This is a genomic window from Ochrobactrum sp. BTU2 (assembly GCF_024539785.1).
Taxonomy (GTDB): Bacteria; Pseudomonadota; Alphaproteobacteria; order Rhizobiales; family Rhizobiaceae; genus Brucella; species Brucella anthropi.
Map to the genome: position 1 here is coordinate 172,039 of NZ_JAHWRG010000002.1, position 113,046 is coordinate 285,084.

Here is a 113,046-nt window from a genome sequence, read left to right on the forward strand (position 1 = left end):
ACCATCGACAATGAAATCCTGCACGGGTTGCGGTAGTTTCAACAGACGCAACGTGTTGGCGACATGGCTCCGGCTTTTGCCGATGACCTGTGCCAGATCATTCTGCGTATAGTCATGATTATCGATAAGCTGTTGATATCCCAAAGCTTCTTCGACCGCATTCAGGTCGGCGCGCTGCACGTTTTCGATGATCGCGATCTCAAGTGCGACACGATCGTCAACGTCACGAACAATAACCGGGATCGTATCGACACCGGCCCGCTGCGAAGCACGCCAGCGACGCTCACCGGCAATCAGTTCGAACCGGTCCGGCTGCCCTGGCGCCGGTCGCACGACGATCGGCTGCACCACGCCATGTTCCTTGATCGACTGCGCCAGATCCTCCAAGTCACCTTCTGAGAACATGCGACGCGGATTGCGCGGATTGCGCGTGACGAATTCAATCGGAACATTCCGTTCGATGGGAACAGGTGCCTTACGCTCTTCGGCAGGGCGATCAATTTCACCGATCAGCGCCGCTAATCCGCGGCCAAGGCGCTTTTTTGAAGGATCATCATTCATCGTTCGGCTTATTCCTGAATTGTTTCGTCGTCGAATCGATTGGTTTAAGCGGCCTGCAATTGTCGCTCGCGCTGGATAACTTCCGATGCGAGTTGCAAATAAGCCTGACTGCCGGCGCATTTCAAATCGTAGAGAATTGCCGGTTTACCGTGTGATGGTGCTTCCGAGACGCGCACATTACGCGGAATGACAGTACGATAGACCTTCTCACCCATGAAAGCGCGAACATCATCCACCACTTGCGCAGCGAGATTGTTGCGGCTGTCGAACATGGTCAGCACAATACCCTGGATCGAAAGCTCGGCATTGATCGACGACCGCACCTGATCGACCGTCTGCAAAAGCTGGCTCAAGCCTTCCAGAGCAAAGAACTCGCATTGCAGCGGCACCAGAACGGAATCGGCCGCAGCCATGGCGTTCAACGTCAGAAGATTGAGCGACGGTGGGCAATCGACAAGCACATAGGAGAACCGCTCCGACACGGAGGAATCGAACCGCAGAGCATCACGCAAGCGCCGTGTACGATCGGCCGACTGCGCAATCTCCATTTCAATGCCAAGAAGATCCAGCGTCGATGGTACGATATGCAGATTGGGAACATCGGTTGGCATTGCAGCATCAGGAACCGACGATTCCTGCGTCAGCACGTCATAGGAAGACAAAGGCCGGTTGCGGCGATCAATACCCAAACCGGTGCTGGCGTTGCCCTGCGGATCGAGATCGACAATCAGTACCGTCTCGCCGATAGCCGCCAATGCCGTAGCCAGATTGATGGCGGTGGTAGTTTTACCCACGCCGCCTTTCTGGTTTGCAATGGTTATGATTCTGGACATTTTGTTCATCACCGTCGCCTTGCTGCTGCCCGCCCCTTCGAAATTTCCAGCCATCAAGCGACTTTGCGCCGAAGATTGGTGATTTCGAGTATGACCGAAGCCTGATCGATAGCACTTTGATGTTGTACCAGATCGAAACTCCAACCGACACGGCTTTCGTCTATCTCACGCTGATAATCCCGACCTTTTTGGAAGAGAGCTTTGGCACCATTGGTCAGCCACAGCTCCGTCAGACCGAAAAGATCGTTCAGCGACGCCAATGCGCGTGCCGTAACCACTTGTGGTGTTTCAATTTTCTCCCACATCGCTTCAATGCGGGTGGAATGGACCCGCGCCGGTACGTGCAAATGTCCCGCTGCAGTGCGCAGGAACGCCGCCTTTTTCCCTGCGCTCTCAATCAGATCGATAGCGCCTCCTGGTTGCTCAGCGAGGAAACAGGCCGTCACAATGCCCGGAAATCCGCCGCCAGAACCAATATCCAACCAGTGCTTGGCGTCACTCGCCAAGGGAAATAGCTGTGCGCTATCCAGAATATGACGGGTCCACAACTCGTTCAGAGTAGAGGGGGACGCAAGATTGATCGCCTTCGACCATTTGCGGAACAAGTCTTCAAAGGCGATCAGGCGGTTCGCTGTTTCACGTGAAACAGCGGGAACGATTGCTTTCAGACTTTCAAAGCGAGTATCGGCGCTCATGCAGCGCCCTGCCCTTCAGACAATTCCGATGCAGCCCGCTGGCGATATCCGAACTTCTTGATCTGTGCGATAAGGAGCGCCAGTGCCGCCGGTGTCATCCCGTCAACGCGCTGCGCCTCGGCAATTGTTTCCGGCCTGCGTTGCTTGAGCTTATGCTTCAACTCATTGGAAAGACCGGATATTCCATCAATGTCCAACCCTGCTGGAATGAGCAGTTGCTCCTCGCGCTCCATCACTGCAATGTCGCTCTTCTGCCGATCCATATAGACGGCATACTGGGCCTCGATCTCCAGCGCTTCCCGCGTTGCCGGATCAACAGCTCCGAGTTCAGGCCAGATCGATTTCAACCGATCCAGATCAATCTCCGGGTAGGACAGAAGATCATAGGCCGAACGGCGCACGCCATCCTGATTGAGACGCAGATCGTAACGGCTAGCCAGATTGGGCGTAATGGTCAGTGACTGTGTCAGTGACCGCGCTTCATCCAACGCCGTTTCCCGCGCTTCAAATCGTTCCTTACGTGCGTGCCCCAATATACCGAGCTTGTCCGCTAGTGGCGTCAGGCGCTGATCGGCATTATCCGCGCGAAGCGACAGACGAAATTCTGCACGTGATGTAAACATGCGATAAGGTTCGCTGACCCCGCGTGACGTCAGATCATCAACCATGACGCCTATATAGGCTTCCGTGCGCTGGATAATGACAGGATCGCCACCAGAAGCTCGACGCGCGGCATTGATGCCCGCGAGCAAGCCTTGTGCACCCGCTTCTTCATAGCCAGTCGTGCCGTTGATCTGCCCCGCCAGAAACAGACCGGTAACTTTCCGGGTTTCAAGGCTGCGCTTCAACTCACGCGGATCGATGAAATCATATTCAATCGCATATCCGGGCTGCAGCATAGCGGATTTTTCAAGCCCCGGTATGGTCTTCAATATGTCGAGCTGCACATCCTCCGGAAGCGATGTCGAAATGCCGTTTGGATAAACGGTATCGTCGTCCAGCCCTTCCGGCTCGAGGAATATCTGGTGGCCGTCACGGTCGCCGAACTTGACAATCTTATCTTCCACCGAGGGGCAGTAACGGGGACCGATGCCCTCGATCGAACCAGAATACATAGCCGAACGATGCAGATTGGCCCGAATGACAGCGTGGGTTTCCGGCGTTGTGCGGGTAATGCCACAATCAATCTGCGGTATGGTGATCCGATCCGTCATGAGAGAGAACGGCACAGGCTCCTCATCGGCGGACTGCATATCAAGGCTTTGCCAATCAATAGTACGCCCATCCAGTCGTGGCGGCGTGCCTGTTTTGAGACGCCCAAGCGCAAAGCCGAACGAGGTCAGGCGTTCGGAAAGACCAAGCGCTGGCTTTTCGCCCATGCGGCCAGCAGGAATCTTCTTTTCCCCAATATGGATCAACCCATTCAGGAACGTGCCGGTCGTCAGCACCACAGCGCCACATGACAGGGTCCGCCCATCGGACAAAACAACCCCGGTGATGCGTCCGTGTTCTTCCCGAAGGTCGTGCGCGCCGCCTTCGACAACAAATAGATTGTCCTGGGCCGCGATCATCTTCTGCATGGCAAGCCGATAAAGCTTGCGGTCAGCCTGAGTTCGAGGTCCGCGAACAGCAGGCCCTTTTCGGCGGTTCAGTAGACGAAACTGGATACCGGCTTCATCGGCGACACGCCCCATCAAGCCATCGAGTGCATCGATCTCACGTACAAGATGCCCTTTTCCCAGCCCACCAATGGCAGGGTTGCAGGACATAACGCCAATAGTATCAAAGCGATGTGTTACAAGCGCAGTTCTGGCACCTGCGCGCGCAGCTGCAGAAGCAGCCTCGCATCCCGCGTGGCCGCCGCCGATCACAATGACATCAAAGACTGTGGCTTCGGTCGAACTCATTTGGTTCATCCTGACGCAACTCGAATCCGTTTCTGAAAGATGTCTCTTTGACACGAATAGGCTTGAAACGGAAGATCAAATTGGTCGTCGACTTGATCAAATCTCGGCGACGAGCCGACTCACGGATGGAGGAGTGAGTCAATCACCTTGGCGAGATTCCACAGATGTTTCACGTGAAACAATTTTCAGGATCAATCGGCCCGTGTTTCACGTGAATCATTTTCCGATGCAGAACTGAGAGAAAATAACGTCCAAAATTTCTTCCACATCGACATCACCAGTAATACGTCCGAGATACTGGGATGCAAGGCGCATGTTCTCTGCGCGGAGTTCAAGCGGAAGGTTTGTACCGTTTATCGCCCTATCGATCTCGGTGACAGTAGATCGCAGAAGGTTGATATGTCTCTGCCGCGTGGGCACGGCATCCTCTATCTGGCCTATCCGCTCTTCCGCGAAATTCTGAAGATTCGTGAGTAGTTGGTCCAGTCCTTCGCCAGTTTTTGTTGAAATGCGGTAGGTCCAGCAATCGGCAGATTCAGCATTCAGATCAGCTTTTGTGCCGATTTTCCATAAAGCTTCTGGTACTTCGTCGGAAGCGACAGCTATGGGATCGTTCATATCTTCAAGCAGCAGAACCAAATCGGCATCGGCCATACGCGCGCGGGCGCGTTCAATTCCGATTTTTTCGACGGAACTATCGGTCTCCCGCAAACCTGCCGTGTCTGTCACGTAAACCGGGATGCCGCCCAGATCGAGTTTGACCTCCAGAAGATCGCGGGTCGTTCCCGCCTCTTCCGAAATGATCGCTACTTCGCGCCCAGCCAGAAAGTTCAGCAAGCTGGATTTACCGGCATTCGGTGCACCAACAATCACGACATGCAGTCCGTCGCGCAACATCGAAGCGCGCTTGCCGCTCGCTATATGGTTCTCGATCTCACTCTTTAACAGTGCCAGTGACTGCCAGACCTGCTCCGATACGGAACCAGGAACATCGCTTTCATCGGCAAAGTCGAGTTCCGCTTCTATAAAGGCGCGTGCACGCAACAGACGCTGACGCCATTCCGTGTAAAGCTCACGCTGCGTACCAGAAGCGACTTGCAATGCGAGCCGCCTCTGTCCCTCGGTTTCCGCGGCGATCAGATCCGCAAGGCCTTCGGCGATCGTCAAGTCCATCTTGCCATTAGAAAAAGCACGTCGCGTAAACTCTCCAGCTTCCGCTATACGGCAACCATGCAGCTCTCCCATTTCCGACAAGAGCTTCTCAACGACTGCTTTGCCGCCATGCAAATGAAATTCAGCGCAATCTTCGCCGGTAAAACTGTTCGGTCCAGGGAAAAAAAGCGCCAGTCCACGGTCGATTGGATCACCATTTCGGCTACGGAATAGCTTGTAGGCTGCATATCGTGGTGTCGGTATGGAGCCGACTATCGTTTCGAGTACGAATCGAACTTTGGGGCCGGAAATGCGTACCACAGCAACGCCGGATGGCAGACGCCCGCTCGACAAAGCAAAAATCGTATCTTGAAGGGAAGCGATCTCGCTCATTTCATTTCCTGACCTATAATCAATAAGGACGAAAGCAACCAAACGGATGCTGATGGAATGGCATATTCATTCGTGCAGTGAAAGAAAAGCCCTATGACAGAGTTAGACCGCAATCGCCTTGCTGGCAGTAACCGCCTTGCCGAAGAACCGAGTGCCTATCTGCGCCAGCACGCCGATAATCCTGTTCACTGGCAGCCGTGGGGTAAAGAGGCGTTGGATGCTGCGAAGGAGCTCGACCGGCCCATTCTGCTTTCGGTTGGCTATGCGGCCTGCCACTGGTGTCACGTCATGGCGCATGAGTCCTTTGAAAATCCCGATGTGGCGGAAGTGATGAATGCCTTGTTTGTCAATGTGAAAGTGGACCGTGAGGAACGGCCCGACATAGACCAGATATATATGGCAGCGCTTGGAGCGATGGGGCAACAGGGCGGCTGGCCGCTCACCATGTTTCTGAGGCCAGATGGCAAGCCCTTCTGGGGAGGAACCTACTTTCCCCCGCACAAGCGCCACAACATGCCCGGCTTTGTCGATATGCTGCATGCGGTTAATAACCTTTGGAATAAGGATAAAGAAAAAATTAACCATAATGCGCAGGCTGTGTTCGATCATCTCGAAGGCAGGCTGGCAGCGCAGATCGCGCCGGTGGTGAACGAAGTCGAACGATTTGACGAGATTGCGACACGCATCAACAGCCTGATTGATCCGGTCCGGGGCGGAATAGAAGGAGCACCTAAATTCCCCAACGCGCCTTTCATGGACAATCTGTGGCTCTCTTGGCTCTACGGGCGTAATGAGACGCATCGGGACAATTTCCTCCTGTCTCTCAAGGTGATGCTGCAGGGCGGGATTTACGACCATCTGGGTGGCGGACTTTGCCGTTACTCCACCGATGCCAATTGGCTGGTCCCGCATTTTGAAAAAATGCTCTACGACAATGCTCAATTCATTCGACACGCCAACTACGCTTTCGCCGAAACCGGAAATGATTTGTTTCGCTTACGAATCGAAGAAACTATCGATTGGTTGATCCGTGAAATGCGTTTGCCCGACGGAAGTTTTGCATCCAGCCTCGATGCCGACAGCGAAGGGGAAGAAGGACGGTTTTACGTCTGGAGCGAGCAGGAAATCGATCAGGCGCTTGGCAACGATAGCGAAGCCTTCAAGGACTATTACGGCGTCACAGCGGGTGGAAACTGGGAAGGCCAGAACATTCTGAACCGCCTTGATGCCGTCGATGGTGATGCAATCCTGCCGCCATTGATCGAAACATCGCGGCAAAAACTGCTGGCACGTCGTGAATTGCGGGTACGGCCCGGATGCGATGAAAAAGCACTGACCGACTGGAACGGACTTGCTATCCGGGCATTGGCCGAAGCAGGTCGGAGTTTTGGAAGACAGGACTGGATCGACCTCGCGGTTGATGCCTATCGCTCCATAGCGAGCAGTTTTCGTGATGGCCGCATCGCACATTGCCGCATGGAAAACTCTCTTCTCTACCCTGCCCTTTCGACCGATTATGCATCGATGATCAACGCAGCTATAGCCCTCTATGAGGCAACGGGCGAATGGGTTTATATCGATGACGCATTGAAACTCAAAAAGGCGCTCGATGACAGCCATCGCGATGGTGCCGGTAATTATCGCCTGTCGGCGCTGGACGCTGATGACGTCATCCTGCACACTTATGGCGATTATGATGAAGCAATACCGAGCGCGACCAGCCAGATCATCGAAGCACTGACACGACTGTTTCTGGCGACGGGCAATATCGATCTCTATCAAAGCAATGAGAAGCTGATCGAACAGGCGCTTGGCCGAGCCTTCGCACAGCAATATGGGCAAATTGGAATATTGAATGCGGCCCGTTTTGCAGCTGAACCACTTTCTCTTGTCGTGGCCACAGACGATAACGCCGGAGAACTTGTTTCGACAGCGAATCGAAATCCAGACCCAAGACGCTTAGACAAGTTCGTGTGGTTCGAGATTGGCAAGACAGTAGAGCTACCGACCGGGGGAACTGCAGAGCCTGAGCATCCATCAGCCTGGTTCTGCAAGGGACATGTTTGTCTACCACCTGTCCAGAACGCCGATGCTTTGCGACTGCTCCTCGGCAAGGCATCCTGAAATAAGAAGCGCCGCAACGGTTTCCCGCGCGGCGCTTCTCAAACGGTTTGAACCGAGTAATTTTTACGTATTCATCGAATCGAAGAATTCGGAATTGCTCTTGGTCTGCTTGAGCTTATCGATAAGGAATTCGATCGCATCGGTCGTGCCCATCGGCGCGAGGATACGGCGCAGAACGAAAATCTTCTGCAGATCGGCGCGCGGTACGAGCAGGTCTTCCTTGCGGGTGCCGGACTTGAGAATGTCCATGGCCGGGAAGATGCGCTTGTCGGCAACCTTGCGGTCAAGCACGATTTCCGAGTTACCGGTGCCCTTGAATTCTTCAAAGATCACTTCGTCCATACGGCTGCCCGTATCGATCAGCGCGGTTGCGATGATGGTCAGCGAACCGCCTTCTTCGATATTGCGCGCGGCACCGAAGAAGCGCTTCGGGCGCTGCAATGCATTGGCGTCCACACCACCGGTCAGAACCTTGCCGGAAGACGGCACAACCGTGTTGTAAGCGCGACCAAGACGGGTGATCGAGTCGAGCAGGATCACAACATCGCGACCATGTTCAACAAGGCGCTTGGCCTTTTCGATGACCATTTCAGCCACCTGAACGTGACGCGCTGCCGGTTCATCGAAGGTCGAGGAAATCACTTCGCCCTTCACCGAGCGCTGCATGTCGGTCACTTCTTCCGGACGTTCGTCGATCAGAAGAACGATCAGATAGCATTCCGGATGATTTGCGGTGATCGAATGGGCGATGTTCTGGAGAAGAACAGTCTTACCGGTACGCGGCGGAGCGACGATCAGGCCGCGCTGGCCCTTGCCGAGCGGTGCCACCAGATCAATGACACGCGGCGAAAGATCCTTGGAAGTTGGAACTTCCAGTTCCATCTTGAAGCGCTCATTCGGGTAGAGCGGCGTCAGATTGTCGAAATGAACCTTGTGCCGGATCTTTTCCGGATCTTCGAAATTGATCGAATTAACCTTGAGCAGCGCGAAATAACGTTCGCCTTCCTTGGGACCGCGGATCGGACCTTCGACCGTATCACCGGTCTTGAGAGAAAAACGACGCAGCTGCGAGGGTGAAATATAAATATCGTCTGGGCCCGGCAGGTAGTTGGCATCAGCAGAGCGCAGGAAGCCAAATCCATCCTGCAGCACCTCAACGACGCCCTCGCCGATAATTTCGACGTCCTGGGCCGCCAGCTTCTTGAGGATCGCGAACATCAGTTCCTGCTTGCGCATGGCGCTCGCGTTTTCGACCTCAAGTGTTTCGGCAAAAGCCAGCAGCTCCACCGGTGTCTTGTTCTTTAGTTCTTGTAGTTTCATTTCCTGCATGGATGAGGAACTCTTTTTAAAATGTAAGGAGAAAATGCAGTTGTTCGGAAAGGTGGCCACCTGAACGTCGTGACCGGCATCGAAGGCCTGCTGTCTTGAAGGGAAGAGGCTTCCTACATACTGACTTGCAGCATGCAGAGCAAGCCTCATGTAGGGATAGCGCGAAATTTCTGCAACAGAAAAATGGCAGAAACCCGGCGAGCGGGTTTCTTTCTCGAGACTGTATTCCGATTAAAACGGCTTAACGATCACCAGTATGACGATCAGAATCATCAGAATCGTCGGCACTTCATTGATGATTCGCCAGTGTTTGGCCGAGCGCATATTGCGGTCTTCAGCAAAAAGTCGGGTCGACTTGGCGAGGTAGCCGTGCAGGCCGGACATCAGCACGACCAGCAGCAGTTTTGCATGCAGCCAGCCACCCTGGAAACCGAAGATTTCCCAAGCCATCCAGAGACCGGCAATCCAGGTCACGATCATGGCCGGATTGATGATGAAGCGCAGCAACCGTTTCTCCATCACCTTGAAGGTCTCCGATGTTTCGGAACCAGGCTTTGCAGCGCAGTGATAGACGAAGAGGCGCGGCAGATAGAGCATCCCCGCCATCCATGCGATGACGGCAATCACATGCAGCGACTTGATCCAGAGATAGGCGTCGGCTGGATTCACGTGAAACAATGCCCAGACGCCAAGCGCGACCACAACCAGCGAAACAACAGTGCGAATGGCGACTGCCGAGCCGCGATTTTCCGGAGCTGTCTGGCTCATGATTTTCCTCCGCGAATACGGTCGATCATGCGCTGAACATTTTCAATCGGCGCCTGCGGTGTGATTCCGTGACCGAGATTGAAGATCAGCGGACCCTGGCCGAGGCGTTCGAGAATGGTGTCCACGCCTTCATCCAGCGCATTGCCGCCTGCTACAACGCGCAGCGGATCGAGATTGCCCTGTATCGCGCCTTCTTCCTGAAGGGCGGCAGCAAAGGAAAAGGGAACAGACCAGTCAAGACCGAGCGCATCCACACCGGTCTTTTCACGATAGCCTGCATAAAGCATTCCTGCCCCTTTCGGGAAGCCGATGATGCGCGCCTCCGGATAAACCGCCCTCACCTTCTGGACGATCCGGGCAACGGGCCGGATGCAGAAACGCTCAAAGCAGTCCTCATCCAAAACGCCCGACCATGAATCGAAAATCTGAACCGCATCAGCACCGGCATCCAGCTGCTCGATAAGATATTCGGCAGAAACATCGGCAAGATCGTTCAGGAGCTTTTCAAAAGCTTCGGGGAAGCGATAGGCGAAAAGACGGGCGGGTGCCTGATCCGGCGTGCCGTGACCGGCAATCATATAGGTCGCAACGGTCCAGGGAGCGCCACAGAAGCCCAGCAGCGTGGTTTCGTCGGGCAACTGCTCGCGCAGCAGCCGAACCGTCTCGTAGACCGGCTCCAGCCTTTTGGCGACACCTTCCGTCTCAAGCCAGAAAATCTCGTCCGCATCAATCGGTGTCATCAAAGGTCCCTTGCCTTCTTCAAAGCGAAGGTCACGTCCAAGGGCGTGGGGAATGACAAGAATATCTGAAAAGAGAATGGCTGCATCAAAGCCAAACCGGCGGATCGGCTGAAGGGTCACTTCGACAGCAAGATCGGGCGAATAGCAGAGATCGAGAAAGCTCCCCGCCTTTTTCCGCGTCTCGCGATATTCGGGAAGATAGCGTCCGGCCTGGCGCATCATCCAGATGGGAGGTGGAAAGACCGTTTCACCGTCAATCACTCTCAAGACTTTGCGCTTCATCTGATTTTTATCCGCCCTGTTGGTTACCTGATCCGGTTTGGTCTGAAGTTATCCAGTCCGGCTCTCATAAAGAAAGGATGATTCAGGAATCTTTTGATTCTTAGAGTCTGTTGGAATCGGGGATTAAGGTCTGTCCCTGTTTTCCCCACAGTTCCGAATTTGCCATGTCATCCTGTGCAATCATTCACCGATAGTCTGACCAAATACAATGAAAACTCAATTCCCTCTTTTAATATAAAGGGTTACCAATTGACGCAGTTCATGAGGATTTGTGGAAAAGCTGGGAATTACGATGGGATTTCGCGTTTTCATGAGTCTTGTCCACACATGTTGATGACCACTCGCCACATGTTCGCCCGCTGTGGATGACTTGCCAAGTTTCCCACGGCCTGCCATGGCTTGTGGAAGACGTTCGGCCTTTACGCACAGCCGTCAACAGGAGGGCAACAAAACTGTGACCAGACCGCTTTCCTACTTTCATCTTCATCTTATTTCTGATGCGACGGGAGAGACTCTCCTCGCGGCGGGCCGTGCGGCAGCGGCGCAATATGCCAATGCGCGTGCCATCGAGCACATCTATCCGCTGATCCGTACCGAAAAGCAGCTGCGCAAGGTTCTTGAGGGCATCGATGCGGAACCCGGCATCGTTCTCTATACGATTGTCGACCAGAAGCTGGCGGCGATCATCGATGATTCCTGCGCGGAAATGGGCGTGCCGAGCGTTTCCGTGCTGGAGCCGGTGCTGAACACGTTTCAATCCTACCTCGGTGCGCCCGCGCATCGCCGCGCCAGCGCACAGCATGTTCTCAATGCCGATTATTTCCGGCGCATCGACGCGCTCAATTTCACGATGGAGCATGATGACGGGCAATTGCCTTATGACATTGAGGAAGCCGACGTCATTCTTGTCGGCATTTCACGCACATCCAAGACACCGACAAGCATCTATCTCGCCAATCGTGGCATCAAGGCCACCAATGTTCCGATTGTGCTGGGGATTCCCTTGCCCGAAGTCCTTTTCACGGCGAAGCGTCCATTGATCGTGGGACTGGTCGCGACGGCTGAACGGATTTCGCAAATCCGCCAGAACCGGCCACTCGGCAATGTGCCGTCGCTGGATACGGGTCTTTATACGGATCGCGTATCGATCTCGGAAGAGCTGGCCTATGCGCGTAATATATGCAACCGAAACGGCTGGCCAATCATTGATGTATCGCGCCGGTCGATCGAGGAAACCGCAGCTGCCATTCTGGCGCTGCTCCGCGCGCATAACGAAAAGGGATAAACAAGGATCCTGTCATGACGGACAAACTCGTTCTTGCCTCTAAAAGCCCCTTCCGTTCGGCGTTGCTGAAGAATGCCGGCATAGAGTTTTCAACAGCAAGCGCGGATATCGACGAGCGCGCGGTCGAAGCCCCACTTTATAAAACGGGCGCTACGCCGGAAGAAGTCGCACAGGTTCTGGCCGAGGCGAAGGCGCTCGACGTAAGCGAGAAGAACCCCGGCGCGGTGGTGATCGGCTGCGATCAGACATTGTCGCTCGGTGACGAGATTTTCCACAAGCCCGCCGATATGGAAGCGGCGCGCCGCCAGCTTCTGAAATTTTCCGGAAAGACCCATCAGCTCAACAGTGCGGTTGTGCTTGTGAAGGACGGCAAAACCCTGTGGCGCCACGTTTCGATTGCCCGCATGACCATGCGCGATCTGGATCCCGGTTTTGTCGGGCGTTATCTCGGTCGTGTGGGGGACGTCGCGCTTTCGAGCGTCGGCGCCTATCAGGTCGAAGGACCGGGCATCCAGCTTTTCGATAAGATCGAAGGCGATTATTTCACGATTGTCGGTCTGCCGCTGCTGCCGCTGCTGGCTGAACTGCGGAAGGAAAAACTGATCGATGGCTAAGAAGGCGTTTGTCACCGGCTTTCCGATAAAACATTCGCGGTCGCCGCTGATCCATGGTTTCTGGCTTGATGAACTTGGGATCGACGGTTCTTATGAGGCGATAGAAGTGAAGCCGGAAGATTTCAGCTTCTTTGCTTCGTCGCTTGCCGAAAACGGTTTTGCCGGTGGCAATGTCACCATTCCCCACAAGGAAGCAGCCTATGCTGCGGTGGAAAGTCTGGATGAGGCCGCGAAGGCTATCGGCGCGGTCAACACGCTTTGGCTTGAAAATGGCAGGCTCCATGGCGGCAATACTGATGCCTATGGTTTTGCCGCCAATCTCGATGCATCGGCTTCCGGCTGGGATAATGCCGACAGTGCCCTTGTTCTGGGCGCTGGTGGCGCAAGCCGGGCAATCGTCCACGCGCTGTTGTCGCGCGGCTTTAAGAAAGTCGCCATCGTCAATCGCACGGTGAGTCGGGCGCAAGATCTCGCAACCCATTTCGGACCGCGTGTCTCGGCGTATGGCTGGGATGCGGCGCAAAAACTGGTCTCCGACGCCGGATTGATCGTCAACACGACATCGCTTGGCATGAGCGGTCATGACGAGCAGGAGGTATTCCCGCTCGATCTTGGCAAAGCGTCGCGAAAGGCGGTTGCCACCGATATTGTTTATGTACCGCTCAAGACGCCCTTTCTGAAAAAGGCCGAAGAAGCAGGTCTGGTGACAGTGGACGGTCTTGGCATGTTGCTGCATCAGGCCGTTCCAGGTTTCGAGCGCTGGTTCGGCAAAAGGCCGCTAGTGACGAAAGCGCTGCGTGAGCATATTCTGGCGGATATGGCAAAGGCTGGCGCTCTGGTATCTGGATCAAAAAGCGTCAAGCCGCAGTGAAAATGGTGATTTTCGAGAACCGGAGCAGAGTGTACTTAAGTACATGAGCACCGGAAGCGCAGAAAAACGCCATTTGCAGCAAGGCATGGCGACTTTTGGAACAGATACTATGATCGTGCTCGGATTAACTGGCTCCATCGGAATGGGGAAAACAACGGCGGCGAACATGTTCGCCGAAGCCGGTGTGCCGATCTATAGCGCCGACGACACCGTGCACCAGCTCTATTCCGGTCGCGCGGCCCCGCTGATCGAGGCTGCGTTTCCGGGCACTGTGGAAAACGGTGCGGTCAATCGGGAAAAACTTTCCGCTGCCGTCATCGGAAAGCCCGAAGCCCTGAAGAAACTGGAAGCCATCGTTCATCCGCTTGTGCGTGAGGAAGAAGAAGCCTTTCGCCGCACTGCCGAGCAAGCTGGCGCCGCTCTGGCACTGATCGATATTCCGCTGCTTTTTGAAACCGGCGGCGACAAACGTGTGGACAAGATCGTGGTTGTCTCAGCCCCTGCCGAGATACAGCGCATTCGCGTGCTTGCGCGACCGGGCATGACGGAAGAAAAACTCGATGCCATTCTCGCCCGTCAGACGCCGGATGCCGAGAAGCGTGCAAGAGCCGATTTCATTATCGATACGAGCGGGAGTTTCGACAATCTGCGCCGTCAGATTACCGAAATTGTTGCGGAATTGAGTGGAAAGCCGGCGGTCGCGACAGAATAATCGCGGGCGCTGTGTTACAGCTGTTCGAGATATTTTCCGAGAGGTTCTTCAATGCGTGAAATCGTTTTCGATACGGAAACCACCGGTCTGGAAAGGCTCGAGGACCGTGTGATCGAAATCGGCGGCGTGGAACTGATCAACAAGTTTCCCACAGGCCGCACTTTCCATAAATACATCAACCCGCAGGGGCGTCAGGTTCATCCCGAAGCGCTCGCGGTCCACGGCATCAGCAATGAACAATTGCTGGACAAGCCGACATTCGCGGAAGTTCTGGACGAGTTTCTCGAATTTTTCGACGGGGCCAAGCTGGTGGCACACAATGCCATGTTCGACCTTGGCTTCATCAATGCTGAACTGGCAAGGCTCGGACAGACTGAAATCCAGTCGGAGCGCATCATCGATACATTGGCGCTTGCCCGCCGCAAGCATCCGATGGGTCCGAACTCACTCGACGCCTTGTGCAAGCGCTACGGCATCGAGAATGGACACCGTACCCTGCACGGCGCATTGCTCGATTCCGAGATTTTGGCCGAAGTCTATATCGAACTGATCGGCGGCAAGCAGACAGCGCTTGGGCTCAGCATGGGCGGTGCTGTCAGCGGCAACAATGCCGGAGAGAGCGGCGCTGCCATCGTTCTTGCCGCGCGCCCGAGGCCGCTTGCTCCACGCATTTCCGATGCGGAGCGCGCTGCTCACGCCGCACTTGTGGACAAGCTGGGCGAAAAAGCCATCTGGAAAAAGTACTGAGTAAGTCTCAGAAGCGGATATGAAAAAAGCCCGGCCAAAACCGGGCTTTTTTGCAATTAGAGCATTTCCAGCAAAAGTGCGAAGCGGTTTTGCGTCGGATAATGCGTAAAAACAAAGAGATAAAGCGGTTCCACGACTCTGCTTTAACTGGAACCGCGCTATCGTCTGAAATGATCAGCTCTTTACAGCGGACTTGGCCTGTTCTTCGGCCATTCGCTGCTGGAACATCTGCGCGAAATCGATCGGGTCGATCATCAGCGGCGGGTAGCCACCGTTGCGCGTTGCGTCGGCAATGATCTGGCGAGCGAACGGGAACAGAAGACGCGGGCATTCGATGAACAGAAGCGGAAGCATGTGCTCCTGCGGGATACCCTGAATGCGGAACACGCCGCCATAGACGAGCTCGGTGTTGAAAAGGACGTCCTTGCCGTCAACAGCCTTGGCTTCCAGCGTCAGCACAACGTCGAAATCCGTTTCGGAAAGCGGATTGGCGTTTACGTTCACGTTGATGTTGATGGACGGTGCCTTCTCGCGCGGACGCAGCGACAGCGGCGCGCCCGGGCTTTCGAAGGACAGGTCCTTCACATACTGCGCCAGAATGTTGAGGGACGGCTCGGCCGTCGCGCCATTGCCGTTCTTTACTTCGCCCGCGGCCTTATCGCTCATTATCGGTATGCCTTCTATCGGTGATTAAAATTTTTGCGCTTCCAGCGCAGTCTACGCAGACTGCCCCGAAAGGTCGGAATGTTTGGCTAGCATGTGCGCGGGCATGAGGCAAGAAAGGCTTTTTAGGTTAGTATTTGCGTATTCATTGATCTTTACGGTCGTCTTTCCAAGGCGAGTTTTCATTCGGCCTGGTGGTATAATCCTCTGGATCGAGATCGATGACATGGTCCTGACGTGGATTTGAACCGGGACGCTGTTGCCCGTAGCCGTCCGAATAGCGCGCGGATGTCGCAACGACCATGCGGCCGCGCATGAATTTTTCCCACATGAAATCACGGATGAACGGAATGAACAGCAGAATGCCGATGGTGCTGCTGACAAAGCCGGGCACGATCAGCAGGATCGCTGCCAGAACCAGCATTGCGCCATGCACCATTTCGCGATCCGGCACGCGTCCGGCAGCCGTTTCGGTACGGATACGCTGCAAAAGCCCGATGCCCTGCACGCGCAGCAGAAAGAAACCCAGCATTGCGCTCAGAATAACGAGGCCCAAAGTCGCGAAAACGCCGATCTTGCTGCCGATAATGACGAAACCGGCAATTTCGATGAAAGGCATCGCCAGCATGACGAGAGGGGCGAGAGAGGAGGACACGTAAGTTACGACCTTTGTTGTTTGGTTTCAGCGTTTCAATTTAACCTGAATTGTAACTTTTTCAGGTTCGGAACGAAATTGAAACTGTCTGTCATGCAATATCAAATAGGTATGCATGATCGGGATTTGAATGATGACGTAAGCCGATCTATATGTATGAGATACAAACTAGGGATAAGGAAAGGCGAAATGCCTGATCCTTCAATCAGCGGCAGGCGGCATGGAATTTTTTGATTTTGGCACGATATTCTTCTTCATCGCAGCGGTGATCATCTTTCTCCAGCTGAGGAATGTTCTTGGCCGTCGTACCGGAAGTGAAAAACCGCCCTTCGATCCTTACACATCAGCCCGCAGTGCCGATGCTGCACCGGCAAGCGGTGAGACGGATAATGTCGTCTCTCTGCCACGTCGTCCGGGCGAAAAAGATTTCACCGCCATCGACAAGGCCGCTCCGGTCGGCACGCCGGTCAATGATGGCATGCGCGCGATTTACGCTGCCGATCCTTCGTTCGATCCGGCCGGTTTCGTGGAAGGCGTGAAGATCGCCTATGAAATGATTGTGATGTCCTTTGCCGATGGCGATCGCAAGGTTCTGAAAAATCTGCTTTCCAAGGATGTCTTCGAGGGCTTTGTTTCAGCTATCGACGACCGCGAAACCCGTGGCGAAAGTGTGCGTTCGTCCTTTGTGGGGATCGACAAGGCGGAAATCGCCGGTGCTGAGATGAAGGGGTCGGAAGCGCACGTAACGGTCAATATCGTCAGCCAGATGATTTCATCCACCTTTGACAAGGACGGCAAGCTGATCGACGGCGATCCGGAAAACGTGCTCGAGATCAAGGATCTCTGGACCTTTGCCCGCGACACACGATCGCGTGATCCAAATTGGAAGCTTGTCGCGACCGAAGCGGAAGATTAAGAGAAAACGTGTGAATCGGGCCGCTGATCCAGCTCGGCGGCCTTTTTATTTGTGCATAGCTAGACGGATGCGGCGATGAACGACTTGGCGAGGATTTTGCGCCCGGTGGCTTTTTCCGATTGTCCGGGCTGGAACCGGGACGATCAGTCCGCGGCATTCGCTGCGTTTCGCCGTTCTGCCGACTATGCGGCCCACCAGACTTACAAAAGCGGCAGTCTCGGCATCTGTTTCGAAGTGCTGGAGCCAATCTTTGCAGCTGCACGCAGCCTCGACAATCCGGGTGTGGAAGAAGCGCGCGCTTTCTTCGAACAGAATTTCATCCCCTGCCGGATCGTTCCCGATCAGGGCAAAGGCTTTGTGACAGCATTCTATGAACCGGAGATCGAAGCCTCCCTTGAGGCCGACACCCGGTTCAAGGTGCCCTTCCTGCGCCAGCCCGATGACCTCGTAAAAGTGACAGATGAAAGCCGTCCAATCGGACTTGATCCGTCCTTTGCCTTTGCGCGCCGGACGGAAAACGGCCTTGCCGAATATGACGACCGCCAGACAATCGAGCAGGGTAGTCTTTCCGGGCGTGGGTTGGAAATCGCTTTTGTCGCCGACCGGGTCGATGCCTTTTTCGCGCATGTGCAAGGTGCAGCACGCCTGAAACTGCGCGATGGCGGGTTGCTGCGCATTACATATGCAGCCAAATCCGGCCATCCGTTTACAGGCATCGGCCGCATTCTGGTTGCCAATGGCGAAATTCCGGCTTCAGAAGTTTCCATGCAGTCGATCCGACGCTGGCTGGCCGAGCATCCGGATAAGGCTGACGATCTTATCTGGCAAAACCGATCCTACATTTTCTTCCGGGAAGCTTCTGTGGACGACCCGGATGCCGGACCTATTGCGGCTGCAAAAGTTCCGCTGACCGCCGGGCGTTCGCTTGCTGTCGATAAATTGCTTCACACATTCGGGACGCCGATCCATGTCAGCGCACCCAATGTCACGGTCTTTGACGGCGAACCCTTTGCACGCCTGATGATCGCGCAGGATACGGGAACGGCCATTGTCGGCCCTGCCCGCGGCGATCTGTTCGCGGGCTCTGGCGACACGGCAGGCGAGATCGCAGGTGGTGTAAAAGACGATGCTGACTTTTATGCGCTGGTGCCGCGCAGGCTTCTGGAGGCTTGAACGGGATGGCGCGTGACACCGACAAGCCGGAAAACGATTATCTGCGGCCCGAAGACCGCATCCTGTGGGAAACGGTCGCGAAGACCGCAAAGCCGCTGATAAAGCCAAAGGCGAGTGAGGACGAACTTCCCGATTTCAAATCCCTGATGGCGGAAGAAGAAAAGCGCCCTGCCAAGGCGAAGGTTCAGCCTGCGGTGGAAGCGAGCAAACCGAAGAAGGGCTTGTCGGCGCTCAGCGAAATGCAGATTCAATCACTCGACAAGCCGACGCATCGAAAGATCGCCAAAGGTCGTGTCGATATTGAAGCCCGCATCGATCTGCACGGTCTCACGCAGGGAGAGGCGCACGGCCTGCTCTACGGATTTCTGGTCAGCGCACATGCACGTGGCCTGCGTCACGTCATGGTTATTACCGGCAAAGGCCGTTCATTCGGCAGCGAAGGGATTTTGCGACAGGCGGTGCCGCACTGGTTTTCCACACCGCTGTTCCGGCTTCTGGTGAGTGCCTATGAGGATGCGGCGCGTCATCATGGCGGGCATGGGGCTCTCTATGTAAGGCTTCGCCGCCAGACGCAAACCATGGCACAGCAAACCGTATTGCCCGGGGGGAGCAGACCGCGATGACGCCATTTGGAATACGCTTGCGCGAGTTGCGGGAAGAACGCGGTGTGACGCAGAAGGATATGGCGGCAGCGCTTCGCGTTTCACCGGCCTATCTGTCAGCGCTGGAACATGGCCGGCGCGGCCAGCCGACCTGGGACCTGCTTCAGCGCATCATCACCTATTTCAATATCATCTGGGACGAAGCGGAAGAGTTGCAGAACCTCGCCGCCGTGTCGCATCCGCGCGTGGTGATCGATACGTCGGGGCTGTCGCCGCAGGCAACGGAACTCGCCAATCTTCTGGCGCGCAATATCCGCATCATCGACCGCGAGACGATCAGGCATCTGAGTGAGGAAATAGAGGCGGCGCGAAAGCGCCGCCGCGGTATCAAGCCTGTTCAAGTTGATTAAAGCGCGTCCCGAAAAGTGTGAAACGCCTACGCAGGGAAATCAGTCCACTGGACTGATTTCTGATCCTGCTTCGATCGGAAAAGATGCGCGTAGAAACAAATGATCAGAGCGCCGATCTGATCCAATCAGATCGAAACGCGCTCTAGTGGATTGAATTTGACGTTTGATACCCGTCCGATATTAATCCCGTTTCAAACGTCAAATTCGAAAAACCCACTAGAAAAGCGCTTTCAGCTCATCAAGCTTCGAATTGACCAGCCATCCATAGTAGTTTTCCTGCGGTAGCAAAGGTTCCTGACCGTCCGCCTTTCGCTTGGCGTTTTCGTTGGCAAGCGCTCGTGCGCGTGCTTCGGCGCCGCCCGTATTATAGAGCGTGGCGGTCAGGCCGGGATTCTTCGAAATGTCGAAGTCGGCGATCTGGCGGTAGGAGTTGATCGACTGTTTCAGCGTCGCCGCAATGTAGGGCAGCGTCAGATCGGGGTCCATGATCGTCTTGTAGACGACATTGCCGTCTTCTGCGTTGAGCTTGGGCAGACCGGAAACACGGTTCACCATGTCGGACATCTGCAATGCCGTCAGCGGATTGATCTGACCGAGGCCGAATGTCTGCCCGGCATAGAAGGGCTGGAAGAAGACCGCGCTGAAACGATTGTTGGGATAGGCGTTGCCGCCGACAGATTTGCCGCGGAAGTTCTTATTCCAGACATTCTCGCGGCAGGACCATAGCGAATAGCTGTCCTTATGTTTCAGGCAGTCGGCAAATTCCGGCCGCTTGATGAACTGGCCGATGCTTTCGCCATTGTAGCCGAAGCTCACGCCCTGGTTCACATAGGACATGGCTTTGACGTAATAGGTCTGCAGCCGGTCATAGACGTCGACATTATAGGTATGCTCGCCGACGATGGCGCCGACAATATGAATAGGATCGATGCCATAGGCGGCTGCCGTCGAGCGGATCTTGGAACGCAGCGAGGCATCCTTTTTCAGAAGATTGTAGATCTTCTGATACTTCTTCTCGTACGTCGTGCTCAGCTCACGCGTGCGCTTGGCGGATGCGCCGGGAATTGGCGGCTGTTCCGCACTGCGATTGCCCGGAGGCACGACCATCGCTGCATAGGCGCTCTGGCTGGCAAGGCTGAGGGCCAGGACAAATCCAACAAAAATGCGTCGCGGCTTTGCGCCCATTATTCTGATCATTGTGTGGAAACGGTCCTGATATGGTGAATATTCGGTAAAAGTTGCGGGGAAAATAAAAAACCCCCCGATGCAAGTCGAGGGGTTTTTGCAGTATTTGCGAAAGTGAACTCGCGCCGTGGCTTTATGGCCACTTTTACAAGATGAAGCGCGACAGATCGGTGTTCTTGGCAAGGCTGCCGATCTTGTCCTTTACATAGGCCGCGTCGATGACGAAAGTTGCGCCTGTCTTGTCAGGCGCGGTGTATGAAATCTCATCAAGAACACGTTCCATCACCGTCTGCAACCGGCGCGCACCGATGTTTTCAACCGTCGCATTGAGATCGACAGCGATATCGGCCAGAGCGTCGATGGCATCGTCGGTGATCTCCAGCTTCACCTCTTCCGTTTCCATCAATGCGATATACTGCTTGATCAGGCTTGCCTCGGTCTCCGTCAGGATGCGGCGGAAATCTTCGCGTGTCAGCGCATTAAGCTCGACACGGATCGGCAGACGGCCCTGCAGTTCCGGCAGAAGATCGGACGGCTTGGATACGTGAAACGCACCGGATGCGATGAACAACACGTGGTCGGTCTTCACCGGCCCGTATTTGGTCGCAACGGTCGTGCCTTCGACCAGCGGCAGCAGATCGCGTTGCACGCCTTCGCGCGACACACCGGCACCCATACCACCTTCCCGCGATGCGATCTTGTCGATCTCGTCGATGAACACAATGCCTTCGTCTTCGGTGACGCGAAGCGCTTCCTGAACGATCTGGTCCTGATCCAGAAGCTTGTCGGATTCATCGTTGATCAGGATCGGATAGGAATCCTTCACCGTGGTCTTGCGCGTCTTGGTGCGCCCGCCCATGGCCTTGCCCAGCATGTCGGACAGGTTCATGACACCGATATTGGCGCCCGGCATGCCCGGAATTTCAAAGCTTGGGCCGGAGCCGGTATCGGCGACCTCGATTTCGATTTCCTTGTCGTCCATTTCGCCATTGCGCAGCTTCTTGCGGAAACTGTCACGCGTGGCGGGGCTGGCGGTCTTGCCGACCAGTGCATCCAGCACGCGTTCTTCCGCATTGAGATGCGCCTTTGCCTTCACATCGTCGCGACGCTTTTCACGGACGAGCGTGATGGCAACTTCGACGAGATCGCGGACGATCTGCTCGACGTCACGGCCGACATAGCCGACTTCGGTGAACTTGGTCGCTTCCACCTTGACGAAAGGCGCACCGGCCAGCTTTGCGAGGCGGCGGGAAATTTCCGTCTTGCCGACGCCGGTCGGTCCGATCATCAGGATGTTTTTCGGCATCACCTCTTCGCGCATCTGGCCTTCGAGCTGCTGGCGGCGCCAGCGATTGCGAAGGGCGATAGCGACCGCGCGCTTGGCGTCGTTCTGGCCGATGATGAAGCGGTCGAGTTCGGAGACGATTTCACGGGGAGAGAAATTACTCATAATTATAACCCACTTTGCCACTGCTTGATGAACTCGAACGGATGCAGCAGCATGATCACGTTGAGCGTAAGATTGTCGCGAATGACGATCAGCGCCAGAACTTCAAAGAACAGCGCGATGGCGACGGTTATTTTCGTTGGCAGTTTGGCTGCGATCAGAAAGCCGATCAGGGCGGCAACCGTGTCGGCAACCGAATTCACGATGCTGTCGCCGAAATAGTCCACCGAGGACGTATTGGCGCGATAGCGTTCGATGATGAAGTTCGAATTCTCGACCAGTTCCCATACGGCTTCGATGCCGACCGCAGCTGCAAGTCTCAAGCCGAGCGGGGCTTTGGGTGCGATGACCGTGAACAGCCAGTAGAACAGAAAGCCATGGATGATATGCGACAGCGTATACCAGTCGGATATATGCTGCGAATTTTCGGTCATCAGCGAACCCGACCATAATTTTATGGTCCCGCATTCGCACATGGCGATCCGCCCGTCGAAGTAAAGCCAGGAGGCTTGCACTGCGAGTATGGCGAGAACGATCAGGGCGCCCAGGCCCCAGCGTTGCGCACTCGGTTTTGAGGCCTGCGCGAGCGAACTCATTCTGCGTCCAGGCTTTCCACGATGATATTGTGGTTGGTGTAGATGCAGATATCGGCGGCGATATCCATCGCCTTGCGGGCGATTTCTTCGGCTGACTTGTCCGTATCGACCAGCGCGCGGGCAGCGGCCAGCGCATAATTGCCGCCCGAACCGATGGCCATCACGCCATGTTCGGGTTCAAGCACATCGCCGGTACCGGTCAGCGCCAGCGTCACCTTGCTGTCGGCAACCAGCATCATGGCTTCCAGCTTGCGCAGATAGCGGTCGGTGCGCCAATCCTTGGCGAGTTCGACCGAAGCACGCATGAGCTGGTCGGGATATTGTTCCAGCTTCGCTTCGAGGCGTTCCAGAAGGGTGAAGGCGTCGGCGGTGGCTCCGGCGAAACCGGCAATCACATTGCCCTTGCCGATGCGGCGAACCTTTCGCGCATTGCCCTTCATGACGGTATTGCCGAGCGAAACCTGTCCGTCGCCCGCGATAACGACCTTGTTACCCTTGCGAACGGTGACGATGGTCGTGCCGTAAATTGTCGTGGGATGATGTTCGATCATGGATGCTCCTTTGGCGGCACATGCAATCCCGGAAGGCAATTGCAGGTGCCCCTTCATCTATTGGAGAAACAGGCTCCGTCAGCCATTGGCGGATGAATCGTGCTTCGATGAGAATATTTAAGAACGTACGGACGAATTGCAAATGCCGAATTGCAGCTTGCCAAACCGGCAAAAGGAATTGGCAAACTGGGCAAGCTGTTCTAGAACGCCTCCAAGCTATTGAATGAGGAAAGCTTATGACTGCAGAAAGCACCCGCAAGGCAAGCATCGAGCGCTCGACCAAGGAAACGAGCATTGCCGTTTCCGTCGATCTGGACGGCGTTGGCAAGTTCGACATCACCACCGGTGTCGGCTTCTTCGATCACATGCTGGAGCAGCTTTCCCGACATTCGCTCATCGATATGCGCGTCATGGCCAAGGGCGACCTGCATATCGACGATCACCACACGGTCGAGGACACCGGCATTGCGCTCGGTCAGGCCATTGCCAAAGCATTGGGCGAGCGCCGCGGTATCGTGCGCTATGCCTCGATGGACCTGGCCATGGACGATACGCTGACCGGCGCTGCCGTCGATGTATCCGGGCGCGCCTTTCTGGTCTGGAACGTCAATTTCACGACATCCAAGATCGGCACGTTCGATACCGAGCTGGTGCGCGAATTCTTCCAGGCTTTCGCGATGAATGCAGGCATCACGCTCCACATCAACAATCATTATGGTGCCAACAACCACCATATTGCGGAATCGATCTTCAAGGCGGTGGCCAGGGTTCTGCGCACGGCGCTCGAAACCGATCCGCGCCAGAAGGATGCAATTCCCTCCACCAAGGGTTCGTTAAAGGGATAGGTCCCGAACGGAAGGACAGGTCATGGCGCAATATGTCGTTCTGGAACCGAGCGATAGTAAAGCAATTTCAGGAAAAGTGGACACCGGTTTTCCGTCCGAAATTGCGACTGAAAAAAGCGCTGAAAAGGCCGTCTTCGTGCGCGACGGATTCCATGTACTGGCGCTGGTCTTGCCCTTCGTCTGGCTTCTGATCCAGCGTCTGTGGTTCGAAGCTTTTGCTGTTCTGGGCATCACAATCCTGCTCGGACTTGCCGGAGCTTACTTCGGCATCGCCGATGCGGTTCCGCTTCTGACCCTGCTGGTATCGCTGTTTGTGGCGCTGGAAGGCGTCAACTGGAAGATCGCCAAGCTCAGGCGTCAGGGTTTTGTCGAAAAAGCGGTCATTGATGCCTCCGATCTGGAAGAAGCAGAGATCCGCTATTTCTACAGCCTCGAAGATGCGGCCCGGCCAGCAACCTCTCTTGCGGACAAGCCTGCTCCGGAATGGGCACAGCAGCCCCCTCGTCCCACCTATTCCTCATTTGGCTCGACGATCGGGTTTGTCGGCCATCGCGGAGAAAACTGAAAATGCGTGTTGCAATCATCGATTACGGCTCCGGCAATCTGCGCTCGGCCACCAAGGCTTTTGAGCGCGCGGCGCATGAGAGCGGTATCGCGGCAGAAATAGAACTGACGGCGGATGCCGATCGCGTGGCGACGGCTGACCGTATCGTGCTTCCGGGCGTCGGTGCCTATGCCGATTGCCGTCGCGGCCTCCATGCCGTTCCGGGCATGGTGGAAGCACTGGAAGATGTGGTTCTGAAGAAGGCGCACCCCTTCCTTGGCATTTGCGTCGGCATGCAGCTCATGTCGGAGCGCGGCCTTGAAAAGGAAGTGACCAAGGGTCTTGGCTGGATTGCGGGCGATGTGCGTGAAATGACACCGTCCGATCCTTCGCTGAAAATTCCGCAGATCGGCTGGAACAGGATTCACGTGAAACATTCTCACCCGGTCTTCGAAGGTATCGAGACCGGCGAGAACGGCTTGCACGCCTATTTCGTGCATTCCTATATGTTCGATGCGAAGAACAAGGCTGACGTGCTGGCCGTTACTGAATATGGCGGCGATGTCACTGCAACGGTTGGCCGCGACAATATGGTGGGAACCCAGTTCCATCCTGAAAAGAGCCAGCTGCTCGGCCTTTCGCTCATTGCCAATTTCCTGAAATGGAAGCCCTGACATTATGATCCTTTTTCCCGCCATCGATTTGAAAGACGGTCAATGCGTGCGCCTGAAGCTCGGCGACATGGATCAGGCCACCGTCTATAATGAAGACCCGGCTGCACAGGCCAAAGCCTTTGAGGATCAGGGCTTTGAATGGCTGCATGTGGTTGATCTCAACGGTGCCTTTGCTGGCGAAAGCGTCAACGGCAAGGCTGTGGAAGCGATCCTCAAAGCCACGAAAAATCCGGTGCAGCTCGGGGGCGGTATCCGCACGCTCCAGCATATCGAGAACTGGCTTTCCAAGGGATTGCGCCGCGTCATTCTTGGTACGGTCGCCGTGCGCGATCCGGCATTGGTGATAGAGGCCTGCAAGGCATTTCCGGGTCAGGTTGCTGTCGGCATCGATGCCAAGGGCGGCTATGTCGCAGTTGAAGGCTGGGCAGAAGCGTCTGAACTGGGCGTGATCGAACTCGCGAAAAAGTTTGAAGGCGCAGGCGTTGCCGCCATCATCTATACCGACATCGACCGCGACGGCGTTCTGGCTGGCATCAACTGGGATTCGACGCTCGGCCTGGCAGATAGCGTTTCCATCCCGGTGATCGCATCGGGCGGCCTCGCCTCGATGGATGACATCAAACGTCTTGCCGCTCCTGATGCCCGCAAGCTGGAAGGCGCGATTTCCGGTCGCGCGCTTTACGATGGCCGCATCGATCCGGCAGAAGCATTATCCCTGTTGAGGGCCGCAGCATGACTTTGAAAGCGAGAGTGATACCGTGCCTCGATGTGAAGGACGGACGCGTCGTCAAGGGCGTGAACTTTGTCGATCTGATCGATGCGGGTGATCCGGTGGAAGCTGCCCGCGCCTATGATGCGGCGGGCGCAGACGAACTGTGCTTCCTCGACATCACGGCGTCTTCGGACAATCGCGAGACAATTTTCGATGTTATCGCCCGTACAGCGGAACAGTGCTTCATGCCGCTGACCGTTGGTGGTGGCGTGCGTCAGGTTTCTGACATTCGCAAGCTGCTTCTGGCCGGTGCCGACAAGGTCTCGATCAATACGGCTGCGGTGAAGAACCCGGAATTTGTCGCCGAAGCTGCTGACAAATTCGGTGACCAGTGCATCGTGGTTGCCATCGACGCCAAGAAGGTTTCGGGCGAAGGCGAAGCCGACCGCTGGGAAATCTTCACCCATGGCGGTCGCCAGACAACCGGCATCGACGCGGTGGAGTTTGCGCAGAAGGTGGTGAGCCTCGGCGCTGGTGAAATCCTGCTGACCTCGATGGATCGCGACGGAACCAAGGCCGGTTACGATGTGGCACTGACGCGAGCCGTGGCTGACAGCGTGCGCGTTCCGGTAATAGCTTCGGGTGGTGTCGGCAATCTGGATCACATGGTTGCGGGCATTCGTGACGGTCACGCGACGGCAGTTCTCGCAGCATCCATCTTCCACTTCGGCACCTATACGATTGGCGAGGCCAAGCGCTATATGGCCGAGGCTGGCATCCCGATGCGGCTCGATCCGGTCCGTTAAAGAGTAAGATTTAAGGAAGTCCGATGACTGAGTTCACACTTTCCGACCTTGAACGCATCGTCGCGGAGCGTGCCGGCATGACGGACGGCTCGTCTTATACTGCAAGCCTTGTTGCCAAGGGACAGACACGGGCCGCGAAAAAGCTCGGTGAAGAAGCCGTGGAAACGGTCATTGCCGCCGTTGAGGGCAACCGCGCGGACGTGGTCACCGAAAGCGCTGATTTACTTTATCATCTGCTGGTGGTTCTCAAGATTGCGGATGTGCCGCTCAATGAGGTTCTTGCAGAATTGCAGCGTCGCACGGCGCAGACTGGCCTTGAGGAAAAGGCCGGTCGTCCGAAAGCATAAATGCAAAGCGAATTGAAAGCTGCTAGTGCAGAATTGGCGTTGAGGGAGAGCAGCGACAATATGTGGGAAAAAGTGGACCAGCTAACGCCGTCGCGTTACTCGCCTTACCGTTTCTTTTCGGCTGAGGAATGGGCGGGATTTCGCGCCGACACGCCGCTCACTTTGACGTATGACGAGGTCAAGCGACTGCGCTCGCTGGGCGACCCCATCGATCTCGACGAGGTACGGCGCATCTATCTGTCGCTGTCGCGATTGCTGTCGGCGCATGTGGAGGCAAGCCAGCTTCTGTTCGAGCAGCGCAAGCAGTTCCTCAACATGGAAGAGTCGTTCAAGACGCCGTTCATCATCGGCATTGCCGGTTCGGTTGCGGTTGGGAAATCCACGACTGCGCGTATCCTGAAAGAGCTTCTGGCACGCTGGCCATCGAGCCCGAAGGTCGATCTCGTGACGACCGACGGTTTTCTCTACCCCAATGCGGTCCTGCGCGAGCAGAACATGATGGAGCGCAAGGGTTTTCCCGAAAGCTACGATGTCGGTGCGGTCTTGCGCTTTCTGTCAGCGATCAAGGCAGGCATGAGCCAGGTGCGTGCGCCGCTCTATTCGCATCTGAGCTACGACGTATTGCCGGGCGAATATCAGATCGTCGACAAGCCGGATATTCTGATCTTTGAAGGCATCAATGTGCTGCAGGTGCGCGATCTGCCGGAAGACGGCAAGATGGTGCCCTTCGTCTCCGATTTCTTCGACTTCTCGATCTATATCGATGCGGAATCGCAGCTGATCCACAAATGGTATATCGACCGCTTCATGCGGCTGCGGGAGACTGCTTTCGTCAATCCGGAATCCTTCTTCCATCGCTATTCGCAGCTTTCGGAAGATGCGGCGCGTTCGATTGGCGAAGGACTGTGGAACAATATCAACCTGAAGAATCTCAAGGATAATATCCTGCCGACGCGCCCGCGCGCCGATCTGATCTTGCGCAAGGGCAGCGATCACCTGATCGAGGAAGTTGCGCTGAGAAAAATCTAGAGCATTTCCAGCAAAAGTGCGAAGCGGTTTTGCGTAGGATAATGCGACGAAACAAGTACTTAGATATGAAAAAGGGCCGGTTATCCGGCCCTTTTTGTCTTTTGGTGATTGCAGTAGGTCAGGCCGTGCAGTCGCGCATGAAGCGCTGCAGATAATCATCGAAAACAGCTGGTGTCTCGCGGAAGGGCGCATGCCCTGCCCCGTCGATGACATGGGTTTTACCTTCCCAGAGATTGCCGAAACGGACTTTCGAGACGAAATCAAGTTCAACAAACGGCTCGTCGCGACCGTTGACGACTGCAATCGGGAGCCTTGCTTCGGCAACAATATCGCGCTGGTTGCCGCCGGTTCCGGCTGCAAATTTTTCGAACATGATGCGCCGCGCGCGCCCATCCGTGCGGGCGACAATCTCAAGCAACTGGTCTTCGAACGGTTCGCCGCAGGTACTACGCGCATAGGATTCGACATTGCGGTCGGAAAAGACTTCTTGCCCGGCAAGTGCCATATCCGGACCGCTCTTGAATCCTTGCCCAACTTCCTCACGCGCTACAGGCGGCGTGCCGGTAATCATCAGGCCGCGCATGCCGGGAAAGCGTGAAATCATCTCGATGCCGATATGGCCGCCAAGCGACCAGCCGAAAACGACTGTATCCGAAATGCCGAGCTTCGCCAGCACTTCCGTCATCGCGTCGGCATAGCCTTCCATGGAATAGCTGCGATCCGGATCAAGGGCGTCGCCGGACTGGCCATGCCCCGGCAAATCTGGCGCGATCACCCGCCAGTTTCTACCGATTTCGCCCTCAAGCTGGGGCGCAAAGATGGCGCCTGCGCTGGAGTTGCCATGGATCATCAGCAAGGGCGTTCCGTTACCCCTGCTTTCACGGATGGCAATGCGACCGTGGCTGGTCTCGATTTCATGGGATTTCATGGTCTCGCGTTTCCCTGTGTGGAGTCTTTTGGGATCAGTCGTAAGAAACCTTGCCGCGGCCCTTCTTGATGTCGGATCGTCCGGACTTGGCCTTGAGGCGGCGTTCGACGGAGCCTTTTGTGGGCCTGGTCTTCTTGCGTGGCGGCGGTGGTGGTTCGGCAGCTTTGGCAATAAGCGCGATCAGCCGTTCGCGCGCGTCCTCGCGGTTGCGCTCCTGGGTGCGGAAACGATTGGCCTCGATCAGAATATCGCCGTTCTTGGTACCTTTCTGTCCGGCAAGCTTGAAGAGCCGTGACAGGATATCTTCCGGCAGGCCTGCTCTCACGGCATGAAAGCGCAGCTGTACGGCAGTCGAAACCTTGTTGACGTTCTGACCGCCCGGCCCGGAGGCACGAATGAAGCTCTCCTCCAGATCGTCTTCACGGATCGTCAGGCGATTGGTAATGCGGATGATGTTCCGGTTCTCTTCCATGACGAGGAGATATACCGCTTTGTATCCCTTATACAAAAGAAAAACCCGGCCTTTCAGCCGGGCTCTCCCTCCTCCTCAGGATGGTAAAAGCATGTCTCCAAAAAGTGGGAACCGGTTTTTGGATAAAGACATGCGTAGAAAAAGCTATTCCGCAGCGATACGGATCGCTGGCGCTGCGTCCTTTACCTCGTGATCGACATGGCTTTCGAATTTTTCGAAATTCGTGACGAACATGTCGACAAGCTTCTTGGCCTGCGCGTCATAGGCAGCCTTGTCGGCCCAGGTCGAGCGCGGATCGAGAATGGACGTGTCCACACCCGGTACGTCGACCGGAACCGCGAAGCCGAAATTCGGATCGATGCGGAATTCGGCATCGTTCAGCGAACCGTCAAGCGCGGCGGCGAGCAGAGCGCGGGTTGCCTTGATCGGCATACGCTTGCCAACGCCGTAAGCACCACCCGTCCAGCCGGTATTGACCAGCCAGCAATCGACCTTGTGCTCGGCGATCAGCTTGCGCAGCAGGTTACCGTATTCCGACGGATGGCGCGGCATGAACGGTGCGCCGAAGCAGGTCGAGAAGGTCGCTTCCGGTTCGGTCACGCCCTTTTCGGTACCGGCGACCTTGGCCGTGTAGCCGGACAGGAAGTGGTACATGGCCTGTGCTGGCGTCAGCTTGGCAATCGGAGGCATTACGCCGAAGGCATCGGCAGTGAGCATGATGATGTTCTTCGGCTGGCCGCCCTTGCCCGACTTCGATGCATTCGGGATGAAATCGAGCGGATAGGCGCAGCGGGTGTTTTCCGTCAGCGAGCCGTCGTCGAAATCCGGCTGGCGGTTCTCATCGAGAACGACATTTTCCAGCACCGTGCCGAAACGCTGCGTCGTCGCGTAGATTTCCGGCTCCGCTTCGGCGGACAGACGAATGGTCTTGGCATAGCAGCCGCCTTCGAAGTTGAAGATGCCATGCTCGCCCCAGCCATGCTCGTCGTCGCCGATCAGCGTACGGGTCGGATCTGCCGAAAGCGTGGTCTTGCCGGTGCCGGACAGGCCGAAGAAGACGGCGGTGTCGCCGTTCGGGCCTTCATTGGCCGAGCAGTGCATCGGCATCACACCCTTCGCAGGCAGGATGTAGTTGAGTGCGGTGAAAACCGACTTCTTCATTTCACCGGCATAGGAGGTGCCGCCGATCAGCACGATCTTGCGGGTCAGGTCGACCGCGATCACGGTTTCGGTGCGCACGCCATAGCGTTCCGGATCCGCCTTGAAGGTTGGCAGGTCGATAATCGTCATTTCCGGCACGTAGGAAGCAAGCGCTTCCTGTTCCGGACGGATCAGAAGATTGCGAATGAACAGCGAATGCCAGGCATATTCGGTGATGACGCGGGCATTGATCTTGTTGTCGGCATCAGCGCCGCCGATCAGGTCCTGAACGAAAAGCTCCTTGCCCTTCGCATGGTCGATGAAATCGGCATAGAGCAGCTCGAAGGCCTCGCGGCTCATCGGCTTGTTGTTGTCCCACCAGACATGATCTTCCGTGTCGGCATCGCGCACGACGAACTTGTCTTTCGGCGAACGGCCCGTGTGTTGTCCGGTGCGTGCGACAAGCGCACCCTGCGCCGACAGTTCGGCTTCGCCCCGGCGAACGGTTTCCTCATAAAGCCGGGCGGCCCCAAGGTTGTAAAAGACTGCGGAGATTTCCTTCAGTCCTGAAGTGGCAATGGAAGCGGCCGTGTTGTGAATGCCGGTCTCTCTCATGATGTCTCCGCCATATGGTTTGACAATTGATCGGTCTCTTTCGCGCCTACCAGATTGATCGCGAAACTGAGGATGGCAGTCAGAAACAGATTAATCGTGGCAATTCAAATATTTAATCGATTTAAAATTTTTGAAATTTTTTTAAATCGTTTAATCTATGCGTTATGAGCTGTGAGTTTCGGGGAATGAAGGTCGGGCTGGCATTAACCAAAGCGCGATTCGGAGAGCGTCGTTTCGCGGCTTCTTCCGGTGCTGCCACATTTTGTACCTAATTTGTACTGCACAAGCAGGCACATTATACTAGTATCGATGTGTAATAAGGCGCTCGATCTATAACCCGCCAGTCTCTGGCGGCTGAAAGACGTCACCAGCCGGATATTCCGGTTGGCTTAGTTGAAGGAGAAAGGTTCGCATGAAGGAAGCCTCGGCAACGCAGACAATTGCGCTGGTCGACGACGACCGCAACATCCTGACCTCCGTGTCCATCGCGCTGGAATCGGAAGGCTATCGGGTCGAAACCTACACCGATGGCGCGTCCGCGCTGGACGGTCTGATGGCGCGTCCGCCCAATCTTGCGATCTTCGATATCAAGATGCCGCGCATGGACGGTATGGAGCTTCTGCGCCGTCTGCGCCAGAAATCCGACCTCCCCGTCATCTTCCTCACGTCCAAGGACGACGAGATCGACGAGCTTTTCGGCCTCAAAATGGGCGCGGATGATTTCATCACCAAGCCGTTCTCCCAGCGCCTTCTGGTCGAGCGCGTCAAGGCGGTGCTTCGCCGGGTTGCCGCACGCGACGGCACGGCCAAGCCGACCGGGCAGCAGGCCAAATCGCTTGAGCGCGGCCAGCTGGTCATGGATCAGGAGCGTCACACCTGCACCTGGAAGGGCGAGCCGGTAACGCTGACGGTCACTGAGTTCCTGATTCTTCATTCGTTGGCACAGCGTCCGGGCGTCGTGAAAAGCCGTGACGCCCTCATGGATGCGGCCTATGATGAGCAGGTCTATGTGGATGACCGTACCATCGACAGCCATATCAAGCGCCTGCGCAAGAAGTTCAAGGCGGTTGACGACGATTTCGAAATGATCGAAACGCTCTATGGCGTCGGCTATCGCTTCCGCGAGGCTTGATAGATAATTACATATCGCCAGTCCGTGAGGTCTGGCGGTAGTTTAATGAGAGCAGACAGAGCGACATGGTCGCAGAAACCGGGAACGACGGCCTTATCGGCCAGAAATCGGATTTGCGCGAACGCAGGGCCCGGCGGCAGCGCTCGGTGTTCTGGCGTCGCTTCTTTGCGCCCCTGCGCAAGTTTCTCGGCCAATATCTGTTCTCGAGTCTGACGCGCCGTATCCTGTTTCTCAATCTGGCGGCGCTGGCGGTTCTTGTTTCCGGCATTCTCTACATGAATCAGTTCCGTGAGGGGCTGATTGATGCAAAGATCGAAAGCCTGCTGACGCAAGGCAAGATCATTGCAGGCGCCATCTCGGCTTCGGCGACCATCGATACCAATTCTCTGATGATCGACCCGGAAAAGCTTCTGGAGCTTCAGGCCGGGCAAAGCCTGACGCCATCACCGGATTCGCCCGACAATTGGGAATTTCCGATCAATCCGGAAAAAGTTTCTCCCTTGCTGCGCCGGTTGATTTCGCCGACGAGCACGCGGGCGCGCATCTATGATCGCTACGCCAATATGTTGCTCGATTCGCGCGCACTCTATTCACCAAGCTTCCCTTCGGCGGGGCCTGTACTTCGCTACGACCTGCCGCCGATCGAGGAAGAGACGCCGACCATCTGGGAACGGGCCGGGACGTGGATTTCGCATCTGTTCTATGGTGGAGGCCTGCCGGTCTATCAGGAACAGCCGGGCGGTAACGGCCTTGCCTATCCGGAAATCGTCAAGGCGCTGGCCGGTTCGCCGCAAACAGCGCAGCGACGCAATGAAAAGGGCGAGCTGGTCGTTTCGGTTGCCGTCCCGATCCAGCGCTCGCGTGCAATATTGGGTGTACTCCTGCTCTCCACCGAAGGCGACGATATCGACAAGATCGTGCAGGGTGAGCGCATGGCGGTTTTCCGCGTGTTCGGCGTCGTTTCTCTGGTCATGGTCATTCTGTCGCTTTTCCTCGCATCGACGATTGCAAGCCCGCTGCGCAAGCTTTCTGCTGCGGCAGACCGCGTTCGCCATGGTGTGAAGAGCCGTGTGGAAATTCCCGATTTCTCCGAACGTCAGGATGAGGTCGGCCATCTTTCCACGTCGATCCGCGAAATGACCGATTCGCTCTATACCCGTATCGAAGCCATCGAAAGCTTTGCCGCCGATGTCAGCCACGAGTTGAAGAACCCCCTCACCTCGCTGCGCAGCGCTGTCGAAACCCTGCCGCTCGCCAAGACCGAAGAATCGCGCAAGCGGCTTCTCGATATCATCCAGCACGACGTTCGCCGCCTCGACCGCCTGATTACCGATATTTCCGACGCTTCGCGTCTCGATGCGGAACTTGCGCGCGAACATATCGACCGCGTCGACATGAAGACGCTTCTGACCAATCTCGTAACGGCAGCGCGCGAAGTGCGCCGCAACAAGGTCGGAACGGAAATCGTCTTCGATACCGGCAAACTGCCTGCCGGAAAGAAGGGTTTCTATGTTGCCGGTCACGATCTGCGTCTCGGTCAGGTGGTGAGCAATCTGATTGAAAATGCCCGTTCTTTCGTGCCGGACGATACAGGCCGCATCGTCGTGTCGCTGAGTGGCGAAGGCAGTCGCTTGCGCGTGCTTGTCGAGGATAATGGTCCAGGCATTCCGATCGAGAATATCGAGCGCATTTTCGAGCGATTCTATACGGACCGTCCGGCCTCGGAGGCTTTCGGCCAGAATTCCGGCCTCGGCCTTTCGATCAGCCGCCAGATCATAGAAGCGCATGGCGGCACGCTGACTGCAGAAAATATTGTCGATCCGGCAAGGCCCGACCAGTTCAAGGGTGCGCGCTTCATTGTCGACCTGCCTGCAAGCCCATGACGCCTGAAGAGGAAAAAAGCGGGCTTCATGCGACCACGCTTCAGGTTCAAGGCCGTGGTGTCATGATCATGGGGCGTTCCGGCGCGGGCAAGACCGAACTCGCGCTGACACTTGTGGAAAGAGCCCTCCTTCGTGGAGAGGTTGCTTCACTGGTCGCTGACGACCGCACATTGCTTCATGTGGAAAGCAGCAGGCTGATCGCCAGCGTTCCAGCCGCCCTTGCTGGTGGCGTGGAGATTCGCGGCGCGGGGCTTTTCAAGGTCGCTTTTGCGGAGGCCGTTCCGCTTTATCTCGTCGTCCGGCTTGTGGATCGTGACGAGGCCGAACGCTATCCAAGTGGTGAAATGTGGGAATTCGAGGGCATCTCACTGCCCCGACTTCTTTTGCCGGCTTTGTCGTCGAATGGCGATTCCAACGCGCTTTCGCGGGCCATCGAAGCCACCTTGTTCTATGAAAAATGGCCCTCCTCCGAGGGCTGAAACAGGCTTCGTTACGAATCGGCTAATATTTCACAGCGCTGCGGCATTTTGCTTTTTTAGTGGCAGCGTGGAAATTTTTCACTTGCTATCAAGATTTGCGCTGCCAAGATGCACAACTCGCCGGCGCTTTTCCGGCGTGGTTTCAGTGCCATCTGACACTCTGGCGGGGTGATGCGGCGGGCACGCGACGGGAGCTTTTATAGTATGATCGGACTCGTGCTTGTCACGCACGGAAGGTTGGCCGAAGAGTTTTTGCATGCTGTTGAGCATGTAGTCGGGCCGCAAGACAATTTCGAGACCGTTTGCATCGGTGCCGAAGACGATATGGAACAGCGTCGGCGGGATATCGTTGATGCGGTGGAACGCGCCGATAATGGCAGCGGGGTCATCATCCTGACCGATATGTTCGGTGGTACACCGTCCAATCTCGCCATTTCCGTCATGAAGGAAGGCAAGGTCGAAGTCATCGCAGGTGTCAATCTGCCGATGCTTATCAAGCTGTCGAGCGTCCGCATCGGGGGCGACATCAAGACAGCCCTGCGTGAGGCGCAGGATGCGGGGCGCAAATATATCAATGTTGCGAGCCAGGTCCTGACAGGAAAGTAATTCATGCACTCCAGCGTGCCCGTTACCGGTGAATACGAACCCGAAACTGCAGTTTCCCGATCCTTCGAGATCGTCAACAAGCGCGGACTTCATGCCCGCGCTTCGGCCAAGTTCGTGCAGTTGGTCGATGGTTACAATGCGCATGTCCGCGTGAGCAAGGACGGCATGACCGTTGGCGGCACGTCGATCATGGGGCTGATGATGCTCGCCGCGTCACCCGGCTGCTGCATCGACGTTAGTGCCTCCGGTGAACAGGCCGATGCCGTGTTGGAAGCCTTGCAGACACTCATCGCCGACAAGTTCGGCGAAGAATGCTGAAGAACAAGACTGTGGCCGCCGTGGGAGATCTCAACAATCCGGTGGCCGTTTTTGATGCAGGGATCGGCAGCTATGCTCTGGTTGAACTGATCAGGCGCAGCCAGCCGCAGCGCGACATCATCTATTTTGCTGATCGGGCCAGTTTCCCCTATGGCGCCAAAAGCCGCGATCAGCTGCTTTCCATCATGCGCAGCACGATCCAATACCTCACAAGCCTTGGCGCTCAAACAATTGTCCTTGCTTCCAATGCGCCCTCGGTCATGGTCCTCGACACATTGAAAAGCGAGTTCGCTGTACCGGTTTACGGCGTAGCGCCGCCGGTACGCACTGCCCTTGCGGCAAGCCACAGCGGCAAGGTTGCCGTTATGGGTGTGCGTTCGATGATCGAGAGCGAAGAACTTGCAGATTTTGTCCGAACACAGGCCGATAACCCAGGCGATGTCGCTCTGATCAATGCGTCTGCGATGGTGGAGCTGGTGGAAAATGGCGCTTTTCTTCGGCAACCGGACGAGACCGCGCAAAAGGTCGCCGCATTCTGCGATGACATTGCTGCCAGCTACCCTCTCATCGACACGCTGACACTTTCCAGCACCCATCTGCCATGGCTCAGACCGTTTTTCGAAACGGCCCGTCCCGGCTGGCAGTTTCTTGATCCGGCGGATGACGTGATCGCTGCACTCCCGCAACCCGAAGGCGGCTCTGGTCGCACAGTTGCCCTTGTCACGAAAAGCGAAACCTATCCCGTCGCCGAGTTTCGCCACATGCTCGAAATATTGCAGGTCGACCTTCCTTTGACGGTCATTGACCCCGTGTTCGACAAACCTGTCTGATATGCACGTATAAAGATTTCTTTATATTGCGTTGTGCTTCTGGCGGCGATCTGCTAGTCAAGGCGGCAGCCGGAGCGCTTTCCCGTGTGGAAAGCCGCCCCATATTGGAATGCAATCCCGGCCGCTGATTACATCTTTATCGAGCTGGAACTGCCTTTATTGGAGCACGCGATGACCGCAAGCCAAGATTTTGTCGTCAAGGATCTTAGCCTGGCCGATTGGGGCCGCAAGGAACTCGATATCGCAGAAACCGAAATGCCGGGCCTGATGGCTGCCCGCGAGGAATTCGGCAAGTCGCAGCCGCTGAAGGGCGCGCGCATTTCTGGATCGTTGCATATGACGATCCAGACCGCCGTTCTGATCGAAACGCTGCAGGCGCTGGGCGCTGAGGTCCGCTGGGCCTCCTGCAACATTTTCTCGACGCAGGATCATGCGGCTGCCGCGATTGCCGCCACCGGCACGCCGGTTTTCGCCATCAAGGGTGAAACGCTTGAAGAATACTGGACCTATACGGACCAGATCTTCCAGTGGCCGGACGGCGAACCGTCCAATATGATCCTCGACGATGGCGGCGACGCCACCATGTATATCCTCATCGGCGCGCGCGCCGAAGCAGGCGAGGACGTTCTGTCGAATCCCGGTTCGGAAGAAGAGGAAGTGCTTTTCGCGCAGATCAAGAAGCGTATGGCTGCAACGCCGGGCTTCTTCACGCGCCAGCGCGACGCCATCAAGGGCGTGACGGAAGAAACCACCACCGGCGTCAACCGTCTTTACCAGCTGCAGAAGAAGGGCCTCCTGCCCTTCCCGGCCATCAACGTCAATGACAGCGTCACCAAGTCGAAATTCGACAACAAGTACGGCTGCAAGGAATCGCTCGTCGACGGCATTCGTCGCGGCACCGATGTCATGATGGCTGGCAAGGTTGCCGTCGTGTGCGGTTATGGCGATGTCGGCAAAGGCTCCGCCCAGTCGCTCGCTGGCGCAGGCGCACGCGTGAAGGTTACCGAAGTCGATCCGATCTGCGCACTTCAGGCTGCAATGGATGGTTTCGAAGTCGTAACCCTCGACGATGCCGCTTCCACAGCCGATATCATCGTGACCACGACCGGCAACAAGGACGTGATCACCATCGACCATATGCGCAAGTTCAAGGACATGGCGATCGTCGGTAATATCGGTCACTTCGACAATGAAATTCAGGTGGCGGCACTCCGCAACCTGAAATGGACCAACGTGAAGCCGCAGGTCGATCTGATCGAATTCCCGGACGGCAAGCGCATCATCCTGCTTTCCGAAGGTCGTCTGCTCAATCTGGGCAATGCAACCGGCCATCCGAGCTTCGTCATGTCGGCTTCGTTCACCAATCAGGTTCTGGGCCAGATCGAGCTCTTTACCCGCACCGACGCTTACAAGAATGAAGTCTATGTGCTGCCGAAACATCTCGACGAGAAGGTCGCGCGCCTGCATCTCGACAAGCTCGGCGCCAAGCTGACTGTGCTTTCCGAGGAACAGGCTGCCTATATCGGCGTCACTCCACAGGGCCCGTTCAAGTCGGAACACTACAGGTATTAACCATACGTTAAGCATTGCACTACATGTTGAGACCGGGCGGTTGACAAACTGCCCGGTCTTTCTTTTTGCGTGCAAGATGCTTCACGTGGATTCGCCGGAAGGGTATTGTGTAGGCGAATCAAGGTGTTTGAGCGGGTGTTTGCGTTGTGCGTTTTTTGCCGGTTGTGGCGGGAAGCGACAGGACGATTCATCCCCTAAATGCCACGCATCGGCTTGAAAATCGAAATCGATTTTTGGAAAGCACGATGCGTAGATTTAACAGATAGAGCGTCCTTTGTGCGCCCACAAAGGCGCACGGCGCTCTAAAACGGGCTGACCTTCGTGCACTGTGGCGGCGTGCGTATGGTCGGGCTTTGATGTGTATTGAAGTGTTTTAATACGGCCGGTCTGCCTTCGTGGCGGTTTTCATGGCCGGGTGGCGGAGAAAAGGACAACATGCCAGATTTCGGCGCAACGGGGATTTTGCGGAATGTTTCCGCAATCATTACTGGCAGGCAATGGCTTCCTGCCGCCCATGTTGCAAAGCCGTTCGCATGGCTTGCTCCGAAAAAAGCCCTGATGAAGGCTTCTGTTTCTCTTTCGACGCTTTTCGCAGCAGTGCCCGCTTTCGCACAGGGCGCGGAATCGGCGCGTATCGCCCTGCCCTTCGGCGGCGGCAGTATCGGCGCTTTCGAGGTTATCCAGTTTTCCATGTTCCTAGGCGTGATGGGCGCAGCGCTACTTTCTGCGGGCTGGCTGATCCGCGAACGGTCGCGCGTTGCCGCAGAAAACAAGGAACTGCGTTCCAAATTCGCCGACCTCAATCTGGTCGCCCAGCGCAATGAAGCCCTGCTTAACCTCAAGGATCAGCGCATCGTGGTCTGGGATGGCCATAGCACGCGCGCTGAAGTCGTCGGACTGTTGCCAGACGATAGTGCGGCCCCGCAGGATCGCTCCACCTTTCTGGCATTTGGCCGCTGGTTGCGCCCGCAATCGGTCGTGGCGCTTGAGCGCGCCATTGGAATGCTACGCGAACAGGCACGGTCTTTCGATCTCACAGTTGAAACTGTCAACGGCACTCTGCTCGACGTGCGCGGACGCACATCGGGGGGCTTTGCTGTTGCCCGGTTCCTCAGCCTGCAGGGCGTGCAGGCGGAACGCGCGGCACTGCAGGCGCAGAACCGTGAATTTTCCGAGCGTATCGAGCTTTTCCGGCGTCTTCTCGACCGGATCGACCAGCCGGTATGGACCCGCGACGCTGGTGGTCGCGTCGAATGGGTCAACGCCGCCTATGCGCAGGCAGTCGATATGGCGGATGGGAGCCAGGTCATTTCAGAAGGGCGCGAGCTTTTCGGCGCGCAGGCACGCCAGCGACTGGAGCGTGATCGCTTTGCCGAGCCTGTCCTGCAGGAACAGCTGACGGCTGTGGTGCATGGTGATCGCCGTTTGTTCAACGTGACGGATGTGAGTGCTGAAACGGGTTCTGTCGGCCTCGGTTTCGACCAGACCGAAGTACAGGCGGTGCGGGAAGAACTGAACCGCACCATGAAGAGCCATGCCGAAACGCTCGACCAGCTTTCGACCGCTGTGGCGATTTTCGATCCCGAGATGAAGCTGCAATTCTTCAATCAGGCTTTTGCCAAACTCTGGTCGCTCGATACGGCATGGCTGGAATCGCAGCCGAGCAACACATTGATCCTCGACCGCCTGCGTTCGGAAGGCAAACTTCCAGAGCAGCCGGAATGGCGCAAATGGAAGGATTCGGTGCTTTCTGCCTATCGCGCAGTCGAGCCGCAGGAACATATGTGGCATCTGCCGGATACGCGGACGATGCGCGTCGTCGCCAATCCGCATCCGCAAGGCGGTGTGACCTGGTTCTTCGAGAACATGACCGAGAAGTTCGAGCTCGAAGGCCGTTACAACACGCTCATCAAGGTGCAGGGTGAAACGCTCGACCATCTGGCGGAAGCCGTGGCGGTGTTCGGCTCTGATGGCCGCATCCGGCTTTCCAACCCGTCCTTCGCCGATCTTTGGGCGCTGCCGATGCCGCTCATTGTCGAAGGCACGCATATTTCGTCGATTGCCAGGATTTGCGGTGAGCGCGGCGGCAACGGATTGTGGGATGATTTCGTCTCCACCGTCACTGGCTTTCTCGATACGCGTGACGGGCGCATGGGACAGGTGGAGCTGGACGACGGCACCATTCTTTCCTTTGCCGTGGTGCCACTGCCGAAGGGCCAGACCATGCTGACCTTCATCGACGTCACCGACACCGTGCGCGTCGAACGGGCGCTGAAGGAAAAGAACGAGGCGCTGGAACTGGCCGACCAGATCAAGAACGATTTCGTTCAGCACGTTTCCTACGAACTGCGTTCGCCACTCACAAACATCATCGGCTTTACCGAGCTGTTGCAGACACCGGCTTTCGGGTCGCTCAACGAGCGCCAGATCGAATATCTCGACCATATCAGCACGTCGTCATCGGTCTTGCTGACCATCGTCAATGATATTCTTGATCTCGCAACGGTCGATGCAGGCATCATGGAATTGGAGGTCGGTGAGGTTTCCGTCGTGGAAGCGATTTCCGCTGCCGCCTCCCGTGTCGGCGAGCGTATGCGCGACCACGATATCGGGCTCGACATCGACATTGCCGACGACGTGGATGTATTCAAGGCCGATGCAAACCGCGTCCGTCAGGTACTTTTCAACCTCCTGTCCAACGCCACCAACTATGCGCCGGAAGGCTCCAGCATCCAGCTGCAGGTGGCGCGCGAGGGGTCGGAAGTGGTCTTTGCCGTCCACGATGACGGTCCCGGCATGCCCGGAGAAGTGCTCGACACGGTTTTCAAACGCTTCCAGTCCTATCCGAATGGCGGTCGCCGTCGTGGTGCCGGCCTCGGACTTGCCATCGTCAAGAGCTTTGTCGAGCTGCATGGCGGGTCGGTCGATATCGATACGGGTTCCGGTCGTGGAACAACGGTCATTTGCCGTTTTCCGTCGGAAACACGTAGCTTCCGCGTCGCTGCCGAATAAGGTAAAGGGTGCCCATGAGCGCCTCACAATCCAGTATCAGCTATTTCTTGCCCGACGAAGCTGCAACACAGCGTTTCGGCGAGGATTTCGCCCTCGCCCTGCAGAAGGGCGATCTTGTCACGCTTTCCGGCGATCTGGGGGCGGGAAAATCCTCGCTTGCCCGCGCTATCATCCGGGCAATTGCTGATGATGAAGGGCTGGACGTCCCAAGCCCGACTTTCACGCTGGTGCAAAGCTACGAGGCCCTGCGCATTGCTGTTGCCCATGCCGATCTTTACCGTATTTCACACGGTGAAGAACTGGATGAGCTGGGACTGCCGGAGTTTCTTGAGGATGGCGTGGTTCTGGCCGAATGGCCGGAGCAGGGCGAGGGTTTCCTGTCTGAACCGTCTTTTGCCGTCACGCTGAGCCACGAAGGGGCAGGGCGACGTATTAGCGTGTCGGGACCAGTGGCCGCGATCCAGCGGCTGGAACGCAGCCATGCGATACGCGCATTTCTGGACCTCCATGGCCGTGCCGATGCAACGCGCCGCTATTTGCAGGGCGATGCGTCACCACGCAAATACGAGACGATCCGCACGGCTGCCCACGGCGTCGAGATTTTGATGAATGCGCCGCAGATGCCCTATGATCCGCCGCTGCGTGACGGAAAAACCTATCGGCAGATTGCGCATCTTGCGGAAAACATCCTTGCCTTTGCTGCCATTAATGGGCTTCTGGCAGGGCAGGACTTCCGTGTACCGCAAATGCGTGCCGCCAATCTCGATGCCGGGTTCCTTATTCTTGAGAACCTCGGAACCGAGGGCGTGCGGGCATCGTCCGGTGAACCTGTCGCCGAACGCTATGAGGCCGCCGGACGCTTTCTGGCGCATCTGCATGGTGTTTCCTGGCCAGGCCATGCACCTGTGGCGGGGCATCCCGACCACATCATCGCCGGTTTCGACCGTGATGCGATGATGATCGAGGTCAGCCTCATCGGCCAGTGGTACGCGCCGCGCATGATGGGAAGGCAACTTACAGACGCAGAAAAGCAAGCTTACGAAGCCGCATGGGACCACGTGATCGCCGACATTGCCGATGTTGAGAAGAGCCTGCTCTTGCGCGACTATCATTCGCCCAACCTGTTCTGGTTTCCAGAAGCGGAAGGCAAGGACAAGATCGGTGTCATCGATTTTCAGGATGCGATGATTGGACCGGCAGCCTATGACGTGGCTTCGCTGGCCCTCGATGCGCGTGTGACGATTTCGCCGGAGCTGGAACAGGCTGTGGTCGCAGCCTATTGCGATGAGCGTTGTGCGCTCGGACATGCGTTCGACGAAGCTTTGTTCCGCAAGGCCTATGCGGCCATGGGCGCACAGCGTAACGCCAAGCTGCTCGGTCTTTTCGTGCGGCTCGATGAGCGTGATGGTAAGCCGGATTATCTAAAACATCTGCCACGCATTCATGACTATCTCGGCCGTGTGCTGAAGCATTCGGTCATGGCGCCAGTGGCGGCGTGGTTTGAGGAATTGGGATTGATGCAGCAGGAAGAGGCCGCGCAATGAAAATGCCTGAAATGGTCCCGAAGACGGCTATGGTTCTTGCCGCCGGACTTGGCAAGCGCATGCGTCCCATCACCGAAACCATTCCTAAACCGCTGGTCAAGGTGGCGGGCAAGCCCTTGATCGACTGGGGGCTCGATGCGGCGGCGCAGGCAGGTATCGGCACGGCAATCGTCAATGTGCACTATTTAGCCGGCCAACTGGAAGCGCATCTTCGTGACCGCAACGATCTTGAGATCGTGATTTCGGACGAACGCGAAATGCTGCTCGATTCCGCTGGCGGCATCGTGAAGGCGCTGCCGATACTCGGAACAGAACCGTTTGTCATATTGAATGCCGACACATTCTGGGTAGGCGACGAGAAAGCTCCTAATCTGTTGGCGCTCGCTGACGCTTGGGATGCCGACCGAATGGATATTCTCCTGATGACGGCACGTCTCGATCAGGAAACGGGTTATGAAGGCAAGGGTGATTTCGTTGCCGACGAAAACGGGCATCTGCGCCGCGCACGGGACATCTCCGGCGAGCCGGTGATCTATGCGGGAGCAGGGATCATCCATCCTCGTATCTTCGCTGGCGCGGAGCCCGGTGTGTCCTCACTCAACCGCTATTTCGACGAAGCGATTGCAGCCGGTCGCCTTTATGGTATGCCAATGACCGGACATTGGCTGACCGTCGGAACGCCGGACGCGATCGGCGAGGCGGAGGCAGCGCTTACCGCATTTGCATGAGGAGGTAGAACGCATGAGCGCAAGACGGCCCAGAGATGGGAAACAGCGCCTGTTTTCAATTCCTCCCGGCACGCCGTTTCTGCCTGCTTTTGCAAAAGCGCTTCTGGAAGGACGGCTGGTCGAAGGTTTTCCCGGCAATCCGTCCGATCCGCTGGCATTGGCCAATGCAACCATCTATGTGCCGACACGCCGTGCGGCGCGCGCGTTGAGATCGATACTCGTCGATAGGAATTCGACAAAAAGCGCTATTTTGCCGACGATAAAGCCGCTCGGCGATGTGGATGAAGATGCAGCTTTCTTCAATGCAGGCTCGTCGGGCGTCTTCGATATCAATCCACCGATCGGTACAGCGGAGCGGCTTCTGCTTCTAGCGCGATTGATCCGTCCTTGGCGGGAATCGCTGCCTTCGCATGTGCGCGCCCTTTTCGGTGTTGACGACGTTTCCGTTCCGGCAACGACTGCCGATGCGATCTGGCTCGCCCGCGATCTGGCAGGGCTGATGGATCAGGTCGAAACTGATGGGGCTAAATGGAGCGAGCTTGCTGGAATTGCTCCGGAAGACCTTGCCGACTGGTGGCAGGTTACGCTCGGTTTTCTCAACATCGTCACCAATCTGTGGCCGGATATTCTGGCGGAACGCCGGCTTTCGAATCCCGCTGCGCATCGCAACGATCTCATCTGGAGCGAAGTGAAGCGGCTGCGCGCCCATCCGCCAGCCGGGCCGGTTATCGTTGCCGGTTCCACCGGTTCCATACCGGCGACGGCGGAACTGATTTCCGCCATTGCGGACTTGCCGAATGGCGCGGTGGTGCTGCCGGGGCTGGATCGCGATCTGGATGATGCAGCTTGGCAGATGCTGGCATCGGCAACCGATAATCCTTCGACCTTCGGTCATCCCCAGTTCGGTTTGCGCAAGCTTCTCGATGCAATGCAGACATTGCGTGCGGATGTGGAACATCTGGACGATATGCCTGCCTCCAAGCGTCTGCGCGAACGGGTGGTCAGTGAAGCGCTTCGTCCGGCGGAAACGACCGATGCGTGGGGACAGCTTGCACGCGATCCCGATATGCAGCCGACTGCGTTGCGGCAGGCGGCGCAGACTATTGACCTGATTGAAACCGCGAATGAGCGGGAAGAGGCGCTTACTGTGGCTCTCGTCTTGCGCGACGCGATCAATGATGAAGGTAAAACAGCCGCGCTTGTTACGGCAGACCGCAATCTGGCGCGGCGCGTGGTGGGTGAACTTGCCCGTTTCGGCATTGATGCCGACGATTCCGGCGGACGGCATCTGCGTGATGTCGAGACCACGACATTGCTACGGCTGCTGGTGGAGACCGTCTTCAACCCGGGCGACCCGGTTGCGTTGCTGGCGCTGGTCAAGCATCCGCTGCTGCGGCTGGAAGCTCCCCGCATCGAGCGACGCCTTGCTGCCGAAACCCTGGAACTCATCGCCTTTCGCGGTGGCACGGGCCGCGCATCCGTGCTCGATCTTCCTGCATTTTTCGACCGGCGGTTGGAGGAAAGTGCCGGCCAGCCATGGCAACCGGCATGGCACGACACGGTCACACCGGACATGATCGCCGCTGCCCGAAATCTTTGCGAAAGCCTATCGAACGCGATGGCACCATTGGTACCTTTCGTTATCGCTGGACGCAGGACCGAGATCGGTGAAATCGCGCGTGCTACGGTCGAAGCATTGGAAAATCTCGCTCGGAATGAAAAGGCCAGCATCGCTCCTTTCTATTCCGGTGAACGTGGCGAACAGCTTGCCACCTTTTTGCGTGGTCTGGTTTCGAGCGAAGCTGGGCTCGACTTTGAAGCGTCGGAATGGCCAGCCGTACTGGATGCCCTGATGGCGGGCGAGACGGTCAAGCCGCATCCGGGCGGTCATCCGCGCCTCTTCATCTGGGGTGCGCTTGAAGCACGCCTGCAAACCATGGATACGGTGGTGATCGGCGGCCTCAACGAGGGAAGCTGGCCTGCACGCACCCACAACGACCCATTCATGTCACGTCCCATGAAGTCGATGATCGCGCTCGATCCGCCCGAACGCCGCACCGGCCTTGCCGCCCACGATTTCCAGATGGCGCTTGGCATGGATCATGTCGTGCTGACGCGCTCGCAGCGTTCCGACAATGCGCCGACGGTGCCATCGCGCTGGCTGCAGCGGCTTGAAACTGTGCTGGGCGCGGATGTGACCGCCGAAATGCGCAAGCGCGGGGTTCGTTTCATCCAGTGGTCACGCGAAATCGATCAGGCGCCCGACGTGCCTTTCGTGAAAAGGCCACAGCCTGCGCCGCCGGTCCTTGCGCGCCCGAAGCATTTTTCGGTGACGGAAATCGAAACGTTGCGCCGCGATCCCTATGCGATCTTCGCCAAGAAGATATTGAAGCTGCGGCCGCTGGAGCCGTTGATCCGCGACCCGGCTGCAGCCGAACGCGGCACTTTGTTCCACGATATTCTGGGCCATTTTACGCAGGAGGCAATCGATCCGCTGGCTCCCGACGCTGCAGAGCGGTTGATGGAGTTGGGGCGCGTCCTCTTTGCCGATATGGATTTGCCGACGGAAATAGAGGCCGTTTGGTGGCCGCGCTTCACCGCGCTCATTCCGCAGTTTCTAGCTTGGGAACGCGAGCGCGCCTACAATGTCCAGACCCGCTTTGCGGAGATTTCATCCGATAAACGCGAGGTCGAAGGGCTTGGCATTACGCTTTCCGGTCGTGCTGACCGCATCGATCTGATGCGTGACGGGACAGCGGAAATCATCGATTACAAGACCGGATCGACACCATCGCCCAAACAGGCGCATGTGCTGCTATCGCCGCAGCTGGCGCTGGAAGCCGCACTTCTGGTGCGCGGCGCGTTTCGGGAACTTGGCTCGGTCCGTGCATCCGATCTGACCTATGTGCGTCTCAAGGCGGGCGGCGAGGTGAAGCCGGAATCGATCCTCAAGATCGGACGACCGCCATCGGAAAAAACTGCACCGGCTCTTGGCGAGGAATCCTGGCAGCGGCTGGCGCAATTGCTCGTCGAATATCAAAAACCGGAAAAAGGCTACCTGTCGCGCGCATTGCCGTTTCGCGAGACGGACCTGACGGGTGATTACGATCATCTGGCGCGAGTACTGGAATGGTCTGCCGGGGGCGATGCTGGCGGGGAGGGCGGTGAATGAAAAAGGCACCCATTATCCCCGAAGAAACGCTACGGGCACAGAGCAACGCGGCAAATCCGGCGGCTTCTGTCTGGGTGTCCGCCAATGCGGGTTCCGGCAAGACCCATGTTCTGACCGAACGTGTTATCCGCCTGCTGCTGGAGGGTACTGATCCTTCCAAGATTCTCTGCCTTACCTACACCAAGGCGGCTGCGGCGGTGATGCAGAACCGCGTGTTCATGCGGCTTTCAGAATGGGCTGTCCTGCCTGACGAAGAACTCGCCGAACGTCTGAAGTCGCTTGAAGGCCGCAGACCGAACGATGCTCGTCTTGCAGCAGCGCGACGGCTGTTCGCCCGTGCGCTCGAAACACCGGGCGGGCTTAAAATCCAGACCATCCACGCTTTCTGCGAAGCGATCCTGCACCAGTTCCCGCTTGAGGCGAACATTGCCGGTCATTTCGAGATGATGGATGATTTGATGCAGGCAGCCCTTGTCGGCGAAGCACGGCGCCAACTGCTCGAAACCGCGCATGGCGGCGGCGATATTGATCTCGCAGCGGCCTTTGCTGATGTTCTGCAGGCATCGGGCGAGATGGGGCTTCAATCGCTTCTGGATGAGGCCGTAAGCAGGCGCAATGGCCTGCAGACCTATATCGCCGAACTGGGCGTAGCGGCGCATCGCAGCGAAGCTCTGCACCGGGCTTTCCGCTTCGATCCGCAAACCAGCGAAGACGATCTCATCGCCGATCTCTGGCCGATACCGGAATTTTCCGACGATGCGCTCGAGCTCATCATGTCGATCCAGAAGGGTGCGTCGCGCGCGCAGGATTTTGCGCTGCAGCTCCGGCGTTTCGAAAAGGTGACGAGCCAGCGTGACCGCGAGGCCGTGTTGCGCGCCGCGTTTCTGAAAACTACTGGCGAGCCGAAATCCGGTTCCTATGTCGGCTCGGCGGCGGTCAAGAAACTTCTGCCGGATTTCGAAGAGGATTTTGACGCGGCAGCCGCGCGTGTCGAACAGGGTCTTGATCGGCTGAAGGAATTGCGTCTGGTGCGGCTCAATCTGGCCGCGCTGACGCTGATCGACAATCTGCTGCAACGCTATCACGACCTGAAGCGTCAGCGCGGCCTGCTCGATTTCGAGGATCTCATTACCCGGACCGTGGCGCTGCTCGCCCGCAACGGGGCAGGGCAGTGGGTTCAGTACAAGCTCGATCGCGGCATTGACCATATTCTGGTCGACGAGGCGCAGGACACCAGCCCCGACCAGTGGCAGGTAATCCGCATGCTGTCGGAAGAGTTTTTCTCCGGCGTCGGCCAACGCAATATCAGCCGCACGCTTTTTGCCGTTGGTGACGAAAAACAGTCGATCTATTCGTTCCAGGGTGCCGTGCCGGAGGATTTCGCGGCGCAGGGGAGGTCGGTCAGTCTTCGTGCGGAAGATGCCGAGCTGAAGTTCGAGCGCGTCAGCCTCAATTTCTCGTTCCGATCCGCACCCGATGTCTTGCAGGCGGTGGACGAGGTTTTTGCGAGACCCGAGGCCAATCGAGGCCTTGCAGGCGCAACGGTACATGAAGCTATTCGTTCCGATGCGCCGGGCGAGGTGGAAATCTGGGATATGCTGACGCCAGAAGTGGTGGAAGAGCCGGACGACTGGCGCGAGCCGGTCGATCATCTGGCAGCACCTGCCGTCCGGCTGGCGGATCAGATCGCGGCCACTATTCGTCACTGGCTGGATCGCGGCGAACCTATTCCGGGCCAGAACCGGCGGATCATGCCGCGTGACATCATGGTTCTGGTACGAAAGCGCGACCAGTTCATGCCTGCTTTGTCGCGGGCGCTGAAAAACCTGTCCGTTCCGGTAGCAGGTGCAGACCGCTTGCGGCTCACCAGCCATATTGCCATTCAGGACCTGATGGCACTCGGTCGTTTCGTGCTTCAGCCTTCGGACGATCTTTCGCTGGCATCGGTATTGAAAAGCCCGTTATTCGGCTGGGATGACGACCGGCTGTTCGAGCTTGCCCATCCGCGCGGTTCAGGCCTCACATTGTTCGAGCGGCTTTATCAGGTCTCGCGCGGCGATGCTGCACTGGCCGAGGTGCACAAGACCTTGAGCCGCTGGCGCAATATGGCCGACACGATGCCGGTGTTCGAGTTCTATGCACGGATATTGAGCGCGGACGGTGCGCGGCGAAAACTTCTGGCGAGGTTGGGGCCGGAGGCGGGCGATATCATCGACGAATTCCAGAATTATGCGCTTTCAGCCGAGCGTGCCGGTCTGCCCGGCCTGCAAGCCTACCTTGAAACACTGGAAGCGGCATCGCCGGAAATCAAGCGTGAACTTGATCAGGGGCGCAATGAAGTGCGCATCATGACTGTCCATGCCGCCAAGGGGCTGGAAGGGGCAGTGGTGTTTCTCGTTGATCCGGGAAGTGCGGTCTGGACTGGCAGTCGTGCGCCAAAGCTCATTCCTTTTGACTTTTCGAATGATAGTCCGTCGGTGAAAGGCTATCTCTGGCAACCGAATGCCGGATACCAGACCGGCTTCACGACCGCTCAGATCGAGAAGCTGAAAACGCGGGCGGAGGAAGAATATCGCCGCCTGCTCTATGTCGGCATGACGCGCGCCGAAGACCGGCTCATCATCTGCGGCTATCGCGGCACGCGTGAAAGCGGCGAAACATGGCATCGCCTTGTCGAGGATGCGTTGGCCACCAAGGCCGAGACATTCGTGCACCCCGTGCTGAAAGTCGCCGCAAGGCGCTATCGCAACACACCGCGCGGAATGGTCGATATTGCTGAGCAGGATAGAACCGAAGATCATGCGCTGCCATCATTTCCAGATGAATATAGAGAGCCGATAAAGCCGGAAATCGGACTGCCGCGACCGCTGGCGCCGTCCGGCGCTTCTGCGCTGATCGAAGCGGATGAAGAACCGCCGCTCGATTCGTTTTCGCCCGTTCTGGGACCGGGCAATGGGACGCCAGCCTTTGCGTTGCGACGCGGCACGGCGATCCATATGCTGCTGCAATATCTGCCGGATGTCCCACAGGATGGGCGTGAAACGCTGGCACGCGACTATCTTGGGCGGATTGCTGCCGACTGGCCGGAAACGGAGCGCCAGATTGCCTGGCAAAGCGTCAGGACCATTCTGGACGATCCCACCTATGCACCGGTCTTTGCGGAAGGCTCGCGCGGGGAAGTTGCCATCATGGGCACGATCGAGCTTGGCGGGCGCGATCATGCCGTGTCCGGTCAGATCGACCGCATCAGTGTTGGCGAGGATCGTGTCCTGATCATCGACTACAAGACCAATCGACCGCCACCGAAAACCATCGAGGCGGTTCCTTTCGCCTATCGGGCGCAGCTTGCGCTTTATCGCGAGTTGCTGGCCCCGCTCTATCCGGGGCGGATTGTCGAAACGGCGCTTCTGTTCACCGAAGGTCCGTTTTTGATGCCGCTGCCGGATGTGGTTCTGGACGAAGCGCTGCAGTCTCTGAAAGACTCTCAAGGAAAGGTGACGAACCAGAACTTGACGGATGGCAGCAGACGCGCCACATGATATAGCGAATGAAGAGCGGATCGTGTTGTGAGTCTGAAAAGATGTCTGCCGTTCTTGGTGAGAAAAGAGGATAGCCCTATGGCAACCGTTAAGGTCGATAACAGCAATTTTCAGTCGGACGTTCTTCAGTCGAGCGAGCCTGTCGTGGTGGATTTCTGGGCGGAATGGTGCGGTCCCTGCAAGATGATCGCGCCGGCTCTGGACGAAATCGCGACCGAAATGGCCGGTCAGGTCAAGATCGCCAAGGTTAATATCGATGAGAATCCAGAACTGGCAGCCCAGTTCGGCGTGCGTTCGATCCCGACGCTTCTGATGTTCAAGGACGGCGAACTCGCCGCCAATATGGTCGGCGCTGCTCCGAAGAGCCGTCTCGCCGACTGGATCAAGGCTTCTGCTGCATAAAGAACAGCATCATAAAAATGCAAAACCCGGCCTTCGAGCCGGGTTTTTGTTTGGAGCATTTCCAGCAAAAGTGTGAAGCGGTTTTTGCGCAGGATAATGCGACGAAATAAATACTTGGAGCGGTTCCAGCGACTCTGTTTTTACTGGAACCGCTCTAGAATTTGCCGTTAGGCGGGTGGTGTGCCGTTCTCTCTCAAAACTTCACCCGCAAGGTAAAGCGAACCGCCAATCAGGATACGCGGTGGCGCTTCATCCGGGGGCCACGTACCACGCAGAAGTTTCAATGCGTTGGCAACCGAATGCACAGGCTCTGCCGACAGGTTGGCTTTCTGGGCCGCGACCGCCAGCTCATCATTGGGGATACCCGCATCGCTGGACGGAACAGGCACGGTGAAAACATGCCGTGCCATACCGGCAAAGGCTTCGAAATAGCCGACCGGGTCCTTGGTGTTGATCATGCCGGTGATGAGGAACAGCGGGCGTTCATTGCGTTCTTCCAGATCGCCGAGTGCCTCCGCGATGACTGCGCCGGCACCCGGGTTATGACCGCCATCGAGCCAGATTTCGGAGGCTGCCGGGGCCATATCCACGAGCGCGCCATGGGTCAGGCGCTGCATGCGTGCTGGCCAGTCCACCACCATCAACGCTTTTTCGACGGCTTTGTCGGTCAGGCTGAAACCAGCCATCTGCACTGCCTCGATTGCCGCTGCGGCATTGGAAATCTGGTGACGTCCGGGCAGGCGCGGCAATGGCAGGTCGATCAGACCGTCCTCGTTCTGGAACACCATGCGACCATGCTCCTCGAAAGCGAGGAAATCCTGCCCGTAAACCGAAACCGGACAGCCAAGCCGGTCGGCAGTCGAGACGAGAACTTCCCGCGCTGCATCGAAAGGCTGGAAACCGACAACAACCGGGCAATCCTTCTTGATGATACCGGCTTTCTCGGCGGCAATCAGCTCCACGCGGTCGCCAAGATAGGCCTGATGGTCGATGGAAACCGGCATGATGAGCGAGACGGCAGGCTCGGCAATGACATTGGTGGCGTCGAAACGTCCACCAAGGCCGACTTCCATAACGACGACATCCGCCGGATGCTCGGAAAAGAGTACGAAAGCCACAGCCGTCAGAATTTCGAAAACGGTGATGTGCTGGCCGCCATTGGCTGCCGCAACGCGCTCTATGGCGTCGGCCAGAACATCGTCGCTGACCAGCCTGCCGCCGCCGGGCGCCGCCAGACGGTAGCGCTCATGCCAGTGGACGAGGTGCGGCGAAGTATGGACGTGAACGTCGAAGCCGCCCGCTTCCAGAAGCGCGCGGCAGAAAGCCGTCGCCGATCCCTTGCCGTTGGTTCCGGCAATATGGATGACCGGCGGCAATTTCAGATGCGGATTGCCGAGCTTTTCCAGAAGACCGCGGATGCGGTCTAATGAAAGATCGAAGCCTTTTGGATGCAACTGCATAAGCCGCTCGATTGCGGCGGCGGCTTTTTCTGTCACGATCAGGCTGCCTTGTCGGTTGCTTCCGTCTTTTCGTGTTCCGGCGCGTCGCTATTGCCCGGCTGCCTGGTCATGATCTTGAGAAGGCGCGCAATCGTGTCCTTCAGCTCGAGACGCGAGACGACCATGTCGACCATACCATGTTCCATGAGATAGTCGGCGCTCTGGAAGCCTTCCGGCAGCTTTTCACGGATCGTCTGTTCGATGACGCGCGGGCCGGCAAAGCCGATCAGTGCGCCGGGTTCGGCAATGTGGATATCGCCCAGCATGGCGTAGGAAGCCGTCACGCCGCCCGTAGTCGGATTGGTCAGAACGACGATATAGGGCAGGCCAGCTTCTTTCAGCATTTCCACAGCAACCGTGGTGCGCGGGAGCTGCATGAGCGACAGGATGCCCTCCTGCATGCGTGCACCACCCGAGGCGGCGAACAGAACCAGCGGACGCTTCAGCTCGATGGCCTTTTCAAAGCCTTGAATGATCGCTTCGCCGGCACCCATGCCGAGCGAACCGCCCATGAAGCCGAAATCCTGAACGGTGGCGACAATCGGCAGGCCGTCAATGGTGCCGAGGCCGTTGACGATAGCGTCATCCATGCCCGTGCGGGTGCGATAATCCTTGAGACGATCGATATATTTCTTCTCGTCGCGGAATTTCAGCGGATCGACCGGCACTTTGGGAGCTTCAAGCGTGGTGTATTCGCCATTGTCGAAGAAGAAACGCAGACGATCCTTCGCCTTGATGCGCATGTGATGACCCGAGGACGGGATCACAAACTGGTTGCTCTCAAGGTCTTTGTGAAACACCATTTCACCGGTCGACGGATCTTTGATCCAGAGGTTTTCCGGCATTTCACGACGGCCGAGCATCGAATTGATCTTCGGACGGACGTAGTTGGTGATCCAGTTCATGACGTTTGCTTCCGTTTCTTGTTCTTCGGCAAAGAGCTTCAGCCGCTTAGCACTTTTAAGATGTGCACTAAATGGACGATTTATTGGGCGGCTTCAAGGCGTGTGGCACGCACACTCTCCGCAAGGGCGTGGACAAGTCTGGTTGCAGCGGCGACAGGATCGCCCTTCGCCTTGCCGTTTTCGTCCAGTTCACCGGCAATCGCGTTGACAATCGCCGTGCCGACGACGACGCCATCGGCATGGGTGGCGATGGCTGCTGCCTGCTCCGGTGTCTTGACGCCGAAACCGACACAGATCGGCAGATCGGTGCTCTTCTTGATGTGACGCACAGCTTCACCGACCTTTGCCGTATCGGCAATGGCCGAACCGGTGATGCCGTTCATCGAGACGTAATAGACGAAGCCCGATGAATTATGCAGCACCTTCGGCAAGCGCTTGTCGTCCGTGGTTGGCGTGGTGAGGCGGATAAAATTGATACCCGCCTTCATGGCCGGAATGCAAAGCTCAGCATCCATTTCAGACGGAAGATCGACGACGATCAGCCCGTCCACGCCGGAAGCCTTGGCATCGGCCAGAAAGCGTTCCACGCCGTAAATATAGATCGGGTTGTAATAGCCCATCATGACGATCGGGGTCGTGTTGTCTTCCTTGCGGAATTCTGCTGCCATGTGCAACGTCTTGGCAAGCGTCTGACCGGCGTTGAGGGCGCGCAGGCCAGCGGCCTGAATGGCGGGTCCGTCTGCCATCGGATCGGAGAAGGGCATACCGAGTTCGATCACGTCGGCACCAGCCTTTGGCAAGGCCTTCATCACCTTGAGCGAGGTTTCCAGATCGGGATCGCCACCCATGAAATAGGTAACGAGCGCCGGACGGCCCTCGGCCTTCAGTTCAGCGAATTTGGTGTCGATGCGAGTAGTCATACCGTGCCCCGTGGCAAAGTGCGTGCCAGATAGTCGGCAACGGGCTTGCCCGCCATTGCCGTTTCCATCCATGCACGCCGTTCAAAGTCTATAATTCCGAGTTCCCACACGCAGGCCATCAGCAGCGGCTGTGCGGGCATGAAGTCCACCTCGTCGCCGAGTTCCGACTGCCAGAGGATTTCCGTAGCGATGCCGCCCTCAAGCCACCAGTGCAGCAGCAGCCAGAGGCCCTCCTCGCCCTGATGAAGAACGGCGAAACCGACGCCCAGATGCGGCAATGCGGTGAGCTTTTCAGCGGCAGTTTCAATCTGTCTGCGGGCGAGGCCGACAGCAGCCTCCGCGACAGGATTGGTTGGATCGGCTTCAATGATGTTGAGCTTGATCGTCGCCGGACCGCACGTCGTCAGGCCGTCGAACCATGCGGCACGCGGCTTGTAGGCGGAGATTTCGGCGACGTTATTACCCATGTCAGATGTCCATGCCGAGAAGCTTGCCGACCGTGTGGACATCCTTGTCGCCACGACCGGACAGATTGACGATCATGACCTGATCCTTGCCCATGGTCGGTGCCATTTTCACAGCCTGCGCGATGGCATGTGCGGATTCGAGGGCAGGGATGATGCCTTCGGTGCGGGTGCAAAGCTGAAATGCATCCAGCGCCTCATCATCGAGGATTGGCACATAATCGACGCGCCCGCTGTCTTTCAGCCATGAATGTTCAGGCCCAACGCCCGGATAGTCGAGACCGGCAGAAACGGAATGACCTTCGAGAATCTGACCGTCATCGTTCTGGAGGAGGTAGGTGCGGTTGCCATGCAGAACGCCGGGACGACCTGCGCTCATTGAAGCGCAATGTTCTTCACCGTCGAGACCGCGTCCGCCCGCTTCGACACCGACGATCTTCACCGAGGCGTCGTCAAGGAACGGATGGAACAGACCGATGGCATTGGAACCGCCGCCGACCGCTGCCACGATCACATCCGGCAGGCGTCCTTCCTGTTCCAGAATCTGTTGGCGCGCTTCGTTGCCGATCACCGACTGGAAGTCGCGCACCAGTTCCGGATAGGGATGCGGACCGGCAGCCGTACCGATCAGGTAATAGGTGTCTTCGACATTTGTCACCCAGTCACGCAGGGCTTCGTTCATCGCGTCCTTGAGCGTGCCGTTGCCTGCAGAAACCGGGATCACTTCGGCACCAAGCAGCTTCATGCGGAACACATTCGGCTTCTGACGTTCGACGTCGGTTGCGCCCATATAGACCACGCAGGGCAGGCCGAAACGCGCGGCAACGGTGGCCGAAGCCACACCATGCTGTCCGGCGCCGGTTTCAGCGATGATACGGGTCTTGCCCATGCGTTTGGCAAGCAGAATCTGGCCGAGGCAATTGTTGATCTTGTGACTGCCGGTGTGATTGAGGTCTTCACGCTTGAAGTAGATTTTCGCACCGCCCAAATGTTTGGTCAGGCCTTCGGCATAATAGAGCTTGGAAGGACGACCGGCATAATAGGTTGAAAGCGCGTTCAGCTCAGCTTTGAATTCAGGATCGTTCTTCGCCGTTTCATAGGCTTCCTGCAATTCAAGGATCAGCGGCATCAGCGTTTCGGCGACGAAGCGTCCGCCGAAAATACCGAACATGCCCTCTTCATCGGGGCCTGTCTTATAGGAATTGGGTGCAACCGGCTTGTTCAACGCTTCCGCTCCGTCAGTTCAGGCTGTCTACAGGGCATCGGCGCGCATCGGCGACAGCCCGGAAAAAATTCTCGATGAGACGCACATCCTTTTCGCCGGGCGCGCGCTCGACGCCGGACGATATATCGATGCCCGGCGCCTGGGTCTTGTGCAGCGCTTCGGCGATATTGTCCGCACTCAATCCACCGGAAAGCATGTAATCGATATCCGCGTCAAGCGCCGCCAGAAGTTCCCAGTCGAATGACACGCCATTGCCGCCGGGCAGCTCAGAGCCCCTTGGCGGTTTGGCATCGAACAGGAAACGGTCGGCTATGCCTTTATAGGCTGCAATCGCGGCAAGGTCGCTGGCTTCGCGCACCGAAAAAGCCTTCATGACCGGCAGGCCATAACGCGCCTTGATGAAGGCCACGCGTTCCGGCGTCTCATGCCCGTGAAGCTGCAGAATATCTGGCTTCACGGTTTTCACGATATCATCCAGCGTTTCATCGTCCGCATCGACTGTAACGGCAACGACAAGCGCACGTCCCTTGACCGCATCGCGCAGGCCTGCCGCTGCCTGCGGGGTTATATGGCGCGGGCTTTTTGGAAAGAAGATGAAACCGATATGCGTCGCACCGCCGTCGAGAGCGGCGGCAACAGCATCGGGGGTTTTAAGCCCGCATATCTTGATATCGAGAACCATGGTTTTCCGTCGCATAAATCCGGGGTCTACTCAAGTTATTCCGTCCATTGTCGACCTATTCGGAGACCGGATGGCCGTCAAAACCCTGTGCGATCAGAAAATCATACGCCTCCATGACCTCAAGGGGAACAGCCTGCGCGATCTGATAGCCCCTGGCGGGATATTCCAGAATGCGTTGAAGATCGCCGGTCATCTCGCTGATAAGCATTTCGACCGGATGATCTGCCGTTGGCTGGTCCTCGAAGGATACGAGCGGCGCGGTGATGCTTGCGCGTGCCTCCGGCCATTGCCGGGCCGCGGTCGCCAGAACGCGGCGTTGGGTCTGCGGCTTGGTCACAAGGATGGCGCTGATTGCACCGGGTGCAAGCCGTTCGCGACTGAACCTTATATTTTCGCCGATATTGGTGGCATTGGGTTCGATGGTGATCGCTTCTTCAGGCACGCCGCGCCTGATTGCGATTTCAGCAAAAGCTTCTGCTTCACTTGCCTTGTAGAGCCTGTCCGTCCAGTGACCACTTTTGCCGGTGAATACCAGCCACGTCGCCATGCCGGCCAGAAAGAGATCGGCTGCCCTCTCGGCAACGCGTGGATCGTAGCTGCCAAGCCCGATAATGACATCGGCGGTTTCCAGCGAATCATAGATGCAGTGATAATCCCACAGCACCTTGGCGGCGGTCAGTATGGATGCGGTCATGTGAAGTCGATAGCCTGTAATGCGCTGCCATTGCGCTTCAGCCAAGCCTTGCAGCGCTCCGTATCGGGGCAAAGCTCATGGCAGAGTTTCCAGAATTTCGGCCCATGGTTCATCTCGATGAGATGGGCCACCTCATGGGCAACGAGATAATTGATCACCGGGGCAGGGGCCATGCCGATGCGCCAGGAGAAAGAAAGGATGCCGTCCGAGGTACACGACCCCCAGCGGCTCTTCGTATCCTTGAAGCGCACTGCCTTGGCCTTGCGGCCGACAGCTGCGGTGTGACGGACGACAAGCGCCTCGATCTCGCGCTTCACTTCGCGCTTGATGTGATCGGCAACGCGGCGTGGCAGATGTGCCGGGTCGCCATGGACGAGCAGAATATTGCCTTCGAGAAGCTGTGTGGTGCCGCGCCCGGGCTGATGCACGATCTTGTGTGGCACGCCACGCAAGGGGATTTTGATACCGGCGCGCACGCCTGGCTGGTCGGGTAGTTTTGCAATGCGGCTTTCGATCCAGCCTTCATGGCGGTTGAGGAAGCTCAGCACCTCGCGCTCGGGAAGGCCGGGCGGAACCGTAATACGCAGTCCCCTGCCGCCTGCTTCGATACGCAGGGTCAGTCGTTTGGCACGCGGATTCTCGAAAACACGTAAAGGAAGTTCGCGTCCGGCGACCGCATGGATACGTTCGCTGCGAACGGTTGTCGTTCCAGCGGATGCCCCTTTACCGCTGATTTGCCGAAGAAAGGATAAGCCCATCGCTTAAGAATAAGCGATTCGCTTAAAAAGCCAGAAAAAATTGCTGTTTTGACCGAAACGGCGCAGCCAAACCGCGCCGTTTCGAGAGATTTCAGGGTGTTATACCTTATCAAAGATCGGTGATGTCGTCCTTGCCGCCTTTCGCGCGCGGGGCAGGCGTCTTCTTCGAGGCCGCACGGCGTTCAGCCATGAAGCGGTCGAATTCTTCCTTGTCGCGAGCGCGGCGAAGTTCTGCAGCATAGGCCTCGAATTCGGCGCGTGCTTCTTCAAGCTTGCGGCGTTCTTCGGCCAGTCGTTCCAGCTCGGCGCGGCGCCAGTCGTCAAAAGCCTCGTTGCCGGTGGTGCTACCGAAGTTGAAGCTTTCGCCCTTGCGGCAGTTGCGAAACGATCCGAACATGGAATCGGTCTTCTCGTTCACGCCGCGCTTGAATCCTTCGAGGCGGTCGCCCCAGAGGATATAGGCCAGCATGGCAAGGCCAAGCGGCCAGAACAGGATAAAGCCGAGCACCATCAGCGCAATCGTGGCTGGCGTCCATGCCGGGCGGATCAATGCAGTATTGGTCATGGTCTGCTCCGTCGAAAAGCGCATGCCATTCAACCGTTCGACATCGTCCGGCAACATGCGCAAAACCAAGGCCTGCCAGCCCGCCCTGTGCGGGCATTTTGTTCTGGCGGCTTGACTTCGACGTGGTGAAAAGATTGCGGCTTTTCAAGAATGCAACTTGCGGATTCAGGCCACGCTTCTGCTAACCAATGTGATTAATTCGAAATTTTTTTGCGAAAATGTTCGAGAAAAGTGACGGCAAGCCCGGCGATCAGTGCCCAGAAGGCAGAGCCAACGCCGAAAAATGCCATGCCGGAGGCCGTCACGGCAAAGGTTATGGTCGCCGCAAGACGCTCATGTTCATCCTTCAGCGCCAATGACATGGCGTTGATGAACGGGCCTGTCAGGGCAAGCCCGGCAACAAGTGCGATGAGCGTTACCGGCAATACGGCAAAGATCGCGACCAATGACGCCCCGAAGAGGGCAAACACCACATAGATCGCCGCATAGACCGGACCGGTAAGCCAGCGTTTCGTGTGATTGGGATGTGCATCGGGATTGGTGCAGAGTGCCGCCGAAATCGCGGCAAGATTGGTGGTAGAGGCGCCGAAAGGAGCCGTCAGCAGTGAAAACAGGCCGGTTACGCGCAGGCAGGCGCTGGTTGGCGGCTCATAGCCTGAAGCACGCAGTACGGCGAAACCCGGCAGGTTCTGCGAGGCCATGGTCACCAGATAAAGCGGGATCGCGATGCCGATCATCGCACCCATGTGGAACTCTGGCCATATGAGGGTCAGCGTGGAGATTTCAGGCGCGGGCAGGGCTGGTGAGCGCCCCGTGAGCAATGCGAAGATCATCCCGATCACCAGAACGGCAATGACGGCGAGCGACGGGTTGAACAGGCGGATAATAAAGAACAGCGCCACCAGCGGCAGGACGAAAACCGGATCGCCAGGCACAGTCTTGGCGGCGGCAATGACGAAACTCAGCAGCACACCTGCAAGCATACCTGATGCGACGGATGCGGGAATGCGGGAAACAAGCACCGACAATTGGCGGATCAGTCCGGTGGCGACCAGTGCGAGTGCCGTCACGATGAATGCGCCAACCGCTTCCGGCATGGTGAAACCGGCACTGGCGCCGATCAGCGCCAGCCCCGGTGTAGACCAGGCCGCGATGATCGGCATCTTGTAGCGAATGCTGAGCCAGGCGGATGAGGCGGCAATCGCAAGGCAAATCGCCGTCACCCAGCTTGCAGTTTCGGCCTGTGTGGCGCCCAGCACCTGCGCTGCGGCAATGATGAGTGCCAGTGTGCCGCCGAAACCGACAATGGCCGCAACCGCTGAGGAAGCGAAAACCGAAAACCGCATGATTTCGCTCCGTTATGATTTTTCGCCGATGCGTTCCGCCAGACCGGATACGGTGCGGATCAGAAGATCGAGATCCTGCGGTCGCGACAGGCGATGATCCCCGTCGCGCACCAGTGTCAGGGTCACGTCATCGACGGGCAGGTGTTCCACCAGCGTCAGCGCATGCTTGTAGGGAACATCGGGGTCCTGCATGCCTTGCAGGATATGAACCGGACAGCCGGTCTCGATAATACCCTTGAGAACCAGGTTCTTCCGTCCGTCCTCGATCAGCGCACGGGTATAGACATAAGGATTGGGCGAATATTCGGAGGGTTCTTCAAAATAGCCCTTTTCCTGAAGGTCGTTTTTCTGCGCGTCGGAAAGTGTTGGCTCCACAAGTACAGCCGTAAAATCCGGAGCAGGTGCGATCAGGACGATCCCGGCAGGCGGGTTCCCTTCCTTCTTGAGCTCCTGCGCCATGCGCAGCGCGATCCAGCCACCCATTGATGAGCCAACCAGAATCTGCGGTCCTTTGGCAAATTTGCGATAAACGGCGAGGCTTTCGTTCAGCCAGCGCGAGATGGTGCCTTGATTGAAATCGCCGCCGGATTCGCCGTGGCCGGAATAATCGAGCCTGAGTGAGCTGTGCCCGGTCTCAGCCGCCCATTCATCGAGGACGACCGCCTTGGTGCCCAGCATGTCGGAACGATAGCCGCCGAGCCAGACCACACCGGGAGATTTGCTTCCGGCTCTGTAACGCAGGGCGATTTTCGCTCCGTCCACGTCGATGAATTCCGGCCCCGCAACGCTCATGACAAATCTCCTCATTTTCCGGGAGTGTTTTTGCATGTTCGCAAAAGAGAGAAAACCCGCATGTGGGGCGAGGCCCTTGAAATGACGGCAAATGTGACCGATATGCCGCTTGTCCGCCGCGAAATGACAACAAAAAGAACGTTTATCACGCGGGGGTGATTTTTCCTGTCAAAGATGCTATTGACTTCGCCGCCCGCTTGACGACATTTCCGCGATCAACTGCGGTTTGATTGGGGATATGCCGTCTGGCAGCGAGTATCCGACCGCATGAGACGTAACAATTCAGGAGATAACGACCATTCGCCGACCCTTCAGAGCGACGCCGGTTCAGAAAGACGGACCGCGCTCCAACCGTGATATCCGGGTTCCCCGGGTTCAGCTTATCGATGCCGAAGGCCAGAACCACGGTGATGTTTCCATTCAGGAAGCTATCGCCATGGCTGAAGAAGCAGGTCTCGATCTCGTCGAGATCGTGCCGAACGCAGAGCCTCCGGTTTGCAAGATCGTCGACCTCGGCAAGCTGAAGTATCAGAATCAGAAAAAGGCCGCCGAAGCGCGCAAGAAGCAGAAAACGGTTGAAATCAAGGAAATCAAGATGCGACCGAACATCGACACCCATGACTATGAGGTGAAGATGAAGGCTGCTCTGCGTTTCTTTGAGGAAGGCGACAAGGTCAAGGTTACCTTGCGTTTCCGTGGACGTGAAATGGCGCACCAGGAACTTGGCATGAAGCTTTTGCAGCGCGTCAAGGAAGACACTGTCGAAATCGCCAAGGTTGAGTCCGAGCCGAAGCTTGAAGGCCGTCAGATGATGATGGTTCTCGCTCCGCGCTGAGCATTTCGAAATGCCTTGGAAAAGCCGCCTTCGGGCGGCTTTTCTTTTGGCCAGACAAATTGGATCATGGAATCGCAATGAAGACTTTGGGCGAATTGGGTAAATATCAGCAGCGTCGGCGTCTTGCGATCGGCGCCGTCGTGGTGCTTCTGGTCGTGGCGCTGCTTTTTGTCAGCTCGCAATCGACCGGCCATTTTCATGAATATATCGAGGCGTTCGGCCTCAGTCTGATCGTCGCGGCCATCATCGGACGCATGTGGTGCACGCTCTATATCGGCGGGCGCAAGAGCGCGGAAATCGTGCAGAGCGGACCGTATTCGGTCACGCGCAATCCACTTTACGTCTTCAGCAGCATCGGCGCGATGGGTATCGGCGCGCAGACCGGCAGCATCATCATTGCGATCGCCTTCGGCGTGCTTTGCTATCTCGCTTTCTCGGTTGTCATCCGGACGGAAGAGAAATTTCTCAAGCAGAATTTCGGCAAGCCTTATGAAGCCTATTGTGCGAGCGTTCCGCGTTTCTTTCCGAAGTTTTCGCTGTTTCGTGACGACAAGGAACTGATCGTCCGGCCTGACCGGATTTATCGCACTTTTCAGGACGGCCTGGTGTTCTTCGTGGCCTATCCGTTTTTCGAGTTCGTGGAATATCTGCAGGACATTCACGTCCTGCCAGTACTTCTGCGGCTTTATTGACGTTCCGGTTGCGATTCAACCCGATTTGGGCCAATTCGGGCATTGCGTTTTGCGGTCTTTGAGCCTATAAGGCCGCGTTCGAACCGCCCGGCAGGGCATGCCGTGGCGGTTTCGTATGCTTTTCGGGCTTGGTCAGTCCGGAAGTAAAACTAGGTTCCCATCCGCATCAGGCATGACCGGACGCCACGCAAGAGGCGTCGAGTGTCGAAGGCACGAGGGGGATCGCAAAGAAGGAGTAGCAAAATGCCCAAGATGAAGACCAAATCGGCCGCCAAGAAGCGGTTCAAGATCACCGGCACCGGCAAAATCAAAGCCGCAGCTGCTGGTAAGCGTCATGGCATGATCAAGCGTTCGAACAAGTTCATTCGCGATGCACGCGGCACCATGGTTCTCGCCGATGCCGATGCAAAGATCGTGAAGCAGTTCCTGCCGAACGGCCTCTAAGATTAGTCTGAGAAGGAGATCATAACATGGCACGCGTAAAACGCGGCGTTACCGCCCACGCAAAGCACAAGAAGGTTCTGGATCAGGCTGCTGGTTTCCGTGGCCGTCGCAAGAACACCATCCGCACCGCCAAGGCTGCAGTTGACCGTTCGAAGCAGTATGCTTACCGCGACCGCAAGAACCGCAAGCGCTCGTTCCGCGCTCTCTGGATCCAGCGCATCAACGCTGCTGTCCGCGAGCAGGGCCTGACCTATGGCCGTTTCATCGACGGTCTTGCCAAGGCTGGCATCGAGATCGACCGCAAGGTTCTGTCCGACATCGCAATCCACGAACCGGATGCATTTGGTGCGCTGGTTGCATCGGCAAAGAAGGCTCTCGAGTACCTCAAGAACACCGAGACGCCGAACGCTTTTGAAGGCGCTGTCCGCTAAGCCAGCCGCCTTTCCCAAGCAGTATCGATAATTTGGGGACCCGCGCTGGCTCGGCTGGCGCGGGTTTTCTCGTTTTAAGGATTCAAAGCGGGCATGAAGGATGAACCGGGCAAGTTGAGACTGGATCTGGATGCGGATGATCTCCGCAGCCTGCTGGTTCTGCTTGTCCAGAGCCGGGGCAAGCGTATTTCCAGCGCCGTCATCGGTGGTCATCGTGTCTGGATCAAGCGCTACGATGCAGAAAGGCGCCCATTTCCGAAGCGTCTGCACAGCCTCATTTCGCCGCTTCTTCCCTATCCGTTCCTGCGCAGCCCGAAGGATGTTGGAGAAGCAGGCATGGCCGACCGCGAAGAGCGCAAGATGAGCGCTTTTCTGCAGGCAGGCTTTCAGGTTCCCAGGATCGTCTACCACCAAGGGGCGGTGATGGTTCTGAGCGATGTCGCGCCGATTATCCAGGACCAGCTTGACCATTTACGTCGCAATGATCCGCAGGGCCATGATGCACTTCTGGTGCATTGCGCCCGCGCGTTGGGTGAGGCCCATGCTGCCGGGCTCTGCCATGGGCGTCCGCACCCGCGCGATTTCTTCGAGAAAAACGGCGTTGCCGGTTTTCTGGATTTCGAGGAGGAACCGGAAACGGTCATGCCGCTTGCTGCTGCACAGGCGCGCGACGTGTGGCTCCTGTTCTTCCAGATCACGGCGCAGGCGCGTCTTGCCGGGACACCGCAGCAGACATTCGCAGCCTATCGTGCGGTCGCGCCCGCTGACGTGATTCCGGAATTGAAGAAAATTGTCGGCTTCTTCCGATTTACCATCGCGCCGCTGAGGCTGTTCCGCCGCATTTTTCTCGGCGGCGATGGAAGACGGCTCTTGCAGGCGATGGAATTTTTTGACGCCAATCTTGATGCGTCTCACCAATCAGGCCAAAGAGAGTAACGACAACGCTTCTTTGGCTGCAAAGCGAAATATGTGGAGCGCTGCAGGCGCAACAGGTAACTCAAAACAAGAGGCGTGGAGCGCTGCAAGCGCGACAGGGAGCTCAAAACAAGAGGCGTGGAGTGCCGCAGGCACGACAGGGATTTAAACAATGAGTGATCTAGAACAACTTGAACGGCAGATTCTCGAAGACATCGCGGCGGCGGCTGACGAGCCTGCCATTGAAGCCGTGCGTGTCGCCGCTCTTGGCAAGAAGGGCTCAGTTTCGGAAAAGCTGAAGACACTGGGCAGCATGACGCCGGAAGAGCGTCAGGCGCAGGGGCCGGCGATCAACGGCTTGAAGAACCGGGTTACCGAAGCGCTGACCGAGCGCAAGACGGAACTGCGCAAGCAAGCGATTGCCGCTCGCCTTGAGCGCGAAAAGGTCGATGTGACGCTGCCGGTGCGTGAAAGCGCTGCATCGCGCGGTCGCATTCATCCGATTTCACAGGTCATCGATGAGATCACCGCAATCTTCGCCGATATGGGTTTCTCGATTGCCGAAGGTCCGGATATCGAAACCGATTATTACAATTTCACGGCTCTGAACTTCCCCGAAGGCCATCCGGCGCGCGAAATGCACGACACCTTCTTCTTCAATGCAGACGAGAAGGGCGAGCGCAAGTTGCTGCGCACGCATACCTCGCCGGTGCAGGTGCACACGATGGAGAAGTTCGCGGCCATCCGTGACAAGGAAGACCGTGACGAGCCGATCCGCATCGTCATTCCGGGCAAGACCTATCGCATGGATTCCGACGCCACCCATTCGCCGATGTTCCATCAGGTCGAAGGTCTGGTTGTCGATAAGTCGGCCAATGTCGCCAACATGAAGTGGGTGCTGGAAGAGTTCTGCAAATCCTTCTTTGAAGTGCCTTCGGTCAAGATGCGTATGCGTCCGAGCTTCTTCCCGTTCACTGAGCCATCGGTCGAGGTTGATATTCAGTGCGACCGTTCCGGTCCGCATGTGAAGTTCGGCGAGGGCAATGACTGGCTTGAAATTCTGGGCTGCGGCATGGTGCATCCGAATGTGCTGCGCGCTTCCGGCTACGACCCAGACGTCTATCAGGGCTTTGCATGGGGCATGGGCATCGATCGCATCGCCATGCTGAAATACGGCATGCCTGATCTGCGCGCTTTCTTCGACGCCGATGTGCGCTGGATCGAACATTACGGTTTCCGTCCGCTCGACATTCCGACGCTTTTCGGCGGACTGAGCGCTTAAGGACAGGAAGGGACAAGACAAATGAAATTCACGCTTTCCTGGCTCAAGGATCACCTTGAAACCGATGCGACGCTGGAACAGATCGTCGAGAAGCTGACCGATATTGGTCTGGAAGTGGAATCGGTCGACGACCGCGCTGCTTTCAAGGCCTTCAAGATCGCCAAGGTCGTAAGCGCTGTTCAGCATCCGGATGCCGACAAGCTGCGCGTACTTTCCGTCGATACGGGTGACGGCAAGCCGGTCCAGGTCGTTTGCGGCGCGCCAAACGCCCGCGCTGGTCTGGTCGGTGTATTGGGCCGTCCGGGTGACTATGTTCCGGGCCTCGATGTCACGCTTTCCGTTGGCAAGATTCGCGGTGTCGAAAGTTTCGGCATGATGTGTTCCGAGCGCGAGCTGGAGCTTTCCGACGAGCACAATGGCATCATCGACCTGCCGGAAGATGCTCCGGTCGGCACCAGCTTTGCAACCTATGCCGGACTGGACGATGCGGTGATCGAGATTGGCCTGACGCCGAACCGTGCCGATTGCACCGGCATTCATGGCATTGCACGTGATCTTGCTGCTGCTGGTCTAGGCACGGTCAAGAACACTTTGCCGGAAGCGGTGAAGGGCGAAGGCGAAACGCCGGTCAAGGTCATTCTGGATCAGGATGACGAGAACCCGTTCTGCACTGGTTTCGCACTGCGCATGGTCAAGGGCGTGAAAAATGGCCCAAGCCCCAAATGGATGCAGCAGCGTCTGAAGGCCATCGGCTTGCGCCCGATCAATGCGCTGGTCGACATCACCAATTATGTGACCTTCGATCAGGGCCGTCCGCTGCACGTCTTCGACGCTGCCAAGGTCAAGGGCAATCTGACGGTGCGTCTGGCAAAGGATGGCGAAACCATTCTCGGTCTCGATCAGCGTGAATATAAGTTCAAGCCGGGCATGTATGTGATTGCCGATGAGAACGGTCCCGAATCGATCGCCGGTATCATGGGCGGCGAGCATTCCGGTTGCGATGAAAACACCACCGATGTGTTGATCGAATCGGCTCTCTGGGACCCGCGCATGATTGCGCGCACGGGCCGCGAACTCGGCATCGTTACCGATGCGCGCTATCGTTTCGAGCGTGGCGTCGATCCGGAAATGATGGTTCCGGGTGCAGAACTGGCAACCAAGTTGGTGCTGGAACTCTGTGGCGGCGAGCCGACAGTTCTCGACGTGGTTGGATATAGCAAGCCTACGCCGCGCGTGATCGATTTCCCGGTATCGGAAGTCAAGCGCCTGACGGGCATCGAGGTTTCCTACGACGCATCCTTCGATATCCTGAAGCGTCTTGGCTTCAGCGTTGAAGGCGACGGCAAGGTTATCAAGGCCACTGTTCCGACGTGGCGTGGCGACGTGGAAGGCAAGGCCGACCTCGTTGAAGAAGTCATGCGCATTCATGGCATCAACCAGATCGACCCGCGGCCGCTGCCGGGGCTTGGCACGGTCAATGGCCGTATCCTGACCACCTTGCAGATCAGAACCCGCCATGCCCGCCGCATGCTCGCTTCGCGCGGCATGATGGAAGCCGTGACCTATTCCTTCATTTCCGACGCGCAAGCCAAAGCTTTTGGTGGTGGCAAGCCGGAACTGAAGCTGGCGAACCCGATTGCCGCCGATATGTCGGACATGCGTCCTTCGCTCCTGCCGGGCCTGCTGGTCGCAGCACAGCGCAATGCGGATCGCGGTTTCGGCGATACGGCACTGTTCGAGGTTTCGGGCATTTATGAAGGCGATACGCCAGACAAGCAGCGTCGCGTGGCGGGTGGCGTGCGCCGCGGTACGGCCAAGGTTGATGGCTCGGGTCGTTTCTGGGCTGGTAATGCAGCTCCCGTCGGCGTCTTCGATGCCAAGGCTGATGCATTGGCAGCACTTGAAGCTGCTGGCGCTCCGGTTGACCGCATCCAGATCGAAGCCGGTGGTCCTGAATGGTTCCATCCGGGCCGTTCGGGAACGCTGAAACTCGGACCGAAGGTCGTTCTTGGCACCTTCGGTGAGTTCCATCCAGACACGCTGGAAGCGCTCGATGTTTCGGGCGCACTCTGCGGCTTCGAGGTCTACATCGATGCGATACCTGAGCCGAAGGCGAAATCCACACGCACCAAGCCGGCTTTGAACCTCTCGCAGTTCCAGAGCCTCAAGCGTGATTTTGCGTTTGTGGTGGATGCAGATGTGGAAGCTGGAAATGTCGTGAAGGCGGTTTCGTCGGCGGACAAGAAGCTGATTGCCGGTGTTCAGGTCTTCGATATCTTCACAGGCGCATCGCTGGGTGAAGGCAAGAAGTCGATCGCGGTTGAAGTGCTGCTGCAGCCGCAGGACCGCACATTGACGGATGAAGATCTGGAAGCACTATCGAAGCATGTCGTGGCCAGTGTGGCCAAGCAGACCGGCGGCGTGCTGCGCGGATAAGCATGAAATAAAAAGCCCGCCAGATGGCGGGCTTTTTCATAGCGCTATTCAGCGGCCTGTCTCGTCCTTGCTGGCAGAGCCATCATCGCCATATCGATGATCTTTTGTACCGCGGCGCGCGAATTGCCATCGCGGGCTTCAAAAGAAATGCTCTGTTGGATCATGTGATAGAATTCGGTCATCTGTGCGGTATCGGCATTGGAGGGTAGATCACCTGCCCCTACCGCCTGCTGCAAGCGCTTGGAAAGCCGCTCATGATTTGCGTGTCGGATAGCCTGGAGAAATTCCTTCACAGGCACATTTTCCGGTTTGCACTGGATCGAGCTTACACTGATCATACAGCCGCCCGCCGGGCAGGCGAAAGCGCTGTCTGCGCTCAGTTCCAGCCAGCGGCGCATGCCCTCCTGAATGGTGGTCGCGTTTTCCAGTGCGTCGAAAGGAGCGGCGCCGATGGTACGGCGATAATAGTCGACGGCTTCACGAAACGCCTGCTCCTTATTGCCGAAGGCGGCATAGAAACTTGGCGGCGTAATGCCGATGGCGGTCGTGAAGTCGTTGATCTGGGCGCACTCATAGCCTTTGGCCCAGAAAACCTTCATCACCTTGTCCAGCGCTGCGTCGCGGTCGAAGCTGCGCGGGCGTCCGCGTGGAACCATTTTTCTCCCTTTCTGTAATCATCCTTATATAATTCTCTTGACCCTTTCGGGCAAGGCGATATTAATTATGTAGTCTACACTATATAATTAGGATTCGTCCCATGAACGATACGTGCGAATCCGCCCTTGCGGCGGAAGAGGTTTCTGCGTCTTCGCAAAAGGCGCGAGCGATCCCGCTGGTTGTCTATTGCCTCAGCTTAGGCGTGTTCGCGCTCACGACTTCCGAACTCATGATCTCGGGCATGCTGCCTTCACTTCAGGTGGCGTTCGACCGTTCCATCGCCGATATCGGCAATCTCATTTCGCTTTATGCGCTTGGCATGATGATCGGCGGACCGCTGGTCACGATCCTGTTTCTGGCGTTGAAGATCGAGAACAAGCGGGGACTTCTGATTCTGCTTGTATTTTATGCGGCGGCGCAAAGCGTGGCCGCGTCCACAAGCAGCTTCCAAATTCTGCTGATCGCCCGTGTTTTGACCGGTATGGCGGCGGCAACGAGCTTCGGGCTGATGCTTGCCATTACGGCACAGCTCGTCGGACCGGAACTGCGCGGGCGAGCTTCATCGCTGGTCTTTGCCGGCCTCATGCTCTGCACCGTCTTCGGCGTGCCGATAGCGACGGCGATCACCAATGCGTTCGGCTGGCGGGCGAGCTTCTGGGCCATTGTGGTCCTGATTCTGGTATGCGCGCTTGTCATCGCAATCAAGATTGAGTCGTCGCCCGATACGCCGCAGGCCGATCTGCGCTCTGAACTGAAGGAAATGCGCAAGCCGAAACTCTGGGCCGCCTATGCCACGAGCGCGCTCGTCATTGGTTCGTCTTTCGCGGTCTACAGCTATCTGTCACCGATCACGGTGGAGCTTGCCGGCTTCTCCGCAATGCAGGTGCCATTTTTGCTTGCCGTCTATGGCGGCGCCAATATCGTCGGCAACTATGTCACCGGTCGCTTTGCCGACCGTCACACGATTCCGACTATCGCCATCGGTCTTGTGTTGATGCTGTCGGCCATGCTGATTTTCGCGCTTTTCGCCGAGCTGAAACTGGCTACGATCCTTGCCATCGTGATGATCGGCCTGACGGGCATAGCACTTAATCCTGCCTTTATCGCGAGGGTGATGCGGATCGCGCATCCGGGCGCGCTGGTGAACGCCATGCATGCATCGGTCATCAATATCGGTCTCGGGCTTGGGCCGTGGGTTGGTGGACAGGCAATGGAGGCAGGCTATGGCCTGCATGCACCTCTATGGGTCGGCTTTGCCATGACACTGGCCGGGCTTCTGACGCTTGCACCGCCAGCTCTGCGCAGGATGTAAAAAAGGGAGCCCGACGGGCTCCCCTTTTATTTGGAGCATTTATCAAAGACCGGTCAAAGCAAGCTGCTGTTCGTTGTAACGCTTGCCTGCGATCAGGTCGGGTGCGGATACCTCATCCAGACGCTGCAAATCCTGTGGTGTCAGTGTGATGTCCACGGCTTTCACATTGTCTTCCAGATGATGGATCTTGCGGACACCGGGGATCGGCACGATGAAATCGCCCCGGCTCAGTACCCATGCCAGCGCCAGCTGTGCGGGCGTGACCTGCTTTTCCTGTGCGATCTCGACGATACGATCCACCTGCCGATTGTTGGCTTCCAGATTGCCCGGCTGGAAACGCGGCAGGGTCTTGCGGAAGTCGTCTTCGGCGAGATCGGACTGTGAACGCAACGTGCCGGTCAGCATACCGCGCCCAAGCGGGCTATAGGGTACGAAACCGATACCAAGTTCACGGCAGACTGGCAGCACATTGTCTTCCGGATCGCGTGCCCATAGCGAATACTCGCTTTGCAACGCGGCGATGGGATGGACCGCATGCGCGCGGCGCAAGGTGGTGCTACCTGCTTCCGAAAGACCGATGGCGCGTATCTTTCCCTCATCGATCAGGTCTTTCAAAGTGCCAACCACATCTTCGATCGGTACGGATGGATCGACGCGGTGCTGGTAGAACAGATCGATCACATCGATGCCAAGCCGCTTCAGGGAGGCCTCGGCTACGTCGCGAATATGTTCAGGACGGCTATCGACACCCTTCATCTGGCCGTCTTCGATCTTGAAGCCGAACTTCGTTGCAATCGTCACCCGTTCACGGAATGGCTTGAGCGCCTTGCCGACGAGTTTCTCATTCTCGAACGGGCCATAGACCTCCGCAGTATCGAAAAATGTCACGCCAACGTCGACGGCGCGGTGCAGCGTGCGGATTGCATCCTGTTCGTCCTGCCCCCCATAGGCGTGTGTCATTCCCATGCAGCCGAAACCAAGGGCGGAAACGCTCAATTGCTGGCCGAGTTTGCGCTGTTGCATCGTAGTTCCTTTCGAATGGCTGATTGAAAGTACTGAAAATTGTGCGGGAGGATCGGGAGGAGATTCTGGGTGGACGCGCCTTCAAGCTGCCTGCGCCCAAGCCCGGGACCATGTTGCGAACCATAAAACAGGGTGATCAGTTCGATAATACCGATTTATTTTCACGGCTTGTTCTGTAATTTGTAACAATGAATCGAAGTCAACTGTCACAGCTTGCCGTTCTAGCCGCCGTTGCCGCGCATGGAAGTTTCCGTGGCGCTGCGCGGGAACTGGCGATTGCGCCCTCGGCCGTCAGCCATGCGGTGGCAACACTGGAGGACAGTCTGGGCGTGCGTCTTCTTGCACGCACAACACGCAGCGTCGCCCCGACGGAGGCCGGGCGGCAATTGCTGGAGAGGCTGGCACCGGCGCTTGAGGAGATCAATGCGGCTTTGGGTGCCGCCGTCGATTCGCGGGATCGACCGTCCGGGGTGCTGCGCATCACAGCGCCCTATGTGGCGGCGCAACTTGTCATCGCTCCGCGTCTGGGCGAATTCGCCAGAGCTTATCCCGACATTACACTCGATCTGCGGGTGGAAAATGGCTTCACCGATATCGTAGCGGCTGGCTTCGACGCAGGCGTGCGTCTCGGTGAGAGCCTCGAAGCGGATATGATTGCAACGCGGTTGACCGGCAATGTGCGTGCGGCAATCGTCGCGGCACCGAATTATTTCGATAACCGTTCAGCTCCCGTCGAACCGCGCGATCTTTTGCAGCACGCATGTATCCGCCATCGTTTTCCGAGCGGGCGAACCTATCGCTGGGAGTTCGAAAAAGCGGGCGAAGTGCAGGAAATAGCCATTGAGGGACCTCTGATTGTCAATGACGATAGGGTTATTCTGGAAGCAGCCCTGAACGGTACGGGGCTTGCTTATCTGTTCGAAGCCTATGTTCACGATGCATTGGCGAATGGACGTCTTGTCCGGGTCCTGGAAGACTGGTGCCAGCCTTTCGCCGGGCTTTATCTCTATTATCCAAGCCGCCGCCAGATGCGCCCGGCCTTGCGCGCATTCATCGACTTTTATCGCCATGGGTCGGGGAGCGGTCAATGAAGGCAACGTCGAACCATTTGCGTCATGCCGGTCTGCCACTCGCACGGCAGCGGGATATCTTTTCACAGATGATTCTGGAAAGCCCGCTGCTGACGGATGCGCTGCATCGGCTGCATGAACTCGGCGGGGAATCATCCAAATTCTGGCTCGTCTCCGGTGCCCTCTACAACACCATCTGGAATCGACTGACTAGGCGACAGGCTCTGCATGGGATCAAGGATCTCGATATTATCTATTTCGACGGCAGCGATCTTTCCTGGGAAGCAGAGGATGCGGTTATCACCCGCGGGGCTGACGTCTTCCGCGGCTTTCCGCTTCCGGTGCAGATTCGCAATCAGGCGCGGGTGCATCTGTGGTTCGAAAAGCGCTTTGGACAGCCCTATGCATCGCTTCGCTCTGCGACCGAATCGATAGAACGCTATTCGACGATTGCCCATTGTGTGGGTGCGCGGCTGGCAAAAGAGGGCGAGGCGACGGAGGATGGGCTGCTCATCCACGCTCCATTCGGCTTTGATGATATTTTTTCATTTCGCATTCGGCCCAATCGTGCCATCGATAACCGCGAAACGCATGAGATCAAGGCAACCCGCGCGCTGAAATTCTGGCCGGAACTGAGAGTTCAGGACTGGGACACGCCGGAATGAGCCCGGTTCTTGCTTTGAATGAAAGAGGGAACAGCATGTTTCGTTGGGGTATCCTTTCAACTGCCAAGATTGGCGTCACGCAGGTAATTCCAGCGCTTTGCGCGTCCGAAAATGGCGTTGTTCATGCCATTGCAAGCCGCGACCTGTCGCGGGCACGCGCCGTCGCCGACCGTTTCGGTGCACCGCTGGCATTCGGTTCCTATGAAGAACTTTTGGCCAGCGACGCTATCGACGGCGTCTATATACCGCTGCCGACCTCGCAGCACATCGAATGGAGTCTCAAGGCGGCTGAAGCAGGCAAGCATGTCCTTTGCGAAAAGCCGATTGCACTCAAGGCCGACGATATCGACCAGCTTATTGCCGCGCGTGACAAGCACAAGGTTACGATGGCTGAAGCCTTCATGGTCTATTACCATCCGCAGTGGATCAAGCTGCAGGAACTTCTGGCCGAAGGCGCTATCGGCAGGCTCCGCCATGTGCAGGGCGCTTTTTCCTATTTCAATGTCGATCCGGGCAATATGCGTAACCAGCCGGAACTGGGCGGCGGCGCCCTGCCGGATATTGGCGTCTATCCGACTGTGGTAACCCGTATGGTTACCGGTCAGGAACCGGTGTCGGTTCAGGCGTCGGTCGAATATGATCCGGCCTTCGGCACCGACCGTTATGCCAATGTTTCGGCGCGTTTCGACGGTTTTGACCTGACCTTCTATGTCGCCACGCAACTTGGCGCTCGACAGACGATGGTCTTCCACGGCGACAAGGGCTTCATCGAAGTCTATGCGCCGTTCAATACCGGCAAATATGGTCATGGCAGCATCGCGCTTTTCGATGCCGGTCACACGAAGGCGACGGAATGGTCGTTCGGTGACGCCAATCATTATCAGCTTCAGGCCGAGAGTTTTGTGCGTGCTGCGCGTGGCGATAAGGATGCGCGGCTTTTCTCGCTTGAAAACTCGAAGGCGAACCAGAAATTCATCGATGCGATCTACCGAGCGGCAAAAGACGGCAAATCGGCTATGGTATGATGGTCGGCGCGCACTATGTAGTGCAGCGGCGACCCCTATTTTGTACGTCGATAGGTCCCTGTCAGTATTTCCGGGTGCGGAATCTGCCTCAGCTTGGCTGTTGTGACTTGCAGTAAAAAACCGCGTTTCTTATATACGCCTCGCACAGGGCATTGATGTGCGTCTGGAAACCGGTCCGGTATCTGGACAAGCATCGTGAAAAGCGCATTGTGAAACCGATAGGAACCGCCCATGGAACGCTCGGTAGAGGTCTTGGCGGTTTGCTGAATGGAGAGAAATATGGCTAAAGTAATTGGTATCGATCTGGGAACGACCAACTCCTGCGTATCCGTCATGGACGGCAAAAACGCGAAGGTCATCGAAAATGCCGAAGGTGCGCGTACAACCCCTTCGATCGTTGCATTCACGGATAGTGACGAACGTCTTATCGGCCAGCCTGCCAAGCGTCAGGCCGTCACCAATCCGGAAGGTACCATTTTTGCGGTCAAGCGCCTGATCGGCCGCCGCTTTGACGACCCGATGGTTACCAAGGACAAGGACCTTGTCCCATACCAGATCGTCAAGGGCGACAATGGCGATGCCTGGGTTGAAGTCCACGGCAAGAAATATTCCCCGTCGCAGGTTTCTGCGATGATCCTTCAGAAGATGAAGGAAACTGCTGAGTCTTATCTCGGCGAAACGGTTACGCAGGCGGTTATCACCGTCCCGGCCTACTTCAACGACGCTCAGCGCCAGGCAACCAAGGATGCCGGCAAGATCGCTGGTCTTGAAGTGCTGCGTATCATCAACGAGCCGACGGCTGCTGCGCTCGCTTACGGTCTGGACAAGAACGAAGGCAAGACCATTGCTGTTTATGACCTTGGCGGCGGTACCTTCGACGTGTCGATCCTCGAGATCGGTGACGGCGTCTTTGAAGTGAAGTCGACCAATGGCGACACCTTCCTCGGCGGTGAAGACTTTGACATGCGTCTGGTCGAATACCTCGTGGCCGAGTTCAAGAAGGAAAGCGGCATCGACCTCAAGAACGACAAGCTCGCTCTGCAGCGCCTCAAGGAAGCTGCCGAAAAAGCCAAGATCGAACTGTCGTCCGCGCAGCAGACCGAAGTCAATCTGCCGTTCATCACGGCCGACCAGACCGGTCCGAAGCATCTTGCCATCAAGCTGTCGCGCGCCAAGTTCGAAAGCCTGGTCGACGATCTCGTTCAGCGCACCATCGAGCCTTGCAAGGCAGCGCTGAAGGATGCCGGTCTGAAGGCTGGCGAAATCGACGAAGTGATTCTGGTCGGCGGCATGACCCGCATGCCGAAGATTCAGGAAGTCGTGAAGGCCTTCTTCGGCAAGGAGCCGCACAAGGGCGTTAATCCTGATGAAGTCGTCGCCATGGGCGCGGCAATTCAGGCAGGCGTTCTGCAGGGCGACGTCAAGGACGTTCTGCTGCTCGACGTGACCCCGCTTTCGCTGGGTATCGAAACGCTGGGCGGTGTGTTCACCCGTCTGATCGAACGCAACACCACGATCCCGACCAAGAAGTCGCAGACCTTCTCCACCGCCGAAGACAACCAGTCGGCCGTGACGATCCGCGTCTTCCAGGGCGAGCGTGAAATGGCTGCCGACAACAAGATGCTCGGCCAGTTCGACCTCGTCGGCATTCCGCCCGCACCGCGTGGCGTGCCGCAGATCGAAGTGACCTTCGACATCGACGCCAACGGTATCGTCAACGTGACGGCCAAGGACAAGGGCACGGGCAAGGAGCATCAGATCCGCATTCAGGCATCCGGTGGTCTGAGTGATGCCGACATCGAAAAGATGGTCAAGGACGCCGAGGCGAATGCCGAAGCGGACAAGAAGCGCCGCGATGCCGTGGAAGCCAAGAACCAGGGCGAAAGCCTCGTTCATTCGACCGAAAAGTCGCTGAGCGAATATGGTGACAAGGTTTCGGCTGATGACAAGAAGGCCATTGAGGATGCTCTCGCAAGCCTCAAGACTTCGCTTGAAGGCGACGATGCCGAGGACATCAAGGCGAAGACGCAGACGCTCGCCGAAGCTTCCATGAAGCTTGGTCAGGCCATGTATGAGGCCGCTCAGGCTGCTGAAACCGGTTCTGCCGGCGGTAGCGAAGAAGCTGCTTCGAACGACGATGTTGTCGACGCCGATTACGAAGAAATCGACGACGACAAGAAGAAGTCGTAATTTCAGGCTCTATACGCTCAAGCCCGGGGCTCTGCCCCGGGCTTTTGCCAATTTTCGAGATGTTCATATTCGCAGGTTTTGTATAAGCCTGCATATTGGCTGGTATCGGTAGAAAGTACCGATGGAAATATCAGGCAGATCAGCCTCTATTTGAAAAATCGCGCTGGCCTGCATACATCTTGAAAAGCATGAGACGGTTTCGGGCAAAGTGGTGTTGACGCTGAAACCCGGAGTGCTGCTCTGACGCATTGAGTCGGAAGGCGCTTCGATAGATGAACAATTGGAAACGCTGGCCCCTGACAAGTGTTGAACGCTTTGGGGCGTGTCGCACGAATCTGGGGACCGGTTTCGGGATACGATGTCCGTGAAAGCAAAAGGCGCGTTCCTGCCGCCGGGATAACGAACTGATGAAGATCGACTACTACGAAGCTCTGGGTGTTGAAAGAACGGCAGACGATAAGGTGCTGAAAACCGCCTTTCGCAAGCTCGCGATGGAGTACCATCCGGATCGCAATCCGAACAATCCGGAAGCTGAACGCAAGTTCAAGGAAATCGGCGAAGCTTACGAAACGCTGAAGGATCCGCAGAAGCGTGCCGCTTATGACCGGTTCGGCCACGCAGCCTTTGAAAATGGTGGCATGGGCGGCGGTTTCGGCAACGGTTTTGGTGGCTCTGGCGGTTTTGCCGATATCTTCGAAGACATTTTTGGCGAGATGATGGGTGGCGGTCGTCGTCGCTCCAATGGCGGACGCGAACGCGGCGCCGATCTTCGCTACAATATGGAAGTGACGCTGGAGGAAGCCTATGCGGGCAAGACCGCGCAGATTCGCGTTCCGACATCCATCACCTGCGACGAATGCTCCGGCTCCGGCGCAAAGGCCGGCTCCCAGCCGACCACCTGTACCATGTGTTCCGGTTCGGGCCGCGTTCGCGCTGCCCAGGGCTTCTTCTCGGTGGAGCGCACCTGCCCGACCTGTAACGGTCGCGGACAGATAATCAAGGATCCTTGCGGCAAGTGCCATGGCCAGGGTCGCGTCACGCAGGAACGTTCGCTGTCGGTCAATATTCCGGCAGGTATCGAGGATGGCACCCGTATCCGCCTGTCCGGTGAAGGCGAAGCTGGCATGCGCGGTGGCCCTTCAGGTGATCTCTACATTTTCCTTTCGGTCAAACCGCACGAGTTCTTCCAGCGTGACGGCTCCGACCTCTATTGCAAGGTGCCGATCTCGATGACGACGGCAGCCCTTGGTGGTCAGTTCGAAGTCTCGACGCTGGATGGCACGCAGACGCGGGTCAAGGTTCCGGACGGCACACAGAACGGCAAGCAGTTCCGCCTCAAGGGCAAGGGCATGCCGGTTCTGCGTCAGGCCGCCGTTGGCGATCTTTATATACAGATCGACATTGAGACGCCGCAGAACCTGTCCAAACGCCAGCGTGAACTGCTGGAAGAGTTCGAAAAACTTTCCTCGCAAGAGAACAGCCCGAAATCAGCGGGGTTCTTCTCAAGGATGAAAGAATTCTTTGAAGGTATCGGTGAATAATAAAGGGAGCTTTTTGGCTCCCTTTTTTGTTCTTTTCCTTATTCACGCCTTGCTTAGGGAATTCAAAGCGGCATAAACTTGTCCAATAACGACAATGGGAGCAGCAAGAATGGCAGGACAGCTCGGCAGGAAACTGGCCGCTAAGTTCGATGAGGAGATCCGTTTTTTCAAGGGATGGATAGACGGGCCGAAAGCGGTCGGCGCTATTTTGCCGACGAGTTCCATTACCGCGCGCCGTATGGCGAGCGTCATCGATACCGGTTCCGGCCTTCCGGTTCTGGAACTCGGACCGGGCACGGGCGTGATTACCAAGGCGATCTTGAAACAGGGCGTGAAACCTGCCGACCTCTATTCCATCGAATATTCGCAGGACTTCGTGGATCACTTGAATACGATCTTTCCGGAGGTCAACATCATTCAGGGCGATGCCTTCGATCTCGATAGCGCGTTGGGTGAGAAGAAAGACCAGAAATTCGACTGCATCATCTCTGCTGTGCCGATGCTCAATTTCCCGATGGACAAGCGCATCCAGCTCGTGGAAAGCCTGCTTTCGCGCATTCCACACGGACGGCCTCTGATGCAGATCACCTATGGTCCCTTGCCACCGGTTCCAGCCGGTCGCGGCAATTATACCGTTCAGCACTATGATTTTGTGGTGCGCAATGTGCCACCGGCGCAGCTTTGGGTTTATCGCAGCCCTTTGGTCTAGTGGTCTGATTCCGACATTTGCGTCCCTCTGATACAAGCGCCGAGCAAATGTCGGAATCGCAAAGACCACTAGTAACTTTATGTATCTAGTGGATTTTTCGAATTTGACGTTTGAAACAGCATCTCATTCAGTCGGGATTCAAACGTCAAATTCAATCCACTAGTTTCGCACGAGGCTTTTCATGACTGCACGTATTCTCGTCTTCGCGGGTTCAGTTCGCATCGGCGCTTTTTCCGGCCATATGGCAGATGCCGCCGAGAAAGAATTACGGGCGCAAGGTGCGCAGGTCACGCGCATCACGCTTGCCGACTATCCGCTGCCGATCATGGATCAGAATCTGGAAAACGAGCATGGCGTTCCCGAGAACGCCATGCGGCTCGGTCGCCTGTTTGCGGAACAGGACGGTCTGATGATCTGCTCGCCGGAATATAATGCATCGATCCCGCCGCTTCTGAAAAACACCATCGATTGGGTCAGTCGCATTTCAAGGGACGGAGACAGGCCGTTCAGGCCTTATGCCGGTCTGACTGTCGGCCTCTGTTCCAGCTCCGACGGTATGTTTGCCGGTATGCGTGGACTCTACCACCTGCGCGCCGTTCTGATGAATGTCGGCGTACAGATTGTCACCGAGCAATGCTCGGTCGGTCATGCATCGGTGGCGTTCAATGACGATGGTACGCTGAAAGAAGAACGCAGCGCGAGAATGCTCTCCGCTGTCTGCCGCAGCCTCATCGCACGGGTGGAAGAAGCGAAAAGCTGATTCCGTCTCTTTCGTAACGGGTCCTGTTGTGCGAAGAGAATAAAAATCACCACGGAGACTCTCATGACGACGACAGATTTGCGCGATCAAGCGCCCGGGGAAGCATCGGGGCGCTTGATCGTGGGCCTCGACGTGCCGACCATCGCCGATGCTGAGAAGGCGGTCGAAGAGCTGGGCGACACTGTTTCCTTCTACAAGATCGGGTATCAGCTGGTTTTTGCGGGTGGTCTCGATTTCGCAAAAAGCCTTGTGGCGGCGAAGAAGAAAGTCTTCCTCGACATGAAGCTGCTTGATATCGACAACACCATCGCGAAGGGTGTTGAGAATGTCGCGAAGATGGGTGTTTCCATGCTCACGCTGCATGCCTATCCGAAAGCGATGCGGGCAGCGGTGGAAGCCGCCAAGGGATCGGACCTCTGCCTCTTGGGCGTGACGGTTTTAACCTCAATGGACAATGCCGATCTGCGGGAAGCAGGTTATTCTGACGATGCCGAAACGCTGGTGCTGAAACGCGCCGTTCAGGCGCGTGAGGCTGGTATGGGCGGCATTGTTGCTTCCGCGGTCGAAGCGGCAGCCATCCGTCAGGCGGTCGGCCCGGATATGGCCATCGTCACGCCGGGCATTCGTCTCGCCGGTTCGGAAAAAGGTGACCAGAAACGGGTCATGACCCCTGCAGATGCCTTGAAGGCCGGAGCCAGCCATCTGGTCGTTGCCCGTCCGATTGTCGGCGCGGTTGATCGCAAAGCGGCGGCCCTTGCCATTCTCGATGAAATGCGTTCCGTTGCCTAGAGCATTTCCAGCGAAAGTGCGAAGCGGTTTTGCGCGGGATAATGCGGTGGAAAAGATTACGAGCTAGTGGAGGAAGCAGCATGACTAAAGCCTACTGGATTGCCCGTGTGGATGTCCGTGATTCCGAGCGATACAAGGATTATGTTTCAACGGCGAAACCGGCATTTGAACGTTATGGTGCAAATTTCATCGCTCGTGGCGGCACGGCTGATGCAGTTGAGGGACAAGGTCGCGCCCGCAACGTGATCATCGAATTCGAAACCATGCAGCACGCGCTCGATTGCTATAATTCGCCGGAATATCAGGCGGCGAAGGCGATCCGCCAGACGGTTGCGGATGGTGAAATCGTCATCGTCGAAGGCGTTTAGAGTTCCGATCAGATAGGATCTGATCGGAACTCTAGCCTATTATATTTTAAGCATAATCTTATCGATCCTCGTTTCACTTCGGTCGGATTATGCTCTAAAATCAAAGGGCCCGCAGGGGCTCTTTTTTATTTGCTGTTTAGAGCCGGACTGGCGGATCGTGCCGTCCGGCAAGCGTCAGATCGAGCAGCAGAACCTTTCCGGCATGGGGATCGGAACGGCGAGCCTCTTCATCGAGGCCTTCATTGGCGCTGGTTACGATCATCACCGTCGCATCCGGTCCGACAAAAGCAGGGCATGATGGTTGGCGGACCGGCAGTGAAATCGAGCGGATCAGGCGGCCTTGCGGTGAATAGGCATTGAGCGAACTGCCGCCCCAACAGGCATTCCACAGCGTGCCTTCCGCATCAACGACCGAGCCATCGACGCCGCCTTCTTCGGCCCGGTGGTGGAAGACGCTTTTGTCGGATATCGGTAATCCTGTCTCAGGGTCTGTATCGACCCGCCAGATGATGTTGCGATCCGTGTCGGCGAAATAGGCGATCTTTCCATCGGAAGAAAAGCAGATTGAGTTGGTGATCGTGATACCGGAGAAAAGCTTTTTCACCTGGCCTTCGCGATACCACCAGATCGAGCCTGCATCGGTCTCGGCTTTTTTGCCCATCGTGCCGATCCAGAACGATCCTGATGGATGCACACGCGCATCGTTGGAACGGGTGACGTCATTCTCGGCTTCAAGTGGATGATGAAGAGTCAATCGCCCATTGGCGCGCTCGCGAATGAACAGCCCATGCTCACTGACGATCAGCTGCCGGTCACGGTCGATAACGGCGAGGGCGCTGGCCTTCATGCCGAGCGCATGGACGTGAATTTCGCCGCTGTCCCAGTTCTTCTCGATCAGTTTCTGGCCGAGAATATCGAACCACCAGACATTTCCGCTCAGTGGATCATAGCCGGGGCCTTCGCCTAGTTCTGCTACATGGTCGGCAAACAGGGTAGTTTTTACGACGGTCACTTTTTCCTCCCGAGACGCCCGAAGCGATTGCATCCAACATAATCAACGGATGAAAGCTGATCCAGTTCAACTTCAAGCATTGTAAGTGCACAACAGACACCCGAGAACGGATTGAGAGAAAGGACTATGTTGCCCAGTCATTCCGTTTTAGATTTCCCGCAACTTCGAATCGCGAGGAAATCATGGCTCTCAAAGTCGCGGTCCAGATGGACCATATCAGCACGGTGAACATTGCGGGCGATACCACATTCGCCCTTTCGCTCGAGGCGCAGAAGCGCGGTCATGAGCTTTACCATTATACGCCAGACCGGCTTTCGATGCGCGATGGCGTCGTTTCTGCCCGCTTGGAAAAGATGGAAGTGCGCGACGTCAAGGGCGATCACTATACGCTGGGTGAGCCGATCCGCCGCGACCTGTCGGAAATGGATGTGGTGCTTCTGCGTCAGGACCCGCCCTTCGACATGAACTATATTACCACCACCCATCTTCTGGAGCGGATTCACCCGAAAACACTGGTTGTCAACGATCCGGCATGGGTGCGCAACAGTCCCGAAAAAATCTTTGTGACAGAGTTTCCCGACCTGATGCCGGAAACGCTCATCACCAAGGACCCGCAGGAAGTCATGGATTTCCGTCGCGAGTTCGGCGACATCATTTTGAAGCCGCTTTATGGTAATGGTGGTGCGGGCGTCTTCCATCTGGCCGATGGTGACCGCAACCTGACCTCGCTTCTGGAAATGTTCGGTCAGCTCTTCAAGGAGCCGTTCATTGCACAACGTTATCTGAAGGACGTACGCGCCGGCGACAAGCGCATCATCCTGATTGATGGTGAACCTGTCGGCGCAATCAATCGCGTGCCGTCGGAAACCGATGCCCGTTCCAACATGCATGTCGGCGGGCGTGCGGAACAGAGCAAGCTAACGCCACGTGAACGCGAGATTTGCGAGCGCATTGGCCCGTCACTGAAAGAACGTGGTTTCATTCTGGTCGGCATTGATGTGATCGGCGACTACATGACCGAAATCAACGTTACCTCTCCAACTGGTATCCGCGAAATCCAGCGTTTCGACGGGACTAATATCGCGGCCCTGTTCTGGGATGCGGTAGAAGCCAAGCGTTAATTTGTTCTCTTAACGTTCTTGAGTTTACCGCTCGCTCGTGCTTAACTCTCTAAGTTGTATTTGAGTCTTTACTCACTTAAGAGATGTGGTGCGTGGCGAGCGGGGGCACATGGTCGCGCGGGTTGGAACAGTTGCTTTTCAAGGCATAGAGGCTGTGCCTGTCGACGTGCAGGTGATGGTCGCGCCGGGCAAGATGGGCATGTCCATTGTCGGCTTGCCGGACAAAGCCGTGGCAGAAAGCCGGGAGCGTGTGCAAGCGGCGTTGCACGCCTCGGGCCTTTCCATGCCGACCAAACGGGTGACGGTTAATCTGGCACCTGCCGACCTGCCGAAAGAAGGGTCGCATTATGACTTGCCCATTGCTGTCGGGCTTATGGCGGCAATCGGTGCCATTCCGGCGGATGCAATACAGTCCTATCTCGTTCTGGGTGAATTGTCGCTCGACGGTTCGATAACACCGGTGGCAGGCGTCCTGCCTGCTGCAATCGGTGCGAACCGGGATGAGAAAGGACTTATCTGCCCTTATGCTTGCGGGCCAGAGGCAGCGTGGGCGGGTGCCGATATCGATATTCTGGCTCCGCGCAGTCTCATCGCCCTTGCCAACCATTTTCGCGGCACGCAGGTTCTGACCCGACCGGAACCATCCATGCGGCTTTCCGGTGAAACGGAACTCGATCTTGCTGATATCAAGGGGCAGGAGACTGCCAAGCGAGCGCTTGAAATCGCCGCTGCGGGCAATCACAATTTGCTTCTCGTCGGACCGCCGGGATCAGGCAAGTCCATGCTTGCCCAACGATTGCCATCCATCTTGCCTCGTCTTTCTCCTCGCGAATTGCTGGATGTATCGATGATTGCCTCGATCGCGGGAGAGCTTTCCGGTGGAAAATTATCGGATCGTCGCCCTTTTCGTGCGCCGCATCATTCGGCGTCAATGGCGGCAATGGTCGGCGGTGGACTGCGTGCGCGTCCGGGCGAGGTATCGCTTGCGCATAACGGCGTGTTGTTTCTGGACGAGTTTCCGGAATTCTCGCCACAGGTGCTGGATTCTCTGCGCCAGCCACTCGAAACCGGCGAATGTCTCATTGCACGCGTCAATCATCGCACCAGCTATCCGGCGCGCTTTCAACTGATCGCCGCCATGAATCCCTGCCGTTGCGGTATGGCGGGCGAACCCGGTCATGTCTGCGCGCGGGGCCCACGTTGTCAGGCCGATTATCAGGCGCGTATTTCAGGCCCGCTCCTCGACCGTATAGACTTGCGGGTGGATATGCCTGCGGTCTCTGCTTTCGATCTCATCAAACCATCTCGGTCGGAAACGAGCGAGACGGTCGCACAACGCGTCTCCCGTGCTCGTGCGATTCAGACCCAGCGTTATTCAGCGCTCGGTCTGGAACCGTCCCTGACCAATGCCTATTGCTCGGCCAAACTGATCGAACAGGTTGCTGAGCCGGATGCGGCAGGCCTCAAGCTTTTGCGTGACGCAAGCGAGCAGATGCGTTTTTCTGCCCGCGCTTATCATCGCATTCTGAAGGTCGCCCGGACGCTGGCCGATCTGAACGGGAGCGACAAAGTCGGTCGCATTCATTTGGCCAGCGCCATATCCTATCGCATGGGTGCGGAAAGGCTGGTTTCCGCAGCCTGAACATCTTCTACGACGTCACGTTTTCAAGCGTCGTCATCCGATCACGCGATTGCACGCGAATCTCGCCATTGTTGAGAAAGAGGCATGTATCGAACAATGTGAGATCAAGCGGGTTGGGAAGCCGAACATCCTCGATCCCTGGGCACGGCTTTGCCGCTGGATCAAAGGAACGGTCGATTTGCGATATACACAGAATGGTGAGCCTTCGCTTTGAAGCAAATGACCTGAGCGCCGCAATCTGGGTCGACAGGTCGGGTTTTTCCCGCTTCTGATCGAGAATCTGCAGATAATCGACGATCACGACGGTTCCAGCCGAAGCAGCGTCGAGTTTGGCGATCATATAATCCGCGCAGATGGCATCCGAGCAATCGAAACGGAATAGATGCCGGAAGTTATCGCGATCGACGCCGAGTGCCTTGAAGCGTCCGGCGATATCCGTCTCAGTGTATTCAAGCGAAAAGAAAAGGCCGTAATTGCCATCTCGCATGGCCTCAATCATTATATCAAGACTCAACAGGGTTTTCCCATGGCCCGGTCTGGCGCCAATCAGCACCATGCTGCCGGACTTGAGATAGCCATAGATTTCGCGAGCAGAAACGGGAGCGGATGTGTTGTCAACGAGCAGGCTCCAGCTTCTGTAACCCTCCTGCGCGGCAACGCGATCAAGCGCTTCATGAAGTGGAATATCAGCATCATTTGCCAAACGCCTGGCAAGCCGCTTCAGGTGATAGATAGGGGACGATAACCGCATCGATAAACCTCCTGTGACGAGCTGTCATTGCAGTCCCTCCTTGTGCATGTGCCCGAACAGTTGGTTCGATGATTTCATCTTCCTGCATGAAAAATGCTTTCCCGAACGGAGGGGGGAGGCTTGGAAGCAGCCAGAATCGGAGAATAACGCAAATGGTCAGTCTGCGGAACTGCTATGTAGCTTAGACAGTACGACGAGGAAATTTCAGCGTGGCGCTATCGGCTTCCAGTGATGGAGGACGGACCGGTCTTCGCAAGAATAACACCAGTAATGGCCCTGAAAGGGCTGATCATACTGGCGGCTGATTGGACGTCCGGCCAGAAAGCAGAGCAGCAGCGTACCGGCACCACCGTGGCCGACGATAGCGATATCGTCAGAATTTCCAAGCCGCTTTACCGCTTCAAAACCTTCCACGATGCGTTGTTGCACATCGATGGCCCGCTCCCAGCCGTGAATACTTGCTTCGGGTGCGGAAAAGAACTGGTCGGCTACAGTCTCGTGTTGTTCGGCGGGCAGGAAGCCAGTGGCGCTTCGGTCGATCTCGTTAAAGCGGCTGTCGGTCAACGGACTGACTCTTAAAATATCCGCCAGAATTTCAGCAGCTTCAATTGCCTTTGCTTCCGTGCTGGACCAGATTGATGTGATCGATTGCAGTTCCGGCTGGCTGGCAAAGGAGCGCATCCGTTCAATTCCGCGCTCCGACAGGTTCCACGACGGAACAGGCTTTGCGGGATCGATCACGACTTCCGGATGCGAGATAAAGTAGATTTTCGTCATGCGCGCCCCAAATAGCCGTATCATTGTAAACAACAGGGCGCATTTCGCGCCCTGTTGCCAACCCATTGAGTTCATATTCCGAACGTTACAAGGCCATTCTCATCGATGGCCCAGGCTGGGTTCCATGCAATTTCCCAGGCGTGATCGTCAGGATCGGCGACATAGCCGCGAAAACCACCATGGCTCGGCGCGTCAGCCGAACGCACCAGCTTGCCACCAGCCCCAACCAACCGGTCCATCAGTGGCGCGACATCCGTTTCCAGTTCCACATTATGTGCAAGAGAAAATGCGCCGGGCTGCTGGAGGCCTTTGCGGTTCATATCGGTTTCGAGCGAAGCTTTCAGGAAGGTTCCGAGAACGAAACCGTTCATCTGATAGAAGATGATTTCTTCATTCTCGAAAACAGGCACCCAGCCGAAGCCCTGCGTGTAAAAACGACGTGAGCACTCGAGGTCGGCGATACCAATTGTAATGACGGAGATCTGCTGTTTCATAACCAAGACCTTTTGTTCTCCAATGCACCATTGCATCGGAGTGTAAGGTCAAGGGACTCAACGCATTTGCCGAAATGAAAACAATTGCGAAGGCCAGGACCCGCTTTACAACGGGGATCGGGCTAACCGCACCGACCTCTCCTTTTTAGACCCGGAATGAATAGCACATTCCGGGACGTTTTCAAAAACATATGGGGAAGGTTTTGTGTCAGCGTACCGAACCGACGAGGAGATTGTCCGGGCCTTCGATGGTGACCCAGCGACCGGTATCGTTGGCTGCCTGACGCTTCAGATAAGTATAATCGGTCTCGTTCCAGCGCATAACTTCATCGGTCAGATTGTCGAGAACGAAATCACCGCGATCCGTGCGAACGGTGAGGACTGCATGACCTTCGCCGTCCGGCTTGCGAACGACAGTGATCAGAAGATCCGTGATCGGAATGCCGGCCTTCTGCAATTCACGCTGCTTCAGCAGGACGTAATCTTCGCAGTCACCAACGGTCGTCGGGTAAGCCCAGTATTCCTCGACGCCATAGATTTCCATGTCGGTCATCGGCTTGATACGTTCATTGACCGAAAGATTGATCTCGACGATGCGCTGCCAGTTAGAATGGTTGAGCTGCAGTGCGCGGGTGTCGCGACTGGTGATGCCGCATTCCTTGGCTTCGCGCTTGCAGAATTCATAATGTCCAATCGGCTGCGAGGTCAGCTTGCCGGTCTGCATGAAGTCGCCGGAGGCGGCTTGTGCACCAAAGCTTGTCATCAGCAGCGAAACTGCAAAACCGGCGACTGCCATAATCTTTGTGGTCGAGCGAACAACGCAAAACATACTCAACGCCCTTTGGCTCTCGCCAGTTACTCATTTGTTAACGAAACGTTAATGTCTGAAATACTCTGGAGTCAATTCAGTTCATCTTGGGGTCGCCGGACTTCTTAATTAATGGTTAACGCGGGTGGCGCCAAAAATTGCAATTATTGATTGAATTTAGCGGCTGAGCGGAACCGATCAGGCGGTAAAAATCACTCATAATTTTGCCACGGTCCGGGCGCTTGTCTTTTGCCTCGAATAAGCCAATGTTGGTGCCGACCGGATCGTAACGATCCCTTTGCAAAGGCCAAAAGATGACAGGCGCAACGACGCGCAAGGCCACGGCAGACGACATAGATGCGCTCCTGCGCATCGAGGAGCGCTGTTTCGAGGCAGACCGGATTTCTCGCCGTTCATTTCGCGCCCTCATCGCACGACCAACCGCAGAAACCATTGTTGCAACAATGGATGGCGCGGTCATCGGCTATGCGATGATTCTTTTCCGTCATGGCACCGCGCTTGCGCGACTTTACTCGATAGCCGTCGACCCGGAGGCCAAGGTCAAGGGCGTCGGCTCTCTTCTGTTGCAGGCGGCGGAAACGGCAGCTTACGACCACGACCGTCCGTTGCTGCGGCTGGAAGTGCGCGAGGATAATGAACGCGCCATCGCGCTTTACAAGCGGCATGGCTACCGCCCCATTGGACGCTATCTCGATTACTACGCTGACCATTCGGATGCGCTGCGTTTCGAAAAGACGGTTCGCGGTGATGTTTCGCCCATCACAGCCTTTCCCTATTACGAGCAGACGACTGATTTTACCTGCGGAGCGGCCTGCCTGATGATGGTGCTTGCCCGGCACAATCGGGAGACGCAGCTCGACCCCGTGCTGGAAGTCCGCCTTTGGCGCGATGCGACGACGATCTATATGATGTCGGGGCCGGGCGGTTGCGAACCTTTCGGGCTTGCCGTCGCCGCGCATGAGCGTGGTCTGAAAGCATCGATCATCGTTTCCATCGAGGACATGCTTTTCCTGCAATCGGTGCGTTCGGAAGAAAAGCGCAAGGTGATGCAACTGGCGCAGACCGATTTCCGCCAGCGTACAGAAGCCTATGCAATTCCGGTGGATTATCGCGGTTTCACGCTGCACGACATTCTGGCTGCCTTGCGCCGTGGGGCGGCAGTGATCGTGCTGATCAGCGGTTATCATATGTTCGGCAAGAAAGTGCCGCACTGGGTGCTCGCCCATGGCGAAGATGGGCGGCATATTCTCATTCATGACCCCTGGGTGGAGGAAGAACTCGGCGAAACCATTGCCGATGCTGCAAATGTCCCTGTTCCCTTCCACATTTTCGACCGCATCGCACGGTTCGGCAGTGATGGGCTCAGGGCGGCCGTTATTCTGGAAAAAAGGACGGATTGATGACGATCTGCGTCATTCTGGTAGGGCGCCTCTCGGATATCGACAATGGGGCGACGCCGCACAAGGTCATGACCACGCGTGACTATCTCGCGCATCCCGCTCTCTTCAACGGGCAGCTGCGCCCGCGCATCATCAACCTGTCGCGCTCCTACGCCTATCAAAGCCGTGGCTATTACGCTTCGCTTCTGGCTGAAGCGCGGGGGCATCGCATCATCCCCTCTGTGGAAACGATGATCGATCTGTCGGAACGGCGACTTTATGAAAACGCTATTCCCGAACTCGAAGACATGCTGAACAAGGCGCTCGGCAAGCATCCGGAAAGGGCGCCCGAAACAATCCACGTGCATTTCGGTCTTGCCGACAATCCCGAATTTGAACGGTTCGGACGGCTGCTCTTCGACTGGTTTCGCGCGCCGTCGCTGGAAGTCACGGTCAAGCCGGGTGAATGGGCGCGAATCCAGAAGATCGGCTTTGCGAATATCACCAAGTTTACCAAAGCACAGAAGGAACGCTTCGAGGACGCGCTTGATCGCTATACCCAGCGTGAGTGGCGCGCCGCGCGCCCAAAGGTGCCAGCGCGCTATTCCTTCGCAACGCTGTGCGATCCGAAGGAAGCTATGCCGCCCTCGACCGTTTCAACGCTGAAGCATTGGGCAAGAATCGCAGCCCGGCTCGGGGTGGAAGTGGAACCGATCGGCAAGCGCGATCTGCCGCGGCTTGCCAACTATGACGCACTGTTCATCCGTGAGACGACATCGATCTCCAATCACACCTACCGTTTCGCCCGGCGGGCGCAACAGGAAAACATGCCAGTCATCGACGATCCGATTTCCATGATCCGCTGCACCAACAAGGTTTATCTGCACGAACTGATGCAGGCGAACGACGTGGCGGTTCCGCCGACGGTGATGATTGCGGGTGAGGAGGATCTGGAGCGCGCCGCCGATATGCTCGGCTTTCCGATGGTCATCAAGATACCGGATTCGTCATTTTCGCGCGGCGTGAAGAAGGTGAAGGATTTTGCCGAACTGAAAGCGCTCGCCACTTTATGGCTGGAGGACAGTGACCTCCTGCTGGCGCAGAAATACATGCCGACGAAGTTCGACTGGCGTGTTGGCGTTCTCGACGGAAAGCCGCTTTTCATCTGCCAGTACATGATGGCCAAGAACCATTGGCAGATCGTCAAGCACGATACGGGCGGCAAGCCTCTGGAAGGCGGGTTTCGTTCCTATGCGCTGGGCGATGCGCCGCCATCGGTTCTGGAAACCGGACTACGCGCGGCACGCTGCATCGGCGACGGACTCTATGGCGTCGATCTGAAGGAAACGGACGATGGCGTGGTGGTGATCGAGGTCAACGACAATCCCAATCTTGAACACGGGATCGAGGATGCCGCCGAAAAGGACGAGGTCTGGATCAAGCTGACCCGCTGGTTCACCGACCGGCTGGACCGGAAATAGGCATGTCACCCAAAAGTGGGAACCGGTTTTGGGGCAAGGAAATGCCGAAAACAATTCGATGGAGCATTTCTAACGATCGAACTTAGATCGGAAATGCTCCATATCCAGCAGTCGGACGAAATGTCGCCGAAATCAAAGCGGCGTAAAGCAGACCTTGGTGTGTCCCGCGCCGATGAAGCCAAGGCGGCCCGCGGCACCCTTCGACAGGTCGAGGACGCGTCCCTTGATGAACGGGCCGCGATCGTTGATGCGCACGACGAGTGACTTGCCGTTTCTCTGATTGGTAACCTTGACCTTGCTGCCAAGCGGCAGGGTGCGGTGTGCTGCGGTCAGGCCGGCCGGGTTCATACGTTCACCCGAAGCCGTACGGGAAGTGAGGGCGTACCAGGAGGCACCGCCGCATTGCTGTGCTGAAGCCTCGATTGCGGTGGTCGCGAGAAGACCGGTTGCCGCAACGGCGAGCATAGCCATACGGGTCTTGAAAGTCATGCCAGATCCACTAGTTGTTAACGGGGTGTCCCACAGTTGTCGCTGAGAAAGACAGTCGCGAACTGGAATCTAAATGTGGCGCTGACGTGGTTCGAATGAGAACATTATGCGATAATTGAATCTATATCGCATCGGGAAAATCATCCTATACTAAACGTTGTTTATTTAATCAGATAAACATAACTAAGGAATATTAGGAAAGATTCTGTTTGGTTGCTGTAATACCGTTTACGATTCGTTAGGAATCTGCGGCAGCCTTCGCTGCACCTTGTTTTCGCGCATTGATTGCAAGAAGAACTGCTTACCCGGACGGAGGTTCGGTGCGATTGCGTTGCAATTTTTATTTGTAGAACAAGTTTTCATCCTGAGTGGCGAAGTTAAGGAAATAAGGCATTTCGGGGGCAAAACTGCAATTTATGACTGTGTTTCACAATTCCTTATCGGTCTCAAAAAGTTATCCACAGGGGCTGAAAGGCAGTGGGATGACATTTCTTTGACCGCTGTGAACCTGCACGAAAGCGCCAGAATCCTGTTATAAGCGTCCAGATCAGACGATGGAACGCCATGCAGGACCACCCGGAAAAAGACAGGATCGAGACCGCTTCGCCAGCAATTTCGGCGGGTAAGCGGATACTCTATCTTTGCCTCGGCTTCCTTATGCTGGCACTTGGTATCATTGGTGCTTTCCTGCCGGTCATGCCGACAACGATCTTCATCATTTTTGCCGCGTGGTTCTTTGCACGATCATCGCCGAAGCTTGAGGCTCGCCTGCTTGCCGATCAGCGTTTTGGTCCTCTGGTCATAAAATGGCGTGAGCGTGGAGCCATTCCGCCACGTGCAAAGCTCTATGCCTGTCTTGGTATGACGGTCGGTTATGGCCTGTTCTGGTGGGGCGTGAAACCCGGCTGGCTGCTGGCAACATCGGTAACTGTTTTCATGCTCGGCTCGGCTGTTTACGTGCTTTCGCGTCCGAGCGAATAATGGCTTCAACCACACCAGCGATCGCGATAAGAGTGGCCGAAACCACCATGGGAGCCGCCAATGTCCTTGCCTGCCGTCAATCCGCTGATTAATCGCCTTTCCGCGCCGCCCATTCCAGCGGTACAGGCCTGGGCGCGGGATTATGACGGGTCGCGTGGTGCTCTGATTGATTTGTCGCAAGCTGTTCCCGGCTATCCTCCGCATCCAGACATGCTGCACTTTCTCGGCGAGGCAGCCGGATCGGTCGCCTCTGCCGGTTACGGTCCGATTGAGGGCGAAAAGGTTCTGCGCGAAGCCTATGCTGCGCATGTCGGACAGCTCTATCGCGCGCAGATCGACGCCTCCAACGTCCATATTACATCCGGCTGCAATCAGGCCTTTATCGCTGCCATCATGTGTGTGGCGCAAAGTGGCGATAGGGTGCTGACCACCGATCCGTTCTATTTCAACCATCGTTCATCGCTGGAAATGCTCGGCATCGCTTCAGGTTCGGTGCCCTGCCACGCCCAGAATGGTTTCATCCCAAGCGCGGAAGATGTCCGGGCTGTGCTTCGTCCGGGTATTGCGGCGCTGGCGCTTGTTTCCCCGAACAACCCAACCGGGGCGATTTATCCGGCGGGACTGTTATCGGAAATCTATGCTCTCTGCCGTGACAATGGAACATGGCTCATTCTGGACGAGACCTATCGCGATTTTATGGCCGATGCCAATGAACCGCCGCATCGGCTTTTTGACGAGGCGGACTGGTCGTCGCATCTGATCCAGCTTTACAGCTTCTCAAAATCGTTCTGCATTCCGGGGCACCGGCTTGGTGCGATTGTCGCGGACAAGGCGATGGTCGAGAGCGTTGCAAAAGTCATGGACAATCTGCAGATATGCGCAAGCCGCGCGCCACAGATCGCGGTCGCACGCGCCATCGAGCCGTTGACCGGCTGGCGTGACGATAATCGCGGCGAGATTGCAAGGCGTGCCTCTGCATTGCGGTCGGTCATGGCCAATATCGAAGGCTGGCATGTGGAAGCAATTGGCGCCTATTTCGCTTTTGTGCGTCATCCTTATCCGGATGCCTCATCGGTCGAGGTGGCCGAGCGCCTTGCGAAGTCACTCGGCATCATCACCTTGCCGGGCCGGTTCTTCGGTGAAGGACAGGAAGCGTTTCTGCGCTTTGCCTTCGCCAATGTCGATGTTTCGGGGATTGAAGATCTCGGTGCGCGTTTGCCGCATTTTTAAAGCCCGAAATATTTGCCGGTTCAAGGCACGGCAAAACCCCACAAAATCACTGGCAAGCGGCTCTGATACAAACCTGTAACAATAGTGTCATATGAATGTAATATAGAGCGCGTAGAGGGCTAACGACGCCACATCGTCATATGTCTTTTACAACAGGAGCCGCAGCTCATGAACAAGATGATTTCCTCGACCGCAGCGCTTGCCATCGCTGCCGTTATGTCGGTTTCCGCCGCTCAGGCGCGCGATCAGATTCAGGTTGCCGGTTCCTCGACCGTTCTGCCTTATGCGAAGATCGTCGCCGAGACCTTCGGTGAAACCTTCCCGAACTTCAAGACGCCGGTTGTTGAATCGGGCGGCTCGGGCGCAGGCATCAAGGAATTCTGCAAAGGCGTCGGTGAAAACACCATCGATATCGCCAATGCATCGCGCGCCATGAAGGACTCGGAACTGAAGTCGTGCATCGACGCTGGCGTCAAGGATGTTCAGGAAGTGCGCTTCGGCTATGACGGCATCGTCTTCGCGACCGACGCCAAGGGTCCGGATTGGAAGCTGAAGCCGGAAGATGTCTACAAGGCTCTCGCAGCCAAGCTCGTCGTCGACGGCAAGCTGGTCGACAATCCGAACACCAAGTGGAATCAGGTCAACCCGAACCTTCCGGACTGGGACATTGCTGCCTATATCCCAGGCGAAAAGCACGGCACCCGCGAAGTGTTTGAAGAAAAGGTTCTCGCCGACGGCTGCAAGCACTCCGGCGCTCTGGACGAAATCAAGAAGACCGGTCTTGACGACAAGGCTGCCGCTTCCGCCTGTATCGCAGTGCGCAAGGACGGCAAAGCTGTCGACATCGACGGCGATTATGCCGAAACGCTCGCCCGCATCGACTCCAACAAGACCGGCGTTGGTGTATTCGGCCTCTACTTCTTCGAAAACAACGCTGACAAGCTGAAGGTTGCGACCGTCAACGACATCACCCCTTCGGCTGAAACCGTCGCTTCGGGCGAATATCCGGTGTCGCGTCCGCTGTTCTTCTACGTGAAGAAGGCTCACCTCGGCGTTATCCCGGGTCTGAAGGAATATGTTGAGTTCTTCCTGAATGACCAGATGATCGGTCCTGACGGCCCGCTCGCCGAATATGGTCTGGTTCCGGCTCCGGACGCAGAACGTGAAGCACAGCGCGCCGCCTTCACCGAAGGCAAGACGCTGGCTGCGAAGTAAGTTTTAATCTGTGGAACGCGGGGATGACGAATCTCCGCGTTCTTCTCCTTTCGCGCCTTTGCACTATGACAGGCGCATCCGCGTGGAACGGTATGGGTGGAAGCTGCACCTCAAAACCGTCCGCATTCATCAGGGCAACCGGGGAAATTGAATGTCCTTCTTTCTGGTTCTCGTCAGTATCGTTGCAATCGGGCTGATCGGATTCTTCATAGGCCGCCAGCGTGCCGTTGCACTGGACAAGGCGCAGTCTGCTTCCGCAAAAGCCTCGCCGACCGAGAAAATGCATTCCCGCCCGCATTATCATGGCTGGTGGGTTTTCCTCGTTTCTGCATTGCCTGCGATTCTGTTTCTCGCTGTATGGGCCGTTGGAACGTCGGTCTATCTCGATCACAGCGCGACCGCCCGTCTGCCGGATGCTATCGAGGACGGCTCCTTCACCAATCGCAGCCTACAGCTTGGCATGGTGCGTGGTCTGGCCAACGGGCTTGACCGGCTGACGCCTGCCGAACTGGAAAGCTTCCCGGCAAACTATCAGGATGCTCGCGCCGTTCTTGCATCCAAGGGCGTGGCGCTCGCGACTGAAGGCCAGGATTACATGGTGCCTATCGCGCTTTACCTGAAAAAGGCAACGGCGCTGACACACACCATCGGTTCGGCTGTTTCCTTGGTGATCGCCATCGCAGGTCTGATCTTCGGCCTTTCCACGATCAGCCGCCGCATGCGTGCACGCAATAATGTCGAGCGTATCGTTCTCTGGGGGCTGATCGCCGCATCCGGTATCGCCATTCTGACGACCGTCGGCATCATCTGCTCGATGTTGTTCCAGACGATCAGTTTCTTCCAGTCAGTCTCGCCGTGGGAGTTCTTCTTCGGCACTGTATGGGACCCGCGCTTTGCCGCCGCTGGCTCGGGTGGTGAGACAGGCCAGTTCGGTCTCATTCCGCTTCTGGCTGGTACACTTTACATCGCCCTTGTGGCCATGCTGTTCGCTGTTCCAGTCGGCTTGTTTTCGGCCATCTACATGGCAGAATATGCGTCGCCCCGAGTGCGCACGATCGTCAAGCCGGTCCTTGAGCTTCTGGCCGGTATTCCCAGCATCGTTTACGGTTTCTTCGCCCTTGTGACAGTCGGGCCCTTCCTGCGCGATCTCTCGATTGCCATTGCAGGCGGTCAGGGCTTCATCATGGCGCAGAGCGTTCTGACCGCTGGTCTCGTCATGGGCGTGATGCTGATCCCCTTCGTGTCCTCGCTCTCCGATGACATCATCACAGCCGTGCCGCGGACATTGCGCGACGGTTCGCTTGGTCTTGGTGCAACCCGCTCCGAAACCGTCAAACGTGTTGTCCTTCCTGCCGCTTTGCCCGGAATTGTCGGCGCGCTTCTGATGACCGCATCCCGCGCCATCGGCGAAACCATGATCGTGGTTCTTGCCGCCGGTGTTGCGGCACGCATCAACATCAATCCTTTCGAGGCGATGACCACCATCACGGTGAAAATCGTCAACCAGCTCACCGGCGACCTTGAGTTCAACTCGCCGCAAACGCTGGTGGCCTTTGCACTCGGCATCACGCTTTTCGTCCTGACGCTGATCATGAACATCTTTGCGCTGCATATCGTGCGCAAGTACCGGGAGCAGTACGAATAATGACCGATACGACCTTCAACGCCAGCGACGCCACGGCACAGCCGACGCGCCGCGATATCGGACTGAAACGCCGCTACGCTGCCGAACGTCGCTTCCGCTATTACGGTATTGCTGCGATCGCCATCGGCGTGTTCTTTCTGTGCGCGCTTCTCTTCTCGGTGTTTTCCAAGGGCTATACAGCCTTCTGGCAGACGACGCTTTATCTGCCGGTCAAGCTTGAAGAAAAGGTGATTGACCCGGGCAACAAGCGCGCGACCGATCCGAATGTGCTGATCACGGCCAATTATCCGCTGCTGGTGCGCAATGCATTGGCCGAAAAACTGGGTGTTGCTGCGACAGACCGTCCGGCAATGCGTGATCTGGGCCGCTTCTATTCCGACGGCGTGCGCATTCAGCTGCGCAAGATGGTGATGGACAATCCATCGCTCATCGGCACGACGCAGACCGTTCCTGTTCTGGCCGGCGCCGACATCGATTCTGCCTTCAAAGGTCAGATTGACCTTTCCGTGCCGGAGACGAGCCGTAAGGTTTCTGACCGTCAGGTGGGCTGGATGAAGATGCTTTCGGAAGAAGGCGTCATGAAGGAGGCCTTCAATACAGGTCTCTTCACCTTCGGTGCCTCCAGCCGTCCGGAAACCTCCGGTCTCGGCGTCGCGCTTGTCGGTTCGCTCTACATGATGCTGATCGTTCTCGGTCTGTCGCTGCCTATCGGCGTCGCCGCTTCAATCTATCTGGAAGAGTTCGCCAAGAAGAACCGTTTCACCGACATGATCGAGGTGAACATCAACAACCTGGCAGCGGTTCCGTCCATCGTGTTCGGTCTGCTCGGGCTTGCTGTCTTCATCAATTTCTTCGGCCTGCCGCGTTCGGCGTCACTGGTCGGTGGTCTGGTGCTGACGCTGATGACGCTTCCCACCATCATCATCGCGACCCGCGCCGCCCTTCGCGCGGTGCCGCCGTCGATCCGCGCTGCGGCCCTCGGTCTTGGTGCATCGAAAACACAGATGGTGTTCCACCACGTCCTGCCGCTTGCCGCACCCGGCATCCTGACGGGAACGATCATCGGCCTTGCCCATGCGCTTGGTGAAACCGCACCGCTTCTTCTCATCGGCATGGTGGCTTTCGTCGCCGACGTGCCGTCCACGCCAATGGATCCAGCGACGGCATTGCCTGTACAAATCTACATGTGGGCGAATGAAGCAGAACGCGCCTTTGTGGAACGCACGTCAGGCGCTATCATCGTCCTGCTTCTGTTCCTTGCCGTGATGAATATTGCAGCAATCATTCTGCGCCGCCGCTTCGAGCGCCGCTGGTAAACGGGAGTCGAAAGCTATGAACCTGATGACTGAACGATCTCTCGAGAAAGCCGTAGGAGAAAAGATGAACGCCAACGCCAATTCCATAAAGATGCGCGGCGACAAGGTTTGCGTATTTTATGGCGAGAAGCAGGCGCTGTTTGACGTCGATCTGGAAATCCAGGAAAAGATGGTCACGGCGCTGATCGGCCCTTCGGGTTGCGGCAAGTCTACCTTCCTGCGTTCGCTTAACCGCATGAACGATACGATCGAAGGCTGTAAGGTCGGTGGCAAGATCACGCTCGACAATGAAGACATCTACGATCCGAAGATCGATGTCGTCGAACTGCGCGCCCGCGTCGGCATGGTGTTCCAGAAGCCGAATCCGTTTCCGAAGTCGATTTATGAAAATGTCGCCTACGGCCCACGCATTCACGGTCTCGCCCGCACCAAGGCCGATCTTGAAGAAATCGTCGTGACGAGCTTGCAGAAGGCGAGCTTGTTCGAGGAAGTGAAGGATCGTCTGCACGATGCGGGCACCGGTCTTTCGGGCGGCCAGCAGCAACGTCTTTGCATCGCACGCGCGATTGCGGTGAGCCCGGAAGTCATTCTCATGGACGAACCGTGCTCGGCGCTCGACCCGATTGCGACCGCGAAGGTGGAAGAGCTGATCGACGAACTGCGCCAGAACTATACGATCGTGATCGTCACGCACTCCATGCAGCAGGCCGCGCGTGTTTCGCAGCGCACCGCCATGTTCCACCTCGGCAATCTGGTCGAAGTGGGTGACACGGAAACCATGTTCACCGCGCCGACCGAAAAGCGCACGCAGGACTACATTACCGGACGCTTCGGCTGATCCGGAACTGCGCTTCAACAGATAGACAGTGCGGCTTCCCCGCAATTTATATTACGAGGTCTACTATGCCGTCTCAGCATACCGTTCGCTCCTACGACGAGGAATTGAAGTTTCTCTCCCATAAGATCGCCGAAATGGGCGGACATGCGGAACGTATGGTCGAGCAGTCGGTCGCCGCTATCGTCAATGCGGACAATGCGCTCGCACAGCGCGTCATCTCCGACGATCTCATTCTCGATGCCAGCGAGCGCGAGATTGACGACAAGGCTGTGATGATTATCGCCAAGCGTCAGCCCATGGCTGTGGACCTGCGCGAGATCATTGGCTCGATCCGCATTTCTGCCGATCTGGAACGCGTGGGCGATCTGGGCAAGAACATTGCCAAGCGCGTTGCCGCCGTTTCGGAATCACGCCAGCCGGTAAAGCTTTATCGCGGGCTCGAAACACTCGCCGAGCTGGCGCTGACCCAGCTCAAGGATGTTCTCGACGCCTATGCGTCGCGCTCGGTGCAGCAGATCAATGTCGTTCGCGACCGCGACGACGAGATTGATGCCATGTACACGTCACTGTTCCGCGAGCTGCTGACCTACATGATGGAAGACCCGCGCAATATTTCCGCCTGCACGCATCTTCTGTTCTGCGCAAAGAATATCGAGCGTATCGGCGATCACGCGACCAATATTGCGGAGACCGTCTACTACATCGTGACCGGCCTGCAAATGCCGGCCGAACGACCCAAGGAAGACCTGAGCCACGGTATTGTCGTGGATGAGGCGCGTAAACCCTGAACTGCAGCCGACCGGACCACGGTCTGGCGGTTGAGAATGAGTGAATAGCGCGGCGGCACGCGGTCGATTGGGGGGATTGTATCCACCGCCCGCCGAATTTGGATAGGGAAATACTGGATGTCACAGGCACCCAAAATCGCTGTGGTAGAAGACGAAGAGGCGCTGAGCGTTCTTCTTCGCTATAATCTTGAGGCAGAGGGCTACCAGGTCGATACAATGCTGCGCGGCGACGAAGCCGAGATCGCCTTGCGCGAGAACGTACCGGATCTGCTCATTCTGGACTGGATGTTGCCGGGCGTATCGGGCATTGAGCTTTGCCGTCGCTTGCGCCAATGGCCGGAAACCGAACGCCTGCCCATCATCATGCTGACGGCACGTGGCGAGGAAAGCGAACGTGTTCGCGGCCTGAGCGTCGGTGCGGACGACTATGTCGTGAAGCCATTTTCGACGCCGGAACTGCTGGCGCGCGTCAAGGCGATGTTGCGCCGGTCGAATCCGAGCATTCTTTCGCACGTGCTGAAAGTGGGCGACCTGGTTCTCGACCGCCAACAGCATCGTGTCTATCGCAAGGAAAAGGAAGTTCGTCTCGGACCAACGGAATTCCGCCTGCTCGAATATTTCATGATGTCGCCCGGTCGTGTCTTCTCACGTAGCCAGCTTCTGGATGGCGTTTGGGGACCGGACATCTATGTCGACGACCGCACGGTGGACGTCCATGTCGGACGGCTGCGCAAGGCGATCAATGTCGGTCGTGCGCTCGATCCGATCCGCACCGTTCGGGGTGCGGGTTATTCTTTCGGGTGACCGCTGCGGTCATCTCGGCGTCAGGAACTGAACTTGTCCGACCCACCACGGTATCCGTGGCGGGTCGTTTTTTGTTTAAGACCCAGCTTTGCAAGGTGCGGATCGTGCTCGCCCGATTCGCATTGCAACAACCCGAAACGGGTCTCAAAAGTATGATCTCACGCGATGTTACAAATCTGTTGTCAAAGTTGACAAAGAGCAATGGAACCGGCCTGGAAGCAGAAATTCTGCAGAAGATTTGAAACACCACGAATGTGTATGCAAAAAAAGTACAAGCAAAAGCGAATTAAGGCAGCGATATGGCGTGTATTGCGAGACTTTGAATCTCGTTAAATCAATATCTTACCTGAATCGCTAATTCTCGTTAAGGAATTATTAATATATTTAAAGGGCTTGTAGGCACATTCGCAATCTCGATTCGGAATTGTTTTAGGACTTTTCAGCGGTCTCCAGCATTGTTGGGATTTGACCCGCCGCCTTTTTTTGGCCTAAAAATTCCAAAACCTTGAATTCGATTGAGCGACTGTAGGACGTGTGATTTTGATCTTCGTCCTCTTTGACTTGCACCGCAGTCAGACGTTCGCGCACATCGTTCCAGATGTGTTCGCCTGAATGGATGACTGGATCAGTTAAGGGTCCTAACATGAGACTGAGCCATTGACGCGCGCCGCGAAGTGGAAATTGCCCGCTCTTATCGGGCTGGTGATTGCGCCTTTCGTGGTGACCGGTTGCACGACAACCGGAACCTCGGGAAAAGCCAATTCGGAAAAGACGGCGGCAAGCCACGTCAAATCCGTCAATGGCGTGAAGACCTACACCTACACCGCACGGGACAAGAATTGCCTTGAACGTGCGATGTTCTTCGAATCCAATCGTTCGAGTTCCGACGGTCTTCTGGCTGTTGGTACGGTCGTCATGAACCGTCTCGCGTCGGGACGTTATCCGGATACGATTTGCGGTGTCGTCGGTCAGAAGAACCAGTTTGCGCCCGGTGTGCTTACCCGCCAGATGAATTCCAAGGCGCTGCCTGATGTTCAGGCCGCTGCCGACGCGGTTCTGAAGGGTGAGCGTCATCCGAAGCTCAAGAACGCCATGTTCTTCCACACGGCGGGTCTGAAGTTCCCTTACAACAATATGCATTACGTGCTCGTAGCCGGTGGAAATTCCTTCTACGAGAAGCGCAATCGCGACGGTTCGCTGCAAAATCCGGTTCCGCAGGAGCCATACAATCTGGCTATGGCCTATTCGCCGCAATCGCCTTCCGTTCCGCAGGATCCGTCTTATGACGTGACCCTGCCGCAGACCGGTCCAGTTCCGGGAACGGAACCGACCGTTCAGGTGGCACTCGCGGAAGCGGCAAAGGCTCAAAGTGTGGAACAGAGCACTGGTGCTGGTCCGCAGGCCCGTGGCGAACGACTGGCACGCCATCGCGGTGTGGCTGCACCTCAGCAGGAACAGCATATGCAGGTGGCTTCCTACCAGCCGCAATTCGATACGACAGCCCCGCAGCCGACATCGCTTGGCTATGCTCCGGCAAGCCAGAAGCAGGCTGACGCCATTGGCGCGCTTCTTCTGTCCCAGGACCGTCCAGAAGCACCGCTATAAGAGGCGATTTTACAATCAGATAATCTGCAACGCCGGTCTGGTTCTACCTTACCGGCGTTTTGATTTTTCTGGCTGATTGTCGTCGCTTTTCGGCGAAAGTTTCAGCGATAGATCGGGCGATAGATCACCATCGGAGTGTCGTAGAAATCGACCTGATTCTGCCAGGCACGCCGGTCAGCTCTGCGATCGAGGTCCAGTCGCATGAGACAGTTGGCGAAAGCGTCAGTTTTGGCCTTGAAGCCATAGCTGCGGCAGGTCTGTTCGTCGGCCGCACGACGTTGTTCAGGTGTCATGGTCACGCAGCCCGCCAGAAGGCCGATAACGCCCAGCAAAATAAGCATTTTCTTATTCATTACTGTCTGCTTTCTCCTGCAACTGACTGCAGAATTACTATACTGCAAAGGCAGGAAAAAAGGTGGTGAAATTATGCCGTCTGATAAACTGTCGGTGATTCCATATCCAAAAAGGTCTTCCACCCATGGCTCATGAACAGCTGAACCCAGTCATCGATCCGGTGAAACTCGAACGTCTCGCGGAAGTCGCCGTTCGCGTTGGTCTGCAATTGCGCGAGGGGCAGGATCTCGTCATTACCGCACCGGTCGTGGCCTTGCCGCTGGTTCGCCTTATCGCCAAGCATGCTTACAAGGCTGGAGCCGGACTGGTAACGCCATTCTTCGCGGATGACGAATTGGCGCTTGCGCGTTACGAGAACGCATCCGACGCGAGTTTCGATCGTGCGGCAAGCTGGCTCTATCAGGGAATGGCGAAGGCCTATTCGAATGGCGCTGCCCGTTTGGCCATTGCAGCTGATAATCCGATGCTCCTCTCCAGCCAGGACCCGGCCAAGGTTTCACGCGCCAACCGGGCCAACTCGAAAGCTTATCAGCCGGCTCTCGAAAAGATTGCCGGTTTCGATATCAACTGGAACATTGTCTCCTATCCCAATCCGGCATGGGCGAAGCTTATGTTTCCGAACGAACCGGCGGACATCGCGACCCGCAAGCTGGCCGATGCGATCTTCGCGGCTTCGCGCGTCGATGTCGACGATCCGGTCGGCGCATGGGCGGCACACAATGCAGCGCTTCGCACCCGCACCCGCTTCCTGAACGGCAAGGCTTATAGCGCCCTGCATTTCAAAGGTCCGAACACCGATCTGACGGTCGGACTTGCCGACGGTCATGAATGGCACGGCGGCGCGTCTACGGCGAAGAATGGGATTACCTGCAATCCGAACATTCCGACGGAAGAAGTGTTCACCACACCTCATGCACTACGGGTCGAGGGCTATGTGACGAGCACCAAGCCTCTGTCGCATCAGGGCACATTGATCGAGGATATCGCGGTTCGTTTTGAAGGTGGACGAATTGTCGAGGCGAAGGCAAGCCGCGGTGAAGAAGTGCTCAACAAGGTGCTGGATACGGATGAAGGTGCCCGTCATCTGGGTGAGGTGGCACTGGTGCCGCATTCCTCGCCGATCTCGCAGAGCGGGCTTTTGTTCTACAACACGTTGTTCGATGAAAATGCCGCAAGCCACATCGCGCTTGGCCAGTGCTATTCCAAGTGCTTTATCGACGGCGCAAAACTGACACCGGAACAGATTAAGGCGCAGGGTGGCAATTCGAGTCTCATCCATATCGACTGGATGATTGGCTCCGGCCAGATCGACGTCGATGGCATCAATGCGGATGGAACCCGAGAGCCAGTGATGCGCAGCGGCGAATGGGCCAACTGATTATCGCGAATAGAAAAGGCCGGGAATTCCCGGCCTTTTCATTGCATCTGTGAGGTCAGTTCTTTTCCTGAACGTGGGCCTCAAGGAACCACAATGCCTTGTCGAGACCACGGGAAGCGGCGGTAAAAATATCCGCCGTATCGTCGTCACCTGCATCATCTGCATCCTTGATCGACTTGCGCACAAGATTGGCAACGTCGCCATAACGCTCGATCAGTGCAAGCAGATGATCGTGAACGGCATAGATGTCGGTTGGATAAGGCTTGAGCTTGCTTTCCTTGGCCACGACCTGCGTGGTGCCATAGGCCGTTCCGCCGATCTGCACGGCACGCTCCGCAATCGTGTCGACATGTTCATCGAGATCGGCGCGGAAGCCATCGAGCATTTCATGAACGGCGATGAACTGCGGTCCCTTGAGGTTCCAGTGTGCCTGCTTGGTGATGAGGGCAAGATCGATTGTCGCGGCTAGATTTTCGTTGAGCAGCGCGATCATTGTCGTCTTCGTATTGGAAGGAAGATCGTTGCGGGTTGCATGCATCGACTTCTTGGACATTTTATCCTCATATCCTGTTGTTCGATCCGGCTTGGAGCGGCTGGGAGATGTCGCTTATGGTCACGGGTGGGTGTTCCAAACGCAAATGAACCCGCCAGATCATTGTAAGGCTCGATTGCTGAATGGGCCTTGTCGCCGTCAGGACAAAGCAAAAACGTTGCCGCACCCGGTTTTCAAACGTATATCGCCAAGTTTTGTTCCGCGAGAAGGGCTAAAAAACGAAACTGATCCAGCCTTTGGACAAGACTTGGCTTGTCGCGAGGTAAAATCTGATTTACCCGGTTGCGCATGAAGATACTTGCGCTTGATACTGCCGCTTCGTGGTGTTCCGTTGCCGTCTACAATGCCGACGGCGATGTCGTGCTTGCCGATGTGAGCGAAAACATCGGCAAGGGACATGCGGAAGTATTGATGGACTATATCGAACGTGCTGTGACTGAGGCGAAACTGTCGCTCCGCGATATGGATCGGGTAGCGGTCAATATCGGACCGGGATCGTTTACCGGCGTTCGTATCGGTGTCTCGGCAGCACGTGGCTTTGCATTGGCGCTCGACGTTCCTGCCATCGGCATAACGGCGTTCGAAGCGTTGGCTGCGGAAACACAGATACTGTCCCCGGAAAAGCCAATTCTGGTTCTCCTCGACGCGCATCGTGGCGAGATTTATGCGCAATCATTCGATGCAAAAGGGTTGCCGGGCGCGAAGCCGCTGGTTCTGTCGCGAGAGGAAGCGGAGGCTCTTGCTGTTTCTCAAGCGGAAAATACTGTTCTTGCAGGTTCTGCAGCCGCTGCGATCAATGACGTGCTTGGTGGCCGTTTCGAGTTGGGCCCGATAGAGCCAACCGCGAAAATCGGCATCTATGCGCGTCTGGCAAGCTTGCGCCAGCCGGGCGATGCGCCGAAGCCGCTTTACATGCGTGGGCCTGATGCGAAGCCGCAGGTCGGGTTTGCACTGCCGCGCAAGGCTACCGGAGAATAGCCGATGATGGGCTTGCCGTTTGGGCGTTTCGGTCGCAGACAAATCTCGGTGGAGCCGCTTGGCGCACAGGATAGTCATGCGATTCAGCGTATTCATGCAGTCGCTTTCCATCACGGCTGGAGTTCCGACGATTTCAGATCGCTGATCGCACAGGATACGGTTTTCGGTTTTGTTGCCCGTGCGAAAGGCAAACCGAACGATGCCTGTGGTTTCGTGCTGGCTCGTCTGGTGGCAGGTGAGGCGGAAATCCTGACGATCGCCGTCGCGCGTGATGTGCAACGCCAGGGCGTCGGGCGCGCGCTGATGGATGCCGTGTTGCGCCATCTCTATCAGGAGCGCGCTGAAACGCTTTTTCTGGAGGTGGATGAGGCGAATATTGCCGCCCAGACGCTTTATCGCCGTCTCGGCTTCCAAAAGGTTGGCGACAGACCTGCTTATTATGAAACCGCCAATGGGCGTTCGGCTGCACTGATATTGCGTCGCGACCTGAGTCGTACTCCGGCAGGGCTACGATGATCGGAGCAATCCGCATCTTTCTCGTCGTCGCGGCAATGGTCGCATTGAGCCTGTCGCTTATTCCAGTTCAGTATCTGTTGCTTAAGCTGAAGAACAACTGGAAGCGGCGTCTGCCGACCTTTTTCCATCGTATTGCTGCACGCCTGTTCGGTTTTCGCATCAAGACCGTCGGCCAGATGCACGAGGGCCGACCTTTGTTACTCGTCGCCAACCATACTTCGTGGAGCGATATTATTGTTCTGTCGACGGTCGGTCAGGTCTCCTTCATCGCCAAGTCGGAAGTCAGGAAGTGGCCTGTTTTCGGTATGTTCGCCGTTTTGCAGCGCACTGTTTTCGTGGAGCGGGAACGGCGGGGCAAAACGGGTGAACAGACATCCGAAATCGCAAGGCGTCTGGTAACCGACGACGCTATGGTGCTGTTTGCGGAAGGCACGACCTCGGATGGTAATCGCGTCCTGCCGTTCAAGACAGCGCTTTTTGGTGCCGCGCATGCCGCGATCAAGGAAGCCAATGTACCCGAAGTCGTGGTTCAGCCGGTTGCCATTGCCTATACGGGCGTGCATGGCATGGCCATGGGCCGTTATTTCCGCCCGATCGCATCATGGCCGGGCGACGTCGAGCTGATGCCGCACCTGAAAGGTATCTTGCATGAAGGCGCTATCGACGTTGAAGTGCGTTTTGGCGAGCCGGTCGTCGTAACGGCCAAGACAGACCGCAAGGCGCTGGCTCGCACAATGGAAAACCGTGTGCGCTCGCTCTTGCAAAGTGCGTTGCTGGGGCGCGAGATTCCCGAAGAGTGACAACTGCTCCATCGGGCGTTCAGCCAGTTGTTCAGCCAGTTGTTCAGAATGTCACCTTTCAAAATGGTCACAAAAGCTGTAGATAGCCGCGCATGAGCGACAATATTACCGATCTCGAGCCCACGGCAGAGCGCCCCAATGTGCGTAAGGTTTTCGTAAAAACCTATGGCTGCCAGATGAACGTCTACGATAGCCAGCGCATGGCCGACAGCCTTGCAGCGGAAGGTTATGTTGCGACCGATACGCCGGACGATGCCGATCTGGTTCTGCTCAATACGTGCCACATTCGCGAAAAAGCGTCGGAAAAGCTCTATTCCGCGCTTGGCCGTCTGCGCAAGATGAAGGATGCGCGTGAAGCGAATGGCAAGGAACTGACCATCGGTGTTGCGGGCTGCGTGGCGCAGGCCGAAGGGCAGGAAATCCTGCGCCGGGCGCCGAATGTCGATCTCGTCATCGGTCCGCAGACCTATCATCGCCTGCCCAATGCGCTTGCGCGGGTCCGCAGCGGCGAAAAGGTTGTTGAGACCGAATACGCTCTCGAAGATAAATTCGAACACCTGCCGTCTCCCAAGCGCGAGGAAACCCGCAAGCGCGGTGTTTCTGCCTTCCTCACTGTGCAGGAAGGCTGCGACAAGTTCTGTACCTTCTGCGTGGTTCCCTATACACGCGGCTCGGAAGTTTCGCGCAGCGTGAAGCAGATCGTGGCAGAGGCCGAGCGCCTTGCCGACAGCGGCGTGCGTGAACTCACCCTGCTTGGCCAGAACGTCAATGCCTGGCACGGCGCTGGTGATGATGGTCGCGAATGGGGCTTGGGCGAACTCCTGTTTCGCCTGGCGCGCATTCCGGGCATTGCCCGGCTTCGTTATACGACCAGCCATCCGCGCGACATGGACGACAGCCTGATTGCCGCCCACCGTGATCTGCGCCAGCTGATGCCCTATCTGCATCTGCCGGTACAATCCGGTTCTGACCGCATTCTCAAGGCGATGAACCGCCGTCACAAGGCGGATGAATATGTGCGTCTGATCGAACGCATCCGCGAAGTGAGGCCGGATCTGGCCCTGTCGGGCGATTTTATCGTCGGCTTCCCCGGTGAAACCGATCAGGACTTCGAAGACACGATGCGGCTGGTGCGCGACGTCAATTACGCGCAGGCCTATTCGTTCAAATATTCGCCTCGCCCCGGCACGCCGGGTGCCGACCTCGACGATCATGTCGAGGAAGCGGTCAAGGATGAGCGCCTTCAGCGCCTTCAGGCTCTCCTGTCCGAACAGCAATATGCATTTCAGGATTCCATGATCGGTCGCGAGATGGATGTGCTGCTTGAAAAGCCGGGTCGTGTCGCAGGCCAGATGGTGGGCCGTTCGCCATGGCTCCTGCCTGTCATCATCGATGACAGCAATGACCGGGTCGGCGACATCATTCATGTGAAAATCACATCCACAGGGACCAATAGCCTTATTGCGCAAAAACTGGCCTGAAGGCATGATGATGTCGAGGCAGAAAATTTCGGCGTATTGAGTCGCTTGCCGGTAATCCTGTCGAGACTTCGATTGCAATGCGTGAACGGTTTGCGTTCACGCATAATCTGGTCTGAAAAGTCGCAACTTTTCAGGATTGTGCTTTAAGGAGATACGGTTGAGCGCTACGGAAAAGCTGAAGTCTGCCAAGCCAACCAATCAAACGCAAAAAAGCCCGACGACCGGGGCCTCGGATATGGCCCACATCGTGCTCACCTTCGACAATAACCGTCTTGCCATCGCGCTTTACGGTCAGTTCGATGAAAATCTGGCCCGTATCGAACAGAAGCTTGGCGTGGATGTCCGCTCCAAGGGAAACCAGCTTTCGATCCGGGGGGAGCCGACCGCAACCGAGCAGGCGCGGCGTGCACTCGATCATCTTTATGAAACGCTGCAGAAAGGTCATGAGCTGACGACGTCGGATGTCGACGGCGCCTTGCGCATGGCAATCGCTGCGGACGACCAGCTGACGCTGCCGACTATGGAAAACAAGGGCAAGCTCTCTGCTGCCCAGATTTCCACGCGCAAAAAGACCATCTTTGCCCGCACGCCGACGCAGGATGCCTATATGCGTGCGCTCGACCGGTCGGAGCTGGTGTTCGGCGTCGGCCCCGCAGGTACCGGCAAGACCTATCTTGCCGTCGCCCATGCGGCGATGCTGCTGGAACGCGGCCTGGTGGAGCGCATCATCCTGTCGCGTCCGGCTGTCGAGGCCGGCGAACGACTGGGCTTCCTGCCGGGTGACATGAAGGAAAAGGTCGATCCCTATTTGCGCCCGCTTTACGATGCGCTTTACGACATGATGCCTGCCGAAAAGGTTGAGCGTGCCATTACGGCGGGTGTGATCGAAATCGCGCCGCTTGCCTTCATGCGCGGGCGCACGCTGGCACATTCCGCGGTCATTCTCGATGAAGCACAGAACACGACGTCCATGCAGATGAAGATGTTCCTGACCCGCTTGGGCGAGGGGTCGCGCATGATGGTCAATGGTGATCCGAGTCAGATCGATCTTCCGCCGGGCCAGAAATCAGGTCTCGTTGAAGCGCTTCGCGTGCTGGACGATGTCGAGGGCGTCATCAAGGTGCGCTTTACGGAGAAAGACGTTGTTCGTCATCCGCTGGTGGCGGCAATCGTCGGAGCTTACGACCGCGACGGCAAACAGCACGCGCGTTCGGAATGATCTTGCAATTGCCTATTGGAATCACGATTTAAGAAAAGCTGTCTGCCTTTTCGAGTGTGTCCCCAAAAGTGGGAACCGCTCTTGGCAGACAGCTTTCTTGTAACTGAAAGGATGATGCGGCTAGCCAGCACGGAGAGCCGCCGCAGAACGTGTCAAATAACGCGATCCATATCGATATCATGGTTGAAGCTGGCAACTGGCCGGATGAAACCGCCCTTGAAGGGCTCGTCAGAAAGTCGGTCGAGGCCGCCTGGGCCAATCTTGGCCTGAAAAGCGCGGCAAGCGAGCTGAGTGTTGTCTTCACCGACGATGCCTCGATCCAGACCCTGAATGCAGAATGGCGCGGCAAGGACAAGCCGACCAATGTGCTGTCGTTTCCTGCGTTTCCGGTCAAGGCCGGGGCGCAGCCGGGCCCGATGCTGGGCGACATCATCATCGCGCGCGAAACTGTCGAGCGTGAGGCCCGTGAAGAGGGCAAGCCGCTCGAAAACCATCTCGCTCACCTCGTCGTGCATGGCTTTTTGCACCTTTTGGGTTACGATCACGAAACCGATGCGGAAGCGGAGGTTATGGAGGGGCGCGAGCGTGAAATCCTTCATGCTCTTGCCATCCCCGACCCTTATGCTGTATCCGAATAAGACCTTAACAACGATTGACCATGGCTGATCAAACATCGCACCCCCCGTCCGCTGGCGAAAATCGCAGCGAGACTCAAGACGCCGAAGGGCAAAGTACGCAGCGGCCCGTAGTGGCCGAGAAGCGTTCCCTCTTGTCTAATATTTTCCCGTTCATGCGCTCGCGCCAATCATCTTCTCTGCGCGAAGATCTGGCCGATGCCCTTTCCAGCACGGCAAGCGAACAGGATTCAGCATTCTCGCCTGAAGAAAAGGCGATGCTGCATAACATCCTTCGCCTGCGCGAGATTCGCGTCGAAGACGTGATGATTCCGCGCGCCGATGTCGAGGCAGTGGAAATTTCCACACCGCTCTGGGAAGTGCTGGAGCTTTTCGAAAAATCCGGCCATTCGCGTATGCCGGTCTATGCCGAGACGCTGGACGATCCGCGCGGCATGATCCATATCCGTGATGTTCTCAATTACATTACCAAGCAGGCCCGCCAGAAGACCACGCGCCGTAGCAGCGCGCGCAGCAAGGCGACGGCCGAAGACAAGGCCGCCAAATTCGACATGGGCCGGATCGATCTCACCAAGACGATCGGTGAACTCAATCTCATGCGCAAGGTTCTGTTTGTGCCGCCATCCATGATGGCAAGCGGATTGATGGCGCGCATGCAGGCGACCCATATCCAGATGGCGCTGGTCATTGATGAATATGGCGGTACCGACGGTCTGGTTTCACTGGAAGACATTGTCGAAATGGTTGTCGGTGATATCGAAGACGAGCATGACGACGAAGAAATCATGATCGCCGAAGAAGCCGATGGCGTGTTCGTTGTCGATGCGCGCGCCGATCTGGAAGAGCTGGCCGCGAAAATCGGCCCATCCTTCGAAGTCGGCGAACATGGCGAGGATGTCGACACGGTCGGCGGCCTCATCTTCTCGGTCCTGGGGCGTATTCCGGTTCGCGGTGAAGTGGTGCAGGCTATTCCGGGCTATGAATTCCATGTGCTGGAAGTCGATCCTCGCCGGGTGAAGAAAGTGCGTATTGTGCCGCTTTCCGCAGCTGATCGCCGTCGCCAGCAGCGTGCTGTCGTATCCGCCAAGCCGGGTGACCAGCCTATAGAGGCTGAAGCCACAACCGACGCTCCTAAAGAGGCCTGATGATCGAAAGGCTGGCGGGGAAAATCATTCTTTCGAGCGGCTGGCGTCGAGCGTTGGCCGCTTTCCTGAGCGGTGCCTTCGCCACGCTGACCCAGCCGCCCTTCGATGGTTTTGTGGCGGGTTTCGTTTCTTTCCCCATTTTGGTCTGGTTGATTGACGGGGCCATTGCGAAAGCGAATGCCGGGCCGGTTCGCCGTCTGTTGCCAGCGGCCATGGTTGGCTGGTGGTTTGGGTTTGGCTATTTCGTTTCCGGACTGTGGTGGATTGGAACGGCGCTGCTGGTTGATGCAGACCAGTTTGCCTGGGCCTTGCCGCTGGCGGTTCTAGGCCTCCCTGCATTTCTGGCTCTATTCTATGCGTTTGCAGCCATGGTTGCGCGCATCTTCTGGTCGGACGGCTTGGGGCGTATCTTCGCGCTAGCGTTTGGCTTTGCGCTGGCGGAATGGCTGCGTCTTTTCCTGTTCACCGGTTTTCCGTGGAATGCGATCGGCTATGCCATCATGCCGACGCCGCTGCTGATGCAATCGGTTGCCGTGCTCGGTCTGATCGGGATGAGCGCATTGGCCGTCTTTGTCTTTGCCGCACCGGCTCTGCTGATTGGTGGGCGGTTTGCCAAGACGGGCATTGTTCTCGCCCTGTTGGTGGTAGCAGTGCATGTCGGGTTCGGTGCCTGGACGCTTTCAAAAGCGCCGGCGATCGGTGAAGAAAAAGGAGCGCTCGCGGTTCGCATCGTACAACCGTCCATCGCCCAGACCATGAAGTGGGATAATGCGGAGCGCCGGTCTATCTTCGACAAGCTGGTGTCGCTGACGGGCGAAGCGCCAGCGGAAGGCAAGCCGAAACCCGATGTGGTCATTTGGCCGGAAACGGCTGTTCCCTATATTCTCACCTCGACGCCCGAGGCTCTGTCCCGCATCGGCGAGGTTCTGAAGGACGGGCAGATGCTGCTCACCGGTGCCGTTCGTGAAGAGAAGGCATCAGGGGGCGGCGAGCCGCGCTATTATAATTCAATTTATACGATTGATGATCGTGGTGTGATTGTCGATGCCGCCGACAAGGTGCACCTCGTCCCCTTTGGCGAATACCTGCCTTATGAGAGTTTTTTGCGCAGGCTTGGACTTCAGGAAGTGGTGGAGATGCCGGGCGGATTTACCGCCGGTGCGTCGCGTCGGGCGCTGAACGTCAAAGACGGTCAGACCTTTCTGCCGCTGATCTGTTACGAGGCCATTTTTCCGGATGAGCTTGGATATACGGGCCAAAGAGCCAGCGCCATCATCAATGTGACAAACGACGCATGGTATGGCGATACGCCGGGTCCGTACCAGCATTTTCGCCAGGCACAGGTTCGCGCGGTGGAGCAAGGGCTCCCCCTCATCCGTGCAGCCAACAATGGTCTTTCAGCTGTCGTTGATGCTTATGGTCGAATCACCGACGGCCTTGCGCATGACGCTGTCGGGGTCGTTGACGCTTACCTACCGTCATCTCGTGCACCATTTTGGGGCACGCCACATGGCTCACGACAATCTCTGGTAGCGCTGTTAACCTTACTCGTGTTGAGCATGGCTTTCCGACTGCCAATCGGCAGGCGTTTTCATTGACAGACTAATATTGTTACGATGTTATGGCGCGGCGGCGACGGTTTTTGCGGAAAATCGTCAGACTACCTCCCAAAACTTATTGTTATCGCTGTTCAGATGAACAGAGCATGAATGGAAGCTCGCAGCTGCGAGGAGTGACAGTTGTATGATTGAGAATAAAAAGAAGCCCAACCCAATTGACGTGCATGTCGGCAGCCGCATCCGTCTTCGCCGTAACATGCTGGGCCTCAGTCAGGAAAAACTTGGCGAAAGCCTTGGAATTACGTTTCAGCAGATCCAGAAATACGAGAAAGGCACCAACCGCGTCGGTGCAAGCCGCCTTCAGGCGATCTCGGCAATTCTCAATGTCCCGGTTTCCTTCTTTTTTGAAGACGCACCAGGTTCCTCGAACCAGGCCGGTTTTGCGGAAGACAATGAAGCAACCTATGTGGTCGATTTCCTGAATTCCAACGAAGGTGTTCAGCTGACCCGCGCCTTCACGAAAATTTCAGATCCGAAAGTGCGCCGCAAGATCATCGATCTCGTGAAGTCGCTCGCTGCGGACGCTGACTGATTTCATATCTCGAAAAGTGCAGCAGACGCGGGACATAGACATGTCCCGCCGGTTTTTGCGATTTACAGTGCCTGAACAGGCAGAAAATGCCATCCGGAATGAATTTTCCCGCTGATGCGCTGTCGCAACAAGAATATGCATTGACGGTTTAATCCCAACTTCGCTAACACATTACCGTGCCCGGAACGCTGAAAGCCTGTTCCGGGCGCTACTGTGTTTCCATGGCGGAGATATTCTCCGTTGGATTTTCAAGAGGGGTTACCCGTGTCGCGCAGTTCTTATCTCTTCACCAGCGAATCTGTGTCCGAAGGACATCCGGACAAGGTTTGCGACCGCATCTCCGATGAAATCGTGGACATGATCTATAAGGAAGCGCGTCGCACCGGCGTTGATCCCTGGTCTGTCCGTGTTGCCTGCGAAACGCTTGCCACCACCAATCGGGTGGTCATTGCCGGCGAAGTGCGCGTGCCGGATACGTTCCTGAAGAAGAATAAGGACGGCACTGTCGCCCATGATGCTGCAGGACATCCGCTGATTAATCCTTCGCGTTTCCGGTCGGCAGCCCGCAAGGCGATCCGGGAAATCGGTTACGAGCAGAACGGTTTCAACTGGAAGACGGTGAAGATCGACGTGCTTCTGCATCCGCAGTCCGCCGATATCGCGCAGGGCGTGGACAACGCCGCCGATCGTCAGGGCGAAGAAGGTGCAGGCGATCAGGGCATCATGTTCGGTTATGCTTGCCGCGAAACCCCGGACCTCATGCCGGCCCCGATCTATTATTCGCACAAGATTCTCGAAAAGCTCTCCGAAGCCCGTCACAAGGGTGAAGGCGATGCAGGCAAACTCGGCCCCGACGCCAAGAGCCAGGTCACCGTGCGTTACGAGAACGGCAAGGCCGCTGAGGTCACGCAGATCGTTCTATCCACACAGCATATGGATGCGAGCTGGGATTCGAAAAAGGTTCGGTCAGTTGTCGAGCCTTATATCCGTGATGCACTCGGCGAGCTTCCGATCGCAGCCACTTGCAACTGGTACATCAATCCGACCGGCAAGTTCGTCATCGGCGGACCGGACGGCGATGCTGGTCTGACTGGCCGCAAGATCATCGTGGATACCTATGGCGGCGCCGCTCCGCATGGCGGCGGCGCATTTTCGGGCAAGGACACGACCAAGGTGGATCGCTCCGCCGCCTATGCCGCGCGCTATCTCGCCAAGAATGTCGTTGCTGCAGGTCTTGCCGACCGCTGCACGATCCAGCTTTCCTATGCCATTGGTGTGGCACAGCCGCTTTCGGTTTATGTCGATCTGCATGGCACCGGCAAGGTGGCCGAATCTGCGGTCGAAGAAGCGCTTCGCGAGGTCATGGACCTGTCGCCGACCGGCATCCGCAAGCATCTCGACCTCAACAAGCCGATCTATGCCAAGACCTCGTCTTACGGTCATTTCGGCCGCAAACCGGGCCGTGACGGTTCTTTCTCCTGGGAGAAGACGGACCTGACCAAGGCTCTGAAGGCCGCGGTGGCGTAACTTTCCTGGCGGAAAGTTGCATCGCAAGCCGCTTGGCGTTATGTGTCCCGACGATTTTCGAGGAGCGCGGTCTTGGATCGCGCTCTTCTGTTATTGGAGCGCATCCCGAAAAGTGTGAAACGGTTTTCGGGCTAGATGCGCGTCAAAACAAATAAATAGAACACCGATATGATGCCGACGGATAAAATATGACCGAAGAATCTCATCCTCTGCGCGGTGCCGGAAATTTCTTCGGCCGTCGCCACGGCAAGCCTTTGCGAAGCCACCAGAAGAACCTGTTCGAAGATCTTCTGCCCCGCCTCAAGATCAACGTCGAAAACCCGGCGCCACAGGATCTGCGCACGCTCTTTGAAGCGAAGGTCGATGCAGTGCGTCTGG

Annotated in this window: 110 protein-coding genes (2 of these 110 cut by a window edge); 72 read left to right on the top strand and 38 right to left on the bottom strand. The window is 56.8% G+C overall.

Going from position 1 to position 113,046, the window contains the following annotated elements:
* The 5 genes from KWJ32_RS05515 to mnmE all read right to left on the bottom strand — a co-directional run.
* Window positions 1–561, bottom strand: partial view of a ParB/RepB/Spo0J family partition protein gene (locus KWJ32_RS05515; protein WP_010657644.1) — the 5' portion only. It extends 321 nt beyond the left edge of the window; only the first 561 of its 882 coding nucleotides appear in the window; its start codon is at window positions 559–561; its stop codon lies beyond the left edge, outside the window.
* 44 nt (window positions 562–605) lie between these two features.
* On the bottom strand, window positions 606–1,403 hold the full coding sequence (locus KWJ32_RS05520) for a ParA family protein (RefSeq protein ID WP_010657645.1): 798 nt from the start codon (window positions 1,401–1,403) through the stop codon (window positions 606–608).
* Window positions 1,404–1,447: 44 nt separating this feature from the next.
* Window positions 1,448–2,089, bottom strand: a complete 642-nt coding sequence (rsmG, locus tag KWJ32_RS05525) for a 16S rRNA (guanine(527)-N(7))-methyltransferase RsmG (protein WP_012091074.1) — start codon at window positions 2,087–2,089, stop codon at window positions 1,448–1,450.
* Complete coding sequence (gene mnmG, locus KWJ32_RS05530) at window positions 2,086–3,996, bottom strand: tRNA uridine-5-carboxymethylaminomethyl(34) synthesis enzyme MnmG (RefSeq protein WP_151609650.1); 1,911 nt, start codon at window positions 3,994–3,996, stop codon at window positions 2,086–2,088. The genes rsmG and mnmG overlap by 4 nt, the downstream gene beginning before the upstream one ends.
* Before the next feature lie 216 nt (window positions 3,997–4,212).
* Window positions 4,213–5,541 carry a tRNA uridine-5-carboxymethylaminomethyl(34) synthesis GTPase MnmE gene (gene mnmE, locus KWJ32_RS05535; RefSeq protein ID WP_094514512.1) on the bottom strand — a complete coding sequence of 443 codons (1,329 nt, stop codon included), beginning with the start codon at window positions 5,539–5,541 and terminating at the stop codon, window positions 4,213–4,215.
* Between the two features lie 93 nt (window positions 5,542–5,634).
* On the opposite strand from mnmE, the gene KWJ32_RS05540 reads away from it, so the two are divergent.
* On the top strand, window positions 5,635–7,665 hold the full coding sequence (locus tag KWJ32_RS05540) for a thioredoxin domain-containing protein (RefSeq protein ID WP_012091071.1): 2,031 nt from the start codon (window positions 5,635–5,637) through the stop codon (window positions 7,663–7,665).
* Between the two features lie 63 nt (window positions 7,666–7,728).
* Here KWJ32_RS05540 and rho read toward each other — a convergent pair whose 3' ends face one another.
* The 3 genes from rho to hemE form a co-directional block, all read right to left on the bottom strand.
* Window positions 7,729–8,994, bottom strand: a complete 1,266-nt coding sequence (gene rho, locus KWJ32_RS05545) for a transcription termination factor Rho (protein WP_012091070.1) — start codon at window positions 8,992–8,994, stop codon at window positions 7,729–7,731.
* A 231-nt stretch (window positions 8,995–9,225) separates the two neighbouring features.
* Window positions 9,226–9,762 (bottom strand): protoporphyrinogen oxidase HemJ, encoded by a 537-nt coding sequence (gene hemJ, locus KWJ32_RS05550; RefSeq protein WP_010657651.1) that lies wholly within the window; start codon window positions 9,760–9,762, stop codon window positions 9,226–9,228.
* Window positions 9,759–10,784 (bottom strand): uroporphyrinogen decarboxylase, encoded by a 1,026-nt coding sequence (gene hemE, locus KWJ32_RS05555; RefSeq protein WP_010657652.1) that lies wholly within the window; start codon window positions 10,782–10,784, stop codon window positions 9,759–9,761. Before hemE ends, hemJ begins: the two co-directional genes overlap by 4 nt.
* A gap of 454 nt (window positions 10,785–11,238) precedes the next feature.
* Between hemE and KWJ32_RS05560 the strand changes: the two genes are divergently transcribed.
* From KWJ32_RS05560 to dnaQ, 5 genes are all read left to right on the top strand, one after another.
* Entirely contained in the window at window positions 11,239–12,069 is an 831-nt protein-coding gene (locus KWJ32_RS05560) for a pyruvate, phosphate dikinase/phosphoenolpyruvate synthase regulator (protein ID WP_012091069.1), read from the top strand.
* A 14-nt stretch (window positions 12,070–12,083) separates the two neighbouring features.
* On the top strand, window positions 12,084–12,683 hold the full coding sequence (locus KWJ32_RS05565) for a Maf-like protein (protein WP_012091068.1): 600 nt from the start codon (window positions 12,084–12,086) through the stop codon (window positions 12,681–12,683).
* On the top strand, window positions 12,676–13,554 hold the full coding sequence (locus tag KWJ32_RS05570; RefSeq protein ID WP_125300414.1) for a shikimate dehydrogenase: 879 nt from the start codon (window positions 12,676–12,678) through the stop codon (window positions 13,552–13,554). The genes KWJ32_RS05565 and KWJ32_RS05570 overlap by 8 nt, the downstream gene beginning before the upstream one ends.
* Window positions 13,555–13,663: 109 nt before the next feature.
* Window positions 13,664–14,266, top strand: a complete 603-nt coding sequence (coaE, locus tag KWJ32_RS05575) for a dephospho-CoA kinase (RefSeq protein ID WP_040130036.1) — start codon at window positions 13,664–13,666, stop codon at window positions 14,264–14,266.
* Window positions 14,267–14,317: 51 nt separating this feature from the next.
* Window positions 14,318–15,013 carry a DNA polymerase III subunit epsilon gene (gene dnaQ / locus KWJ32_RS05580; RefSeq protein ID WP_125333616.1) on the top strand — a complete coding sequence of 232 codons (696 nt, stop codon included), beginning with the start codon at window positions 14,318–14,320 and terminating at the stop codon, window positions 15,011–15,013.
* A 174-nt stretch (window positions 15,014–15,187) separates the two neighbouring features.
* Here dnaQ and secB read toward each other — a convergent pair whose 3' ends face one another.
* Both secB and KWJ32_RS05590 read right to left on the bottom strand, forming a co-directional pair.
* Window positions 15,188–15,679: a protein-export chaperone SecB gene (gene secB / locus KWJ32_RS05585; RefSeq protein WP_010657658.1), complete on the bottom strand. Its 492-nt coding sequence runs from the start codon at window positions 15,677–15,679 to the stop codon at window positions 15,188–15,190.
* Between the two features lie 142 nt (window positions 15,680–15,821).
* Window positions 15,822–16,331, bottom strand: coding sequence for an FxsA family protein (locus tag KWJ32_RS05590; protein ID WP_010657659.1), 510 nt, complete (start codon window positions 16,329–16,331; stop codon window positions 15,822–15,824).
* Window positions 16,332–16,551: 220 nt separating this feature from the next.
* Here KWJ32_RS05590 and KWJ32_RS05595 point away from each other — a divergent pair, with 220 nt between their 5' ends.
* From KWJ32_RS05595 to KWJ32_RS05610, 4 genes are all read left to right on the top strand, one after another.
* The gene (locus tag KWJ32_RS05595; protein ID WP_010657660.1) at window positions 16,552–17,247 is read left to right on the top strand and encodes a Tim44/TimA family putative adaptor protein; all 696 of its coding nucleotides are present in this window, start codon (window positions 16,552–16,554) and stop codon (window positions 17,245–17,247) included.
* Window positions 17,248–17,322: 75 nt separating this feature from the next.
* Complete coding sequence (locus KWJ32_RS05600) at window positions 17,323–18,420, top strand: murein transglycosylase A (RefSeq protein WP_151609652.1); 1,098 nt, start codon at window positions 17,323–17,325, stop codon at window positions 18,418–18,420.
* Window positions 18,421–18,425: 5 nt separating this feature from the next.
* Window positions 18,426–19,043, top strand: coding sequence for a Smr/MutS family protein (locus KWJ32_RS05605; protein WP_012091063.1), 618 nt, complete (start codon window positions 18,426–18,428; stop codon window positions 19,041–19,043).
* A complete protein-coding gene (locus tag KWJ32_RS05610) occupies window positions 19,040–19,432 on the top strand; it encodes a helix-turn-helix transcriptional regulator (protein ID WP_010657663.1) in 393 nt (130 codons plus the stop codon). The genes KWJ32_RS05605 and KWJ32_RS05610 overlap by 4 nt, the downstream gene beginning before the upstream one ends.
* 216 nt (window positions 19,433–19,648) lie before the next feature.
* On the opposite strand, the gene KWJ32_RS05615 is transcribed toward KWJ32_RS05610, so the two are convergent.
* The 4 genes from KWJ32_RS05615 to hslV form a co-directional block, all read right to left on the bottom strand.
* Complete coding sequence (locus tag KWJ32_RS05615) at window positions 19,649–20,617, bottom strand: DUF1402 family protein (RefSeq protein ID WP_151609769.1); 969 nt, start codon at window positions 20,615–20,617, stop codon at window positions 19,649–19,651.
* A gap of 145 nt (window positions 20,618–20,762) precedes the next feature.
* Window positions 20,763–22,067, bottom strand: coding sequence for an ATP-dependent protease ATPase subunit HslU (hslU, locus tag KWJ32_RS05620; RefSeq protein ID WP_010657665.1), 1,305 nt, complete (start codon window positions 22,065–22,067; stop codon window positions 20,763–20,765).
* Window positions 22,068–22,069: 2 nt separating this feature from the next.
* The gene (locus KWJ32_RS05625) at window positions 22,070–22,660 is read right to left on the bottom strand and encodes a DUF2585 domain-containing protein (RefSeq protein ID WP_010657666.1); all 591 of its coding nucleotides are present in this window, start codon (window positions 22,658–22,660) and stop codon (window positions 22,070–22,072) included.
* Window positions 22,657–23,211, bottom strand: a complete 555-nt coding sequence (hslV, locus tag KWJ32_RS05630) for an ATP-dependent protease subunit HslV (protein ID WP_010657667.1) — start codon at window positions 23,209–23,211, stop codon at window positions 22,657–22,659. Before hslV ends, KWJ32_RS05625 begins: the two co-directional genes overlap by 4 nt.
* A gap of 236 nt (window positions 23,212–23,447) precedes the next feature.
* Here hslV and hisB point away from each other — a divergent pair, with 236 nt between their 5' ends.
* Genes hisB through coaA form a run of 7 tightly spaced genes read left to right on the top strand, consistent with a single transcriptional unit; the run spans window position 23,448 to window position 28,168 of the window.
* Entirely contained in the window at window positions 23,448–24,056 is a 609-nt protein-coding gene (gene hisB, locus KWJ32_RS05635) for an imidazoleglycerol-phosphate dehydratase HisB (RefSeq protein ID WP_012091061.1), read from the top strand.
* A 22-nt stretch (window positions 24,057–24,078) separates the two neighbouring features.
* Window positions 24,079–24,621 carry a DUF2628 domain-containing protein gene (locus KWJ32_RS05640; protein ID WP_012091060.1) on the top strand — a complete coding sequence of 181 codons (543 nt, stop codon included), beginning with the start codon at window positions 24,079–24,081 and terminating at the stop codon, window positions 24,619–24,621.
* A 2-nt stretch (window positions 24,622–24,623) separates the two neighbouring features.
* Complete coding sequence (gene hisH / locus KWJ32_RS05645) at window positions 24,624–25,274, top strand: imidazole glycerol phosphate synthase subunit HisH (RefSeq protein WP_012091059.1); 651 nt, start codon at window positions 24,624–24,626, stop codon at window positions 25,272–25,274.
* A gap of 4 nt (window positions 25,275–25,278) precedes the next feature.
* Complete coding sequence (gene hisA, locus KWJ32_RS05650) at window positions 25,279–26,010, top strand: 1-(5-phosphoribosyl)-5-[(5-phosphoribosylamino)methylideneamino]imidazole-4-carboxamide isomerase (RefSeq protein ID WP_012091058.1); 732 nt, start codon at window positions 25,279–25,281, stop codon at window positions 26,008–26,010.
* Entirely contained in the window at window positions 26,007–26,792 is a 786-nt protein-coding gene (gene hisF, locus KWJ32_RS05655) for an imidazole glycerol phosphate synthase subunit HisF (protein WP_012091057.1), read from the top strand. The genes hisA and hisF overlap by 4 nt, the downstream gene beginning before the upstream one ends.
* Window positions 26,793–26,815: 23 nt before the next feature.
* A complete protein-coding gene (locus KWJ32_RS05660) occupies window positions 26,816–27,139 on the top strand; it encodes a phosphoribosyl-ATP diphosphatase (RefSeq protein ID WP_012091056.1) in 324 nt (107 codons plus the stop codon).
* 60 nt (window positions 27,140–27,199) lie between these two features.
* Entirely contained in the window at window positions 27,200–28,168 is a 969-nt protein-coding gene (coaA, locus tag KWJ32_RS05665) for a type I pantothenate kinase (protein ID WP_010657674.1), read from the top strand.
* Window positions 28,169–28,286: 118 nt separating this feature from the next.
* Here the strand turns inward: coaA and KWJ32_RS05670 are convergent, their stop codons facing one another.
* From KWJ32_RS05670 to KWJ32_RS05680, 3 genes are all read right to left on the bottom strand, one after another.
* The gene (locus KWJ32_RS05670) at window positions 28,287–29,096 is read right to left on the bottom strand and encodes an alpha/beta hydrolase (protein ID WP_012091055.1); all 810 of its coding nucleotides are present in this window, start codon (window positions 29,094–29,096) and stop codon (window positions 28,287–28,289) included.
* A gap of 34 nt (window positions 29,097–29,130) precedes the next feature.
* The gene (gene arfB, locus KWJ32_RS05675) at window positions 29,131–29,568 is read right to left on the bottom strand and encodes an alternative ribosome rescue aminoacyl-tRNA hydrolase ArfB (RefSeq protein WP_256885952.1); all 438 of its coding nucleotides are present in this window, start codon (window positions 29,566–29,568) and stop codon (window positions 29,131–29,133) included.
* A 144-nt stretch (window positions 29,569–29,712) separates the two neighbouring features.
* On the bottom strand, window positions 29,713–31,323 hold the full coding sequence (locus tag KWJ32_RS05680; RefSeq protein WP_012091053.1) for a phosphoenolpyruvate carboxykinase: 1,611 nt from the start codon (window positions 31,321–31,323) through the stop codon (window positions 29,713–29,715).
* A gap of 412 nt (window positions 31,324–31,735) precedes the next feature.
* Here KWJ32_RS05680 and KWJ32_RS05685 point away from each other — a divergent pair, with 412 nt between their 5' ends.
* The 13 genes from KWJ32_RS05685 (at window position 31,736) to trxA (ending at window position 50,540) form a co-directional block, all read left to right on the top strand.
* Window positions 31,736–32,455: a response regulator transcription factor gene (locus tag KWJ32_RS05685; RefSeq protein WP_006468074.1), complete on the top strand. Its 720-nt coding sequence runs from the start codon at window positions 31,736–31,738 to the stop codon at window positions 32,453–32,455.
* A gap of 65 nt (window positions 32,456–32,520) precedes the next feature.
* Window positions 32,521–34,338 (top strand): stimulus-sensing domain-containing protein, encoded by a 1,818-nt coding sequence (locus KWJ32_RS05690; RefSeq protein ID WP_010657678.1) that lies wholly within the window; start codon window positions 32,521–32,523, stop codon window positions 34,336–34,338.
* Window positions 34,335–34,817 carry an ATP-binding protein gene (locus KWJ32_RS05695; protein ID WP_012091052.1) on the top strand — a complete coding sequence of 161 codons (483 nt, stop codon included), beginning with the start codon at window positions 34,335–34,337 and terminating at the stop codon, window positions 34,815–34,817. The genes KWJ32_RS05690 and KWJ32_RS05695 overlap by 4 nt, the downstream gene beginning before the upstream one ends.
* A gap of 204 nt (window positions 34,818–35,021) precedes the next feature.
* A complete protein-coding gene (locus KWJ32_RS05700; protein WP_006472522.1) occupies window positions 35,022–35,423 on the top strand; it encodes a PTS sugar transporter subunit IIA in 402 nt (133 codons plus the stop codon).
* 3 nt (window positions 35,424–35,426) lie between these two features.
* Window positions 35,427–35,741, top strand: coding sequence for an HPr family phosphocarrier protein (locus tag KWJ32_RS05705; RefSeq protein ID WP_010657680.1), 315 nt, complete (start codon window positions 35,427–35,429; stop codon window positions 35,739–35,741).
* Window positions 35,735–36,571 carry an aspartate/glutamate racemase family protein gene (locus KWJ32_RS05710; protein ID WP_151609658.1) on the top strand — a complete coding sequence of 279 codons (837 nt, stop codon included), beginning with the start codon at window positions 35,735–35,737 and terminating at the stop codon, window positions 36,569–36,571. The genes KWJ32_RS05705 and KWJ32_RS05710 overlap by 7 nt, the downstream gene beginning before the upstream one ends.
* 171 nt (window positions 36,572–36,742) lie before the next feature.
* Window positions 36,743–38,143, top strand: coding sequence for an adenosylhomocysteinase (ahcY, locus tag KWJ32_RS05715; RefSeq protein WP_012091050.1), 1,401 nt, complete (start codon window positions 36,743–36,745; stop codon window positions 38,141–38,143).
* 558 nt (window positions 38,144–38,701) lie between these two features.
* Window positions 38,702–41,155, top strand: a complete 2,454-nt coding sequence (locus tag KWJ32_RS05720) for a PAS-domain containing protein (RefSeq protein WP_231771495.1) — start codon at window positions 38,702–38,704, stop codon at window positions 41,153–41,155.
* Between the two features lie 14 nt (window positions 41,156–41,169).
* On the top strand, window positions 41,170–42,699 hold the full coding sequence (gene tsaE, locus KWJ32_RS05725) for a tRNA (adenosine(37)-N6)-threonylcarbamoyltransferase complex ATPase subunit type 1 TsaE (protein ID WP_040129065.1): 1,530 nt from the start codon (window positions 41,170–41,172) through the stop codon (window positions 42,697–42,699).
* Entirely contained in the window at window positions 42,696–43,427 is a 732-nt protein-coding gene (locus KWJ32_RS05730) for a nucleotidyltransferase family protein (protein ID WP_012091047.1), read from the top strand. Before tsaE ends, KWJ32_RS05730 begins: the two co-directional genes overlap by 4 nt.
* 13 nt (window positions 43,428–43,440) lie before the next feature.
* Window positions 43,441–46,599 carry a double-strand break repair protein AddB gene (gene addB / locus KWJ32_RS05735; RefSeq protein WP_151609661.1) on the top strand — a complete coding sequence of 1,053 codons (3,159 nt, stop codon included), beginning with the start codon at window positions 43,441–43,443 and terminating at the stop codon, window positions 46,597–46,599.
* On the top strand, window positions 46,596–50,138 hold the full coding sequence (gene addA / locus KWJ32_RS05740; RefSeq protein WP_012091045.1) for a double-strand break repair helicase AddA: 3,543 nt from the start codon (window positions 46,596–46,598) through the stop codon (window positions 50,136–50,138). Before addB ends, addA begins: the two co-directional genes overlap by 4 nt.
* 78 nt (window positions 50,139–50,216) lie before the next feature.
* Window positions 50,217–50,540 carry a thioredoxin gene (gene trxA / locus KWJ32_RS05745; RefSeq protein ID WP_006473274.1) on the top strand — a complete coding sequence of 108 codons (324 nt, stop codon included), beginning with the start codon at window positions 50,217–50,219 and terminating at the stop codon, window positions 50,538–50,540.
* 167 nt (window positions 50,541–50,707) lie between these two features.
* Here trxA and KWJ32_RS05750 read toward each other — a convergent pair whose 3' ends face one another.
* From KWJ32_RS05750 to KWJ32_RS05800, 11 genes are all read right to left on the bottom strand, one after another.
* Complete coding sequence (locus KWJ32_RS05750) at window positions 50,708–52,000, bottom strand: folylpolyglutamate synthase/dihydrofolate synthase family protein (RefSeq protein WP_012091043.1); 1,293 nt, start codon at window positions 51,998–52,000, stop codon at window positions 50,708–50,710.
* Between the two features lie 38 nt (window positions 52,001–52,038).
* Window positions 52,039–52,944, bottom strand: coding sequence for an acetyl-CoA carboxylase, carboxyltransferase subunit beta (gene accD, locus KWJ32_RS05755; RefSeq protein WP_012091042.1), 906 nt, complete (start codon window positions 52,942–52,944; stop codon window positions 52,039–52,041).
* Window positions 52,945–53,024: 80 nt separating this feature from the next.
* Window positions 53,025–53,864, bottom strand: a complete 840-nt coding sequence (gene trpA / locus KWJ32_RS05760) for a tryptophan synthase subunit alpha (RefSeq protein WP_012091041.1) — start codon at window positions 53,862–53,864, stop codon at window positions 53,025–53,027.
* Window positions 53,861–54,331 (bottom strand): hypothetical protein, encoded by a 471-nt coding sequence (locus KWJ32_RS05765; protein ID WP_012091040.1) that lies wholly within the window; start codon window positions 54,329–54,331, stop codon window positions 53,861–53,863. Before KWJ32_RS05765 ends, trpA begins: the two co-directional genes overlap by 4 nt.
* Before the next feature lies 1 nt (window position 54,332).
* Window positions 54,333–55,553, bottom strand: coding sequence for a tryptophan synthase subunit beta (trpB, locus tag KWJ32_RS05770; RefSeq protein ID WP_010657692.1), 1,221 nt, complete (start codon window positions 55,551–55,553; stop codon window positions 54,333–54,335).
* 13 nt (window positions 55,554–55,566) lie between these two features.
* On the bottom strand, window positions 55,567–56,235 hold the full coding sequence (locus KWJ32_RS05775; RefSeq protein ID WP_040129063.1) for a phosphoribosylanthranilate isomerase: 669 nt from the start codon (window positions 56,233–56,235) through the stop codon (window positions 55,567–55,569).
* Between the two features lie 55 nt (window positions 56,236–56,290).
* Window positions 56,291–56,929 carry a YdcF family protein gene (locus KWJ32_RS05780; RefSeq protein WP_012091038.1) on the bottom strand — a complete coding sequence of 213 codons (639 nt, stop codon included), beginning with the start codon at window positions 56,927–56,929 and terminating at the stop codon, window positions 56,291–56,293.
* Window positions 56,926–57,687, bottom strand: a complete 762-nt coding sequence (locus KWJ32_RS05785) for a M48 family metallopeptidase (protein WP_010657695.1) — start codon at window positions 57,685–57,687, stop codon at window positions 56,926–56,928. The genes KWJ32_RS05780 and KWJ32_RS05785 overlap by 4 nt, the downstream gene beginning before the upstream one ends.
* Window positions 57,688–57,796: 109 nt before the next feature.
* Window positions 57,797–58,252 (bottom strand): DUF2852 domain-containing protein, encoded by a 456-nt coding sequence (locus KWJ32_RS05790; protein WP_010657696.1) that lies wholly within the window; start codon window positions 58,250–58,252, stop codon window positions 57,797–57,799.
* Between the two features lie 194 nt (window positions 58,253–58,446).
* Window positions 58,447–59,598, bottom strand: a complete 1,152-nt coding sequence (locus KWJ32_RS05795; RefSeq protein WP_012091037.1) for a benzoate/H(+) symporter BenE family transporter — start codon at window positions 59,596–59,598, stop codon at window positions 58,447–58,449.
* Window positions 59,599–59,610: 12 nt separating this feature from the next.
* A complete protein-coding gene (locus KWJ32_RS05800) occupies window positions 59,611–60,390 on the bottom strand; it encodes an alpha/beta hydrolase (protein WP_012091036.1) in 780 nt (259 codons plus the stop codon).
* Between the two features lie 298 nt (window positions 60,391–60,688).
* Between KWJ32_RS05800 and infC the strand changes: the two genes are divergently transcribed.
* From infC to pheT, 7 genes are all read left to right on the top strand, one after another.
* The gene (infC, locus tag KWJ32_RS05805) at window positions 60,689–61,225 is read left to right on the top strand and encodes a translation initiation factor IF-3 (protein WP_012091035.1); all 537 of its coding nucleotides are present in this window, start codon (window positions 60,689–60,691) and stop codon (window positions 61,223–61,225) included.
* Between the two features lie 77 nt (window positions 61,226–61,302).
* On the top strand, window positions 61,303–61,917 hold the full coding sequence (locus KWJ32_RS05810; protein ID WP_010657701.1) for an isoprenylcysteine carboxylmethyltransferase family protein: 615 nt from the start codon (window positions 61,303–61,305) through the stop codon (window positions 61,915–61,917).
* Between the two features lie 243 nt (window positions 61,918–62,160).
* Window positions 62,161–62,361 (top strand): 50S ribosomal protein L35, encoded by a 201-nt coding sequence (gene rpmI, locus KWJ32_RS05815; RefSeq protein WP_006473268.1) that lies wholly within the window; start codon window positions 62,161–62,163, stop codon window positions 62,359–62,361.
* A 26-nt stretch (window positions 62,362–62,387) separates the two neighbouring features.
* On the top strand, window positions 62,388–62,792 hold the full coding sequence (gene rplT, locus KWJ32_RS05820; RefSeq protein WP_006468099.1) for a 50S ribosomal protein L20: 405 nt from the start codon (window positions 62,388–62,390) through the stop codon (window positions 62,790–62,792).
* A 93-nt stretch (window positions 62,793–62,885) separates the two neighbouring features.
* On the top strand, window positions 62,886–63,728 hold the full coding sequence (locus KWJ32_RS05825) for a hypothetical protein (protein WP_012091034.1): 843 nt from the start codon (window positions 62,886–62,888) through the stop codon (window positions 63,726–63,728).
* A gap of 151 nt (window positions 63,729–63,879) precedes the next feature.
* Window positions 63,880–64,989: a phenylalanine--tRNA ligase subunit alpha gene (pheS, locus tag KWJ32_RS05830; RefSeq protein WP_012091033.1), complete on the top strand. Its 1,110-nt coding sequence runs from the start codon at window positions 63,880–63,882 to the stop codon at window positions 64,987–64,989.
* Between the two features lie 21 nt (window positions 64,990–65,010).
* Window positions 65,011–67,425 (top strand): phenylalanine--tRNA ligase subunit beta, encoded by a 2,415-nt coding sequence (gene pheT, locus KWJ32_RS05835; protein WP_151609663.1) that lies wholly within the window; start codon window positions 65,011–65,013, stop codon window positions 67,423–67,425.
* Window positions 67,426–67,469: 44 nt separating this feature from the next.
* Here pheT and KWJ32_RS05840 read toward each other — a convergent pair whose 3' ends face one another.
* On the bottom strand, window positions 67,470–68,081 hold the full coding sequence (locus KWJ32_RS05840; protein ID WP_012091031.1) for a TetR/AcrR family transcriptional regulator: 612 nt from the start codon (window positions 68,079–68,081) through the stop codon (window positions 67,470–67,472).
* Window positions 68,082–68,182: 101 nt separating this feature from the next.
* On the opposite strand from KWJ32_RS05840, the gene KWJ32_RS05845 reads away from it, so the two are divergent.
* Window positions 68,183–69,394 carry an MFS transporter gene (locus tag KWJ32_RS05845; RefSeq protein WP_012091030.1) on the top strand — a complete coding sequence of 404 codons (1,212 nt, stop codon included), beginning with the start codon at window positions 68,183–68,185 and terminating at the stop codon, window positions 69,392–69,394.
* 42 nt (window positions 69,395–69,436) lie between these two features.
* Here KWJ32_RS05845 and KWJ32_RS05850 read toward each other — a convergent pair whose 3' ends face one another.
* Complete coding sequence (locus KWJ32_RS05850) at window positions 69,437–70,417, bottom strand: aldo/keto reductase (protein ID WP_012091029.1); 981 nt, start codon at window positions 70,415–70,417, stop codon at window positions 69,437–69,439.
* A 188-nt stretch (window positions 70,418–70,605) separates the two neighbouring features.
* Between KWJ32_RS05850 and KWJ32_RS05855 the strand changes: the two genes are divergently transcribed.
* The 9 genes from KWJ32_RS05855 to KWJ32_RS05895 all read left to right on the top strand — a co-directional run bounded on the left by KWJ32_RS05855 (window position 70,606) and on the right by KWJ32_RS05895 (window position 79,534).
* Window positions 70,606–71,508: a LysR family transcriptional regulator gene (locus KWJ32_RS05855; protein WP_012091028.1), complete on the top strand. Its 903-nt coding sequence runs from the start codon at window positions 70,606–70,608 to the stop codon at window positions 71,506–71,508.
* Window positions 71,505–72,152 carry a nucleotidyltransferase family protein gene (locus KWJ32_RS05860; protein WP_012091027.1) on the top strand — a complete coding sequence of 216 codons (648 nt, stop codon included), beginning with the start codon at window positions 71,505–71,507 and terminating at the stop codon, window positions 72,150–72,152. Before KWJ32_RS05855 ends, KWJ32_RS05860 begins: the two co-directional genes overlap by 4 nt.
* A gap of 35 nt (window positions 72,153–72,187) precedes the next feature.
* The gene (locus tag KWJ32_RS05865; RefSeq protein ID WP_040130034.1) at window positions 72,188–73,177 is read left to right on the top strand and encodes a Gfo/Idh/MocA family oxidoreductase; all 990 of its coding nucleotides are present in this window, start codon (window positions 72,188–72,190) and stop codon (window positions 73,175–73,177) included.
* A 279-nt stretch (window positions 73,178–73,456) separates the two neighbouring features.
* Window positions 73,457–75,367, top strand: a complete 1,911-nt coding sequence (gene dnaK, locus KWJ32_RS05870; protein ID WP_010657711.1) for a molecular chaperone DnaK — start codon at window positions 73,457–73,459, stop codon at window positions 75,365–75,367.
* Between the two features lie 407 nt (window positions 75,368–75,774).
* On the top strand, window positions 75,775–76,908 hold the full coding sequence (gene dnaJ, locus KWJ32_RS05875; protein ID WP_012091025.1) for a molecular chaperone DnaJ: 1,134 nt from the start codon (window positions 75,775–75,777) through the stop codon (window positions 76,906–76,908).
* Window positions 76,909–77,017: 109 nt separating this feature from the next.
* Window positions 77,018–77,617, top strand: a complete 600-nt coding sequence (gene pmtA / locus KWJ32_RS05880; protein WP_010657713.1) for a phospholipid N-methyltransferase PmtA — start codon at window positions 77,018–77,020, stop codon at window positions 77,615–77,617.
* Window positions 77,618–77,798: 181 nt separating this feature from the next.
* Window positions 77,799–78,377: an NAD(P)H-dependent oxidoreductase gene (locus tag KWJ32_RS05885; protein WP_010657714.1), complete on the top strand. Its 579-nt coding sequence runs from the start codon at window positions 77,799–77,801 to the stop codon at window positions 78,375–78,377.
* Between the two features lie 63 nt (window positions 78,378–78,440).
* Window positions 78,441–79,166 carry an orotidine-5'-phosphate decarboxylase gene (pyrF, locus tag KWJ32_RS05890; RefSeq protein WP_012091024.1) on the top strand — a complete coding sequence of 242 codons (726 nt, stop codon included), beginning with the start codon at window positions 78,441–78,443 and terminating at the stop codon, window positions 79,164–79,166.
* A gap of 80 nt (window positions 79,167–79,246) precedes the next feature.
* Complete coding sequence (locus tag KWJ32_RS05895) at window positions 79,247–79,534, top strand: DUF1330 domain-containing protein (RefSeq protein ID WP_012091023.1); 288 nt, start codon at window positions 79,247–79,249, stop codon at window positions 79,532–79,534.
* A gap of 136 nt (window positions 79,535–79,670) precedes the next feature.
* On the opposite strand, the gene KWJ32_RS05900 is transcribed toward KWJ32_RS05895, so the two are convergent.
* Window positions 79,671–80,546, bottom strand: a complete 876-nt coding sequence (locus KWJ32_RS05900; RefSeq protein ID WP_040129062.1) for an SMP-30/gluconolactonase/LRE family protein — start codon at window positions 80,544–80,546, stop codon at window positions 79,671–79,673.
* A gap of 182 nt (window positions 80,547–80,728) precedes the next feature.
* On the opposite strand from KWJ32_RS05900, the gene gshB reads away from it, so the two are divergent.
* Both gshB and KWJ32_RS05910 read left to right on the top strand, forming a co-directional pair.
* Window positions 80,729–81,667: a glutathione synthase gene (gene gshB / locus KWJ32_RS05905; protein WP_012091021.1), complete on the top strand. Its 939-nt coding sequence runs from the start codon at window positions 80,729–80,731 to the stop codon at window positions 81,665–81,667.
* Between the two features lie 109 nt (window positions 81,668–81,776).
* Window positions 81,777–83,309, top strand: coding sequence for a YifB family Mg chelatase-like AAA ATPase (locus KWJ32_RS05910; RefSeq protein ID WP_012091020.1), 1,533 nt, complete (start codon window positions 81,777–81,779; stop codon window positions 83,307–83,309).
* A gap of 7 nt (window positions 83,310–83,316) precedes the next feature.
* Here KWJ32_RS05910 and KWJ32_RS05915 read toward each other — a convergent pair whose 3' ends face one another.
* The 4 genes from KWJ32_RS05915 to KWJ32_RS05930 all read right to left on the bottom strand — a co-directional run bounded on the left by KWJ32_RS05915 (window position 83,317) and on the right by KWJ32_RS05930 (window position 86,160).
* Entirely contained in the window at window positions 83,317–84,060 is a 744-nt protein-coding gene (locus tag KWJ32_RS05915; RefSeq protein ID WP_012091019.1) for a DNA helicase, read from the bottom strand.
* Between the two features lie 204 nt (window positions 84,061–84,264).
* The gene (locus KWJ32_RS05920) at window positions 84,265–84,837 is read right to left on the bottom strand and encodes a histidine phosphatase family protein (RefSeq protein WP_012091018.1); all 573 of its coding nucleotides are present in this window, start codon (window positions 84,835–84,837) and stop codon (window positions 84,265–84,267) included.
* 71 nt (window positions 84,838–84,908) lie between these two features.
* On the bottom strand, window positions 84,909–85,331 hold the full coding sequence (locus KWJ32_RS05925; RefSeq protein WP_012091017.1) for a VOC family protein: 423 nt from the start codon (window positions 85,329–85,331) through the stop codon (window positions 84,909–84,911).
* 208 nt (window positions 85,332–85,539) lie between these two features.
* A complete protein-coding gene (locus KWJ32_RS05930; RefSeq protein WP_012091016.1) occupies window positions 85,540–86,160 on the bottom strand; it encodes a transglutaminase-like cysteine peptidase in 621 nt (206 codons plus the stop codon).
* Between the two features lie 293 nt (window positions 86,161–86,453).
* Here KWJ32_RS05930 and KWJ32_RS05935 point away from each other — a divergent pair, with 293 nt between their 5' ends.
* Window positions 86,454–87,560 carry a GNAT family N-acetyltransferase/peptidase C39 family protein gene (locus tag KWJ32_RS05935; RefSeq protein WP_012091015.1) on the top strand — a complete coding sequence of 369 codons (1,107 nt, stop codon included), beginning with the start codon at window positions 86,454–86,456 and terminating at the stop codon, window positions 87,558–87,560.
* A complete protein-coding gene (locus KWJ32_RS05940; protein WP_012091014.1) occupies window positions 87,560–89,020 on the top strand; it encodes a RimK family alpha-L-glutamate ligase in 1,461 nt (486 codons plus the stop codon). Before KWJ32_RS05935 ends, KWJ32_RS05940 begins: the two co-directional genes overlap by 1 nt.
* A gap of 132 nt (window positions 89,021–89,152) precedes the next feature.
* Here KWJ32_RS05940 and KWJ32_RS05945 read toward each other — a convergent pair whose 3' ends face one another.
* Window positions 89,153–89,509, bottom strand: coding sequence for a septal ring lytic transglycosylase RlpA family protein (locus tag KWJ32_RS05945; protein WP_010657747.1), 357 nt, complete (start codon window positions 89,507–89,509; stop codon window positions 89,153–89,155).
* Window positions 89,510–90,073: 564 nt separating this feature from the next.
* On the opposite strand from KWJ32_RS05945, the gene KWJ32_RS05950 reads away from it, so the two are divergent.
* From KWJ32_RS05950 to KWJ32_RS05990, 9 genes are all read left to right on the top strand, one after another.
* Entirely contained in the window at window positions 90,074–90,490 is a 417-nt protein-coding gene (locus KWJ32_RS05950; RefSeq protein WP_012091012.1) for a YbaN family protein, read from the top strand.
* A gap of 66 nt (window positions 90,491–90,556) precedes the next feature.
* Window positions 90,557–91,720 (top strand): aminotransferase, encoded by a 1,164-nt coding sequence (locus KWJ32_RS05955; RefSeq protein ID WP_040130031.1) that lies wholly within the window; start codon window positions 90,557–90,559, stop codon window positions 91,718–91,720.
* A 168-nt stretch (window positions 91,721–91,888) separates the two neighbouring features.
* A complete protein-coding gene (locus tag KWJ32_RS05960) occupies window positions 91,889–92,935 on the top strand; it encodes a substrate-binding domain-containing protein (RefSeq protein ID WP_012091010.1) in 1,047 nt (348 codons plus the stop codon).
* 151 nt (window positions 92,936–93,086) lie between these two features.
* Window positions 93,087–94,580 (top strand): phosphate ABC transporter permease subunit PstC, encoded by a 1,494-nt coding sequence (gene pstC / locus KWJ32_RS05965; RefSeq protein ID WP_010657752.1) that lies wholly within the window; start codon window positions 93,087–93,089, stop codon window positions 94,578–94,580.
* Window positions 94,580–95,896, top strand: coding sequence for a phosphate ABC transporter permease PstA (gene pstA / locus KWJ32_RS05970; protein ID WP_012091009.1), 1,317 nt, complete (start codon window positions 94,580–94,582; stop codon window positions 95,894–95,896). Before pstC ends, pstA begins: the two co-directional genes overlap by 1 nt.
* 64 nt (window positions 95,897–95,960) lie before the next feature.
* On the top strand, window positions 95,961–96,734 hold the full coding sequence (pstB, locus tag KWJ32_RS05975) for a phosphate ABC transporter ATP-binding protein PstB (RefSeq protein WP_010657754.1): 774 nt from the start codon (window positions 95,961–95,963) through the stop codon (window positions 96,732–96,734).
* A 65-nt stretch (window positions 96,735–96,799) separates the two neighbouring features.
* Complete coding sequence (gene phoU / locus KWJ32_RS05980) at window positions 96,800–97,522, top strand: phosphate signaling complex protein PhoU (RefSeq protein ID WP_010657755.1); 723 nt, start codon at window positions 96,800–96,802, stop codon at window positions 97,520–97,522.
* Between the two features lie 117 nt (window positions 97,523–97,639).
* Window positions 97,640–98,326, top strand: a complete 687-nt coding sequence (phoB, locus tag KWJ32_RS05985; RefSeq protein WP_006468130.1) for a phosphate regulon transcriptional regulator PhoB — start codon at window positions 97,640–97,642, stop codon at window positions 98,324–98,326.
* Window positions 98,327–98,983: 657 nt separating this feature from the next.
* On the top strand, window positions 98,984–99,931 hold the full coding sequence (locus KWJ32_RS05990) for a cell wall hydrolase (RefSeq protein ID WP_010657757.1): 948 nt from the start codon (window positions 98,984–98,986) through the stop codon (window positions 99,929–99,931).
* 101 nt (window positions 99,932–100,032) lie between these two features.
* Here KWJ32_RS05990 and KWJ32_RS05995 read toward each other — a convergent pair whose 3' ends face one another.
* The gene (locus tag KWJ32_RS05995; RefSeq protein ID WP_040129057.1) at window positions 100,033–100,284 is read right to left on the bottom strand and encodes a hypothetical protein; all 252 of its coding nucleotides are present in this window, start codon (window positions 100,282–100,284) and stop codon (window positions 100,033–100,035) included.
* A 125-nt stretch (window positions 100,285–100,409) separates the two neighbouring features.
* Here KWJ32_RS05995 and KWJ32_RS06000 point away from each other — a divergent pair, with 125 nt between their 5' ends.
* Window positions 100,410–101,663, top strand: coding sequence for an aminopeptidase (locus tag KWJ32_RS06000; RefSeq protein WP_012091006.1), 1,254 nt, complete (start codon window positions 100,410–100,412; stop codon window positions 101,661–101,663).
* Window positions 101,664–101,718: 55 nt separating this feature from the next.
* On the opposite strand, the gene dps is transcribed toward KWJ32_RS06000, so the two are convergent.
* Complete coding sequence (dps, locus tag KWJ32_RS06005; protein ID WP_012091005.1) at window positions 101,719–102,216, bottom strand: DNA starvation/stationary phase protection protein Dps; 498 nt, start codon at window positions 102,214–102,216, stop codon at window positions 101,719–101,721.
* Window positions 102,217–102,504: 288 nt separating this feature from the next.
* On the opposite strand from dps, the gene tsaB reads away from it, so the two are divergent.
* The 11 genes from tsaB to KWJ32_RS06060 all read left to right on the top strand — a co-directional run.
* Entirely contained in the window at window positions 102,505–103,194 is a 690-nt protein-coding gene (tsaB, locus tag KWJ32_RS06010) for a tRNA (adenosine(37)-N6)-threonylcarbamoyltransferase complex dimerization subunit type 1 TsaB (protein ID WP_012091004.1), read from the top strand.
* Between the two features lie 3 nt (window positions 103,195–103,197).
* On the top strand, window positions 103,198–103,710 hold the full coding sequence (gene rimI, locus KWJ32_RS06015; protein ID WP_012091003.1) for a ribosomal protein S18-alanine N-acetyltransferase: 513 nt from the start codon (window positions 103,198–103,200) through the stop codon (window positions 103,708–103,710).
* Window positions 103,707–104,510, top strand: coding sequence for a 1-acyl-sn-glycerol-3-phosphate acyltransferase (locus KWJ32_RS06020; protein WP_012091002.1), 804 nt, complete (start codon window positions 103,707–103,709; stop codon window positions 104,508–104,510). The genes rimI and KWJ32_RS06020 overlap by 4 nt, the downstream gene beginning before the upstream one ends.
* A gap of 92 nt (window positions 104,511–104,602) precedes the next feature.
* Entirely contained in the window at window positions 104,603–105,991 is a 1,389-nt protein-coding gene (miaB, locus tag KWJ32_RS06025) for a tRNA (N6-isopentenyl adenosine(37)-C2)-methylthiotransferase MiaB (RefSeq protein WP_012091001.1), read from the top strand.
* Between the two features lie 157 nt (window positions 105,992–106,148).
* Complete coding sequence (locus KWJ32_RS06030) at window positions 106,149–107,210, top strand: PhoH family protein (protein WP_012091000.1); 1,062 nt, start codon at window positions 106,149–106,151, stop codon at window positions 107,208–107,210.
* Between the two features lie 149 nt (window positions 107,211–107,359).
* Window positions 107,360–107,848, top strand: coding sequence for an rRNA maturation RNase YbeY (ybeY, locus tag KWJ32_RS06035; protein WP_012090999.1), 489 nt, complete (start codon window positions 107,360–107,362; stop codon window positions 107,846–107,848).
* A gap of 20 nt (window positions 107,849–107,868) precedes the next feature.
* The gene (locus tag KWJ32_RS06040; RefSeq protein WP_012090998.1) at window positions 107,869–108,990 is read left to right on the top strand and encodes a hemolysin family protein; all 1,122 of its coding nucleotides are present in this window, start codon (window positions 107,869–107,871) and stop codon (window positions 108,988–108,990) included.
* Window positions 108,990–110,588 (top strand): apolipoprotein N-acyltransferase, encoded by a 1,599-nt coding sequence (gene lnt, locus KWJ32_RS06045; protein WP_012090997.1) that lies wholly within the window; start codon window positions 108,990–108,992, stop codon window positions 110,586–110,588. The genes KWJ32_RS06040 and lnt overlap by 1 nt, the downstream gene beginning before the upstream one ends.
* A gap of 145 nt (window positions 110,589–110,733) precedes the next feature.
* Window positions 110,734–111,141 (top strand): helix-turn-helix domain-containing protein, encoded by a 408-nt coding sequence (locus tag KWJ32_RS06050; RefSeq protein WP_010657769.1) that lies wholly within the window; start codon window positions 110,734–110,736, stop codon window positions 111,139–111,141.
* A gap of 264 nt (window positions 111,142–111,405) precedes the next feature.
* Window positions 111,406–112,668: a methionine adenosyltransferase gene (gene metK / locus KWJ32_RS06055; protein ID WP_012090996.1), complete on the top strand. Its 1,263-nt coding sequence runs from the start codon at window positions 111,406–111,408 to the stop codon at window positions 112,666–112,668.
* A gap of 188 nt (window positions 112,669–112,856) precedes the next feature.
* Window positions 112,857–113,046: the 5' end (the start) of a tRNA (guanine(46)-N(7))-methyltransferase TrmB gene (locus tag KWJ32_RS06060; RefSeq protein WP_012090995.1), read on the top strand. 512 nt of this gene lie beyond the right edge of the window; only the first 190 of its 702 coding nucleotides appear in the window; its start codon is at window positions 112,857–112,859; its stop codon lies off the right edge, out of view.

What these genes read in the sequence shown, in the direction of transcription:
- KWJ32_RS05910 (WP_012091020.1), top strand. Translation starts at nt 81,777, where the DNA reads ATGGTCGCGCGGGTTGGAACAGTTGCTTTTCAAGGCATAGAGGCTGTG.
- KWJ32_RS05750 (WP_012091043.1), bottom strand. Translation starts at nt 52,000, where the DNA reads ATGCAGTTGCATCCAAAAGGCTTCGATCTTTCATTAGACCGCATCCGC.
- KWJ32_RS05935 (WP_012091015.1), top strand. Translation starts at nt 86,454, where the DNA reads ATGACAGGCGCAACGACGCGCAAGGCCACGGCAGACGACATAGATGCG.
- KWJ32_RS05520 (WP_010657645.1), bottom strand. Translation starts at nt 1,403, where the DNA reads ATGAACAAAATGTCCAGAATCATAACCATTGCAAACCAGAAAGGCGGC.
- KWJ32_RS05660 (WP_012091056.1), top strand. Translation starts at nt 26,816, where the DNA reads ATGACTGAGTTCACACTTTCCGACCTTGAACGCATCGTCGCGGAGCGT.
- KWJ32_RS05625 (WP_010657666.1), bottom strand. Translation starts at nt 22,660, where the DNA reads ATGAGTTCGCTCGCGCAGGCCTCAAAACCGAGTGCGCAACGCTGGGGC.
- KWJ32_RS05670 (WP_012091055.1), bottom strand. Translation starts at nt 29,096, where the DNA reads ATGAAATCCCATGAAATCGAGACCAGCCACGGTCGCATTGCCATCCGT.
- KWJ32_RS05780 (WP_012091038.1), bottom strand. Translation starts at nt 56,929, where the DNA reads ATGACCGCATCCATACTGACCGCCGCCAAGGTGCTGTGGGATTATCAC.
- KWJ32_RS05540 (WP_012091071.1), top strand. Translation starts at nt 5,635, where the DNA reads ATGACAGAGTTAGACCGCAATCGCCTTGCTGGCAGTAACCGCCTTGCC.
- KWJ32_RS05885 (WP_010657714.1), top strand. Translation starts at nt 77,799, where the DNA reads ATGACTGCACGTATTCTCGTCTTCGCGGGTTCAGTTCGCATCGGCGCT.
- KWJ32_RS05840 (WP_012091031.1), bottom strand. Translation starts at nt 68,081, where the DNA reads ATGGTTCCACGCGGACGCCCGCGCAGCTTCGACCGCGACGCAGCGCTG.
- KWJ32_RS05790 (WP_010657696.1), bottom strand. Translation starts at nt 58,252, where the DNA reads ATGACCAATACTGCATTGATCCGCCCGGCATGGACGCCAGCCACGATT.
- pstB (WP_010657754.1), top strand. Translation starts at nt 95,961, where the DNA reads ATGAACGCCAACGCCAATTCCATAAAGATGCGCGGCGACAAGGTTTGC.
- KWJ32_RS05925 (WP_012091017.1), bottom strand. Translation starts at nt 85,331, where the DNA reads ATGAAACAGCAGATCTCCGTCATTACAATTGGTATCGCCGACCTCGAG.
- mnmE (WP_094514512.1), bottom strand. Translation starts at nt 5,541, where the DNA reads ATGAGCGAGATCGCTTCCCTTCAAGATACGATTTTTGCTTTGTCGAGC.
- dnaQ (WP_125333616.1), top strand. Translation starts at nt 14,318, where the DNA reads ATGCGTGAAATCGTTTTCGATACGGAAACCACCGGTCTGGAAAGGCTC.
- hslU (WP_010657665.1), bottom strand. Translation starts at nt 22,067, where the DNA reads ATGAGTAATTTCTCTCCCCGTGAAATCGTCTCCGAACTCGACCGCTTC.
- KWJ32_RS05600 (WP_151609652.1), top strand. Translation starts at nt 17,323, where the DNA reads ATGAACGACTTGGCGAGGATTTTGCGCCCGGTGGCTTTTTCCGATTGT.
- KWJ32_RS05920 (WP_012091018.1), bottom strand. Translation starts at nt 84,837, where the DNA reads ATGACGAAAATCTACTTTATCTCGCATCCGGAAGTCGTGATCGATCCC.
- rho (WP_012091070.1), bottom strand. Translation starts at nt 8,994, where the DNA reads ATGCAGGAAATGAAACTACAAGAACTAAAGAACAAGACACCGGTGGAG.
- KWJ32_RS05850 (WP_012091029.1), bottom strand. Translation starts at nt 70,417, where the DNA reads ATGCAACAGCGCAAACTCGGCCAGCAATTGAGCGTTTCCGCCCTTGGT.
- KWJ32_RS05860 (WP_012091027.1), top strand. Translation starts at nt 71,505, where the DNA reads ATGAAGGCAACGTCGAACCATTTGCGTCATGCCGGTCTGCCACTCGCA.
- KWJ32_RS05825 (WP_012091034.1), top strand. Translation starts at nt 62,886, where the DNA reads ATGAAGGATGAACCGGGCAAGTTGAGACTGGATCTGGATGCGGATGAT.
- rsmG (WP_012091074.1), bottom strand. Translation starts at nt 2,089, where the DNA reads ATGAGCGCCGATACTCGCTTTGAAAGTCTGAAAGCAATCGTTCCCGCT.
- hisB (WP_012091061.1), top strand. Translation starts at nt 23,448, where the DNA reads ATGACTGCAGAAAGCACCCGCAAGGCAAGCATCGAGCGCTCGACCAAG.
- KWJ32_RS06000 (WP_012091006.1), top strand. Translation starts at nt 100,410, where the DNA reads ATGGCTCATGAACAGCTGAACCCAGTCATCGATCCGGTGAAACTCGAA.
- KWJ32_RS05685 (WP_006468074.1), top strand. Translation starts at nt 31,736, where the DNA reads ATGAAGGAAGCCTCGGCAACGCAGACAATTGCGCTGGTCGACGACGAC.
- coaA (WP_010657674.1), top strand. Translation starts at nt 27,200, where the DNA reads ATGTGGGAAAAAGTGGACCAGCTAACGCCGTCGCGTTACTCGCCTTAC.
- KWJ32_RS05940 (WP_012091014.1), top strand. Translation starts at nt 87,560, where the DNA reads ATGACGATCTGCGTCATTCTGGTAGGGCGCCTCTCGGATATCGACAAT.
- KWJ32_RS05610 (WP_010657663.1), top strand. Translation starts at nt 19,040, where the DNA reads ATGACGCCATTTGGAATACGCTTGCGCGAGTTGCGGGAAGAACGCGGT.
- secB (WP_010657658.1), bottom strand. Translation starts at nt 15,679, where the DNA reads ATGAGCGATAAGGCCGCGGGCGAAGTAAAGAACGGCAATGGCGCGACG.
- pyrF (WP_012091024.1), top strand. Translation starts at nt 78,441, where the DNA reads ATGACGACGACAGATTTGCGCGATCAAGCGCCCGGGGAAGCATCGGGG.
- KWJ32_RS05930 (WP_012091016.1), bottom strand. Translation starts at nt 86,160, where the DNA reads ATGTTTTGCGTTGTTCGCTCGACCACAAAGATTATGGCAGTCGCCGGT.
- addA (WP_012091045.1), top strand. Translation starts at nt 46,596, where the DNA reads ATGAAAAAGGCACCCATTATCCCCGAAGAAACGCTACGGGCACAGAGC.
- KWJ32_RS05810 (WP_010657701.1), top strand. Translation starts at nt 61,303, where the DNA reads ATGAAGACTTTGGGCGAATTGGGTAAATATCAGCAGCGTCGGCGTCTT.
- KWJ32_RS05855 (WP_012091028.1), top strand. Translation starts at nt 70,606, where the DNA reads ATGAATCGAAGTCAACTGTCACAGCTTGCCGTTCTAGCCGCCGTTGCC.
- KWJ32_RS05960 (WP_012091010.1), top strand. Translation starts at nt 91,889, where the DNA reads ATGAACAAGATGATTTCCTCGACCGCAGCGCTTGCCATCGCTGCCGTT.
- KWJ32_RS05730 (WP_012091047.1), top strand. Translation starts at nt 42,696, where the DNA reads ATGAAAATGCCTGAAATGGTCCCGAAGACGGCTATGGTTCTTGCCGCC.
- KWJ32_RS05615 (WP_151609769.1), bottom strand. Translation starts at nt 20,617, where the DNA reads ATGGGCGCAAAGCCGCGACGCATTTTTGTTGGATTTGTCCTGGCCCTC.
- addB (WP_151609661.1), top strand. Translation starts at nt 43,441, where the DNA reads ATGAGCGCAAGACGGCCCAGAGATGGGAAACAGCGCCTGTTTTCAATT.
- KWJ32_RS05800 (WP_012091036.1), bottom strand. Translation starts at nt 60,390, where the DNA reads ATGAGCGTTGCGGGGCCGGAATTCATCGACGTGGACGGAGCGAAAATC.
- hemE (WP_010657652.1), bottom strand. Translation starts at nt 10,784, where the DNA reads ATGAAGCGCAAAGTCTTGAGAGTGATTGACGGTGAAACGGTCTTTCCA.
- KWJ32_RS05945 (WP_010657747.1), bottom strand. Translation starts at nt 89,509, where the DNA reads ATGACTTTCAAGACCCGTATGGCTATGCTCGCCGTTGCGGCAACCGGT.
- KWJ32_RS05565 (WP_012091068.1), top strand. Translation starts at nt 12,084, where the DNA reads ATGACGGACAAACTCGTTCTTGCCTCTAAAAGCCCCTTCCGTTCGGCG.
- pheT (WP_151609663.1), top strand. Translation starts at nt 65,011, where the DNA reads ATGAAATTCACGCTTTCCTGGCTCAAGGATCACCTTGAAACCGATGCG.
- KWJ32_RS05680 (WP_012091053.1), bottom strand. Translation starts at nt 31,323, where the DNA reads ATGAGAGAGACCGGCATTCACAACACGGCCGCTTCCATTGCCACTTCA.
- pheS (WP_012091033.1), top strand. Translation starts at nt 63,880, where the DNA reads ATGAGTGATCTAGAACAACTTGAACGGCAGATTCTCGAAGACATCGCG.
- KWJ32_RS05710 (WP_151609658.1), top strand. Translation starts at nt 35,735, where the DNA reads ATGCTGAAGAACAAGACTGTGGCCGCCGTGGGAGATCTCAACAATCCG.
- hslV (WP_010657667.1), bottom strand. Translation starts at nt 23,211, where the DNA reads ATGATCGAACATCATCCCACGACAATTTACGGCACGACCATCGTCACC.
- KWJ32_RS05915 (WP_012091019.1), bottom strand. Translation starts at nt 84,060, where the DNA reads ATGCGGTTATCGTCCCCTATCTATCACCTGAAGCGGCTTGCCAGGCGT.
- KWJ32_RS06050 (WP_010657769.1), top strand. Translation starts at nt 110,734, where the DNA reads ATGATTGAGAATAAAAAGAAGCCCAACCCAATTGACGTGCATGTCGGC.
- KWJ32_RS06020 (WP_012091002.1), top strand. Translation starts at nt 103,707, where the DNA reads ATGATCGGAGCAATCCGCATCTTTCTCGTCGTCGCGGCAATGGTCGCA.
- lnt (WP_012090997.1), top strand. Translation starts at nt 108,990, where the DNA reads ATGATCGAAAGGCTGGCGGGGAAAATCATTCTTTCGAGCGGCTGGCGT.
- KWJ32_RS05640 (WP_012091060.1), top strand. Translation starts at nt 24,079, where the DNA reads ATGGCGCAATATGTCGTTCTGGAACCGAGCGATAGTAAAGCAATTTCA.
- arfB (WP_256885952.1), bottom strand. Translation starts at nt 29,568, where the DNA reads ATGGAAGAGAACCGGAACATCATCCGCATTACCAATCGCCTGACGATC.
- pmtA (WP_010657713.1), top strand. Translation starts at nt 77,018, where the DNA reads ATGGCAGGACAGCTCGGCAGGAAACTGGCCGCTAAGTTCGATGAGGAG.
- KWJ32_RS05895 (WP_012091023.1), top strand. Translation starts at nt 79,247, where the DNA reads ATGACTAAAGCCTACTGGATTGCCCGTGTGGATGTCCGTGATTCCGAG.
- KWJ32_RS05865 (WP_040130034.1), top strand. Translation starts at nt 72,188, where the DNA reads ATGTTTCGTTGGGGTATCCTTTCAACTGCCAAGATTGGCGTCACGCAG.
- KWJ32_RS06040 (WP_012090998.1), top strand. Translation starts at nt 107,869, where the DNA reads ATGGCTGATCAAACATCGCACCCCCCGTCCGCTGGCGAAAATCGCAGC.
- KWJ32_RS05570 (WP_125300414.1), top strand. Translation starts at nt 12,676, where the DNA reads ATGGCTAAGAAGGCGTTTGTCACCGGCTTTCCGATAAAACATTCGCGG.
- accD (WP_012091042.1), bottom strand. Translation starts at nt 52,944, where the DNA reads ATGAACTGGATCACCAACTACGTCCGTCCGAAGATCAATTCGATGCTC.
- KWJ32_RS05690 (WP_010657678.1), top strand. Translation starts at nt 32,521, where the DNA reads ATGGTCGCAGAAACCGGGAACGACGGCCTTATCGGCCAGAAATCGGAT.
- trpA (WP_012091041.1), bottom strand. Translation starts at nt 53,864, where the DNA reads ATGACTACTCGCATCGACACCAAATTCGCTGAACTGAAGGCCGAGGGC.
- KWJ32_RS05700 (WP_006472522.1), top strand. Translation starts at nt 35,022, where the DNA reads ATGATCGGACTCGTGCTTGTCACGCACGGAAGGTTGGCCGAAGAGTTT.
- rimI (WP_012091003.1), top strand. Translation starts at nt 103,198, where the DNA reads ATGATGGGCTTGCCGTTTGGGCGTTTCGGTCGCAGACAAATCTCGGTG.
- KWJ32_RS05995 (WP_040129057.1), bottom strand. Translation starts at nt 100,284, where the DNA reads ATGAATAAGAAAATGCTTATTTTGCTGGGCGTTATCGGCCTTCTGGCG.
- dnaJ (WP_012091025.1), top strand. Translation starts at nt 75,775, where the DNA reads ATGAAGATCGACTACTACGAAGCTCTGGGTGTTGAAAGAACGGCAGAC.
- hemJ (WP_010657651.1), bottom strand. Translation starts at nt 9,762, where the DNA reads ATGAGCCAGACAGCTCCGGAAAATCGCGGCTCGGCAGTCGCCATTCGC.
- coaE (WP_040130036.1), top strand. Translation starts at nt 13,664, where the DNA reads ATGATCGTGCTCGGATTAACTGGCTCCATCGGAATGGGGAAAACAACG.
- KWJ32_RS05695 (WP_012091052.1), top strand. Translation starts at nt 34,335, where the DNA reads ATGACGCCTGAAGAGGAAAAAAGCGGGCTTCATGCGACCACGCTTCAG.
- hisA (WP_012091058.1), top strand. Translation starts at nt 25,279, where the DNA reads ATGATCCTTTTTCCCGCCATCGATTTGAAAGACGGTCAATGCGTGCGC.
- dps (WP_012091005.1), bottom strand. Translation starts at nt 102,216, where the DNA reads ATGTCCAAGAAGTCGATGCATGCAACCCGCAACGATCTTCCTTCCAAT.
- ahcY (WP_012091050.1), top strand. Translation starts at nt 36,743, where the DNA reads ATGACCGCAAGCCAAGATTTTGTCGTCAAGGATCTTAGCCTGGCCGAT.
- KWJ32_RS05845 (WP_012091030.1), top strand. Translation starts at nt 68,183, where the DNA reads ATGAACGATACGTGCGAATCCGCCCTTGCGGCGGAAGAGGTTTCTGCG.
- KWJ32_RS05795 (WP_012091037.1), bottom strand. Translation starts at nt 59,598, where the DNA reads ATGCGGTTTTCGGTTTTCGCTTCCTCAGCGGTTGCGGCCATTGTCGGT.
- rplT (WP_006468099.1), top strand. Translation starts at nt 62,388, where the DNA reads ATGGCACGCGTAAAACGCGGCGTTACCGCCCACGCAAAGCACAAGAAG.
- KWJ32_RS05775 (WP_040129063.1), bottom strand. Translation starts at nt 56,235, where the DNA reads ATGGTTCTCGATATCAAGATATGCGGGCTTAAAACCCCCGATGCTGTT.
- trxA (WP_006473274.1), top strand. Translation starts at nt 50,217, where the DNA reads ATGGCAACCGTTAAGGTCGATAACAGCAATTTTCAGTCGGACGTTCTT.
- hisF (WP_012091057.1), top strand. Translation starts at nt 26,007, where the DNA reads ATGACTTTGAAAGCGAGAGTGATACCGTGCCTCGATGTGAAGGACGGA.
- rpmI (WP_006473268.1), top strand. Translation starts at nt 62,161, where the DNA reads ATGCCCAAGATGAAGACCAAATCGGCCGCCAAGAAGCGGTTCAAGATC.
- KWJ32_RS05785 (WP_010657695.1), bottom strand. Translation starts at nt 57,687, where the DNA reads ATGGGCTTATCCTTTCTTCGGCAAATCAGCGGTAAAGGGGCATCCGCT.
- KWJ32_RS05595 (WP_010657660.1), top strand. Translation starts at nt 16,552, where the DNA reads ATGGAATTTTTTGATTTTGGCACGATATTCTTCTTCATCGCAGCGGTG.
- KWJ32_RS05605 (WP_012091063.1), top strand. Translation starts at nt 18,426, where the DNA reads ATGGCGCGTGACACCGACAAGCCGGAAAACGATTATCTGCGGCCCGAA.
- tsaE (WP_040129065.1), top strand. Translation starts at nt 41,170, where the DNA reads ATGAGCGCCTCACAATCCAGTATCAGCTATTTCTTGCCCGACGAAGCT.
- gshB (WP_012091021.1), top strand. Translation starts at nt 80,729, where the DNA reads ATGGCTCTCAAAGTCGCGGTCCAGATGGACCATATCAGCACGGTGAAC.
- KWJ32_RS05705 (WP_010657680.1), top strand. Translation starts at nt 35,427, where the DNA reads ATGCACTCCAGCGTGCCCGTTACCGGTGAATACGAACCCGAAACTGCA.
- mnmG (WP_151609650.1), bottom strand. Translation starts at nt 3,996, where the DNA reads ATGAGTTCGACCGAAGCCACAGTCTTTGATGTCATTGTGATCGGCGGC.
- hisH (WP_012091059.1), top strand. Translation starts at nt 24,624, where the DNA reads ATGCGTGTTGCAATCATCGATTACGGCTCCGGCAATCTGCGCTCGGCC.
- KWJ32_RS05720 (WP_231771495.1), top strand. Translation starts at nt 38,702, where the DNA reads ATGAAGGCTTCTGTTTCTCTTTCGACGCTTTTCGCAGCAGTGCCCGCT.
- KWJ32_RS05765 (WP_012091040.1), bottom strand. Translation starts at nt 54,331, where the DNA reads ATGGGTAATAACGTCGCCGAAATCTCCGCCTACAAGCCGCGTGCCGCA.
- KWJ32_RS05950 (WP_012091012.1), top strand. Translation starts at nt 90,074, where the DNA reads ATGCAGGACCACCCGGAAAAAGACAGGATCGAGACCGCTTCGCCAGCA.
- miaB (WP_012091001.1), top strand. Translation starts at nt 104,603, where the DNA reads ATGAGCGACAATATTACCGATCTCGAGCCCACGGCAGAGCGCCCCAAT.
- pstC (WP_010657752.1), top strand. Translation starts at nt 93,087, where the DNA reads ATGTCCTTCTTTCTGGTTCTCGTCAGTATCGTTGCAATCGGGCTGATC.
- phoU (WP_010657755.1), top strand. Translation starts at nt 96,800, where the DNA reads ATGCCGTCTCAGCATACCGTTCGCTCCTACGACGAGGAATTGAAGTTT.
- tsaB (WP_012091004.1), top strand. Translation starts at nt 102,505, where the DNA reads ATGAAGATACTTGCGCTTGATACTGCCGCTTCGTGGTGTTCCGTTGCC.
- pstA (WP_012091009.1), top strand. Translation starts at nt 94,580, where the DNA reads ATGACCGATACGACCTTCAACGCCAGCGACGCCACGGCACAGCCGACG.
- dnaK (WP_010657711.1), top strand. Translation starts at nt 73,457, where the DNA reads ATGGCTAAAGTAATTGGTATCGATCTGGGAACGACCAACTCCTGCGTA.
- phoB (WP_006468130.1), top strand. Translation starts at nt 97,640, where the DNA reads ATGTCACAGGCACCCAAAATCGCTGTGGTAGAAGACGAAGAGGCGCTG.